The 111,649-nt window shown below is 69.2% G+C and carries 103 protein-coding genes and 23 pseudogenes (1 of these 126 cut by a window edge); 73 read left to right on the top strand and 53 right to left on the bottom strand.

Annotated elements, in window-relative coordinates; all coding sequences use genetic code 11:
- Positions 1–358 precede the first annotated feature (358 nt).
- A complete protein-coding gene (locus QFZ58_RS00005) occupies positions 359–538 on the bottom strand; it encodes a hypothetical protein (protein WP_307122796.1) in 180 nt (59 codons plus the stop codon).
- A gap of 235 nt (positions 539–773) precedes the next feature.
- On the opposite strand from QFZ58_RS00005, the pseudogene QFZ58_RS00010 reads away from it, so the two are divergent.
- Positions 774–3,354 (top strand): annotated as a pseudogene (locus QFZ58_RS00010) (Helicase associated domain protein).
- A 509-nt stretch (positions 3,355–3,863) separates the two neighbouring features.
- Here the strand turns inward: QFZ58_RS00010 and QFZ58_RS00015 are convergent.
- The gene (locus tag QFZ58_RS00015) at positions 3,864–5,138 is read right to left on the bottom strand and encodes a hypothetical protein (RefSeq protein ID WP_307122797.1); all 1,275 of its coding nucleotides are present in this window, start codon (positions 5,136–5,138) and stop codon (positions 3,864–3,866) included.
- A 135-nt stretch (positions 5,139–5,273) separates the two neighbouring features.
- On the opposite strand from QFZ58_RS00015, the pseudogene QFZ58_RS00020 reads away from it, so the two are divergent.
- Positions 5,274–5,765 (top strand): annotated as a pseudogene (locus QFZ58_RS00020) (transposase); the annotation flags it as partial.
- On the opposite strand, the gene QFZ58_RS00025 reads toward QFZ58_RS00020, so the two are convergent.
- Positions 5,766–5,999, bottom strand: a complete 234-nt coding sequence (locus tag QFZ58_RS00025) for a hypothetical protein (RefSeq protein WP_307122798.1) — start codon at positions 5,997–5,999, stop codon at positions 5,766–5,768.
- A gap of 69 nt (positions 6,000–6,068) precedes the next feature.
- Positions 6,069–6,752 (bottom strand): IS5 family transposase, encoded by a 684-nt coding sequence (locus QFZ58_RS00030; protein ID WP_307122799.1) that lies wholly within the window; start codon positions 6,750–6,752, stop codon positions 6,069–6,071.
- Between the two features lie 164 nt (positions 6,753–6,916).
- On the opposite strand from QFZ58_RS00030, the gene QFZ58_RS00035 reads away from it, so the two are divergent.
- The 5 genes and pseudogenes from QFZ58_RS00035 (at position 6,917) to QFZ58_RS00055 (ending at position 9,716) form a co-directional block, all read left to right on the top strand.
- On the top strand, positions 6,917–7,384 hold the full coding sequence (locus QFZ58_RS00035) for a hypothetical protein (RefSeq protein WP_307122800.1): 468 nt from the start codon (positions 6,917–6,919) through the stop codon (positions 7,382–7,384).
- Positions 7,385–7,435: 51 nt separating this feature from the next.
- Complete coding sequence (locus QFZ58_RS00040; RefSeq protein ID WP_307128727.1) at positions 7,436–8,056, top strand: hypothetical protein; 621 nt, start codon at positions 7,436–7,438, stop codon at positions 8,054–8,056.
- A complete protein-coding gene (locus tag QFZ58_RS00045; protein WP_307122801.1) occupies positions 8,053–8,706 on the top strand; it encodes a hypothetical protein in 654 nt (217 codons plus the stop codon). The genes QFZ58_RS00040 and QFZ58_RS00045 overlap by 4 nt, the downstream gene beginning before the upstream one ends.
- A 66-nt stretch (positions 8,707–8,772) precedes the next feature.
- Positions 8,773–9,156, top strand: a pseudogene (locus QFZ58_RS00050) (diguanylate cyclase domain-containing protein); the annotation flags it as partial.
- A 293-nt stretch (positions 9,157–9,449) separates the two neighbouring features.
- Complete coding sequence (locus tag QFZ58_RS00055) at positions 9,450–9,716, top strand: hypothetical protein (RefSeq protein ID WP_307129092.1); 267 nt, start codon at positions 9,450–9,452, stop codon at positions 9,714–9,716.
- A 79-nt stretch (positions 9,717–9,795) separates the two neighbouring features.
- Here the strand turns inward: QFZ58_RS00055 and QFZ58_RS00060 are convergent, their stop codons facing one another.
- Complete coding sequence (locus QFZ58_RS00060) at positions 9,796–10,686, bottom strand: helix-turn-helix transcriptional regulator (protein ID WP_307122802.1); 891 nt, start codon at positions 10,684–10,686, stop codon at positions 9,796–9,798.
- A 240-nt stretch (positions 10,687–10,926) separates the two neighbouring features.
- Here QFZ58_RS00060 and QFZ58_RS00065 point away from each other — a divergent pair, with 240 nt between their 5' ends.
- A complete protein-coding gene (locus tag QFZ58_RS00065; RefSeq protein WP_307122803.1) occupies positions 10,927–11,691 on the top strand; it encodes an SDR family NAD(P)-dependent oxidoreductase in 765 nt (254 codons plus the stop codon).
- Between the two features lie 64 nt (positions 11,692–11,755).
- On the top strand, positions 11,756–12,604 hold the full coding sequence (locus QFZ58_RS00070; protein ID WP_307122804.1) for an SDR family oxidoreductase: 849 nt from the start codon (positions 11,756–11,758) through the stop codon (positions 12,602–12,604).
- Positions 12,605–12,673: 69 nt separating this feature from the next.
- Here the strand turns inward: QFZ58_RS00070 and QFZ58_RS00075 are convergent.
- The 3 genes and pseudogenes from QFZ58_RS00075 to QFZ58_RS00085 form a co-directional block, all read right to left on the bottom strand.
- Positions 12,674–13,189, bottom strand: a pseudogene (locus QFZ58_RS00075) (Tn3 family transposase); the annotation flags it as partial.
- 60 nt (positions 13,190–13,249) lie between these two features.
- Positions 13,250–14,638 (bottom strand): CoA transferase, encoded by a 1,389-nt coding sequence (locus QFZ58_RS00080; protein WP_307122805.1) that lies wholly within the window; start codon positions 14,636–14,638, stop codon positions 13,250–13,252.
- A gap of 213 nt (positions 14,639–14,851) precedes the next feature.
- Positions 14,852–15,064, bottom strand: a complete 213-nt coding sequence (locus QFZ58_RS00085) for a hypothetical protein (RefSeq protein ID WP_307122806.1) — start codon at positions 15,062–15,064, stop codon at positions 14,852–14,854.
- Between the two features lie 475 nt (positions 15,065–15,539).
- Between QFZ58_RS00085 and QFZ58_RS00090 the strand changes: the two genes are divergently transcribed.
- Positions 15,540–16,028 carry a hypothetical protein gene (locus QFZ58_RS00090; RefSeq protein ID WP_307122807.1) on the top strand — a complete coding sequence of 163 codons (489 nt, stop codon included), beginning with the start codon at positions 15,540–15,542 and terminating at the stop codon, positions 16,026–16,028.
- A gap of 17 nt (positions 16,029–16,045) precedes the next feature.
- Here QFZ58_RS00090 and QFZ58_RS00095 read toward each other — a convergent pair.
- A pseudogene (locus QFZ58_RS00095) lies at positions 16,046–16,263 on the bottom strand (transposase); the annotation flags it as partial.
- Positions 16,264–16,645: 382 nt separating this feature from the next.
- Positions 16,646–16,903 (bottom strand): HTH domain-containing protein, encoded by a 258-nt coding sequence (locus QFZ58_RS00100; RefSeq protein WP_307122808.1) that lies wholly within the window; start codon positions 16,901–16,903, stop codon positions 16,646–16,648.
- A gap of 560 nt (positions 16,904–17,463) precedes the next feature.
- Here QFZ58_RS00100 and QFZ58_RS00105 point away from each other — a divergent pair.
- Positions 17,464–18,663, top strand: coding sequence for a PP2C family protein-serine/threonine phosphatase (locus QFZ58_RS00105; RefSeq protein ID WP_307122809.1), 1,200 nt, complete (start codon positions 17,464–17,466; stop codon positions 18,661–18,663).
- A 72-nt stretch (positions 18,664–18,735) separates the two neighbouring features.
- On the opposite strand, the gene QFZ58_RS00110 is transcribed toward QFZ58_RS00105, so the two are convergent.
- Both QFZ58_RS00110 and QFZ58_RS00115 read right to left on the bottom strand, forming a co-directional pair.
- A complete protein-coding gene (locus tag QFZ58_RS00110; protein ID WP_307122810.1) occupies positions 18,736–19,080 on the bottom strand; it encodes an STAS domain-containing protein in 345 nt (114 codons plus the stop codon).
- Positions 19,081–19,199: 119 nt separating this feature from the next.
- The gene (locus tag QFZ58_RS00115) at positions 19,200–19,550 is read right to left on the bottom strand and encodes an ATP-binding protein (protein WP_307122811.1); all 351 of its coding nucleotides are present in this window, start codon (positions 19,548–19,550) and stop codon (positions 19,200–19,202) included.
- 589 nt (positions 19,551–20,139) lie between these two features.
- Between QFZ58_RS00115 and QFZ58_RS00120 the strand changes: the two genes are divergently transcribed.
- The gene (locus QFZ58_RS00120) at positions 20,140–21,684 is read left to right on the top strand and encodes a carboxylesterase/lipase family protein (protein WP_307122812.1); all 1,545 of its coding nucleotides are present in this window, start codon (positions 20,140–20,142) and stop codon (positions 21,682–21,684) included.
- A gap of 536 nt (positions 21,685–22,220) precedes the next feature.
- Here the strand turns inward: QFZ58_RS00120 and QFZ58_RS00125 are convergent.
- Positions 22,221–23,425 (bottom strand): annotated as a pseudogene (locus QFZ58_RS00125) (IS3 family transposase).
- A gap of 126 nt (positions 23,426–23,551) precedes the next feature.
- A complete protein-coding gene (locus QFZ58_RS00130) occupies positions 23,552–23,950 on the bottom strand; it encodes a helix-turn-helix domain-containing protein (protein ID WP_307128728.1) in 399 nt (132 codons plus the stop codon).
- 404 nt (positions 23,951–24,354) lie between these two features.
- On the opposite strand from QFZ58_RS00130, the gene QFZ58_RS00135 reads away from it, so the two are divergent.
- The 3 genes from QFZ58_RS00135 to QFZ58_RS00145 are packed head-to-tail and all read left to right on the top strand — an operon-like array spanning position 24,355 to position 26,656.
- Positions 24,355–24,759, top strand: a complete 405-nt coding sequence (locus QFZ58_RS00135; RefSeq protein ID WP_307122813.1) for a GntR family transcriptional regulator — start codon at positions 24,355–24,357, stop codon at positions 24,757–24,759.
- Positions 24,756–25,652, top strand: a complete 897-nt coding sequence (locus QFZ58_RS00140; RefSeq protein ID WP_307122814.1) for an ABC transporter ATP-binding protein — start codon at positions 24,756–24,758, stop codon at positions 25,650–25,652. Before QFZ58_RS00135 ends, QFZ58_RS00140 begins: the two co-directional genes overlap by 4 nt.
- The gene (locus QFZ58_RS00145; RefSeq protein ID WP_307122815.1) at positions 25,649–26,656 is read left to right on the top strand and encodes a transporter; all 1,008 of its coding nucleotides are present in this window, start codon (positions 25,649–25,651) and stop codon (positions 26,654–26,656) included. The genes QFZ58_RS00140 and QFZ58_RS00145 overlap by 4 nt, the downstream gene beginning before the upstream one ends.
- Positions 26,657–26,915: 259 nt before the next feature.
- Here QFZ58_RS00145 and QFZ58_RS00150 read toward each other — a convergent pair whose 3' ends face one another.
- Together QFZ58_RS00150 and QFZ58_RS00155 are read right to left on the bottom strand one after the other, a co-directional pair.
- Positions 26,916–27,131 carry a hypothetical protein gene (locus QFZ58_RS00150; protein ID WP_307122816.1) on the bottom strand — a complete coding sequence of 72 codons (216 nt, stop codon included), beginning with the start codon at positions 27,129–27,131 and terminating at the stop codon, positions 26,916–26,918.
- A gap of 82 nt (positions 27,132–27,213) precedes the next feature.
- A complete protein-coding gene (locus QFZ58_RS00155) occupies positions 27,214–28,395 on the bottom strand; it encodes an AraC family transcriptional regulator (RefSeq protein ID WP_307122817.1) in 1,182 nt (393 codons plus the stop codon).
- A 291-nt stretch (positions 28,396–28,686) separates the two neighbouring features.
- Here QFZ58_RS00155 and QFZ58_RS00160 point away from each other — a divergent pair, with 291 nt between their 5' ends.
- Complete coding sequence (locus QFZ58_RS00160) at positions 28,687–29,274, top strand: RICIN domain-containing protein (RefSeq protein ID WP_307122818.1); 588 nt, start codon at positions 28,687–28,689, stop codon at positions 29,272–29,274.
- 894 nt (positions 29,275–30,168) lie between these two features.
- Here QFZ58_RS00160 and QFZ58_RS00170 read toward each other — a convergent pair.
- On the bottom strand, positions 30,169–31,434 hold the full coding sequence (locus QFZ58_RS00170) for an MFS transporter (RefSeq protein ID WP_307122819.1): 1,266 nt from the start codon (positions 31,432–31,434) through the stop codon (positions 30,169–30,171).
- 45 nt (positions 31,435–31,479) lie between these two features.
- On the opposite strand from QFZ58_RS00170, the pseudogene QFZ58_RS00175 reads away from it, so the two are divergent.
- Positions 31,480–31,662, top strand: a pseudogene (locus QFZ58_RS00175) (IS5/IS1182 family transposase); the annotation flags it as partial.
- On the opposite strand, the pseudogene QFZ58_RS00180 reads toward QFZ58_RS00175, so the two are convergent.
- Positions 31,657–32,572: pseudogene (locus tag QFZ58_RS00180) on the bottom strand (IS481 family transposase); the annotation flags it as partial. The pseudogenes QFZ58_RS00175 and QFZ58_RS00180 overlap by 6 nt on opposite strands.
- A gap of 265 nt (positions 32,573–32,837) precedes the next feature.
- On the opposite strand from QFZ58_RS00180, the gene QFZ58_RS00185 reads away from it, so the two are divergent.
- From QFZ58_RS00185 to QFZ58_RS00210, 6 genes and pseudogenes are all read left to right on the top strand, one after another.
- Complete coding sequence (locus tag QFZ58_RS00185; RefSeq protein WP_307122820.1) at positions 32,838–33,038, top strand: nuclear transport factor 2 family protein; 201 nt, start codon at positions 32,838–32,840, stop codon at positions 33,036–33,038.
- Positions 33,039–33,350: 312 nt separating this feature from the next.
- Complete coding sequence (locus tag QFZ58_RS00190; protein WP_307122821.1) at positions 33,351–34,427, top strand: serine hydrolase; 1,077 nt, start codon at positions 33,351–33,353, stop codon at positions 34,425–34,427.
- A gap of 240 nt (positions 34,428–34,667) precedes the next feature.
- Positions 34,668–35,252: a DinB family protein gene (locus tag QFZ58_RS00195; protein WP_307122822.1), complete on the top strand. Its 585-nt coding sequence runs from the start codon at positions 34,668–34,670 to the stop codon at positions 35,250–35,252.
- 37 nt (positions 35,253–35,289) lie between these two features.
- Positions 35,290–36,104: pseudogene (locus tag QFZ58_RS00200) on the top strand (IS5 family transposase).
- 136 nt (positions 36,105–36,240) lie between these two features.
- Positions 36,241–36,663, top strand: a complete 423-nt coding sequence (locus QFZ58_RS00205) for an MFS transporter (protein ID WP_307122823.1) — start codon at positions 36,241–36,243, stop codon at positions 36,661–36,663.
- Between the two features lie 256 nt (positions 36,664–36,919).
- Entirely contained in the window at positions 36,920–37,309 is a 390-nt protein-coding gene (locus QFZ58_RS00210; RefSeq protein ID WP_307122824.1) for a hypothetical protein, read from the top strand.
- Between the two features lie 76 nt (positions 37,310–37,385).
- Here QFZ58_RS00210 and QFZ58_RS00215 read toward each other — a convergent pair whose 3' ends face one another.
- Positions 37,386–38,228, bottom strand: coding sequence for a helix-turn-helix transcriptional regulator (locus QFZ58_RS00215; protein WP_307122825.1), 843 nt, complete (start codon positions 38,226–38,228; stop codon positions 37,386–37,388).
- A gap of 204 nt (positions 38,229–38,432) precedes the next feature.
- Here QFZ58_RS00215 and QFZ58_RS00220 point away from each other — a divergent pair, with 204 nt between their 5' ends.
- From QFZ58_RS00220 to QFZ58_RS00230, 3 genes are all read left to right on the top strand, one after another.
- A complete protein-coding gene (locus tag QFZ58_RS00220; RefSeq protein WP_307128729.1) occupies positions 38,433–38,654 on the top strand; it encodes an Atu4866 domain-containing protein in 222 nt (73 codons plus the stop codon).
- Positions 38,651–39,508 carry an oxidoreductase gene (locus QFZ58_RS00225; protein WP_307122826.1) on the top strand — a complete coding sequence of 286 codons (858 nt, stop codon included), beginning with the start codon at positions 38,651–38,653 and terminating at the stop codon, positions 39,506–39,508. Before QFZ58_RS00220 ends, QFZ58_RS00225 begins: the two co-directional genes overlap by 4 nt.
- A gap of 147 nt (positions 39,509–39,655) precedes the next feature.
- Positions 39,656–39,847 (top strand): hypothetical protein, encoded by a 192-nt coding sequence (locus tag QFZ58_RS00230; protein ID WP_307122827.1) that lies wholly within the window; start codon positions 39,656–39,658, stop codon positions 39,845–39,847.
- A gap of 397 nt (positions 39,848–40,244) precedes the next feature.
- Here the strand turns inward: QFZ58_RS00230 and QFZ58_RS00235 are convergent, their stop codons facing one another.
- The 15 genes and pseudogenes from QFZ58_RS00235 to QFZ58_RS00300 form a co-directional block, all read right to left on the bottom strand.
- Positions 40,245–41,027: a sulfite exporter TauE/SafE family protein gene (locus QFZ58_RS00235; RefSeq protein WP_307122828.1), complete on the bottom strand. Its 783-nt coding sequence runs from the start codon at positions 41,025–41,027 to the stop codon at positions 40,245–40,247.
- A 285-nt stretch (positions 41,028–41,312) separates the two neighbouring features.
- Positions 41,313–42,440 (bottom strand): LLM class flavin-dependent oxidoreductase, encoded by a 1,128-nt coding sequence (locus QFZ58_RS00240; protein ID WP_307122829.1) that lies wholly within the window; start codon positions 42,438–42,440, stop codon positions 41,313–41,315.
- Between the two features lie 16 nt (positions 42,441–42,456).
- On the bottom strand, positions 42,457–43,608 hold the full coding sequence (locus tag QFZ58_RS00245) for an LLM class flavin-dependent oxidoreductase (RefSeq protein ID WP_307122830.1): 1,152 nt from the start codon (positions 43,606–43,608) through the stop codon (positions 42,457–42,459).
- On the bottom strand, positions 43,605–45,017 hold the full coding sequence (locus tag QFZ58_RS00250; protein ID WP_307122831.1) for an NtaA/DmoA family FMN-dependent monooxygenase: 1,413 nt from the start codon (positions 45,015–45,017) through the stop codon (positions 43,605–43,607). The genes QFZ58_RS00245 and QFZ58_RS00250 overlap by 4 nt, the downstream gene beginning before the upstream one ends.
- A 21-nt stretch (positions 45,018–45,038) precedes the next feature.
- Positions 45,039–46,241, bottom strand: coding sequence for an LLM class flavin-dependent oxidoreductase (locus tag QFZ58_RS00255; RefSeq protein WP_307122832.1), 1,203 nt, complete (start codon positions 46,239–46,241; stop codon positions 45,039–45,041).
- 70 nt (positions 46,242–46,311) lie between these two features.
- The gene (locus QFZ58_RS34330) at positions 46,312–46,446 is read right to left on the bottom strand and encodes a putative leader peptide (RefSeq protein WP_373428500.1); all 135 of its coding nucleotides are present in this window, start codon (positions 46,444–46,446) and stop codon (positions 46,312–46,314) included.
- Positions 46,447–46,525: 79 nt separating this feature from the next.
- Positions 46,526–47,485: a glutathione S-transferase C-terminal domain-containing protein gene (locus QFZ58_RS00260; RefSeq protein ID WP_307122833.1), complete on the bottom strand. Its 960-nt coding sequence runs from the start codon at positions 47,483–47,485 to the stop codon at positions 46,526–46,528.
- A gap of 779 nt (positions 47,486–48,264) precedes the next feature.
- Positions 48,265–48,703: pseudogene (locus QFZ58_RS00265) on the bottom strand (LLM class flavin-dependent oxidoreductase); the annotation flags it as partial.
- 28 nt (positions 48,704–48,731) lie between these two features.
- Positions 48,732–49,298, bottom strand: a complete 567-nt coding sequence (gene ssuE, locus QFZ58_RS00270; protein WP_307122834.1) for an NADPH-dependent FMN reductase — start codon at positions 49,296–49,298, stop codon at positions 48,732–48,734.
- A gap of 86 nt (positions 49,299–49,384) precedes the next feature.
- Positions 49,385–50,368 (bottom strand): ABC transporter substrate-binding protein, encoded by a 984-nt coding sequence (locus QFZ58_RS00275; RefSeq protein WP_307122835.1) that lies wholly within the window; start codon positions 50,366–50,368, stop codon positions 49,385–49,387.
- A 38-nt stretch (positions 50,369–50,406) separates the two neighbouring features.
- Entirely contained in the window at positions 50,407–51,213 is an 807-nt protein-coding gene (locus QFZ58_RS00280) for an amino acid ABC transporter ATP-binding protein (protein ID WP_307122836.1), read from the bottom strand.
- Complete coding sequence (locus QFZ58_RS00285; protein WP_307122837.1) at positions 51,210–52,232, bottom strand: amino acid ABC transporter permease; 1,023 nt, start codon at positions 52,230–52,232, stop codon at positions 51,210–51,212. Before QFZ58_RS00285 ends, QFZ58_RS00280 begins: the two co-directional genes overlap by 4 nt.
- Positions 52,233–52,253: 21 nt before the next feature.
- Positions 52,254–53,177 (bottom strand): ABC transporter substrate-binding protein, encoded by a 924-nt coding sequence (locus QFZ58_RS00290; RefSeq protein ID WP_307122838.1) that lies wholly within the window; start codon positions 53,175–53,177, stop codon positions 52,254–52,256.
- Positions 53,178–53,206: 29 nt separating this feature from the next.
- Positions 53,207–53,743, bottom strand: a complete 537-nt coding sequence (locus QFZ58_RS00295; protein ID WP_307122839.1) for a GNAT family N-acetyltransferase — start codon at positions 53,741–53,743, stop codon at positions 53,207–53,209.
- Positions 53,740–54,876 (bottom strand): LLM class flavin-dependent oxidoreductase, encoded by a 1,137-nt coding sequence (locus QFZ58_RS00300; protein WP_307122840.1) that lies wholly within the window; start codon positions 54,874–54,876, stop codon positions 53,740–53,742. Before QFZ58_RS00300 ends, QFZ58_RS00295 begins: the two co-directional genes overlap by 4 nt.
- A 698-nt stretch (positions 54,877–55,574) precedes the next feature.
- On the opposite strand from QFZ58_RS00300, the gene QFZ58_RS00305 reads away from it, so the two are divergent.
- The 12 genes and pseudogenes from QFZ58_RS00305 to QFZ58_RS00360 form a co-directional block, all read left to right on the top strand.
- A complete protein-coding gene (locus QFZ58_RS00305) occupies positions 55,575–56,621 on the top strand; it encodes an amino acid ABC transporter permease (RefSeq protein ID WP_307122841.1) in 1,047 nt (348 codons plus the stop codon).
- Between the two features lie 291 nt (positions 56,622–56,912).
- Complete coding sequence (locus QFZ58_RS00310) at positions 56,913–57,494, top strand: winged helix-turn-helix domain-containing protein (protein ID WP_307122842.1); 582 nt, start codon at positions 56,913–56,915, stop codon at positions 57,492–57,494.
- 13 nt (positions 57,495–57,507) lie between these two features.
- On the top strand, positions 57,508–58,743 hold the full coding sequence (locus QFZ58_RS00315) for an acyl-CoA dehydrogenase family protein (protein WP_307122843.1): 1,236 nt from the start codon (positions 57,508–57,510) through the stop codon (positions 58,741–58,743).
- Between the two features lie 227 nt (positions 58,744–58,970).
- Positions 58,971–59,348, top strand: a pseudogene (locus QFZ58_RS00320) (ABC transporter ATP-binding protein); the annotation flags it as partial.
- Positions 59,345–60,292: an ABC transporter permease gene (locus tag QFZ58_RS00325; RefSeq protein ID WP_307122844.1), complete on the top strand. Its 948-nt coding sequence runs from the start codon at positions 59,345–59,347 to the stop codon at positions 60,290–60,292. The pseudogene QFZ58_RS00320 and the gene QFZ58_RS00325, both read left to right, overlap by 4 nt.
- Before the next feature lie 83 nt (positions 60,293–60,375).
- Positions 60,376–61,730: pseudogene (locus QFZ58_RS00330) on the top strand (LLM class flavin-dependent oxidoreductase).
- Entirely contained in the window at positions 61,727–61,978 is a 252-nt protein-coding gene (locus tag QFZ58_RS00335) for an FAD-dependent oxidoreductase (RefSeq protein WP_307122845.1), read from the top strand. Before QFZ58_RS00330 ends, QFZ58_RS00335 begins: the two are co-directional and overlap by 4 nt.
- Positions 61,927–62,874: an FAD-binding protein gene (locus QFZ58_RS00340; protein ID WP_307122846.1), complete on the top strand. Its 948-nt coding sequence runs from the start codon at positions 61,927–61,929 to the stop codon at positions 62,872–62,874. Before QFZ58_RS00335 ends, QFZ58_RS00340 begins: the two co-directional genes overlap by 52 nt.
- A complete protein-coding gene (locus QFZ58_RS00345; protein ID WP_307122847.1) occupies positions 62,834–63,202 on the top strand; it encodes a ferredoxin family protein in 369 nt (122 codons plus the stop codon). The genes QFZ58_RS00340 and QFZ58_RS00345 overlap by 41 nt, the downstream gene beginning before the upstream one ends.
- A 53-nt stretch (positions 63,203–63,255) precedes the next feature.
- Complete coding sequence (locus tag QFZ58_RS00350; protein WP_307122848.1) at positions 63,256–64,152, top strand: TauD/TfdA family dioxygenase; 897 nt, start codon at positions 63,256–63,258, stop codon at positions 64,150–64,152.
- Positions 64,153–64,243: 91 nt separating this feature from the next.
- A complete protein-coding gene (locus QFZ58_RS00355) occupies positions 64,244–64,702 on the top strand; it encodes an Rrf2 family transcriptional regulator (protein WP_307122849.1) in 459 nt (152 codons plus the stop codon).
- Between the two features lie 833 nt (positions 64,703–65,535).
- Positions 65,536–65,682: pseudogene (locus QFZ58_RS00360) on the top strand (IS5/IS1182 family transposase); the annotation flags it as partial.
- 204 nt (positions 65,683–65,886) lie between these two features.
- Here QFZ58_RS00360 and QFZ58_RS00365 read toward each other — a convergent pair.
- Both QFZ58_RS00365 and QFZ58_RS00370 read right to left on the bottom strand, forming a co-directional pair.
- Entirely contained in the window at positions 65,887–66,420 is a 534-nt protein-coding gene (locus QFZ58_RS00365) for a 2'-5' RNA ligase family protein (RefSeq protein ID WP_307122850.1), read from the bottom strand.
- Between the two features lie 728 nt (positions 66,421–67,148).
- Entirely contained in the window at positions 67,149–68,057 is a 909-nt protein-coding gene (locus QFZ58_RS00370) for a LysR family transcriptional regulator (protein WP_307122851.1), read from the bottom strand.
- Between the two features lie 197 nt (positions 68,058–68,254).
- Here QFZ58_RS00370 and QFZ58_RS34335 point away from each other — a divergent pair, with 197 nt between their 5' ends.
- The 6 genes from QFZ58_RS34335 (at position 68,255) to QFZ58_RS00395 (ending at position 74,106) form a co-directional block, all read left to right on the top strand.
- Positions 68,255–68,335: a putative leader peptide gene (locus QFZ58_RS34335; protein ID WP_373428643.1), complete on the top strand. Its 81-nt coding sequence runs from the start codon at positions 68,255–68,257 to the stop codon at positions 68,333–68,335.
- 360 nt (positions 68,336–68,695) lie between these two features.
- Positions 68,696–69,826 (top strand): dimethylsulfone monooxygenase SfnG, encoded by a 1,131-nt coding sequence (sfnG, locus tag QFZ58_RS00375; RefSeq protein WP_307122852.1) that lies wholly within the window; start codon positions 68,696–68,698, stop codon positions 69,824–69,826.
- 73 nt (positions 69,827–69,899) lie between these two features.
- Positions 69,900–71,117 (top strand): acyl-CoA dehydrogenase family protein, encoded by a 1,218-nt coding sequence (locus tag QFZ58_RS00380; protein WP_307122853.1) that lies wholly within the window; start codon positions 69,900–69,902, stop codon positions 71,115–71,117.
- 32 nt (positions 71,118–71,149) lie between these two features.
- Positions 71,150–71,707 carry an NADPH-dependent FMN reductase gene (ssuE, locus tag QFZ58_RS00385; protein WP_307122854.1) on the top strand — a complete coding sequence of 186 codons (558 nt, stop codon included), beginning with the start codon at positions 71,150–71,152 and terminating at the stop codon, positions 71,705–71,707.
- Complete coding sequence (locus QFZ58_RS00390; RefSeq protein WP_307122855.1) at positions 71,704–72,897, top strand: SfnB family sulfur acquisition oxidoreductase; 1,194 nt, start codon at positions 71,704–71,706, stop codon at positions 72,895–72,897. The genes ssuE (QFZ58_RS00385) and QFZ58_RS00390 overlap by 4 nt, the downstream gene beginning before the upstream one ends.
- Positions 72,898–72,948: 51 nt before the next feature.
- Entirely contained in the window at positions 72,949–74,106 is a 1,158-nt protein-coding gene (locus QFZ58_RS00395; RefSeq protein WP_307122856.1) for an LLM class flavin-dependent oxidoreductase, read from the top strand.
- A 14-nt stretch (positions 74,107–74,120) separates the two neighbouring features.
- Here the strand turns inward: QFZ58_RS00395 and QFZ58_RS00400 are convergent, their stop codons facing one another.
- Positions 74,121–74,573: a hypothetical protein gene (locus QFZ58_RS00400; protein ID WP_307122857.1), complete on the bottom strand. Its 453-nt coding sequence runs from the start codon at positions 74,571–74,573 to the stop codon at positions 74,121–74,123.
- Positions 74,574–74,706: 133 nt separating this feature from the next.
- On the opposite strand from QFZ58_RS00400, the gene QFZ58_RS00405 reads away from it, so the two are divergent.
- The 4 genes and pseudogenes from QFZ58_RS00405 to QFZ58_RS34340 all read left to right on the top strand — a co-directional run.
- Positions 74,707–74,907 (top strand): hypothetical protein, encoded by a 201-nt coding sequence (locus QFZ58_RS00405; protein ID WP_307122858.1) that lies wholly within the window; start codon positions 74,707–74,709, stop codon positions 74,905–74,907.
- A 210-nt stretch (positions 74,908–75,117) separates the two neighbouring features.
- Positions 75,118–75,489 carry a hypothetical protein gene (locus tag QFZ58_RS00410; RefSeq protein WP_307122859.1) on the top strand — a complete coding sequence of 124 codons (372 nt, stop codon included), beginning with the start codon at positions 75,118–75,120 and terminating at the stop codon, positions 75,487–75,489.
- Between the two features lie 312 nt (positions 75,490–75,801).
- Positions 75,802–77,037, top strand: coding sequence for a GNAT family N-acetyltransferase (locus QFZ58_RS00415; RefSeq protein WP_307122860.1), 1,236 nt, complete (start codon positions 75,802–75,804; stop codon positions 77,035–77,037).
- Between the two features lie 37 nt (positions 77,038–77,074).
- Positions 77,075–77,278 (top strand): annotated as a pseudogene (locus QFZ58_RS34340) (hypothetical protein); the annotation flags it as partial.
- 140 nt (positions 77,279–77,418) lie between these two features.
- On the opposite strand, the gene QFZ58_RS00425 reads toward QFZ58_RS34340, so the two are convergent.
- Positions 77,419–78,324: an NmrA/HSCARG family protein gene (locus QFZ58_RS00425; RefSeq protein ID WP_307122861.1), complete on the bottom strand. Its 906-nt coding sequence runs from the start codon at positions 78,322–78,324 to the stop codon at positions 77,419–77,421.
- A gap of 113 nt (positions 78,325–78,437) precedes the next feature.
- Between QFZ58_RS00425 and QFZ58_RS00430 the strand changes: the two genes are divergently transcribed.
- Both QFZ58_RS00430 and QFZ58_RS00435 read left to right on the top strand, forming a co-directional pair.
- On the top strand, positions 78,438–79,148 hold the full coding sequence (locus tag QFZ58_RS00430) for a TetR/AcrR family transcriptional regulator (RefSeq protein ID WP_307122862.1): 711 nt from the start codon (positions 78,438–78,440) through the stop codon (positions 79,146–79,148).
- 466 nt (positions 79,149–79,614) lie between these two features.
- On the top strand, positions 79,615–80,139 hold the full coding sequence (locus tag QFZ58_RS00435) for an ATP-binding protein (protein WP_307122863.1): 525 nt from the start codon (positions 79,615–79,617) through the stop codon (positions 80,137–80,139).
- 533 nt (positions 80,140–80,672) lie between these two features.
- Here QFZ58_RS00435 and QFZ58_RS00440 read toward each other — a convergent pair.
- Complete coding sequence (locus QFZ58_RS00440) at positions 80,673–81,566, bottom strand: helix-turn-helix transcriptional regulator (RefSeq protein WP_307122864.1); 894 nt, start codon at positions 81,564–81,566, stop codon at positions 80,673–80,675.
- A gap of 222 nt (positions 81,567–81,788) precedes the next feature.
- Here QFZ58_RS00440 and QFZ58_RS00445 point away from each other — a divergent pair.
- Together QFZ58_RS00445 and QFZ58_RS00450 are read left to right on the top strand one after the other, a co-directional pair.
- Positions 81,789–82,804, top strand: a pseudogene (locus tag QFZ58_RS00445) (zinc-dependent alcohol dehydrogenase family protein).
- A 30-nt stretch (positions 82,805–82,834) separates the two neighbouring features.
- Positions 82,835–83,245 carry a cupin domain-containing protein gene (locus QFZ58_RS00450; protein ID WP_307122865.1) on the top strand — a complete coding sequence of 137 codons (411 nt, stop codon included), beginning with the start codon at positions 82,835–82,837 and terminating at the stop codon, positions 83,243–83,245.
- Here QFZ58_RS00450 and QFZ58_RS00455 read toward each other — a convergent pair.
- Entirely contained in the window at positions 83,242–83,469 is a 228-nt protein-coding gene (locus QFZ58_RS00455; protein ID WP_307122866.1) for a hypothetical protein, read from the bottom strand. The genes QFZ58_RS00450 and QFZ58_RS00455 overlap by 4 nt on opposite strands.
- Here QFZ58_RS00455 and QFZ58_RS00460 point away from each other — a divergent pair.
- The 9 genes and pseudogenes from QFZ58_RS00460 (at position 83,462) to QFZ58_RS00500 (ending at position 88,019) form a co-directional block, all read left to right on the top strand.
- Positions 83,462–83,812 (top strand): cyclophilin-like fold protein, encoded by a 351-nt coding sequence (locus tag QFZ58_RS00460; protein ID WP_307122867.1) that lies wholly within the window; start codon positions 83,462–83,464, stop codon positions 83,810–83,812. The genes QFZ58_RS00455 and QFZ58_RS00460 overlap by 8 nt on opposite strands.
- A 58-nt stretch (positions 83,813–83,870) precedes the next feature.
- Complete coding sequence (locus QFZ58_RS00465; protein ID WP_307122868.1) at positions 83,871–85,130, top strand: MFS transporter; 1,260 nt, start codon at positions 83,871–83,873, stop codon at positions 85,128–85,130.
- Between the two features lie 93 nt (positions 85,131–85,223).
- A pseudogene (locus tag QFZ58_RS00470) lies at positions 85,224–85,518 on the top strand (SDR family oxidoreductase); the annotation flags it as partial.
- Between the two features lie 79 nt (positions 85,519–85,597).
- Positions 85,598–85,963, top strand: a pseudogene (locus QFZ58_RS00475) (molybdopterin cofactor-binding domain-containing protein); the annotation flags it as partial.
- A gap of 173 nt (positions 85,964–86,136) precedes the next feature.
- Entirely contained in the window at positions 86,137–86,445 is a 309-nt protein-coding gene (locus QFZ58_RS00480) for a cyclophilin-like fold protein (RefSeq protein WP_307122869.1), read from the top strand.
- Positions 86,442–86,636 carry a hypothetical protein gene (locus tag QFZ58_RS00485; protein ID WP_307122870.1) on the top strand — a complete coding sequence of 65 codons (195 nt, stop codon included), beginning with the start codon at positions 86,442–86,444 and terminating at the stop codon, positions 86,634–86,636. The genes QFZ58_RS00480 and QFZ58_RS00485 overlap by 4 nt, the downstream gene beginning before the upstream one ends.
- A gap of 57 nt (positions 86,637–86,693) precedes the next feature.
- Positions 86,694–87,431, top strand: a complete 738-nt coding sequence (locus QFZ58_RS00490) for an SDR family NAD(P)-dependent oxidoreductase (RefSeq protein ID WP_307122871.1) — start codon at positions 86,694–86,696, stop codon at positions 87,429–87,431.
- Between the two features lie 19 nt (positions 87,432–87,450).
- On the top strand, positions 87,451–87,834 hold the full coding sequence (locus QFZ58_RS00495; protein WP_307122872.1) for a pyridoxamine 5'-phosphate oxidase family protein: 384 nt from the start codon (positions 87,451–87,453) through the stop codon (positions 87,832–87,834).
- A gap of 20 nt (positions 87,835–87,854) precedes the next feature.
- The gene (locus QFZ58_RS00500; RefSeq protein WP_307122873.1) at positions 87,855–88,019 is read left to right on the top strand and encodes a hypothetical protein; all 165 of its coding nucleotides are present in this window, start codon (positions 87,855–87,857) and stop codon (positions 88,017–88,019) included.
- A 40-nt stretch (positions 88,020–88,059) separates the two neighbouring features.
- On the opposite strand, the gene QFZ58_RS00505 is transcribed toward QFZ58_RS00500, so the two are convergent.
- The gene (locus QFZ58_RS00505; RefSeq protein ID WP_307122874.1) at positions 88,060–88,740 is read right to left on the bottom strand and encodes an NAD(P)H oxidoreductase; all 681 of its coding nucleotides are present in this window, start codon (positions 88,738–88,740) and stop codon (positions 88,060–88,062) included.
- 110 nt (positions 88,741–88,850) lie between these two features.
- Between QFZ58_RS00505 and QFZ58_RS00510 the strand changes: the two genes are divergently transcribed.
- The 5 genes and pseudogenes from QFZ58_RS00510 to QFZ58_RS00530 all read left to right on the top strand — a co-directional run bounded on the left by QFZ58_RS00510 (position 88,851) and on the right by QFZ58_RS00530 (position 94,213).
- The gene (locus tag QFZ58_RS00510) at positions 88,851–89,780 is read left to right on the top strand and encodes an AraC family transcriptional regulator (RefSeq protein ID WP_307122875.1); all 930 of its coding nucleotides are present in this window, start codon (positions 88,851–88,853) and stop codon (positions 89,778–89,780) included.
- A 487-nt stretch (positions 89,781–90,267) separates the two neighbouring features.
- Positions 90,268–90,668, top strand: a pseudogene (locus QFZ58_RS00515) (transposase); the annotation flags it as partial.
- 102 nt (positions 90,669–90,770) lie between these two features.
- Positions 90,771–91,397, top strand: coding sequence for a hypothetical protein (locus QFZ58_RS00520; protein WP_307122876.1), 627 nt, complete (start codon positions 90,771–90,773; stop codon positions 91,395–91,397).
- 497 nt (positions 91,398–91,894) lie between these two features.
- On the top strand, positions 91,895–92,821 hold the full coding sequence (locus QFZ58_RS00525; protein ID WP_307122877.1) for a hypothetical protein: 927 nt from the start codon (positions 91,895–91,897) through the stop codon (positions 92,819–92,821).
- A gap of 984 nt (positions 92,822–93,805) precedes the next feature.
- The gene (locus QFZ58_RS00530; protein ID WP_307122878.1) at positions 93,806–94,213 is read left to right on the top strand and encodes a RidA family protein; all 408 of its coding nucleotides are present in this window, start codon (positions 93,806–93,808) and stop codon (positions 94,211–94,213) included.
- Between the two features lie 387 nt (positions 94,214–94,600).
- On the opposite strand, the gene QFZ58_RS00535 is transcribed toward QFZ58_RS00530, so the two are convergent.
- The gene (locus QFZ58_RS00535; protein WP_307122879.1) at positions 94,601–95,410 is read right to left on the bottom strand and encodes an alpha/beta fold hydrolase; all 810 of its coding nucleotides are present in this window, start codon (positions 95,408–95,410) and stop codon (positions 94,601–94,603) included.
- A gap of 80 nt (positions 95,411–95,490) precedes the next feature.
- Between QFZ58_RS00535 and QFZ58_RS00540 the strand changes: the two genes are divergently transcribed.
- Positions 95,491–95,895 (top strand): MerR family transcriptional regulator, encoded by a 405-nt coding sequence (locus tag QFZ58_RS00540; RefSeq protein ID WP_307122880.1) that lies wholly within the window; start codon positions 95,491–95,493, stop codon positions 95,893–95,895.
- Positions 95,896–95,978: 83 nt separating this feature from the next.
- On the opposite strand, the pseudogene QFZ58_RS00545 reads toward QFZ58_RS00540, so the two are convergent.
- From QFZ58_RS00545 to QFZ58_RS00560, 4 genes and pseudogenes are all read right to left on the bottom strand, one after another.
- Positions 95,979–96,194, bottom strand: a pseudogene (locus QFZ58_RS00545) (MFS transporter); the annotation flags it as partial.
- A gap of 27 nt (positions 96,195–96,221) precedes the next feature.
- Positions 96,222–96,515, bottom strand: coding sequence for a DUF1330 domain-containing protein (locus QFZ58_RS00550; RefSeq protein WP_307122881.1), 294 nt, complete (start codon positions 96,513–96,515; stop codon positions 96,222–96,224).
- A 36-nt stretch (positions 96,516–96,551) separates the two neighbouring features.
- Positions 96,552–97,985, bottom strand: coding sequence for an MFS transporter (locus tag QFZ58_RS00555; protein ID WP_307122882.1), 1,434 nt, complete (start codon positions 97,983–97,985; stop codon positions 96,552–96,554).
- Positions 97,982–98,344, bottom strand: a complete 363-nt coding sequence (locus QFZ58_RS00560) for a MarR family winged helix-turn-helix transcriptional regulator (protein ID WP_307128731.1) — start codon at positions 98,342–98,344, stop codon at positions 97,982–97,984. The genes QFZ58_RS00555 and QFZ58_RS00560 overlap by 4 nt, the downstream gene beginning before the upstream one ends.
- Before the next feature lie 853 nt (positions 98,345–99,197).
- Between QFZ58_RS00560 and QFZ58_RS00565 the strand changes: the two genes are divergently transcribed.
- Positions 99,198–99,596: a hypothetical protein gene (locus QFZ58_RS00565; protein ID WP_307122883.1), complete on the top strand. Its 399-nt coding sequence runs from the start codon at positions 99,198–99,200 to the stop codon at positions 99,594–99,596.
- Positions 99,597–100,166: 570 nt separating this feature from the next.
- Here the strand turns inward: QFZ58_RS00565 and QFZ58_RS00570 are convergent.
- Both QFZ58_RS00570 and QFZ58_RS00575 read right to left on the bottom strand, forming a co-directional pair.
- A complete protein-coding gene (locus QFZ58_RS00570) occupies positions 100,167–102,014 on the bottom strand; it encodes an FG-GAP-like repeat-containing protein (RefSeq protein ID WP_307122884.1) in 1,848 nt (615 codons plus the stop codon).
- A 70-nt stretch (positions 102,015–102,084) separates the two neighbouring features.
- A complete protein-coding gene (locus QFZ58_RS00575; RefSeq protein WP_307122885.1) occupies positions 102,085–102,804 on the bottom strand; it encodes a hypothetical protein in 720 nt (239 codons plus the stop codon).
- A gap of 403 nt (positions 102,805–103,207) precedes the next feature.
- On the opposite strand from QFZ58_RS00575, the gene QFZ58_RS00580 reads away from it, so the two are divergent.
- Together QFZ58_RS00580 and QFZ58_RS00585 are read left to right on the top strand one after the other, a co-directional pair.
- Positions 103,208–104,299 carry a hypothetical protein gene (locus QFZ58_RS00580; RefSeq protein ID WP_307122886.1) on the top strand — a complete coding sequence of 364 codons (1,092 nt, stop codon included), beginning with the start codon at positions 103,208–103,210 and terminating at the stop codon, positions 104,297–104,299.
- 40 nt (positions 104,300–104,339) lie between these two features.
- The gene (locus QFZ58_RS00585; RefSeq protein ID WP_307122887.1) at positions 104,340–104,891 is read left to right on the top strand and encodes a hypothetical protein; all 552 of its coding nucleotides are present in this window, start codon (positions 104,340–104,342) and stop codon (positions 104,889–104,891) included.
- A gap of 59 nt (positions 104,892–104,950) precedes the next feature.
- Here the strand turns inward: QFZ58_RS00585 and QFZ58_RS00590 are convergent, their stop codons facing one another.
- The gene (locus QFZ58_RS00590; protein WP_307128732.1) at positions 104,951–106,477 is read right to left on the bottom strand and encodes an RICIN domain-containing protein; all 1,527 of its coding nucleotides are present in this window, start codon (positions 106,475–106,477) and stop codon (positions 104,951–104,953) included.
- A gap of 806 nt (positions 106,478–107,283) precedes the next feature.
- Positions 107,284–108,021, bottom strand: coding sequence for a dienelactone hydrolase family protein (locus QFZ58_RS00595; RefSeq protein WP_307122888.1), 738 nt, complete (start codon positions 108,019–108,021; stop codon positions 107,284–107,286).
- Between the two features lie 116 nt (positions 108,022–108,137).
- Here QFZ58_RS00595 and QFZ58_RS34345 point away from each other — a divergent pair.
- A pseudogene (locus QFZ58_RS34345) lies at positions 108,138–108,376 on the top strand (Tn3 family transposase); the annotation flags it as partial.
- Positions 108,377–108,653: 277 nt separating this feature from the next.
- Here QFZ58_RS34345 and QFZ58_RS00605 read toward each other — a convergent pair.
- Complete coding sequence (locus QFZ58_RS00605; RefSeq protein WP_307122890.1) at positions 108,654–109,559, bottom strand: hypothetical protein; 906 nt, start codon at positions 109,557–109,559, stop codon at positions 108,654–108,656.
- A gap of 397 nt (positions 109,560–109,956) precedes the next feature.
- On the opposite strand from QFZ58_RS00605, the pseudogene QFZ58_RS00610 reads away from it, so the two are divergent.
- Both QFZ58_RS00610 and QFZ58_RS00615 read left to right on the top strand, forming a co-directional pair.
- Positions 109,957–110,406 (top strand): annotated as a pseudogene (locus tag QFZ58_RS00610) (FAD-dependent oxidoreductase); the annotation flags it as partial.
- An 80-nt stretch (positions 110,407–110,486) separates the two neighbouring features.
- A pseudogene (locus QFZ58_RS00615) lies at positions 110,487–110,632 on the top strand (transposase); the annotation flags it as partial.
- A gap of 204 nt (positions 110,633–110,836) precedes the next feature.
- Here the strand turns inward: QFZ58_RS00615 and QFZ58_RS00620 are convergent.
- A pseudogene (locus QFZ58_RS00620) lies at positions 110,837–110,998 on the bottom strand (helix-turn-helix domain-containing protein); the annotation flags it as partial.
- Positions 110,995–111,649, bottom strand: the 3' portion of a protein-coding gene (locus QFZ58_RS00625; protein WP_307122891.1) for a Cmx/CmrA family chloramphenicol efflux MFS transporter. Its footprint extends 524 nt past the window's final position; the window shows 655 of its 1,179 coding nt (coding positions 525–1,179); its start codon lies beyond the right edge, outside the window — the gene reads right to left on this strand; its stop codon occupies positions 110,995–110,997. The pseudogene QFZ58_RS00620 and the gene QFZ58_RS00625, both read right to left, overlap by 4 nt.

A 111,649-nucleotide genomic window follows, 5' to 3' on the forward strand; every position in this document is an offset into this window, starting at 1 on the left:
CCCGCGGAGCGGGTACCATATCGCTGCGCGATATGCAAGCGAAGACGCGGTGCTTCGCACCGCGTGGAGCGCTTCGCGCTCCGGCCGGCTTCGCTCGGCCCAATCCTTTCGCTTCGCTTCAGGATTGAGGGCCCCTCAGGAAGCTTGCTTCGCAAGCTTCCTGAGGGCGGCCGTTTCACGGCCTGTTGTCAGGCTTGGGGTATGACATCGGGTGGGGCCTTCCGCTTCGCTCCAGACCCCTCACCTTTCGGCTTCGCCTCCAGGGCCCGCTTGCGCGGGCGTCTGGCTAGGAATGGCGGAGGGTCTTCCTTCTGTGCTTGTGGTGCCACCCGGCGTCTGTGGCCCGAAGATGAGCCTCCTACTGGCCCCTCTCTTCGAAGACGCGCCGCGCCACGGCTGCCTCGTCATCCACCAATCCGACCGTCTCGGGCAGCCCCAGCGCCGTACCGCAGTGCTCGCACAGCTTTCCGTCCCCGGCAGGCGTACCGCATGCCTTACAGAACCGTTGGGTTTCCTGATGTTCTGTTTCTTCGGTCATGACGCTTCCGTCCTCTGGTGTATGCGAGTGGGTACGTGGCCGGGTACCCACGAGTTGTCCTTTGATTCCTGTCAGTCTCTGCTTCATTTTCAGATCTCGGATAGACTCTGGACTCGTAACGTGGCGCCACCGGAGACTGGTATCGATTCCGGCGGTCGGCGCGGTTTATCTCGGTAACCGCTTCTGATTCTCGCCGCTCGTACGAAACGGCCCCTCAGGAGAAAGCAGACCAGGTATGGCAGCGAAGGAACTCCGCCCGCACCAGCGGGAAGCCGTTGACGCGGTCCTCCGTGCTCTTGAGTTGCCGGCAGACTCGCTCGTGCCCGAGCGCGGCCTCCGGACACAGGTACTCATGGCGACCGGGTCCGGGGAAAACGCTGGTAGCTGCCCGCAGCGCGCAGGAGCTCCACGCGGGCCGGGTGCTGATCCTCGTGCCCTCGCTGGACCTGCTCGCCCAAACCGAGGCAGCCTGGCGCGAGGGAGGCCGCCGGGGGCCGATGTTCGGGGTGTCCTCCCTGCGGGGTGAGGAAGCTGTCTTCCCCAACACCACGGACGTGGGCGAGCTGCTGGAGTGGACGCGAGGCCTGGACAAGGTCACCGTGTACGCCACGTACGCCAGCCTGGGGCTGGGCACGCTGGAGCGGGCACACGCCGCAGGCCTTGCTGCCTGGGACCTGATCGTGGTCGACGAGGCGCACCGGACGTCGGGGCGGATCGGGAAGCCATGGGCAGTCGTGCACGACAACCAGAAGATCCCGTCCTTGCGCCGGTTGTACATGACGGCCACCCCGCGGTTGTGGCAGCTCGGGGACGCGGACGAGGCCGGCGCGCCCGGTGAGCTGGTAGCGAGCATGGACGACGACCCGGGCGGCCCCTTCGGCAGTCGCTGCTTCACCTTGACACTCTCGGAAGCCGTCGACCGAGGAATCTGTGCCCCCTACCAGGTCGTATGCGTCGACGTCACCGACACCCAGCTCCAAGCCGCGCAGCTCCTAGGTGCCGAAGGCCGCTCCGAACAGGTCCGCGGAGCGCGACTCGCAGCCCTGCAGACCGCGCTGATGAAGGCCTCCTCAGAGGAGGATTTCCGGCGCACGCTGGCCTTCCACCACCTCGTCGCAGAAGCCGAAGCCTTCGCCGCCGGCCTCCCCGACATCGCCGCGCAGCTGCACGCCGCCGAACCGGAACTCTACCCGCGCACGATCTGGGCGGACTGGCTGTGCGGCGAGCACAAACCGCTCCACCGCCGCCGCGTCCTGGACGAGTTCGCCGCAGGGATAACCGCGGACGGCACCATCGTGGAGAAGGGCTACCTGAGCTCCGTGAGAGTGCTCGGCGAGGGCGTGGACACGAAGAACTGCGACTCCGTGTACTTCGCGGACGTACGCGGCTCCATGCCCGACCTTGTCCAAGCCGTCGGCCGGGCGTTGCGGATGCAGCCGGGCGAGGGAAAGACCGCCTCGCTCGTGGTGCCGGTCCTGCTCGGGCCCGGCGAAACAGCCGACAACATGCTCACCTCCCGCGCATACGGCGGCCTCGCCAAACTGCTGGAGGCGCTGCGGGCGCACGACACCAGGGTTGTAGAACAGCTCGCCGAACAGCAAGCTCCAAGCGGCGTCAGGGGCGTACAAAGCCGCAACGGGGAGCAGGAAGGCGAGAATCGCTGGAGTGGCCGGCTGTCGGTGCCGGCCCGGGAACTGCTGAAGTTCAGCACCCCACGCGACCCGGCCGCCTTGGCCGCGTTCATCAACCTGCGCGTCCTCAACCCCGAACACCAACACTGGCGGCGCGGAATCGAAGCCGCCGTCATCTACAAACAGCTCCACGGCGACCTACGCGTCCCGTTCACCTACCGCGTCCCAGAAGCAGCACAGGAGGCTCCAACAGCCGCACGGGAGGCTCAGGAGACCGTGGGCGGGGAAACCGAGCAGTGGCCGGCCTCGCTCGCCGGGTTTCCCCTCGGGCAGTGGACCGCCGACGCCAGGCGCTTCTACGCCCGCGGCACCATGGACGCAGACCGCGTCGAACAACTCGAGAAGCTCGGCATGATCTGGTCACACTTCGACGTCGCCTGGGAAGAAGGCCTTGCCGCCGCCCGTGCGTGGGCAACCGAACACGGCCACCTCCTCGCCCCGCTGGACGCCACCCACCAGGGCGCAAAGGTGGGCATCTTTTTGAAGAATGCGCGGGCCGCCGCCCGCAAGGCCGCCGAGATCGAACAGCGGCGGGCCGAGGGGCTGCCGGTGGAGTCGTCGGCCGGGGCCTTGTCGGACGAGCGGCGTGAGCAGCTGGAGGAGATCGACGCGTCCTGGCGCCCGAGCTGGCCGGTGACCTGGCAGCGGTGCTTCCACCTGGTCCGGATGCATCTCGACGCTGGCGAGGCACTGCCCACCAAGACGCGCCAGGTCCTGCGCCAAGGCGAGGACCTCGGACGATGGGTACAGGCACAGCAGCTCGGATGGGACAAACTGACGTCCGTGCAGCAGTGGATGTGCGAACACGTCCTTGGAATACAACCCGCCAGAGATGAGGACAAGCCGAAACCGCGCACGAGCCAGGCGGAGAAGTGGGCCATGCACTACACCGCCGCCAAGCAGTACTACGAACGCGAAGGCCACCTCCAGGTCCCGCGCAAACACATCGAAACAATCACCGCCACAGAGGCCAGCGGCCGCGACGGCGGAGGCCACGACGACCAGGAGCAGCGGATCGTGCAGCTCAAGCTAGGGGCCTGGGTCAGCAACCAACGAAGCAGGGCCGCCACACTGCCCCCGGAACGTGCGGAGCAGCTGTCCAAAATCGGCATGCGCTGGACGTAATGACACCGCCATCCCCGCGGCCAGGCGCTCCCGGTCGGACATCTGCTCGGACGACTGCGTCCCTGGCAGCGCCTGGACGGCAGGCCGAACGGATCCGCATCAGCGGGGCGTGGGTAAGAGATCTCGAACTTGAGACAGCATCGCCCTCTACGTGCCGCCGGATTCCCCGCGCCGCCTGAGTGGCAGGGTGTCACGGCCCGGGGCGGGTGGTTGGTGCCTGGCGCCGGCGACGGAACTCTCGTCCCTGGCGCCTGCCTGCGGGACGAGCACGACGCCGGGAGGATGCGGGGCGGTGGAGCGGCCGCGAGTTCGAGACAGTGGTCCTACCCGCCTCTGACTTGCGGGTCAGCCGACGTTGACGACCTGGACCTCCCGTACATCGCCGGTGGCTTGTCGACGTACGGGCCGCGGTGAACGTCCCGCTGTCGCGGCCGCGCCTCCTCACCTTTTGGAGCTGGAGAAGTCGGCCCAAGCTACTTGTTGCAGGGCAGTAAAGCCTGTTTGGGGGATCAACTCGTGGTCGCGCGGCAACCCTGAGCATGCACCCCGCCGCCCCGCAGCAGCCGGACCGCCGCGACCTGCTGGTGGCGCGGACGGTCCTCGGCCAGGAGCCCGCACAGCAGCTCCTGCGGTAGGCGGTCGGCGGTCGGCAACAGGGCCGCAGTCGCTTGCCGGACCACCGCCGCCGACGGGTCGTTCAGCAGCGGTCGCACGTCATCGATGCGGACCGCATCCAGCGCCCGCAGCCCCGCTACCGAACAGGCGCGTACGCCGGGGACCGAGTGCGCGAGGAGCACTCGGATCAGGTCCGCATCCTCACGCACCCCGCACTCGCCGAGGCCCACTGCGGCAGCGGGCTGGGCCGCTGGGTCGGCGCACAGCGTGCGGTACAGCGGCGCCGGGTCGGTGCCGCCCTGCCGCAGCACCCACCGGGCGCACGCCCGTACCACGGCGGACCGGTCGGTGAGATACGGCTTTGCGTCGGTGTGACGGCCGATCCGGCGTAGCGCGGTCACCCCGGCCGACCTGACCCGGGGTTGCCGGGACCCAAGCAGGTGGACCACGACCTCGGTGAACTCGTCGAAGGTGCCCTCGCCGAGGGCGGCCACGGCCGCTTCAGCGCAGAGGTTCTGCACGACGACGTCGCGGTGGCGGGCGGCGGTCTGAGCGAGGCGCGCCGTGGGGAGGAGCCGCCTCTCGACGGCGATGTGGTGCGCGAGGCGGACGGTGGCCCGGTCGCCGCTGCCGAGCAGTGCTTCGGCGTGTGCGGGCGGGCCCGTACGCAGCGCCCCGGCCAGCAACTCGTGGGCGAAGCCGCCCTGCGGGCGGCGACCGACCCGCAGGATCAGTGCGGCGTGCGCGACCAGCCGGTGCGAGGGTGCCTCGGCCAGGAGCACGCGGGCCCGTTCGCGTACCGGACTCGCCCAGTCCGCGCAGCGAATAACGACCAGCGCAAGCAGAGCCAGCCGCTGTCCGGCATGGCCCAGCGCGGCCTCGCGAATTCGGCCGTCGGGGTGGCAGAGGGCAAGGGCTAGCTCGGTGTCACCGGGCTCCCGGCGCCACGTGACAGTGAGCAGCGACGCATCCAGGCCCCAGCTCAGCCGCCGCCCGGACAGTGACGCCTTCGAGTGGAACAGCTCCGGTCGCTGCCGGGCCAGTGCACGCACCCCGACGTCGAGGTCGGTCCAGGACTTTGGGTCCGTCACGTCGAGCGCCTGGTCCAGAGCAACTCCAGCTGTCAGGCGCCTGACAGGCTCGCACGACTCGTCTTCGCTGGTCAGCATGGAGGAACCGTAGTAGTGCCCTGCTAGGTTCTGCCTCTAATTTTGTTGCGGGGTGGGGGTGGTTGTACGTCCCCGAGGAAGAACGCGAAACACAGCAGCCTAGCCCCGGAGTACCACCACCTGCCGCCCCGACCGCCCGAGCCCGGCCACCGCACCCACGGGGTCCGGCACTTCCACGGCTGCTACTCGGTCGGTGACGACACGCTCTGGGGCATCAACCGGCGAAAGAAGGGCGCCGGCAACACGCTGGCCGCCCTCAGATCGATCCGGGCGGCCCGCCCAGACGGCGCCCCCATCTACGTGATCTTGGACAACCTGTCCGCGCACAAGGGTGAGAAGATCCGCGCCTGGGCCAAAAAGCACCGGGTCGTACTGTGCTTCACACCGACCTACGCGTCCTGGGCAAATCCGATCGAGGCGCACTTCGGGCCGCTGCGGCAGTTCACCATCGCCAACTCGAACCACCCCAACCACACGGTCCAGACCCGGGCTCTGCACGTCTACCTGCGCTGGCGCAACGCCAACGCCCGCCATCGAGATGTCCTGGCGGCCGAACGCCGCGAACGCGCCCGTGTCCGCAGCGAGAAGGGCGTCCGCTGGGGCGGACGAGCGCGGATGGCAGCCTGATCACTCGCTGACATCCAAGGTCGCGTGGTCCGCGACTCCCAATTCAGACAGCACAGCCCGGAGCCGCTCCAGGACCGCGGTCGCGTCCGAGCCCTCCGCGATCTCAAGGTCAAGATGGCAACGGCCCATGCCGCTGCCCGCGCCCGTGATCTCACCGTCGAACTCGAACGCCGCTTCCAACGCCTCCTCGACCTCATCACGGTCGACCGGCAGCCCCACGAAGACGATCTCCACAAACACTACGGTCCTCCGTCTCACCCCGGCGAACCTTAGCGGTCACAGCACTAGGCAAACTTTCTCGGATCATGTTCTGAGCCAGATGGCGAGGGCTGCGAGTGTGACGGTGCCGAGGTAGATGTAGGCGCGCTTCTCGTAGCGGGTCGCCACGGCACGGAAGCCTTTGAGGCGGTTGATGGTGCGTTCGACGGTGCTGCGTTTCTTGTAGCGCTCGCTGTCGAAACCGGTCGGTCGTCCGCCTCGGGAGCCTCGGATCTTGCGGTGTCTCTGCTGGTCGAGACGTTCGGGGATCGTGTGCGGGATGCCGCGTCGTCGCAGGTAGCGACGGTTCCTGCGGGAGGTGCAGGCCGTGTCCGCCAGGACACGGTCGGGCCGGGTACGAGGTCGGCAGACTCCGGGTCGGGGCACCGATACCTGCTCCAGGACCCGCTCGAGCTGGGGTCCGTCACCGTAGTGTCCGGGGGTCAGGACGAAGGCGAGGGGCCTGCAGCGTCCTTCGGCGACGAGGTGGATTGTGGTGGTGAATCCTCCGCGGGAACGTCCCAGGCATTCGCCGATCTGACCACCGCCTCCAGACGGGTGGTCAGCTTCCGCAGTACCGGATCGACCTGGTTCGTCCCCCGCTTGGCCCCCCTTTGAGGGACGGCGGCCGGGGCCGCTTTCCTCGCACCGGCGGCATGCTGGTGAGCCCGCACGGCTGTCGATGCCGCCCGCCGCGTCCTCCGCTGCCTGTATGCGGGACAGCAGCATCTGCCACGTACCATCCGCTGACCAGCGACGATGCCGTTGATAGACCGTCTACCACGGCCCGAATCGCTCCGGCAGATCCCGCCACTGCACACCGGTCCGACCAACACCTCACCCACGTCACGAGATCCGAGAAACAGTGCCTAAGCCGCCTGGTCATCGCCCTGGTGGCCGTTCACGCTCTGCCTGGTGAAGAACTCCGCACGATTCGGACAACCGATCTCAACCTTGCCCGCGGCACCCTCGAAGTCCGCCGCGGCTTGCTGCGGCACACCCTCTACCTAAAAGAATTTAGCCACCGACTCGCCAGCGAGTGGCTCGCCTACCGCTACCACCGCTGGCCAGCATCGACGAGCCTCCATCTTCTCGTCAGTCAGAAGACGGCCCTCGACCCGGATCATCCGGTGGTCAGTAGAACATTGCTTCGCAGGACCCTCCCCAAGGACGTCACGCTCGTCGGCCTGCGGCAGGACCGCATGCTCAACGAGGCGTTGGCCACCGGTGATCCCCTCAAGCTGATGCGGCTTTTCGGGATCACCGCACAGACCGCCATGCGCTATGTCGGCGCCGCCTGCCCGGAGCGCACCGCGAAACTGCCCAGGTTGCGGGCCCGCTCCGAGCCCGATGCCAGCTGAAAGCCCGTGGCGGTGTAGCAGTGGGTCCGGCATCATCCCCATGTGATTGTGATGCAACCCGTACTGGAGATCTCCGCAGCCGACGACTTCGCGCTCTGGCCTGTTGGCGAGCACAAGTCATATGGCTACCTCGTGCTAAACGGGGAGCTCACTCCGGCGGAGGTCGGCACGGCGGTTATGCAGATCGCCGACTGCAACGACTTCGACCCGGAGGAGGAGCACGGGCCGTGCCCGACCGACCCGCTCGGCGCCTTCCTGCGCGGCTTGCTCGCCATGCCTGACTTGTTCGCCGCCGGCGGCTTCCGGGTGACCGACAACGCCACCGACACCGTCTTCGTCGAGCCGGGCTGCTGCAACGGCCTGGAGACCTGGCGCGACTGGCTGGAGGTGCTCAACGGCACCGGCTGCTCCTACTTCGGCCACGATCCGTCCTCGATGGCCGAACGTCTTGGCGACATCGTCCGGCTGACGCTCGACGCCCACGAGACGGACAGCAGCCCGGTGATCGAGCTGTCGGTAGACCAGGTACGCACGCTCGTCATCGGCGCCCAGCAGGATTTGCAGGACTTCCTCAGCCTTGCCGAAACCTGGGCTGAACAACACCTGCCAGCACACGCTGCCGCCGTCACTGCCGCCCTGGCACGGGCACTGGACCTGGCGCCAACACCATGACCAGCTTCCTGACCCACCGAGCGCACGTGCACGACGCCCGGCTCCCCCTCCACCGGCGGCACAGCGCGTTGCGCACTTGCCTCACCGTTTTTGCTCCCTACGGCTTGCGGGCGACATACCACCACCTCACGCTCAGCGCCGCGATCCCCCGTCGGTTGGAGGCGGACCCGGACGCGCTGGCGCGGGCGGTGGAGGAACTGCACGACGCGCGGGTGCTGTGGCTCGTGCGGGCAGACGAGTACGCCGCGCAACGCCGGGCGGAAAAGCAGGCTGGGCGGCGGGCTGTACCGAACCCTCGGCCGTGGTGGCTGCAGAGCTGGTGGGAAAGCCCCGACTGTGCCTGGTTCGAAGACCCGTTTCGCCACCCGTCGCTGCGACTGTCCGAGTACGTCCGGCGGCAGAACGCGATTTTGGACGGTGCCGAGCCGCCCGGCTGCCCGGCTTGCGGGGATGAGGGACCACGAGTGCTGAGCTCGACCGGGCACGGTTGGGTCGAGCTGTGCCGTGGGTGCGCGCGGGCGCTGGCGCCATGTCCGTGCGGGCAGCGGCACCGGTTCGTGCCGGAAACCCCGTTCAACTGGAACGAAATCTGGCAACGGGCGCACATGAGTGATGACGGCACGCCGAACCCACATTGGCCTGCCGGGTAGCCAGTTGGATCGGCAACACGGCGAACGCTCGGAAAATCAGATTCCGGCAGCTTCGCCGGAACCCGCGTGCGGGACCGCCGCAGCTATCAACTGACGCGCAGGTTCCGGCCTGCCAGCGTTCAGGCATCTCGGTACCCGCGCGCTTACGACGCCGACAAGTTCAAGGCCATCAACGACGGCCTCGGGTACTCGGCGGGCGTCACCGCCCTTACGTCGATCGGCGCCCGGCTCACCGCCTGGGCGGGCCAGCACGCCGCCGTAGGCCGCCTCGGAGGCGACGAGTTCGCAGTCGTCCTTCAGCTGACCCCCGGCCGCCGTGCGCAGCGCCTGGAGCAACTGGTCCGGATGCTGCACACGCCGGTCGTCCTGGACGACGGCCGCACCGTCGACGTCGCCGCCTCGGTCGGCGCCGTGACGCCGGACGTGCTCGGCACCCACGACCTGACCGCGCTGCAGAGGGCGGTCGATGCCGCTCCCTACGACGGGAAGCACTCCGGCCGCGCAGTCCTCGCGACCAGGCAGCACGTCACGGTGCCGTCCATCAACGGCCGCCGGGCCGGGCGCCCGGGTACAGCGGTGTGGGGGCGAGCCGCGTTAGCGCCGCCGAACTCGAGGGCGGCGACTGGATCCGCGGCATCACCATCCGCCAGCGATGTCTCAGCCTCTTGGAGAGGGGATGTTGTAGATCCAGGATGTTGGTTAGGTTCGCTGCTCTCCAACCGTCTCGCCGTCAGCCGGTCCTGGTGCTGCCCGACGTACAGACCAGGCTGGGCGACCCCGAAGTCGCCGCCGCGCTCGGTGTCTCCCCCGCGCAGGGCGCCGACCTGCGCGACGGCGAACTTGATATGGGGGTCAGCAACTGCAAGGACCCGCACGACTCGCCGCACAGCGTCCCGGGCAAGCTCTGCCACGTCGCCCCCACCATGTGCATGGCCTGCGGAAACGTGATCACTCCGAGGGCTCTCGCAGAACTCTCACAGATGAACATTTCTGAGAATGACGCTGCGTAACCTTGGTTAACGCAACGGAATACCGCCGGAACGACGTCCCGCCGGGGGTCGGCACTCTTGAGTGGCCGGAGCTCTCGGGTCAGCCAGCCGGGTTGTACGTCTCTTCGGGAGCCTGCGGCCGGGAGGCGGAGGTGTCGGTCCAGCTGGCGAGGAGGCCCAGGGCTTCGGCGGAGGGGGAGGCGGGTTCGGGGGTGTAAATGGTGAGGGTCTGTTCGGGGTCGCCTTCGACGGCCAGGACCAGGTAGTCGAGGGTGAGGTCGCCGACGAGCGGGTGGTGGAGGCGTTTGGTGCCGGTGGTGTGAGCGATTACGTCGTGGTCGGCCCACATGCGGCGGAAGGCGTCGCTGTGCAGGGACAGTTCGCCGATCAGCTCGGTGAGCTGCGGGTCGTCGGGGTGGCGTCCGGCGTACAGGCGCAACGCGGCCAGGCAGTCGCCGGCGACCCGCTCCCAGTCGGCGTACAGCGTGCGGGCGGCCTCGTCGAGGAAGACGAAACGGGCGAAGTTGCGTTCGCGGCGGGGCCGGGCTTCGAAGTCGGTGTAGAGGGCGTGAGCCAGCCGGTTGGCGGCCAGGACGTCCGTGCGTCGCCCCTGAACCACGGCGGGGACGCTGAGGGAGTCCAGGGTGCGGTAGAGGACAGGGTGGACCCGTTGGGGGGCGAGGGGGCGCTTGCGGCGGGCCCGGGTGGTGGCGGTGGGCTGGGCGAGGTCGAAGAGGTGGGCGCGTTCGGCCTCGTCCAGGTGCAGGGCGCGGGCGACGGCCTCCAGGACGGTTTCGGAGACGCCCTGGGTGCGGCCCCTTTCCAGGCGGATGTAGTAGTCGACGCTGACTCCGGCGAGCTGGGCGACTTCCTCGCGGCGCAGCCCCGGCACGCGGCGGGGGCCGCCGTGCGGGGCGAGGCCAGCCTGTTCGGGGGTGATCCGGGCCCGGCGGGTGCGCAGGAACTCGCGGATCTCGCTGCTGCGGTCCATGGGTCCACCGTACGGCGGTACCCGGCAGGTCAGCATGCTGGAAGGGGGTACTGGCAGACCCCCGGAAGAGCCGTGCCCCGTACGGGGGCCCGGGCGGGGTCGGCGGGTGGTTGCCTGGATAGCGGGCCCGGTGCACGGCACTGATCTTCGAGAAATACGCGCCGTAAGGCCGTCGGAGATCGTCGCTGCCGCTGCCCGCCGTCTGCCCTCACGCCGTACGTCTGAAGAAGAGGACACCCTATGGGTTCGAAACTGACCGGCACCGTCGCACTCGTCACCGGCGCGAGCAGCGGTATCGGCGCCGCCACCGCCCGCCGACTCGCCGAGGACGGGGCCTCAGTGGCGTTCGTGGCCCGCCGCAAGGACCGCCTGGAAGCCCTTGCCGCTGAGATCGAACAGGCGGGTGGCACCGCGCTGGTGGTGGCTGCGGACATCACCGACCGCCTCCAGGCCGAGAACGCCGTACAGCAGGTCATCGAGCGGTACGGACGGCTGGACATCCTGGTCAACAATGCCGGCCTGATGCTCTTGGGCCCCGTCGTCGGCGCGGACGCCGAGGAGTGGGACCGCATGATCGCCATCAACGTCCAGGGCCTGCTCTACACCACCCGCGCCGCCCTGCCGCACCTGCTGAAGGCCGCCGAACAGGACCCGCGCCGGGTCGCCGACATCGTCAACATCGGCTCGTACGCCGGCCGGGTGGCGAGCAAGGGCTTCGGCGTCTACAACGTCACCAAGTTCGGGGTGCACGCCTTCACCGAGTCCCTGCGCCAGGAAGTCACCCAGCGCCACGTGCGCGTCGGTGTCCTGGAGCCGGGCGCCGTGGAGAGCGAACTGGGCACGCACAACAAGCCCGAGGTCCGCGGTGAACTGATCGACCCCTACTTCGAGGGGACCGAGGTCCTGGCCGCCGAGGACATCGCCGACGGCGTCGCCTACATGGTCACCCGTCCCCGCCGCGCCGCCATCGGCGAGCTGTGGATCATGCCCACCGAACAGGGCTGATCCCATCCACGCTCGGCATAGCCACGCACTGGGCACCGCGATCGGTGCCCGAAAGGAAACTCTCATGAGCAAGGTCATTTTCGTCACTGGTGCCGGACGCGGTCTCGGCACGGACATCGTCCGCCGGGCCCTCGCGGCCGGCCACCAGGTCGTCGCCACCGGCCGACGCCCCGAGGAGGTCGAGAAGACGCTGGGCGGCCCGCAGGACAATCTGGTGGTCACCAAGCTGGACGTCACCAGCCTGGACGACGCGCACGCGGCCGTACAGGCCGCGGTCGACCGCTTCGGCCGCATCGACGTCCTGATCAACAACGCCGGGAACTTCTTCGCCGGCTACTTCGAAGAGGTCTCCCCGGAGCACATGCGGCAGCAGATCGAGACCAACCTCTTCGGCCCGATGAACGTCACCCGCGCCGTCCTGCCCGTCATGCGCACTCAGCGCGACGGCCACGTCATCACGATCTCCTCGCTCGCCGGTCAGGTCGGCACGGAGTTCACCTCCGCCTACGCCGCGTCCAAGTTCGCCGTCGAGGGCTGGATGGAGGCCCTGCACCACGACATCGCCCCGTACAACATCCGCACCACCATCGTCGAGCCCGGCTACTTCCGCACCGAACTGCTCGTGGACGCCTCCACCACCTGGCCCGAGCCGACCATCGACGACTACGCCGAGCGCACCACCGCCACGGTCGAAGCGTGGAAGAGCATCAACGGCCAGCAGCCCGGCGACCCCACCAAGCTCGCCCACGCCCTGCTGACCCTCGCCGACCATGATCAGCCGCCGCTGCGCTTCGTCGCCGGCGCCGACGCCATCGAGGGCGTCACCGCCAAGGCCCAGGAACTACTCGCCCAGGCCGAAGCCTCCCGCGAACTGGGCGGCAACCTCGGCCACGACGAAACCGCCTCGGTCTGACCCCGGTGTGATGAGTCGGCGTATTCAGCCGACAGCTCGATCGTCGTACGCCCCGTTCCCGCCCAGGGGTCATCCGTCCTGGCCATCGTCATCGTCGTCGAGGCCGGACGCGTCTGGGTCGCGCAGCGGCCGCAGGCCGCCGCCGGCCGGGGTGGGGGCGGTGAAGCTGTAGCGGCCGAGCACGTTGAGGTTGTGGTGCTTGAGCGGGGAGAGCCGGGCGATGTCCTCGTCACGGATCTCGTGGCCCTCGGCGCGCAGCTGGGTGACGGCGGCGTCGATGTAGCGGGTCGTCCAGAGCACCGCGGCGTTGAGGACCAGGCCGAGCGAACCGAGCTGGTCCTCCATGCCGTCCCGGTACGCCTGGTGGACGGTGCCGCGCTTGCCGTGGCACACGTCGCGGGCCGGCTTGTGGCGGGACTGCTGCACGGTGAGCTGCCGGTTCATCTGCCGGCGGTAGGAGTCGTCGACCGGGTCGACGACCCGGAGCAGGTGCTCGGTCTCGGCGATCCGCCCGTACTGGGCGAACGCCTGCCCCAGCGGTGTCGGGTGGCCCTCGCGGCCGAACATCCGCAGCAGGTCGTACGCCGGCCGGCCGTGACGGTGACCGCATGTGTGGAACGGGCGCACCGCCCCCCGAACTATTCGTCAGGCGCCGTGCCAGACCGGGGCGTCCGTCCCGCACAGACCCGACGGGCGCGCCCAGTTCACCGGGCCCCCCTCGTACGACACCGGCGGCAGCACGTGCCGCAGTCGGCCCATGGGGCTGGCGGTCTCGGTCAGCCAGTGCTCGGCCTCGAAGCCCTCATCCTCGCCCGGAACGGCTGCCAGATCGTGGACCAACCAGTGCGCGGTCTGCGTCAGGGCCAGACGGACAAGGCGGGTGCCTCCCGTGCGGTGCTGCTCAGTGAGCGCGCGCAGCACGCCGGCCGCGAGCAGATAACCGGTGCCGTGGTCGAGCGCCTGGGCGGGCAGCGCACCGGGCGAGTCCGGCGAACCCTCCAGTTCGGCGATTCCGGTGGCCACCTGTACCAGGCTGTCGAAACCGCGCCGCTCGTGCCACGGCCCGTAACGGCCCCACGCGGAGAGCTGGGCAATCACGAGACCCGGACGGCGCTCGGCGAGCGCCTCGGGTGTCAGTCCGAACCGTTCCAGCGCGCCCGGCCGGTAACCGGTGACCACCACGTCTGCCTTATTGAGCAGTCCCTCAAAGAGCCTACGGTCGGTGGCCTCTCCCAGGTCCAGGGTGGTCGAGCGCTTCCCCATTCCCGTGTCGTTGTGGGCCTCCTGACTTTCCGGCAGGTGTGGGGCGTCGATCCGCAGCACGTCAGCTCCGAGCAACGCCAGCGTTCGGGTGGCGACCGGACCGGCCAGCACTCGGGTCAGATCCAGGACGCGCAGCCCTGCGCACGGTAGGGCGGCGCCACCAAGCATCCGGTCCGGGGCATCATCGAGGCGCGCTGTCGTCAGCAGCGGCTTTCCCGCAACCATGACCCCCTGCTCGCTCTTGGCCCAGTCCTCGGGGCCGCGTGCCGCGACGGCCAGACCGCCCGCCGCGTACACGGTCTCCTCCACCTCTAGCGCGGAAAGCCGGGCGATCGCCCGGCCCACCGCGTCCGCCTCCTCCCCGCCGACGTCCTCCGGCACCCCGAGAGCGGCGAGCAATCGGGCCCGGTGGTGCGGGTAGTTGGCATGCGTACGAACCCATCCATCGGTCGCCCGCCAGAACCGAGACAGTGGCGAGAAGGTCGACCACGCTTGCCCGTCGACCCGCACCAACCGGTCGCTGAGGAACGCCGCCGCGACTGCCTCGTCATCAACCTGCACACGGGGAACGGGGCGCCCCGTACGTCCGGAAGTGAGCTCGGCTGCCGCGAGCGAGCACACCGCGACAGTGGCACGCGCCAGCTCCATGACGGGCAGCCGCGCCGGCAGCCCTCCGGATGGACCGCCGTAGGACACCCGGTCGAGCAGCGATGAATCGGCACCCAGTGCCGCCCAAGCCTGGGAGGCCCCCGAGGGAAGTGAAGAGTTCATACGCACACTATGGCGCTGAGTGTCATTTCCGGTGAAGGGCAGCGCCCAGGAGCTGGGTCCTCGCTGATGCGCTACTGAGTGCAGGGTGGCACCATGTGTCAACGATCTTGTATGAGGGTAGGGCCGAGCCGGTCTTTCATGGCGAGTTCGGAGCGCTTACGAATCAGGCGGCCTGGCCGAGGCCGACGGCAGTGAGGACCCGTCCCCCGCGCCTCAGTCTTCCTGGCCTTCCGCCTCACCCGGTGCCTCAGCGCGCGTCCGAGCTGCCGCCGCATGGGCGGGACCACCGTACTGCGGGACCTTGGTGAGCGGGTCGCGTGTCCCGACGCCGTGGCGGCGGTCGTAGACGGTGTCCGCGGTGTGGGAGCCCTCCGCCCGACGGCCGGCCGTGTTCCGCTCGGCGAGCGGGACCCCCTGTTCGGCCATGTCGGTGTTCGCGCCGGCCCGCCACGAGTGCGAGGTGACGTTCTTGTCGTCGATGTACGGCGTCCCCGCCCGTTCGGCGAGGAGCTGAAGCCGTTCCGTACGAGGTGTACGTCGCGGTCGTGCACGGGTAGGCGAGGCGCGGCAGGTCCTGCTGCGCGCACCATGCCTGGAAAGCTCGCACCGTCGAGTCGCGATTGACGATCGTGTTCTCCGCCAGATCCGGTTCACTCAGCTCGGCCTTGTCCTGGGAAGACAGCCGGAAGTCCGCATCTAAGCTCCTCGAACGACTCGCCGACGTTCCTACCCCCGCAGGGCCGACACCGAGCCACATCGGCGTCCCCGCGACTGCGACACCGCTGCCGGCCATCGACCTCACCACCCGCACGCGATCGCGCCGACCCGGTGAGCCGTGCTGAGGACCCCTCGAACATTATCCAGGTGTGGGCCAGCACGAGAAGATGCCAGAGTCACCGTCGTGACCTTGATGAACGTGCTCATCGACTTCGCCCGGACCGGCCGTATCGGCCCGCTTCACTGCGGCATGCCCCTGACCCAGGCCGAGGATCTCCTCGGGCCAGGACGCCCGCACCCCGCCATCCGGATGAGACCAGACATTGACGGCTATCCCCACGCCTGGAACGGCCTGGAGCTGTCCATCACCCAACGCCTTGTAAGCGGAATCTCGATCAGTCTCCGGCCGGGCTCGACAACCAAGTTGCCGCCCCTGGTCTTGCCAGACTCAGAGTCCTACCCGTCCACAGTGCTCAGAGAAGACCTGATTGCTGGCCTTGACGCAGTCGACTGCCGCCACGACATCAACGACCGCCTCACATTCGGAGAGCAATCCAGCATTCTTACTCAACCCGCGAACATCTGCGCGGTGTTCTTCACGCCTGGCCGTGACGACCATGTGCCCCATCGTGAACGCCTCTACCTCGGCGTAATCCACAAACACACCGCCTGACATCTTTGATTCCACAGAAAGGGCGGGAAATCCCGGGGTATGGCCCGCCACCTGCAGCCGGTGTCGACGACGCACCGGATCGCGTCCGCGACCTCCCGGCGCGGGTGCTTCTCCGGGCGACGCCGGCCTTGGTCTCGCAGGCCGGTACCGGCAGCAGCGGTTCGATCAGCGCCCATTCGTCGTCCCAGGTGTCGGAGGGGTAGCAGCGGCGACGCGGCAACTGTTCCTCCCTCAAGACGGTGGGTGGGACCGGTCGCTCTGCGGCCGGTCCCACCGGTCAGGCGTCGTGAAGTCGGCGATCACATCGAGCGTGGACTCGACCGAGTTGAGCTGGGTGTTGAGGTGCTTGATCCACCGCCCCTTCGGTTGCAGGACGGCGTGCGGGGCGACGGTTCCGGTGATGAAGCGGCGGATCTCGGTGAGCTTGCCGCGGATGACCGCGACCTCGTCTGCCTGGAGTTCGGCGGGATCGGCGCAGAACTTGCAGCCGTCCGGCCTCGTCCAGATCAGCGGCGGCCAGCCGCGTTCGGTGATGGTGTCCCGCAGGCAGGCCAGGCCCGAGCGGGCCTGGTGGGGCGACAGTTTCCTGTGCCCTGACCTGCGGTTTCCACTCGGATTCAGTCTCCTCCACCAGAGCGGCTGACGGCGCTTCTGTGGGTCGTCAGCTCCCCGGCGCGGTAGCGCTCCACCGTCCGGCGCGAGACACCCAGACGCTCCGCCAGATCCTTGGTCGGCCCCTTCGCCCGCGTGAGGAGGAATTTCACCTGTGCCTTGGCGGAATTCGGCGCGGGGCGGGTGAAGACCTTCCGCTCCGCCCGCGCGAGGGCCTCCAGGACCTTCCTGCGGCCGGGGGGGGGCCAGCTGCTGCTTGTCATCGCTCATGCCAAGCACTCGGCCATGGGGAACCTGTGGACAGAGGCCAGGCTCCGGCGCGTGAGCGAGCCCCGGACCGCATCGGTCCGGTGAGCCGAAGCTCGGTAGTTGTCACCGGCGAAGACCGCTGAGCTGGCGAACAGGAACGGTCGAAGCAGCCTGGTTGTCACCGCTGAAGCACTCGACTTGTCACAGGTACTCGTTCGGCAGCCTTTCTGTCATCAGCTGCCCAAGACCGGACATCCGAGGAGTGCCTCTCGGATCAACAAGGTCCAGGAGCGCGCGGGCGAGACGTGGGCGGGGGCGTGACCAGCCACGGGAACCACGCGGACTGGCCGAAGCCAGAGTGGGAGACTGGTGGAGACCGTCGTCATGACCGCCCCACCCGGGGGCCGGGGTGGGCTGGTCGCACCGGTGGTCCCTCCTTCGGGCTGAGTCCTGTGCTTCCCGGTGGCATGTGCTTGTCGATTCGCGGGCCCCTTGGGGTTTGCGCTGGTGAGGGATAGGTCATGGCGGAAGAGTGGGATGTCGGCTTGACGGGTCTTGGGCTGCGGAGGCAGGTATGACGGCGCAGGGCTTGGCACGGGCGCTGGCCCGGCTGCTGGAGGCCAGTCACACGGCCCCCTTCGAGCAGTTGCCCCGTCTGCTCGACACTGCGGCGAAGGAGGCCGGTGCGGGTGGGGCGCGGCTGTTCGTGGCGGATCTTCAGGAGGATGTGCTGGGCGAGGTCACCGGCGTGGGCTTGAGCGCCGGCGAAGGTGGCGAGGAGTGTCGGATCGAGGGCACCTTGCCGGGCCGCGCCTACCAGCTCACAGAGGTCACGACGCCGGCGAGCGGCGGGGCCTGCTGGGCTCCGGTGCGCGACGGCACCCAGCGCCTGGGCGTCCTGCACGTCGAACCCGGTCCCGGCGACAGGGGCAAGCCCGATGAGGACGTGGTGCGGGCGCTGGCGTCGGTGGCCGGGTTGCTGCTGGTCTCCAAGCGGGCCCACAGCGACTCCCATGCCCGGCTGGTGCGCACCCGGCCGATGGGGATACCGGCGGAACTGCAGTGGGCGCTGATGCCGCCGCGGACCTTCTCCGACCAGCGGGTCACGATCAGCGCCTTCATGGAACCGGCCTACCAGGTGGCCGGGGACGCCTTCGAGTACGCGATGGCCGGTGACGTCCTGCACCTGGCGGTCTTCGACGCGATGGGCCACGACACTGCCGCCGGCCTGACCGCTGCCCTGGCGATTTCCACCTGCCGCAGCCACCGCCGCGCCGGCGCGACGATCCCCGAAGCCAGTGTGGCAATCGAGGACACCCTGGTCGAGCAGTTCAGGCACAGCAGCTACGCCACTGGCATCCTCGCCGACCTGGAGCTGGACACCGGCAAGTTCAGCTGGGTCAACCGCGGACACATGCTGCCGGTACTGATCCGCGGCGGCCGCTGGGCCAGTACGCTTAGCTGTCCGCCGGCCGGGCCGATGGGCACCGGGTTCGACCTGCCCATCAAACAGTGCACCGAGCAGCTGGAACCCGGCGACCGGCTGCTGCTGTTCACCGACGGCATCACCGAAGCCCGCGACACCGACGGCCGCGAATTCGGCGTAGAACGCTTCACCGACTTCATCATCCGCCACCAAGCCGACAACCTCCCCGTCGACGAAACCCTGCGGCGTCTCATGCACGCCGTCATGGACTACCACCAGGGACGGCTGGAGGACGACGCCACCGTCCTGTTCTGCGAATGGCACGGCCCTGGCTCCTCGGACGGATAGAAGGGGGCGGAGCAAGCCGCTGCTGGACGGGCTCGTGCCAGTCGACCCGGAGCGAAGGACGACGGGGGCCGCTTATGTCCGGAGGGCGGCTTCCAGAGTGGGGTACATGTCGATGACCTGGTTCAGGCCGACGATCTCCATGGGCCGCAGAGATGTATCGGGGATGCTGCTGAGGCGGAGCCAGCCGCCCGCGGCCTGAAGGGTGCGGTTGGCGCGGAGCAGGGCGTTGATGCCGGTGGAGTCGGTGAAGGTGATGTGGGAGAAGTCCACGACGGCGCAGGGCAGCCGACCGGTCGCGGTGATGGCCGTCTCCAGAGCGGAAGCACTGTTGTAGTCCAGTTCCCCTGCGGGGGTGAAGACCGTGATACCGCGCGGAGTAGTGACAGATGTGCGGATCCGTAGACGTTCGCTGTGCAAGATGCCACCTTTCGGGCGGCTTCGGCGCCGCCGGCCGTGAGCGCGACCTGGCCCTCAGCCCAGCTCAGTTGTCCTGCCGGTGTCAACCATCGAGAAATTCCGGCGGCCGGAAGTGGACCTCAGACGATATTGATGTGGGCACGAACGGTTTTACCGCGGTCGGTGGTTTCGGTGACGACTCTGGTGCACAGAGCCAGGACGACCTCCAGTCCGTGCTGGCCGATACGCTGAGGCCCGAAGGACTGCGGCTGCGGTGACCGCACCGAAGTATCGGACACGGCGATCTCCAGCAGACCGTCCCGCAGGTCAAGAGCGAGAGTGCACGGACCGGGCGCGTGCCGTGCGGCGTTGGTCACCAGCTCACTGACCACCAGCAGCGCATCCCCCCGCTTCACACCCGCCACCGCCACACCCCGCACCGCAGCCCGGTCCAAAAAAGCCCCGGTGAAATCCCGTGCTTCGCCGATCACGAGCGCCCCGCCGTATGAGACCGCTGCTCGCAGCCCGGCCCGCCTGGACATCGTGCTCCCGTCCTGTGGCGTTTCCTGCATCACAGGCTCCCCCAATCTGCTCGCCGGGCTCCAGCTGGCTCAGCACCTCACGCTTTGAGCGACAAGCGCCGACCACAAGCCGCTCATCACACCCTCCGCGTGCTCCCCGCACCCCTGATCGCCCTGCGTCGAATGTGCCCGTTGTCAACAGTTCTCATGTGGCACCTGACGATACCGGCAGGCGAGACACTGCGAGGCGTTCCCCGTGCACCCTGGCGCAGTCCACCGGGTCCTTACCCAGCGACCCGGGCGTCTTGGTCTCGGCCTGCCGCAGCACGCCGGTCTCCTCGTCCCCCACGGCGTGGGTCGGCGGGTGCGGAACCTCAATGGAATCCACATCCAACAGACGATCAGAGAACGACCCCATCGGATACTTTCTGTCATCGGGCATGACGCTGTGTACCAGTGGGGTAGGTCACCGACGCCCCGGTCCTCTTACCGGTTCGGGGCCGCTTGTACGGGGGTGGCCGGCCTCCTGGGCGCACCATCACCGGCCCGAAGGAATCGAGTGTCCGAGCAGAACACAGTCGAGGTCGAGACTGCACATGGCCGGGTTTCCGGGTTGGTGGGCGAGGATGGTGCCCGTTTCCTGGGCATTCCGTACGCCGCCGCTCCGGCCGGTGACCTGCTGTTCGCCGCCCCGGTGCCTCCGAAGCGATGGCTGGGCGTGCGCGCCGCCCATTCCTTCGGTGCCACGGCGCCCAAGCCGCCGCTGGGCGGTCGGCTGGGAGAGATTACATCCGACCCCGACGTGGCGGGCGAGGAGTGGCTGAACCTGAACGTCTGGACACCGGATCCCGACGCGTCCGGATTGCCGGTCCTGGTGTGGATCCACGGCGGTGGGTTCACCACCGGTTCCTCTGCCGTGCCCAGCTACGACGGCGCCACCTTCGCCCGCGACGGTCTGGTGTGCGTGAGCTTCAACTACCGGCTCGGTGTGTACGGCTTCGGCTACCTGCCGGATGCGCCCGCACCGGCCAACCGCGGCCTGCTCGACCAGATCGCCGCCCTGACCTGGGTGCGCGAGAACATCGCCCGGTTCGGCGGAGACCCGGACAACGTCACCGTGGCCGGGGAATCCGCCGGCGCTATGAGCATCCTCGCGCTCATGTCCCGCGATGACGGCCTGTTCCACAAAGCGATCGTGCAGAGCGGCACCGCCCACCTCGGCCAGAGTCCCGTGGACGCCACCAAGGTCCTCAAGGCCGTCGCAGACGAACTCGGTATCGAGAACACCGCCGCAGCCCTGGCCGGCGCCGACACCGAAAAGCTCCTCGGCGCGCAGAACACCGTCAGCGCCGCCGTCAGTCAGAGCCCGGACGCCGCCAAGTACGGCCCGAGCACCATGGCTTCCTGCGGCCTGTCATTCATGCCCGTCGTCGACGGGGATGTACTGCCAAGGCGCCCCATCGACGCCATCGCCGACGGCGCCGGCAGCAACATCCCCGTGCTGATGGGGACCACCACAGAGGAATTTCGGCTCTTCATCGTCACCACTATCCTGGTGGGCTGGAACATTCCCGCCCTGTACGACAAACACCTGAAGGCGTACAGCGTTCCGGAGGGCTCATGGAGCGAGTACAAGAAGGGTGACACCAACGCCTACCCCCGCGACGCCGCTGTCGGCGTGGCCTGCGCGCTATTGAGCGATCGCATGTTCCGCCTCCCGACCTACCGCGTCGCCGAAGCCCGCACCGCCGCCGCCCCCACCCACCTGTACGAATTCGGCTGGCGCTCCCCCGTCACCCCCAACGAGCTGGGGGTGAAGATCGGTGCCTGCCACAGCGTCGACCTGCCCTTCGCCTGGGACACCCTGGCCCTGCCCGACAGCAAGAAGCTCACCGGACCCAACCCGCCCCAGGCCCTGGCCACCGCCCTCCACCAAGCCTGGGCCGACTTCGCCAAGACCGGCAACGTCTCCTGGGCCGCCTACAACACCACCAAGCGCCCCGTCATGACATACGCCCACAACAGCGCCACTACCAACCATGTCGTCGAGGACCCGCGCAAGAGCGAACGCGAATGGTGGGACGACCACCCCGCCACCAGTTGACCATCGGCGGCACAGCTGCCAGCCACTCCCCCACACGGTGACCCTGCCTGAAGAGGTAGCGGCATCGCCTCATGCCACAACCCGTCTCTGGCCAAGGGAGTCACCCAGCCGTCCGTATCACGTGCCTACTGCGGCGTTCCAAAGCGGTGTGAGCTTTCTTGGGTGGTCAGCCGTTCGGATGAGCAGTTGGCGCCTGTTTCTGAGCCCCACCGCAGCAGGCCAAGGCTGTGAGTCAGTTACGGGACCTCGCGCAGGCTTCGGGGAACGGTCACAGTGGCCGTTCCCCGAACGAGAACCGCCGAGGCCGACGTGTCACGTCGGCCGTGGCACCAGCGTCTGCCTGCCGACCGCCTATATGTCACCGTCGATAGAAGGACGCAGCGCGTCCGTGTTCTCGTAGGCTCCAACGGCGACGCAGCCGGCTCAGTCGTTGAGGTTGAGCGCCTGTTCGGTGACTCCCCAGCGCTTCGTTGTGGACCAGCGACCGTTCTTGTAGAAGTAGCCATAGGGCCTTGACCCCGAATCCTGAACACGGGTTATGCGGCTGGTTTCAGCGTAGTTGGTGTGAGGTGGAGGGCGTTCTCGAAGTCGATCCGTGACCGTTGTCCGAGCCGGGAGTGTCGGCGTCGGGTGTTGTAACGGTGGAGCCATCGGAAGGCGTCGAGTCGGGCCTCGCGCTCGTCGGGCCACCCTTTCCGGCCCTGGAGTGTCTCGCGTTTGAAGGTCGCGTTGAAGGACTCGGCGAGTGCGTTGTCCGCGCTGGACCAGACCGCGCTCATGCTTCGCCGCACCCCTGCTGACCTGCAGGCTTCTGCGAATGCCCGGCTCGTGTACTGGGCTCCGTGGTCGGTGTGCATGATCGATCCGGCGAGGCTGCCGCGCGTGTGGATCGCCGCGGCCAGGGCATCGGTCACGAGCTCCGCGCGCATGTGGCCGGCGATCGCCCAGCCGGCCAGTCGGCGCGATGCGAGGTCGATGACGGTCGCCAGCTAGCAGAACTTCCCGCCCTCGATAGGCAGGTAAGTGATGTCGCCGACGTACTTCGTGTTCGGCTCGCCCGCCGCGAAGTCGCGGCCGATCAGATCCGGAGCCTTGGCCGCTGCTGGGTCGGGGACGGTGGTGCGGTGCCGGCGCCACAACCGGACCCCTTCGATCCCGGACGCCCGCATGATCCTGGCGACGCGTTTGTGGTTGACCGCCTCACCACTCGTCTCGCGGAGTTCGGCGGTGATCCGGGGGCTCCGTAAGTGCCGTCCGATTCCTGGTGCACCGCCCGTATCCGGGCGGCCAGCCTCGCGTCGGCCGCCTGCCGGGCGGCCCGGTCCGTGGCTGTCCGACGCCAGTAGTAGAAGCTCGAGCGGCTGACGCCGAGGATGGTGCACAGCCGCTTCACGCCGTAACGGCGCTGGAGGTCGGCGACACACTGGAAGCGGTTCACCAGCGCGTCTCCCCGGGCGAAATACGTGGCGGCCTTCCGCAGGATCTCGCGTTCCTCCTCGAGCTCGCGAACCTTCTTCCGCAAGGCCGCGTTCTCAGCCTCCAACGGGGCCGGCGGCTGGGCCGGTTCCTGCGTCCGCCGTCCCCGGGGACGGCTCACTCCGGCTGCCCGGACCCAGTTCCGCAGGGTCTCCGGGTTGATCCCCAGATCGGCGGCGACCGACCTGATCGTCGCTTCGGGCCGCGACTCGTACAGCGCGACCGCGTCCGCCTTGAACTCCGGCGGGTAGTTCTTCATGACCACGAGATGTCCGTCCTCAGATCCGCAGGATCCAGTGTCTCGTGTGTTCAACATCAGGGGTCAAGGCCCTGGTCCTCGTGCAGGGGATCCGGCCCGAGCCCGCCATGTGGGACCCGCTCACACAGCTGATCATGGCCGCGTCGGACGGCGCATGGGCCTGCCTGACCGCAGCCGCTGGGTGAGGCTGCGGTCAATCGCCTGGCGCCGACGAGGGTCGTAGAGCGAGAGGTAGATCGCTTCGTGCGAGATCTGTATAGAGGCGTCAGCAGGAAACTGCCGTCGCAACCATCCTGCAATCTGCTCGGGTGACCAGCACAAAACCAGTTTGGCTTCCACCAGGACGCGTAGAGCGGGCCGTTGGGCGAGCTTGGCCTGCTTGGGGCGGCGCCCACGCGCGTAGGCGGCTGCACCGACCGAGGCAGCTCGGTAGCGGTCTCGGCCGCCGTTGCGGGCAATCTCGCAGGAGACAGTCGAAGGAGATCGGCCCAGCCGCTTGGCCAGCTGTCGGGCCGATTCTCCCGCGGCGATGCCGCGATATCTCTTCGCGCTCGCTGCCGCTCAGATGCCGCTCTGACCGCGTCTGCGGGGTGAGGCCGACGCCACCGCTCTGGTGCAGGAACCGACGGGCGTGCTGCATCGGTGCCTACAGCACCCGCCCGATCAACCTGAACGACTGCCCTTCGCGCCAGCGTCTCCGGACCTCATCCTGCTGAGCCGGCGAACCCGTAGTCACGCACCTGTACCTCCACGATCACATGATCATCCGTGGGTGGTGCGTTGATCACTTGAGGGTGCCGTCGTTTCCCGACACCCGAGCGAGGTCTGGCGAGCGCCACCCATGCGCGGCTGGTTCCCCTCGGTGGCCGGCGCCCGCAGTGCACGCCTTGCCGAATGGTCGACGCAGAGAGCTATAGTGCTAGGTAACTAGATAAATGGAGGAACCGGTGATTGAGTTCCACCTGAACAGCCGGTCCGGCCTGTCCCCGTACCAGCAGCTGGTCCAGCAGGTTCGGCATGCACTGCGTCTGGGCCTGCTGAAGGAGGGGGATCGGCTGCCGACGGTCAAGGAGGTGGCGAGGCAGATGGCGGTGAATCCGAACACGGTACTCAAGGCGTACCGGGAGCTGGAGCACGACGGCTTGGTGGCCGCCCGTCCCGGCGTCGGGACGTTCGTGACCCGGACGCTGGCCGACGGCACGCTCGCCGCGCAGGGACCGCTGCGCAAGGACCTGCAGCGCTGGCTGACCAAGGCCCGGCTGGCCGGGCTCGACGACGAGAGCATCGAGGCGCTGTTTGTGAACACGTTCCGTAACGCCGCCGGAGAGGACGTAGCGTGAGCGCTGTCTTGCGAGCCCAGGGCCTGGGCAAGAGGTACAAGCAGCGCTGGGCGCTGCAGAACTGCGACCTGGACGTGCCCGTCGGCCGGGTGGTCGGTCTGGTCGGCCCCAACGGCGCCGGCAAGTCGACCTTGTTGAACCTGGCCTCCGGCATGCTGACGCCGACGGCCGGCACCATCGAGGTGTGCGGTGGCCGTCCTGCTGCGGGTGTGGAACAGCTGGCCAAGGTCGGCTTCGTCGGCCAGGACACCCCGACCTACGCCGCGCTGAGCGTCGCCGACCACCTCGACTTCGGCAAGCGCCTCAACCCGAACTGGGACGACGCCGTGGCGCGCGACCGGATCCGTCGCCTCGGTCTGGACCCTAAGCAGCGGGCCGGCAAGTTGTCCGGCGGCCAGCGCGCGCAGCTCGCCCTCACCTTGGGCATCGCCAAGCGCCCGGAACTCCTCATCCTGGACGAGCCAGTCGCGGCTTTGGACCCGCTCGCCCGACGGGAGTTCATGCAGGACCTGATGGAGGCCGTCGCCGAGCACGAGCTGAGCGTCGTACTGTCCTCCCATCTGGTCTCCGACGTGGAGCGAACCTGCGATTACGTCATCGTGCTGGTCGACTCCCGGGTGCAGGTGGCCGGCGACATCGACGACCTGGTCGCCTGCCACCACCGGCTCACCGGACCGCGCCGGGACCCGGACACACTCCCGGCCGGTCAGCACGTCATCACCGCCAGCCACACCGACCGGCAGACCACCCTCCTGGTACGCACCGACACCGCGGTCCACGATCCGTCCTGGACCGTCAGCCCGCTCGGTCTGGAAGACATCGTCTTGGCCTACATGACCCGGCCCGCCGATGCGGTACGTGACACCCGGCCCGCGCTGGAGGTACTTCGATGATTTGGCTGACCTGGCAGCAGTTCCGTACACAGGCCGCCGTGATGTTCGCCGCAGTCGCCGCCCTCGCCGCCGCCCTCGCGGTCACCGGCCCGCAACTGGCCGACCTCTACCGGGCTGCCGGCAGTAGCCTGGTGGACCAGGTCTCCAGTTCGGACCAGACCGTCTACTACGTGGGACTGCTGGTCGTGCTTGCCGTGCCGGCGGTCATCGGGATGTTCTGGGGTGCGCCGCTGATCTCCCGTGAACTGGAGACCGGCACCCACTACCTCGCGTGGAACCAGGGCGTCACCCGCACGCGCTGGCTGGCGACCAAGCTGGGCCTTGGTGCGGCGGCTGCCATGACCGTCGCCGGACTGGCCAGCCTCGCGGTGAGCTGGTGGAGCAGTCCCATCGACCGGGCTGTCAACGGTGGGGGCGCGACGGACACATACTTCCCGCGGCTCGACCCGGTGGCCTTTGCCGCACGGGGTGTCGTCCCCATGGCTTATGCCGCCTTCGCCTTCGTCCTGGGTGTCACCCTCGGCCTCGTCATCCGTCGCACCCTGCCCGCGATGGCCACCACGTTCGTCGTCTACGCCGCCGTCCAGATCGCCGCGCCGATGTGGATCCGGCTCCACCTGGCTGCCACGGAGCGGACCACCGTGCCGATCGAGCCGGGCGGTGCCCCCATCAGCATCCAGGACGGCGCCGAGCAGATCGTCGCGCATCCCGAGGTGCCCGGTGCCTGGGAAACCTCCCAACAGACGCTCAACGCCGCCGGTCAGCCGGCCCTCGTGCCGTCGTCCTTCGCCGACTGCCTGCACACCGAGTCGGGTCCACCCACCCTGCAGCAAGTCGACCGCTGCCTCGCCGACCTCGGCGCCCTGGGCTACAAGCAGCAGGTGACGTACCAGCCCGCCGGCAACTTCTGGGCCCTTCAATGGGCCGAGACCGGGCTCTACCTCGGCCTCGCCCTGGCGTTGACCGGGTTCTGTGCCTGGTGGATCCGCCGCCGAGTGACCTGACAGATGCCAGTCTGACTACGGGAGTAACCGCGAGGGGCAGCCGGGTCCGGGCTGCCCCTCGCGGCGTCGACAGGGTCCTCTCACCACTCAAGACTGCGCTCGCCGATATCGGCTGTCCCGGTGGCCCAAGGCCGGTACAGGCACCGTCCCGAGCAGCCGCGAGCAGACGGGGACAGGTTCCGGTTGGCGCGGCGTGCTGGAGGGCGGGCAGGTCCGGGGCCTGATCGGCCAGGACGTCGATGGCTTCGTGCAGGTAACGCTAGGCGGTGGCCTTCGCGATGCCCGCGTCGCGGGCCAGGCAGTGGATGCAGGCGCCGTGCCGGAGCCGGCGCAGCACCAGCACGGCTTGCCGGAACGGGCTCAGCGCCCGGGACCTGCGCGGGGTGCCGATCGTACGGCGGTGAGCGGCCAGGAGCGAGGACAGGAACAGGGCGAGCTGACGCGGTACGTCGAGCGTGGCAGAGCAGGAGACCACGGGAAGCCCCCTGGAAACGGCGGCGGTTCGGTGACAGAACCCGTCCTACCAGTAGTGCCCGGTGTCCTTGAGGCTGTCGACGTCAGGAGCTTTCTCGAGTGCTCGTCGGTCCCGCCGGACGGCAGTCGTCGTTGCGCGCACGGACCGCAGCGACGGGTTGCGCGGTCCAGCGCTGGACGGCACGGCGCAGGCCGCCGGCGTCGGCGTAGCCCACTCGGCCGGCGATGGAGCTGAGGGGGAGGTCGGTCGTAGAGAGCAGACGATGTGTGCGTTCGCGGCGCAGTGCCTGGAGTTCTTGCGACCAGGTGGTCCGGTGTTCCTCAAGGCGGCGCTGAAGTGTACGGGTGCTGCAAGACATCTGTCGGCTTACGGTCTTGAGGGTGGGGATCTCGGCGTCCTGGGTGGTCCGGAGGGCGGCCCGGAATATGTCGAGCCAGTTCTGTAGGGGAATGGCATCAGCGAGCTGTTGTTCAGCGTGTCTTCGGAGCAGGGTGGATAGGCCGGGAACGTGAGGCTGTGGTGCGGTGAGGTCGGCGGCCCTGAAGGTGATGGTGTTGACCGGACTACTGAAGTCGATGGCGCGTGTGCCGTACAGCTGTACGAGGTTTTGGTGGGTCCGGGGCGCGCGGGCTGCAAGGGTGACCTTGATAGGTGTGATGTCACGGCGAGTGCTCTCGCTGATCCGAGGTCGAAACAGGCTCAGGGAGTAAGTTCGTATAGCGGATGCGACATCGTCACTGAGGTCGGCGGCATTGATGTGGCTGAGGGTGATGTGCTGCTCGTCCTCATCGATATGGAGGGCTTCGGTGCCGGCGTCAGCCACTGTGGCTACGAAGCGGGCGGCATCGCGGAGCCCTGTCAGAGGCGTCGGCGCCTGAGTTACGAGGTAGTCCCAGAGCCCCAGCGCCCCCAGAGGGCTCTCGTGGGCCATGTGCAGTGAGACCTCATGCCATGGAGCCTGCAGGGTCATGAGTTCCCAGATACGGACATTGGTGGATGCTGGAGTGCGGTATCGGTCGTCCGCCAAATGTTCGGGGGCCATGCCGACCAAATTGGCGTACTTCTCGGGACTGACTCCCAGCCGTGTGGCCGCTGTGGCGTTCAGACGGGTGAAGGCTGCGGCGATCGTGCCTGGGAACTGCGGGGCATCAGTGGTCCCGGGCCGTTCCGATTCGCGGTGACGCTGCAGACCCTTCTGGCGCGTCAGGCCCTTCTTGTGGCGCGCCGGTCCCTGTGCGGGTTGAGGAATTCGATCTAGCGTCATGTCTTGTCCTTGAAAGGTGGGTTGCGGGACGACATACCGCACTCTCCTCCTGGGGTGCTGTCGCGCTGGGACCGGGCCTGGGTTGTCCACTCCTCAACGTGCCGACCTTGGTCCGTTGCGCACAGCGGGCGGCAGCCGCCGCCATGGCTCCGTCCGAAGCAGAGGAACACCCTCTGCGACACGCCGTCCCAGCGGCGAGCCCCATCGCGTTGAACGCCAACGTGGGCACCGCTGCTTGGAGGATGTAGTGCCCACATAACCAGACGAATCATGATTCAGGAGGCTTCACCCATGCGCAAGACTTTCGCCCTGACCGCCGCCATCATCGGAATGATCGGGGCATTCGCTGCTGCGCCCAGCGCCGTGGCCTCAGACTCGAGCACGAGTGCTCCGTCTCCCGTCGTGACGGTCCCCCCCGCGCTGCCGACGCCCGAAGCACCTTTGTACAACGTTCCAGACGGCGCTGCATCAAGCGTCGGCTACAAGAACTTCGTCAACTATCGGTCTGGAACTTGCCTGGATGACAGCAACGGCAACGGGCTTCGCATGCACGGATGCAGCGACGCGAGCTACAACAACGGCTACCAGGCATGGCGGGCCGAACGTGTCGGCAGCGACTGGAAGTTCAAGAACGTGGCCACGCAGCAGTGCCTCGACGGGAGTAGCGGTGCCGGCGTGCGCACTCACGAATGCAGCGACGCCAGCTACAACAACGGCTACCAGAAGTGGCGGACCTACTACGCCCCCGGTGGCATTTGGGTCAGTTGGAAGAACGTGGCGACCGGGGACTGCATGGACTACAGCTCTGCCAACGGCCTGCGCCTCCACACGTGCAGCACGGCGAGCTGGGACAACGGCTACCAAGCCTGGAACATGTGAACCCCTTCGCACCGTTGAAACCGGGTCTTTGAGCCACGGAGACGGTGAAGTCCAGCTCGGCGGGATCGTAGGCCACCGTAACGGCGTCGGCCGATGCCTACCGGCGGTGGAACTCCGGCGGCTGGCACACCACCGGTGCCGCCATTTCCCCCGTTGACTACGTCGACGTGAAATGAACCGACCGCTGGCGGCATGGATGCCTGCGGCGTGCGGGTAATGCCATGGCGGTGCTGCACACCGCAGGCTGGGTGGAGAGGTGACTGCTGTAATGGCACGGCAGTAGTCACCTCTCCGGTTCTGCAGTTCGGGGGGGCAGCGGCGGTGGTGCCCCCGGCCCCAGGACCCGGAGTCGACGGTGCGGTCGCGGTTGTCACGGAGGGTCGCGGTGTCGGAGTAGTCCCACATGCAGTGGTGGCGGTCCTGGTACAGGTCGGTGCGGCTGTCGCGGCCAACACCGGTGTGCATGCGGACTGTGGCTCGGCCGGAGAGACGGACGTCGTCGAAGCGGTAGCGGTTGCCGTCTGCGTACTGCCCGGTCACCGGGATCAGCGCGTTGAAGGCGTAACCTTGTGGATCGCAGTCATTTCGGCCAGTAGACCGGCGCGTTCCTCGTTCGCGAGGACTCCCTGTCGTCGATCCGGCTGCGGAATTGCGGGTGAGCGTCCGGGGTGAACAGCACGACCTGTGGCCGGTGGCCCTTGGCGGCCTCCCTTGTGGTGAGGGAATCGGCGAGGGCGAAGACGTTGCCGGCACAGTAGCCGACGAGGGCCCACACCGGACGTCCGCGAATACTGAGTCGAGTCCGTCGGTCCAGCGGCACAGATGGCCGGTGGCGGTGGCGGCGGCGACGGGACCAGTCGCCCTCGGGATAGGCCGGGCCGTGTGCCAGACCCCCTACCTCTCGGCCTCGATGGTTTTGGCTGCGGACGGTTCAACGTTCGCGGCGTCGGGGACCAGGGTCCGGCGGCGCAGGATGGTCGTGACGGCGATCGCGGCTGCGACGGCGAACGCGGCGGTGACGGTGAGGGTGGGCCCCTGGAATTCGAGCAGCACTCCGGCGGCGGCGCTGCCTGCGGCGAACCCTCCGTTGTTGGCTGTGGACACCCAGGTGTTGGCCTCGGTCGGCGCGGTCCTCGACGCTGTCACCAGGTCGTTGACCAACAGGTAGGCGGTGATGAACAGCGGGGCGAGACAGAGCCCCACGAGGAAGGCGAATGCCCCGACCAATACGGGACTTTCGGTCAGGCACAGCGGCAGCACCGTCAGCGTGAACCCTGTGACGAGTACCGCGAACCGCTGCACCGGTGTTGCGCGCCAGCTGATCCGCCCGTAGGTGAGGCCGCCGACTGCGCTGCCCACCGACAGCAGTGCCAGCAGGACGCCGCCGGCACTGGGCGAGCCCGCGTGGGTGGCGATGAACGGGAGCGCGACCTGGAGCACTCCGATGACTAGTCCGACCCCGCCGAAGGACAGCACGATCGTGCGCATGCCGGGCAGGGCCATGGGCCGACCGTGCGGCCGGCCCGCGTCGGGTGCGTCTGAGGCGGGGGCAGCGGCGGTCGCTGCGGATAGTACGAAGCAGGCGGTACCGGATGTGATCAGCGCCATGACCGTGATCATCGACGCGAGTGGTGCGGCGACCGCGATCAGGCCGCCCGCGAGCAGGGGCCCCATGGTGAACACCACTTCTTCGGTGACCGAGTCGAGGGCGTAGGCGGTGGGCAGGAGGGGCTGGCGGCCGTGCAGGATCTTCGCCCACAAGACACGCATCGTTGGTCCGAGTGGCGGTGCGAACATTCCCGCGACCGCCGCAGCGCCGAGCAGCGCTGCGGTGGGCGCCCCCGTCTCGGCCAGCGTGATCAGCGCGGCGAGCCCTAATAGGTACGGGACGGTAAGCCGGATCAGTCCGGTGCGTGAGCCCTTGCGGTCGATCAGCCGGGCGCGGGCGGGCGCGAACAGGGTGAGCGTGGCCGACAGTGCACCGGATGCGAGTCCGGCTACGGCGAACGATCCCGTCGCGTTGCGGACCGACAGCAGCAGCGACAGCGGCAGCACGGCGAAGGACATGCGAGCCAGGCAGCTACCGAGAAGAGGCATGCGGGCCTCGCGCACGGCCAGCACCGCGAGGTAGGTCGGTTTGGTGTCGACGTGTGTGGTCATGCCACCATCGTTTCTCTAGGCTCTATCGTCAGATGTCACGCCCAACTGCGGGCCGTCCAGACCGACGCTGATGCCGAAGGCCGGATCGACTGGAGCATGGTCAGCGTCGACTCCACGACCTGCCGCGCTCATCAGCACGCAGCCGGAGCTGCAACTCGTGCCCCGAGGGTTCCGGGCCAGCGAGGCCAACCAGCGCGTCACAGATCCGATGAGGCCCTGGGTGTATCGACCCGCAGGGTTGTTCACACGACTGATGGGCGGGTGTCCGCCGAGTGCGGTGTGGCAGCGGTGGTGGTTGTAGGTGGGGAGGAAGTCTGCCAGTGCTGCGGTCCGCTCGTCCGTTTGAGGTGTAGGGCAGCAGGTAGGCCCATTCGTCGAGCATCGTGCGGTTGGAAGCGTTCGACTTTGCCGTTGGTCTGCGGGCGGTAGGCGCGGGTGAGTTTTCCCGTCGCCGCCCAGTTGGGCGAGAGCGCTCTGCGCGTTGTCGGTCAGCACCCGCTCGACGCGTGGGATGCCGTGGCTGTGGAAGAACGCGGCTGCCCGGGTAAGGAAGCCCGCGCATGTCGCGACTCTCTCGTCCGGGTGGATCTCGCTGTAGGCAAGGCGTGAGTGGTCGTCGACCGCGGAGTGGATGTAGTCGTATCTCACCCCACGTGTGGGGACGGCCGGCTTCGCGGCCCAGGATTCTGTGGCCGCCGTCCGGCCGAGCTTTTTCACGTCGACGTGGATCAGTTCGCCGGGCCGCTCGCGTTCGTAGCGGCGGATTACGGCACCGGTGGGCCGGTCGATCCAGGCGAGGCGGTGCAGGCCGTGGCGGGTCAGGATCCGGTGCACGGTCGAGGAGGGAAGGCCCAGTATCGGGCCGAGCCGCGCGGGGCCCCAGCTTGCGGGTCCGGCGCAGTTCGCACACTCGCGCCTCGATCACGTCTGCGGTTCGGTGCGGCGTCGTGTGTGGGCGGCTGAAGCGGTCGTGCAGACCGTCCTGGCCCTCGGCTCGCCACCGGCGCATCCACTTGTGAGCGGTGGCCTGTGAGATGCCCATCTCGGCGGCGACGTGAGCCACCGGACGGCCGGACAGGACACGTTCGACCAGCAGAAGCCTCCCGAAGACGGTCAGCCCGGCGTTACGGTGGGACACGAAGACCTCCGTGCGGTGAGTTCCTAGACAGCTCCCACCACACCGGAGGTCTTCGTCATGTTCAAGACCCCCCAGGTGTCTACAACGCTCGTGATCAATACACCTAGGAGCCGAGACGGACGACGAAAAGCTTGTCCCGTGCCGCTACCGACGGCCACGCGCCGTACGCCGGACGCACCGCGCCCGCCGCCCGGCGGCCCGAAACCCGTCTGCACGACGCCGTCGCATGTCGAAGAGACGCTCTGTCGACGAAAGGACGATGAACATGACCGATCCTCGAGAGGTGGACGAGCGGCAGCTCACCGCCTACAACCAGCACGACATCGACGCCTTCGCCGCCACCTACGTCGAGGACGTCGTCGTACACCGACGCGACGGCAGCCGGCTGGAAGGGCGCGAGTCCCTGCGCGAGGCGTACGCGGCGCTGTTCGCCAAGGGGCGGTGCAGGGCCGCGATCCTGGGGTGACTCGTCGTGGGCGACCACGAAGTCGCCCACGGCCTGGGGCGAACCGGTCCGCGTCCTGGTGGCCTACCGGGTGCGCGACGGCCTCTTCGACCGCGTCGACTTCCTCGGCTGAGCAGTGCGCGCATGGCGCACTGCGGCCGAGCTGGATCTTGGTGCGCCCCGGCAACGGGCGATACGAGCCGCCACGCCGACCGGCGGCCGGGGGGGTAGCCCCACCTTCAAGCGGGTGGTCAGCGGTATCCCGGGCCCGGACCTTGATCGAAAATACTGGGCTGACATCAGGTCGTCACCAACCAGAGACAGGAGTCTTTCGTGTACGAGTTCCCGCACGCTGCCAACGGTTCACGTACGTCCACGGAGAGTGGCCGCCCGCGAGGGGAGCGCAGGCTGCGGGCCGCTGCCGTCGGGATGGTCGCCACGGTCGTGATGAGCGCCGGTCTCGCCCTGCCGGCCTCGGCTGCCGGTACCGCGGACGCCTCGGCGGCGCGGGACGGGCACGCGGCCACCCGGGCGGCCCTGGAGTCGGTGGTTCAGGACGGGGTGCCCGGGGGGATCGCGCTCGCCGAGCTGGGGAACGACACCTGGGCGGGACGTGCGGGAACCGCGGATCTGACGACCCGCCGCAAGCCGCGGGCCGACGACCGCTTCCGGATCGGCTCGATCACCAAGACGTTCGTGGCGACGGTGATGCTCCAGCTGGAGGAGGAGGGGAGGCTGAGCCTGGACGACACGGTGGACCACTGGCTGCCGGGCCTGGTGCGGGGCAACGGGCACGACGGCAGCAAGATCAAGATACGGCAGCTCCTCAATCACACCAGCGGGATCTACAGCTACACCGGCGACGAGGACTTCAAGCGCAAGGAGTTCGGCACCGACTTCCTCAAGCACCGGTACGACACCTGGACGCCCCGCCAGATCGTCCAACTGGCCATGAAGCACGAGCCCGTCTTCGTCCCCACCGGCGACGGCGACAAGTGGAGCTACAGCGACACCAATTACGTCATCGCCTCCATGGTGATCCAGAAGGCCACCGGACACTCGTACGCCCATGAGATCGAGCAGCGGATCCTGCGCCCCCTGCACCTGGACTCCACCACGGTGCCGGGCACCCGCGCCCGCGTCGCAGGACCCAGCGGACGCGCCTACTCCAAGCTGACCGGGGAACTGGCCGGACCGGGAGAGCCGAACAGCGCGACCTACGACGTCACCGAACTCAACCCCTCCTTCGCGGGCGCCGCCGGAGAGATGATCTCCAACAACCACGACCTCAACACGTGCTCACCGTCGGCCGTGGCCATGGACTGCGAAATGGAGCCCTGGATACCGCCGTTGTGCCCCCATATCTCGGTGCCGCACGACAGCGTCATCTTCATCAGACCCAGGCCGTAGGAGAAGCTCGGCAGGTTCTTGGGCGAGACGGTCGACATCATCTCCTTCAGCTGAGGCGCCTTCAGGAGCCGGCCGGAGAACAGGGCCCGGTAGAACCGGACGTTGTGTCACGTGGCAAGTTCCTCGGCTTCTTGTGGCAGCTCAGGGCGCTGGCCATGGCCGGACTTCGGCTCTTCCGGTCGTTGCAGTCCACGCACGTGATCTTGAGGCCGCGAGTAGCCCATGGCAGGCTCATGCCGCATGATCGATGAATTCGCGAAGGACAACCTGCACGGCAGACTGCGGCGGGACCGCGAGGCGCTGCTCTGGAAGCTCGACGGCTTGTCCGAATACGACGCCCGCCGACCGTTGACAGTGACCGGGAGCAACCTCCTCGGCCTGGTCAAACACGTGGCCAGCGTCGAGGCCAGGTACTTTGGCGAGGTCTTCGACCGCCCTTTCCCGGAACCGCTGTCCCGGTGGCAGGACCACGACGGCAGCGATCTGTGGGCGACTGAGGGCGAGACCCGCGATCAGATCATCGAGTTCTACCGGCGCACGTGGGAACACTCGGACGCGACGATCAACGAGCTTTTCCTCGATGCCCCCGGCCACGTGCCCTGGTGGCCGGATCCCCATTCCAACACGAACCTGTTCGCCGTCATGGTCCACGTCCTCGGCGAGACCAACCGGCATGCCGGGCACGCCGACATCCTGCGCGAAGGCGTGGACGGCCGAACCGGGATGCGCCCCGAACATGAGATGCAGATCGATGAGGAAGCCCGCGCCGCCTACTACGCGAAGATCAAGCAGGCCGCCAGATCGGCCGCCTCGGCCAAGGCATAGAGGTCTGTGCGACGTGACTTGAGGTTCGAGCGGCATGATGGCGGCCGCGAGGGCTGATCTGTCGAAGCGTCTGGTTCCTGATGAGCTCTGGGAACTGGTCGCCCCGCTACTGCCGTCGTTCGCGGCTCGACCGCACGGTGGCGGGACCGCTCCGCGCGACGAGCGGGCGGTGTTCACGGCTGTGGCGTACATACTGACGAGTGGGTGTGCGTGGCGGTATCTGCCGGAATCGTTCGGTGTATCGCGGCCACCGCGCACCGTCGGTTCAGCGTGTGGACCGAGGCCGGGTTGTGGCGCAGACTGCACCGGGCGGTGCTGGACGAACTCGGCGCCAGGGGTTAGTTGGACTGGTCGTCCGTGATCGTCGGTGCGCGCAAAAAAGGGGGGCTCGCTGACCGGGCCGAATCCGGTCGATCGCGGTAAGAAGGGCGGCAAAGCACACGTGCTGTTCGAGGGGCAGGCCTGCCGCTGGTCGTGGCGGTGTCAGGTGCGAACCTGCACGACAGCCAGGCGTTCAGCCCGCTCATCCTGGGGATACCGGCCGGCCGCTCGCGGCGCGGACCCAGCCGCAGCCGACCGGTGAAGGTCCGCGCGGATAAGGCGTACTACTCCGCGGAACACCTGCGCTGGCTCCGCGATCGCCGCCTCGTTCCTCGGATCGCCCGACCCGGCATCGAGTCCGGTGAGCGCCTTGGCCGGCACCGCTGGAAGATCGAGCGGTCGATCGCCTGGCTCTTTGGCTACCGCCGCCTCACTGTCCGGTACGAGCGAAAAGGCAGTCACTTCCTCGCCTTCCTCGGCCTCGCCGCAGCCCTCACCTGCTACAAAAGACTCGCCGAACTCACCACGTGAGACATCCTCTTAAGCGGCACCTGGGAGAGACCGTCAGGCCGCAGCACTTCTCCCTTCGTCGACTCGGCTCGAAGATGGCTTGGACGGGGTGCGGAATCGGCAGTTCTGGGCACCCCATGGCGCCCTGCTTCACCCCATGGCCACCTCGTTGGGTGCCACGACCGGACAGGTCACCTGGACCGCGACGTCATTCGGGTTCGCCTACGCCGCCGGCTTTCTCGTCGCCGGCCCGCTGACGGACCGGTACGGAGCGCGTGCGGTAATGACCACCGGATTGGTCGCAGCAACGGCTGCAACCGCTGCGGTCAGCATGGCCCCTAATCTGACCTGGGCCATTGCGCTGCGCGTCGTCCAGGGACTGACAGCTGCGGCGTTCGCGCCCGCCGCGTTCTCCTCCATCGCCCACCACCTCGCACCACAGCGGCGCGCGATCGCTCTGACCTGTGTCACCAGCGGCATGCTCGGCGCCGCCGTCCTCATGCAGATCGCAGCCCAAGCCGTCGCGGCCGGGCCCGGATGGCACGCAGTGTTCCTCATCAGCGCCGCCCTCTTGGCCTGAGCCTGCTGCCCGTCCGCCGCACCCTGCGCCCCACCCCGCGCCAGGACACCGGCGAGGGCCTGCTCCGGGCTTTCACCATGATGCCGCGGCTGCTGCGCCGGGGCCGACTGGTCGCCCTGTACGTGGCCACCGCGACCTTGATGGGCGCATTCGTCGCTGTGTACACGGCGGTGGCCGTTGCCGGACCCCCCGGCATCGCGGGCATCCCACCGCGATCCTCATCCTGCGGGCCGGCGCCCTGCCCGCACTGGTGGCCGTGCCGCTGTTCGCGCCCGTCCTGTCGCGGCTGGCCGCACCGCGGCGGCTGGTACTCGCCCTGGGCGCCGCCGCCGTCAGCGTTACCGCCGCTTCCCTGCTCGGCGGCCGCACGATCCTGCTGGCCGTGGCGCTGCTGCTGTTCATGGCCGCCGTCGCGACCGGAGCACCCGCTGTGGTCGCGACCGTCAACGCCACCGCCCCGCACGCCCGCGGCGCTGCCGTCGCCCTCTATGCATGCAGCATGTTCATCGGCGCGAGCCTGGGCCCGCAACTGGCCGACGCCCTCACCAGCCAGGGCTTCGGCGTCATCCTGCGCGTCGCCACCACCGGAGTCCCCCTGGGCGCCCTCCCGACACTGCCGGCCCTGCGCCACCAGCACCCCGAGTAGCCACACCCGCCTTGTGCCGGTGAGCCCCTCGCACCGTGGTGCGAGGGGCTCACCGGCACAAGGCCGTGCCGGGGTGTCACTGCTCTGTGGCGGATTCCTGGTGGCGTGTGGCGTGGAGACTGCCGAGCAGGGCGAGCGCCTGGGCACCGTGGCTGCCGGGTTCAGCGTGGTAGATCACCAGCTGCTGGCCGGGCGCGCCGCGGACGTCGAAGGTCTGGTACGTAAGGTCTAGCGGTCCGACGTCGGGGTGCAGGAGCTCCTTGCCGGCATGGGACTTACCGTGCACGGTGTGCGAGGACCACAGGGCGGCGAACTCCTCGCTCTGCTCGGTCAGGGAGTCGACAAGGCCGTGCAGGCGCCGGTAGTGCGGGTCGAGCCCCGTGGCGTGGCGCAGTCCGGCGACGACCGCCTCGGCGGCCCGCCCCCACTGGGTGAAGAAGCTGCGGGCGGCTGGGTCGAGGAACGTCATGCGAGCCATGTTGTCCATGTCCTCGAACGGTGAGAACAGTGCGTCAGCCAGCGCGTTCGACGCCAGGAAGTCGTTGGCCGGGTTCAGGACGAACGCCGCGGCGGTCGGGTATCCGTCCAGCAGCTGGCGCAGTGCAGGACTGACCACTTCTCTTGGCTGCGGCCGCTCGCCGTCCGGCGCGGTGCCGGCCAGCCGGAACAGGTGCTCGCGTGCTTCGTCGTCCATGCGCAGGGCGCTGCTGATGGACTCGATGATCTGTGAGGAGGGCCTGCGCTCGCGGCCCTGTTCGAGGCGGGCGTAGTAGTCGCTGTTCATGCCGGCCAGGACGGCGACCTCCTCCCGCCGCAGCCCCGCCACCCGGCGCGCGCCGTAGGAGGCGAGCCCGACATCGTCGGGGCGCAGGCGGGCGCGGTGGGCGCGCAGGAAATCTCCGAGGTCGTTGCTGGTCACCCCTCCAGGCTAAGCGGCGCTCCACTCGCGTGCCTGGGTGTGCTGTACCCAGGCACGACTCGTCCTGGCTGCCTTCCCCCAAGCCGTCCACTCTGGTGGTCACTACCGCGAGACGAGGAGGAGCGCATGGCGAGGAACCAGTCGAGCCCGGCGCAGGAAGCCGCCGGGCGAAGGACCAGTGACGTGAATGGGGACGTGGTCGGGATGTGGGTGACCGCGGATGGACACATCCGCCAGCAACTGCTGCCCGACGGCCGCTACGACGAAGCCCGCGGCACCCGGTCCAGCGCCTACACCGGCCGCTACACCGTGACCGGAAACCACCTCGACTACGTCGACGACACGGGCTTCACCGCCACCGGCGACATCCGCGACGGCGTCCTCTTCCACGAACACCTCGTCCTCTACAAGGAGCACCAGGCATGACACCCACCACCAAGATCTTCCTGATCACCGGCGTCAGCAGCGGTCTGGGTCGCGCCTTCGCCACCGCCGCCCTGGAAGCCGGGCACACCGTCGTCGGCACCGTCCGCCAGGACGCCGACGCGGAGACCTTCACCGCCCTGCACCCCGAGCGCGCTCATGCCCGCCTCCTGGACGTCACCGACGACGCGGCGGTCCTCGCCGTGGTCGGCGAGGTGGAGCAGTCCGTGGGACCGATCGACGTACTGATCGCGAACGCCGGATACGGCCTGGAGGGCACCTTCGAAGAGACGCCCCTGGCCGACCTGCGCGCCCAGTTCGACGTCAACGTCTTCGGCGCCGCCGCCACCGTCCAAGCCGTCCTGCCGTTCATGCGCGAGCGCCGGCGCGGGCACGTCCTGGCCGTCACCTCCATGGGCGGACTGGCCTCCTTCCCCGGCGTCTCCGCCTACTGCGGCAGCAAGTACGCCCTCGAAGGCATCCTCGAAGCCGTCGGCAAGGAAATCTCCGCCTTCGACATCCACGTCACCGCCATCGAACCGGGCTCCTTCCGCACCGACTGGGCCGGCCGCTCCATGATCCGTACGCCACGATCGATCCCCGACTACGACGAGCTGTTCGAACCCATCCGCGCCGCCCGCCAGACCGCAAGCGGAAAGCAGCTCGGCAACCCCGCCAAAGCCGCCGCCGCCCTCCTGCGCATCCTCGACGAACCCAACCCCCCGGCCCACCTCGTCCTCGGCTCCGACGCCCTGCGCCTGGTACGGGCCGGACGCGAAGCGGTCGGCCGGGACCTCGACACCTGGGAGAACCTCACCCTGTCCACCGACTACACCCCCGCCGACGACACGCCGTAGGCCGCCCGTTGGGCAACCGGCACCGGAGAAGTTGGACGGGGACGGGTAAGTGCCGGCGCGCATCGCAGCGGTTGTTTCCGACGGATCCGCCGCCGGGTGCACTTTCGGGCCTGACAGATCACCGGGGAGCGGGGAGGATCGGGTGTCATGAGTACCGCAGAGATATCCGATCACCCGCCCATCTACGACCGCCTGGTCAAGGAGCGCGGCGACGTCCTGGCCGAGACCCGGAAGGTGGCCGAGCAGACCCAGGCCCAAGCACGGCAAGCGCTGGACTGGAGCTCAGTGCGGCGTTCCCACAAGGAGAGGGAGGAACGCGCCTTTTCGGCGTTCGGCTGACCGGCAGGCCTCTCAAGGGCCGGGCGGCTTACGGGCGGCTGCGGCTTTCCGGGTTGGTTCCGGGGCATCTGCGGCGATCAGCCGGCTGTTCCCGACCATCAGCCGCTGGTTGGCGTTGCGGAGTGCCTGCATGGCGGCATGGCGGTCTCTGCCTGGCGGCCAGCTGCGAGTGCTGCGTCTCGTCGCTCGCGCGATTCCTCCATCTCCGTGTCGCGCAGCGAGCGGGCGTTCATCTGCGGCACGGCGACGAGGACGGCCGTGCCGGCCTGATCTTCGCGGCGCCCGCCAGCCGGGCGCCGACCAGCACCGACTGGACTGGCCAGTCGGGCCAGGTCAGGAGCGTCTAAAACTGACACACCCGCCCCCTTCCGCGGAACTCGAAGCCGGGACTCGTTGGTCATCGCAGTGACTGAACGGCGTAGAGGGCCCCGAAGGCTGCGGCGAGGGTGCCGAGGAGCAGGCGCAGGGCGGTCTCGGGCAGACGGGGCTGCAGGTGCGCCCCAAGGTATCCGCCGATCAGCCCGCCCAGGCCGCAGGCCAGCCCGAGGTACCAGTCGGGGGCGGCGTCCCCGGAGCCGGTCAGGGACAGCAGTGCGAAGGTCGCGGCGCCGACCACGGACGTGGCGAAGGTGGAGGCGAGGGCTGCCGGGGCGACCTGTCTCACGGGCATGCCCCTGCCGACCAGGAGGGGGCCGAGGACGGAGCCGCCGCCGATTCCGTAGATCGCGCCGACGATGCCGACGGCCAGGGCCAGGCCGGTGAGGGTGCGGGGGGAGGGCTCCGCCGCCGGGGCGGGCAGGGCGGGCCGGAGGGTGCGGGCGATCAGCCATAGGCCGAGTGGCATCAGCAGTCCGGCGACGAGTAGGCGGAAGGCAGTGGGGCCGGGGACGGCGAAGACCCGGACCACGGTTCCGATGACCACTCCGGGCAGGGTGCCGATCACCAAGCGGCAGGTCAGCGGGCTGTTCAGCAGGCCCGCTCGGCGGTAGCGCAGCAGGGCGCCAGGCCCGGCCACCACGTTGTACAACAGGTTGGTGGGGGTGACTGCCGGACTGGGTACGCCGAACACGCTCAGCTGCACGGGCAGCAGGAACACTGCACCCGACACCCCCACGGGCGCGGTCACCACGGCGATCATCAGGCCGACGGCCAGCCCGTACAGTTCCACCGACCCTGCCACTTCCGCTCTCGGTCATTCGAACGTCCGCCCAGTATTGTCACCTCGCACTGGCGCCTCGTCGAAGGGTCTCCTGCCACCGAGCGGGAGCAGGGTGCCACGGTGGTGATGGATGGGGAGGCGCAGTCGACCTGCTTCCTGTGCGTCATCCCCCCTCGACGGTGTCGACGGCTGCGCGGAAAGGTGCCGTAGACCGGGGCTGGCGATACCAGGCCTGCCCGCCGGGACGGTCGGGCAGGCACGCGGACATGGCTGCCGCACGATCTCAGGAGCCGGGCCTCGACCGGCTCATCGGCGGTGCCACTCCTCTGCGAGGAGTTGGTAGGAGCGCACCCGGTCGGCGTGGTCGTGGGTGATGGTGGTGATGATCAGCTCGTCGGCGCCGGTGGCTTCCTGCAGTTGTTCGAGCTGGTCGGCGACGCGCCACGGGGAGCCGACGAACTGGGTGTCGACGCGGTCGGCGACCAGGGCCTGGTCCGCTTCGGTCCAGGCGTGGGCGCGGGCCTGCTCCGGGGTCGGGAAGGGGATGGCGCCCTCGGCGGTGCGGATGCTGCGGACCCACGGGCCGTAGCCGGTGGCCAGTTCCCGGGCGGTTTCGTCGTCCTCGGCGACGACGACGTCGGCGGAGACGCTGACGTAGGGCTTGTCGAGGTGGTCGGACGGCTGGAACGCGGCGCGGTAGCCCTCGGCCGCCTCCAGTACGGTGGCCGGGCTGACGTGGTAATTGGCCGCGAAGCGCAGGCCGTTGCGACCCGCGACGTCGGCACTCAGTCCGCCGCTGCTGCCGAGGATCCATACCTGCACCTCGGCGCCCTCGCCGGGGACGGCGTGCGCTTCGATCCCGTCCGCCGAGCGGTAGTCGCCGCGCAGGAGCGCGAGGATGTCGTCGACCTGATCGCCGTAGTCCTGGGGGTCGGCGCCGGGCTGGTGCAGGAGCTGCTGCTGGAGCTGGAAACGGGGCGAGCCGATCAGGTGCTCTGGGGAGAACCGTGGCGGGATCTTCAGACCGTTGGGGGCGCGCCCGTCGACGACCGGGGTCGTGGTCGGCCGGGGTCCTGCCGTCTGTCCGGGGGGACGTCCGCCCGAGCGGCCGAGGCCCAGGTCGAGTCGCCCGGGGTGCAGGGCGTCGATCAGCCCGAACTCCTCGACGGTGGACAGGGCCGTGCGGTGACCGAGCTGTACGGCCCCGGATCCGATCCTGATCGTGGAGGTCGCGGAGGCGGTCAGGGCCAGCACGACGGCGGGAGAGGTCCCGGCCACGCCCGGGTTGAGGTGGTGCTCGGCGAACCAGTAGCGCGTGTAGCCGAGACGCTCGGTCTGCTGGGCGAGGTCGATGGTGTTGCGCAGCGCCTCTGCGGCGGTGGAGCCGGACGGGACCGGGACGAGGTCGAGGACTCCGAGAGGGATGCCGGACATGGTCGGGTGTTGCTCCTCAGCGGTCGGTGGGCGCGGGTGCCGATGCGGACCCTGATGCGGATGTGGATGCGGACACGGGCTCGGGCTCGGACACGGGCTCGGGCTCGGGCTCGGCGATGACCGGAGCCCAGGGGAACGGCGGATCAGGGATGTCGCGCCGCAGAACGGGGGCGATGTCGGACTGGAAGAGTTCGAGCGAGGCACGGTGCTGGGCGTGGGTGAGACCGCCTGCGTCGGCGTGCAGGTGGAGCACGCTGTGCCCGAACTGCTCGTGGTAGCGGTGCACTTTGTCGATCACCTGTTGAGGGCTGCCGATCAGCGCCGAGCTACGTTCGACGAAGTCCTCCAGGGTGGCGAACACCGGCTCGACGCCCAGGCGTTTCTGGAAGGCGAGATAGCCCTCGAACACCGGCCGGTATGCGGCGATCGCTTGCTGTGAGGTGCGGGCCGCGTGGTAGCCGGCCGTCCCCGCGCCGACGACGGCCTGACCCGGGTCGTGGCCGTAGTGCTCCCATCGCTCCCGGTAGTAGCGGATGAGTTCGGCGTACGGCTCGATCGGGTGGGTGACGTTGGCCGAGAAGAGCGGATCTCCGTAGCGGGCGGCGAGTTCGACCGACTCCCGGCTGGTCGCGCTGCCGTGCCAGACCCGGATGGGTTGCTGGAGCGGTCTCGGCCACACCTCGGCGTCTGCCAGCTCGGGGCGGAAGCGCGGGGAGGCGCTCACCTTGTCCTGCCGCCAGATCCGGCGGAACAGCTCGTAGCTCTCGGCGTTGCGGTCCCACTGGTCCTCGGGAGTGACGTGGAACAGCTCTCGCTGGGCGGTGCCGTTGCCCTTGCCGATGATCAGGTCGAGACGGCCTGCGGACAGGTGATCCAGGGTCGCGTAGTCCTCGTACGCGCGTACCGGGTCGAGCAGGCTGAGGGTGGTGACGGAGGTGAACAGCCGGATCCGGGAGGTGAGCGCGGCGATGTGGCTGAGGACGACCGGTGGTGAGGAGGAGATGAACGGCCGCTCGTGGCGTTCGCCGACACCGAAGCCGTCGAATCCGAGTTCCTCGGCCAGCAGCGCGTTGTCGATCACCTCGCGGAAGCGTTCGTTGGTGGACTTCTGGACGCCGGTCACCGGATCCGGGGCGTGCACGATGAGGGTGATGGCCAGGAACTTCACGACGCCGCCCGCCGGGTCTCCGGCTCCGCGCGCGTGTCGGGGTGTGCCAGGCCGAGGTGGTCGCGGAGCGTGGTGCCTGTGTAGTCGTGCCGGAACACACCGCGTTCCTGGAGCAGCGGGACGACGGTGTCGGCGAACTCGTCCAGGCCGCCGGGGGTGATGTGCGGGGCCAGGATGAAGCCGTCTGCTGCGTCCGCCTGGACGAAGGCGTTGATGGTCTCCGCCACGGTGGCCGGGGAGCCGATGAACGACTGCCGGCCGGTGGTCTCGATGACCAGTTCGCGGATCGACAGGTTCTCCGCTGCGGCGCGCTCGCGCCATTGCCTGGCGACGGCGAGCGGGTCGCGGAACATCCGGACGCTGGCCCGGCCGCGGGCGATGGTGTTCTCACCGGGGTCCGGGTCGATGTCGGGGAGCGGGCCGTCCGGGTCGTAGGCGGAGAGGTCTCGGTTCCAGACGTGTTCGAGGTACTTGATCGCGGTCTGGCCGCTGACCTGTTGACGTCGTATCTCATGCGCCAGCTCCTGCGCCTCGGCGTCGGTGTGGCCGAGTACGAAGGTCGCCGCGGGGAGGATCAGCAGCTGGTCGTGGGTTCGGCCGTGGCGGGTCAGGCGTCCCTTGACGTCGGCGTAGAAGTCCCGGCCGGCCTTTGGGGTGCTGTGCCGGCTGAAGATGGCGTCGGCGCTGGAGGCGGCGAATTCGCGGCCCTCGTCGGAGTCACCGGCCTGGAAGATCACAGGGCGGCCCTGCGGGCTGCGCGGGACGTCGAACTGGCCGGCGATGTCGAAGTGCTGTCCTTGGTGGACGAAGGCTCCGGCCTGCGCGTCCTTCAGGAAGATGCCGGACTCTTGGTCGGTGACGATTTCGTCGCCGTGCCAGGAGTCGAACAGCTCGGTGGCGGTGGACAGGAACTCCTTAGCCCTGGAGTAGCGCTGGTCCTGCGGGAGGAAGCCGCCGCGTCGGAAGTTCTCGCCGGTGAAGGCGTCCCAGGAGGTGACGACGTTCCAGGCGGCGCGTCCGCCGGAGAGGTGGTCCAGGCTGGCGAACTGGCGGGCCACCTCGTAGGGCTCGTTGAAGGTGGAGTTGATGGTGCCGGTCAGGCCGAGGTGTTCGGTGACGGCGGCGAGCGCGGCGAGGACGGTGAAGGTGTCGGGGCGGCCGACGACGTCCAAGTCATAGATCTGGCCGCTCTGTTCGCGCAGCCTCAGCCCTTCGGCGAGGAACAGGAAGTCGAACTTGGCTCGTTCGGCGGTCCGTGCGAAGTGCGCGAACGAGCTGAACTCGATGTGGCTGCCCGCCTGCGGGTCACTCCACACGGTGGTGTTGTTGACGCCGGGGAAATGGGCCGCGAGATGGATCTGCTTCAGGGGTTTGCCCGTGGTCGCCTTGCTCGTGATCGGCTTGCTCATGGTCGTACGGCTCCTCCGGCCTCAGGCAGCGGCGTAGCGGTTTGTGGGGTGGGCGAGTCCGAGCAGCCCGCGCAGGGTGTCCGCCTCGTAGGCGTTCCGGAAGGCGCCTCGGCGCTGGAGTTCGGGCACCAGGCCCCGTGTGACCTGCTCCAGGTCGTGACCGATCGCTCCGGGACGCAGCCGGAAGCCGTTCAGGCCGGCCCGGCGCCACTCCAGCAGGAGGTCCGCCAGTTGCCCGGGTGTACCCGTGAACACCTCAGCGTCGCTCGTGTACGTGTGGCCGGCCAGGCCGTCCAGGTGGGCCTTGCGGTCCTCGGCCGCGGCGGGATCGTCGTCCAGGAACACGGCCAGGTCACCGAAGATGTGCAGTGGCTCCTCCGCCCGCCCTGCCTCAGCCTGGGCGGCACGGATTTCGGCGATGACGGCGCGAGTCTGGTCGGTGTCGTGCGGGGTGACGTAACCGATGTCGGCCGAACGGCCCACCAGTTGATACGGCACGCTCTGGTGCGCGAGCGCGCTGACGATGGGCTGTCCCTGCGGCGGCCGAGGGGTGATCGAGGGGCCCTTGACGCTGAAGTGCCTGCCCTCGAAGTCGATGTAGTGCAGCTTGTCGCGGTCGATGAACCGCCCGGTGGCGACATCGCGGATCTCCGCGTCGTCCTCCCAGCTGTCCCACAGGCGGCGCACCACCTCGATGTGGTCGGCGGCCTCCTCGAAGAGCTCATCGATCAGTTCGCGGCCGTCCGGGGTGTCCCGGTCGTCGAAGCGGAGACGTGGGAGGGCACGGCGGCCAAAGTGCGCGGCCTCGTTCTGCCGTGCCGACACCTGGACGCGCAGGCCCGCGCGACCGGCGCTGACGTAGTCCAGGGTGGCGATCGCCTTGGATATGTGGAACGGCTCGGTGTGGGTGGCGACCACGGTCGGCACGAGCCCGATGTGCCGCGTCAGCGGTGCGACCCGGGCGGCGACGAGCACCGCGTCCAGTCGGCCCCGCACCTGGTCGGTGCGTCCGTCCGGCTCCGTGAGGTGCGAGGACTGCAGCCCGAGCGAGTCCTCGAACGTAACGAAGTCGAGCAGGCCGTGTTCGGCCTCGGTCACGAGGTCGGCCCAGTAGCCGGCGGTGAACAGGTCGTGGGGCCGGGCGTCCGGCTCGCGCCATGCAGCTGGGTGCCAGCCGGTGCCGTCCAGCGCCACGGCAAGGTGGAGAGGGGGATGTGCGGACATGAGGAGGGTGCCTTCCTGGTCGACCGTATGTGATCACCGGCCCTGATGCGGCCCAGCGGCGAGGAACAGGTCAGGAACAACAGAGGGCGCCGGCCACCCGTTGCAGGTCGATGTGGGGCCGGGAGTACAGGCGGACGCAGCCATGCTCGGCGCGAAGCCCGACAGCGAGGACGAGCACGCGGGAAACGGGGGGCAACACCGTCACCTCCGCTCTTCCGGCCGCTTGTCCTGCTCCGAACGGGCCCTGCCGTGCTGCGGCACGGCAGGGCCCCTGTCGTCGCAGGCTAGACGGATCCGGACGGACGAAGGTGGAGGGCGTGTTGCGGTTCCATGAAGCCGCCCGGACAGTGCTGGGCGGGCTGGGCGGCGGCCCCGTCCACGATGTGTACGGGCCAGTCCAGGATCTGCACGGCCGCCCCTGCGGCCTCCAGCCCTTGGCAGGGGGCATGGTGTCGGCGGGCGATGCCGTCCAGGTCGAGGTGGGTGCCGAAGGCGGGGTGGGCGGCCAGCCGCTGTGCGTAGGCCCACAGGTGCGGATGGTCGGCGATGTGGTGGACCGCGGCGGCGTCCAGGTGCAGACGGTGCACGGTGTCGAGTTGCACCAGGGTTACCCACAACTGCACGTCGGCGGCGGTCATTTCGTCGCCCAGGATGAAGTCCTGGTGGGCGAGCCGCCACTCCAGTGAGCTCAGAGCGCGGAGCAGGGAACTGAGGTGAGTCTGCCGCGTCGCGGCGTCGGCGCCGGCCTGCCCGGCATGCTGTGCGGCTTCATTGACGCGGTACTCGCAAAGGCGTCCGACGGCCTCGATCTCCTCCTCCGCGCCGTGTGGGTAGAGGGCGGGCCGGCCGGAGCCGTCACCACCGAAGTGCCGGGCCAGGTCCCGGAGGATGCCCGGCGTGTCCGTGCTGACGATCCGCCCCGTCCAGTCGTCGCTCAGCACCGGTGCGGCGGCCGGTCCGGGATGCCGGTGTGAACTGGCCTCGTACAACGGGCGCAGAGCGCAGTGACCGCCGTCGGGGCTGTCGGGCACTGCCGGCAACAGTGCCACCGGGAGGGTCTCTCCCAGGCCGAGCAGGCTGTGGGTGATGGCGATCCGCAGACAGTGGGGGCAGGACAGCGAGAGGTGGAGGCGGTAACGGCGCGACGCGGCGTAGTAGCCACTGCTCGCGTCACAGCCGATCCTTCCCCGGAACGACGGCGAAGAGGGGAGGGAGGGCACGGTGGGCAGGGGTGCGGCGGGCATATGTCTCCCAGGGTCCGGGTTCGGCTTCTGGTTCTCTTCAGGTGCGGTGGGCGGCGCACGTGGGGTGATGGGCGCGCAGCGGCGTCGGCGCGTACCCGTACCCGGCGGGGATGCGGTGCCGACGGGCACCGCCGGTGTCAGCGCAGAGGGTTCGCCGCGCTGCAGACACGCAGGAGATCGATGTGACGGCGGGAGGTCAGCAGGAGAGGCGACCGTCCCGCGCGCACGGCGCGGTCGGCGGGCGGCTCCAGACGCTCCATCATTTCCTACCAGTTCACTAGGAATCTCTCCTTCGGAGTGTCAGGCGGTCTTCGTGTCACGTCAAGAGGGCCTCACCGTGTATCGCCCGGCGTCTCACATGATGGGAGGAGAGCGCTACGCCGCGCGGTCTGTCTCGCAGGAGGCGAGCAGGGCGCGCACGGCCTCGGCGGCGGCACCGGTCAGGGAGGGAGCGGAGCCCGTCGCGCGAGGGCACCGAGCCGGACGGGCGAAACCGCGGGGAGGTCCCGGCGTGGGGTGAGCCCGTCGGGGTACTGCCCGCCGGGGACTGCGAGGAGCGCGGCACCGAGCCCGGATCGGGCCGCGTCCAGGAGGCCGGCGAGGTATGCGGCCTCGGCGACCACGGTGGCCGGAGTGCCACGGACGGCCAGTTCGGTGAGAGCGCGACGGCGGATGACGCACGGCGCGTTGACGGCGACCAGCGGCAGCGGGCCGGCGGCGGGCGGCTTCCAGCAGGGGGCGCCGTGGGCGGTGAACCGGGTCTTGCGGCCGTCGCGCTCGAGGAACTCGTCCGTGCGGGCGTAGCGGGCGTCCTTGTCGAGGAAGTCGCCGTAGGCGCGCTGCTCACGGCTCTCCCCGCCCGTGACCACGTTGAGCAGCAGCCGGCCGCCGGTCTGCCGCTGGAAGGTGGACGCCATCTGCGCGGCGAGCGTGGGAGAGACGAAGCCGGGCCTGAAGGCGACCAGGAACTTCAGCCGCTCGGTGTGCCGGCTGACCATGGCGGTGGTCAGCCAGGCGTGCTCGCACCAGGCTCCGGTGGGGGTCAGCACGCCTGTGAAGCCCAGATGCTCGGCGGCGCGGGCGATCTGGGTGAGGTAGCCGATGCTCGGCGGCCGGTCACCGCCGGCTGCGGTGACCGGTTGCCGTGGCCGCCGACGACGACATGACGGCTGTCGCCTCGCCGTTGGTGGGCAGGAACCAGTGGAAGGTGAGGCTCACGCCTTTCCCTTGTCGTCGGCGGTCACGGTCAAGCGGCTCGTCCGGCGGCCGCCTGCAGGGCCGTACGGCTGCCGAGGGCTCCGGAGAACTGGTCGACGACCTGTGCGAGGGCCTCGGCGGGGCCCGGCGCGACGGTCAGGGTGCCGTCGACGCCCACCGCGAGGTCCTTGTCGAGCGTGAACCAGCCCTGGACGATGTGCGCGGCGCCCATTGAACTGAGCACCGGGCGCAGCGCGTAGTCGATCGCCAGGACATGCGCCGTACTCCCGCCGGTCGCCAGCGGGAGGACCGTCTTGCCGACCAGGCCGTACTGCGGCAGCAGGTCCAGCAGGGACTTCAGCAGCCCGGAATAGGCGGCCTTGTAGACGGGCGTGCCGATCACGACCCCGTCGGCGCGGGCGAACAGTTCGGTCGCCTCGACGATCGCCGGGTGCCGGAAGTCGGCGCCGAGCAGGGCCTCGGCGGGGATGGTGCGGACGTCCAGGGGGATCACCTCGTGTCCCTGTGCCGTGAGCCGCGCATCCAGGTGGCGCAGCAGGCGGGCGGTACGGGAGGTGGCGGAGGGGCTTCCGGAGACGGACAGGACGGTGGCCATTGCGGACCCTTCGGGAGCGAGAGGTATGCGTGGGACTGGTGCCGGGCCGCGTACCACGGCGTACTGCGGCCCCGCGTCCTCGGCGGCTACTTGTTGGTCTTGGGCAGTCCGGGCGGGTTGATCTCGGACTTGGTCACGGCCTCGTCGGGCAGGCCCCAGCGCTCCAGCACCTTGTTGTACGTGCCGTTGTCGATGATCTCGTCGAGCGCGTCGGCGAGCGGCTCGGCCAGGCCGCTGTCCTTCTTGGTGGTGGCCGCGATGAGGCCCTGGAGGGTGGAGCCGGCACCGGAGTAGGTGCCGACGACTTCTGTCTTCCCGGTGGTAACCGCGTGGTAGGCGGCGGTCGGGTTGGGGCCGAGGTAGAGGTCGATACGGCCGGACTGGAGGGCGAGGTAGGTGTCGCTGTCGTTCTGGTAGTACTTGATGTTCACCGGCTTGCGGCCGGCCTTCTCGTTCTCCTTGCTCCACTCGATGAGCAGCTTCTCCTGGTTGGTGCCGCTGCCCACGGCGACGGTCTGGCCCGCCACGTCCTTCGGCCCGGTGATCTTCAGGCCGCTGCCCTTCTTCGCCTCGAAGCCCAGGTTGTCCTCGCGGTAGGTGGCGAAGTCGTACTTCTCCTTGCGCTCCTCGGTGACGGTGATGTTGCTGAAGCCGACGTCGTACTTGGCGCTGTCGAGGCCGACGAAGATGTTCTCCCAGGAGACCGTGTTGATGTGAAGCTTGAGGCCGAGCACGTCGGCGACCAGGGAGGCGATGTCAGGCTCGACGCCGATGATGGTCTTGTTGTCGGTGGCGTAGAAGGTCAGGGGCGCAGCGGAGCCGGACGATCCGACGATCTCCAGGGTGCCTCTCTTGCGGATCTTCTCCGGGACCTCGGCTGCTATGGAGTCGACCTTGTCGGTGGTGATGCGGTCCTGGTCCGGGCTCACGTTGATCTTCGTCTTGCTGCCCGACGTGGCCGCGACCTCGGTCCTGCCGCCGTCGGAGGGGTTGCTGCACGCGGCGAGGACGAGGGCGGCGGTCAGTCCCAGCGCGGCGGCGGAGGTGCGGCGGGTGATCGAGGTGGACACAGTCGTGCTCCTTGCTTGTGGGGAGGGGTGAGGGGTGGTCAGAGGACCTTGGAGAGGAAGGCGCGGGTGCGCTCGTGTCTCGGATCGTCGAGTACGGCCGCGGGCGGGCCCTGTTCCACGACGACACCGGCGTCCATGAACACCACGGTGTCGGCGACCTCGCGGGCGAAGCCGATCTCGTGGGTCACGACGATCATGGTGGTTCCGGTGCGGGCCAGGTCCTTGATGACGTCGAGGACCTCGCCGACGAGTTCCGGGTCGAGCGCTGAGGTGGGCTCGTCGAACAGCAGTACCTTGGGTTCGAGGGCGAGTGCGCGGGCGATGGCCACGCGCTGCTGCTGTCCTCCGGACAGTTGCCGTGGATAGGCGTCGGTCTTGTCGGCGAGTCCTACTCTCTCCAGCAGTCGGCGGGCGGTTTCCTCCGCCCCCTTGCGCGGGCGGCGCAGCGCGGAGACGGGAGCCTCGACGAGGTTCTCCAGCACGGTCAGGTGCGGGAAGAGGTTGAAGTTCTGGAAGACGAACCCGATGTGGGTGCGCTGCTTCAGAACGTCCTTCTCCTTGAGCTCGTGCAGTTTGCCGCCGGAGCGGCGGTAGCCGATGAGTTCGCCGTCGATGGCGATCCAGCCGCGGTTGACCTTCTCCAGGTGGTTGATGGTGCGCAGCAGTGTGGATTTTCCGGAGCCGGACGGGCCGAGGATCACGGTGACCTCGCCGGTGCGGACCTGGAGGTCGACGCCGCGCAGCACTTCCAGCGGGCCGAAGCTCTTGTGGACGCCGTGGACGTCCACCATCACGTCGTCGACCGTCGGCTTCGCGTCCTTGACGGCCACCGGCACGTCGCTCATCGGCTGTCTCCCAAAGGCTTCAGGGGTATGACGGGCTGGTTGCGCTGGGCGGCCGCCGCGCGCAGGGTGCGGACGAAGCGCCGGGCGCGCTGGAGCGGGGTGGGTGGCGGGGTGCGGTTGGCGCCCCGGGCGTAGCGCCGCTCCACGTAGTACTGCGCGATGGACAGCAGTGAGGTCAGCACCACGTACCAGGCGGTGGCGACCAGCAGCAGCGGGATCACCCGCCCGTTGCGGCCGTAGATCACCTGGACCTGGTAGAACAGCTCGCCGATGGCCATCACGTAGACCACCGAGGTGCCCTTGAGCAGGCCGATGATCTCGTTGCCGGCAGTGGGCAGGATGGCGCGCATGGCCTGCGGCAGCACGATCCGGCGGATCTGCCGCAGCCGGGGGATGCCCAGCGCCGCGGCGGCCTCCAGTTGTCCGTGGTCGACGGCGATGACACCGCCACGCACTATCTCGGCGGCGTAGGCGGCCTGGTGCAGCGTCAGCCCGATGACCGCGGCACCCATGGTGCCGATGATGCTGTTGCTGTCGACGGACCAGAACACCGGGCCGAAGGGGATGCCGATGCCCAACCTGTCGTACAGCGCGCTCAGGTTGAACCAGAACACCAGCTGGACGATCATCGGGATGGAGCGGAAGATCCAGATGTAGGTCCAGGCGACGGTCTGCAGCACCGGGCTGCGCGACAGCCGCATGAACGCCAGGACGGTTCCCAGGAGGAATCCCAGCACCGTGGCGTAGGCGGTGAGCTGGAGGGTCACCGACACCGCCTGCACGATCGTCTCGGACAGGATGTAGTCGCGGAAGACGCTCCACTCCCAGACCGGGTTGGTGGCCAGCCCGTGCACGAACTGTGCAGCCAGCACGGTCACGGCGGCAGCCGACGCCCAGCGGGCGTAGTGGCGGGCGGGGACGACCTTGAGCGAAGCAGGGGCGTCCGGCGTGGGCGGGGCTTCGCGGCCGCCGCCCGGGATGGCCGCGCCGGGCGGCGCGGTGTCGGTGGTCGGTCTCATCGTGGTGTTCCTGCTCGCATGTTATGTGTGCTCGGGCGGGTTGATCCGCGACGTCTCGATCGCGGAGGGGGAGGTGCCCCACTTCTTGAGGATCCGGGCGTATGTGCCGTCCTTGATCAACTCGTTGACGGCGGCCTGGAGCGCCCTGGTGAGCGGGGAGCCCTTCTTGAAGGCGAAGCCGACGTCGAGGCGGTGGTACTCACCGAGGAAGGCGGTCCCGGACGCGGGCTGTGCCGCCTGGTAGCGCAGGCCGTTGATGGTCGACATGATCACGTCGATCCGGCCCTGCTGCAGCGCAGTGAGAGTCGCCCCGTTCTCCGAGTAGACCTTCACGTCGTACGGCTTCTTGCCCGCCTTGGCACATACGCCCTTCTGCGCGGTGAGGGTCGCCTCGAAGGTGGTGCCGGCGCCGGTGCCGACGGTCAGCCCGCACAGCTTGGCGAGGTCGGTGACCTTAGTCTTGAGCGCGGTGTTGCCCTTCTTCACCGCGAAGCCCTGGCCGTCGTTGATGTAGGTGACGAAGTCAATGGTCTTCAGGCGTTCGATGGTGACGCCGAAGTTGCCGGTGCCGAAGTCGTACTTGCCGCTGCCGAGGGCGGGCAGGATCGTCTCGAAGGAGGCGTCCTGCCGCTCCAACTTCACGCCGAGGACCTTGGCCACCGCGTCCGCGATGTCGATGTCCTGGCCGGCGGGCGGCTTGTCCTGCCCGTTCGGGTAGTACGCCCCGGGCGGGAACCCGATCGAGCTGCCGACCCGCAACGTGCCCGCCTTGCGGACGTCGGCGGGCAGCAGGGCGGCGACGGAGTCCACCTTGCGTACGGCGGTGACCGGGTCGTCGGTCGGTGTGGGGGATGCCTGGGCACCCGCCGGTGTGGTGCCGGAGGCGCCGCCGGCCCCGCAGGCGGTCAGCGTCAGTACGGGCAGCAGCGCGATGGTGGCGGCCATACGCAGAAGGGTTCCGGTGCCACGGACGTTCACAGGCTGGCTGCCTTTCCTTGGGGTGGTGCGGCCGGCAGGTGCTTCTCGAAAGGCAGCGGGCCGATGGATTCCGGGTCGGCCTCGGTGTCGAACAGCGGGGTGTAGCCGGTCGTCAGGTACAGACCGCGGGCCTCGGGTTGGCGCGGCCCGGTGGTCAGGTAGATCCGCCGGTAGCCGCGGGCGCTCGCCTCGCGCTCCAGCTCGGCGACGACACGGCGGGCCAGACCGCGCCTCCGGTGGGCGGAGTGCGTCCAGATCCGCTTCAGCTCGGCCGTGGTCTCGTCGTACCGGCGGAAGGCGCCGCCCGCGACCGGCTCGCCGTGTTCGAGGAGCAGGAGCAGCACCCCGCCGTGTGGGGCGGTGAACTCCTCGTCGGGGTAGCGGGCGAGTTCGGTGTGCGCGTCCCTGCCGTAGCGCGTGGAGTACTCGTCGCCGAGCTCGCGCAGCAAGGGTCTCACCCGCGGGTCGGACACGGTGACGTGAATGACTGCCGGCTCGGCTGAGCGCGACGGCGGTTGTGCGACGGAGGTCATCCGTGCACCGCCGCGAGGGTCTGCGGACCGCGGGCCGCCCGCTCGGCGTCGCGCTTGGCGACCTCCTCGCGGACGATCGGGATCACGTACCGGCCGAAGTCGATCGCGTCGCCCAGCAGGTCGTAGCCGCGGGCCGAGAGGATGTCGACGCCGAGGTCGTAGTAGTCGAGGAGCGCCTGGGCGACCGTCTCCGGGGTGCCGACCAGGGCGTTGGAGTTGCCCGCGCCACCGGTGGCGGCGGCGGTCGGGGTCCACAGGGCACGGTCGTAGCGCTCTCCCGCCTCGGCGATCGCGATCAGCCGCTGCGAGCCGGCGTTCTGCGGCCGTGCCGGCCCGTTGTGGCGCTTGGTGATCGCCTCGTCCTTCTCCTTGCGGGCCTTGATCGCGCCGACCGTGCGGTGGGCCTTCTCCCAGGCCAGCTCCTCCGTCGGGGCGATGATCGGGCGGAACGCCACCTGGAGGCGGGGCACGTCGGTGCGGCCCGCGGCCTTCGCTGCGGACTTCACGGCCTCGATCTGCTCGGCGGTCTTCTCCAGCGGCTCGCCCCACAGGCAGTAGATGTCGGCCTCGGCGCCCCCCGCGGCATACGCGGCGGGCGAGGAGCCGCCGAACGACACGTTCGGGCGGGGCTGCTGGACCGGGAAGACATCGCTGACGAAGTCGTGGAAGCGGTAGTGCGCGCCCTCGTGGTCGAAGGGCTCGTGGGTGGTCCAGATCTTCTTGACGATCCGGATGTACTCGCGGGTGCGGGCGTAGCGTTCGTCCTTGGTGAGGGTGTCGCCCTCGCGGCCCTGCTCACGGTCGTTGCCGCCGGTGATGAAGTGCACGGTCAGCCGGCCCTCGCTGATCTGGTCGAGGGTGGCGAAGGTCTTGGCGGCGTAGGTCGGGTAGGAGACGTTGGGCCGGTGGGCGAGCAGGATCTGGAGGCGGTCCAGCCTGCTCGCGATGTAGGCGGCAGCCGGCGAGGGGTCCGGGGACCCGGAACCGTAGGCGAACAGCACCCGGTCCCAGCCGTGGTCCTCGTGCGCCCGGGCGAGCCGGAGCGTGTACTCCTTGTCGAAAGCGGCGCCGGAGCGCGGGGTGGTTTCGGAGCCGTCGTTGGTGGCGGCGATGCCAAGGAATTCCACTGGCATGGGAGATGGCCTTTCCTCAAGTCTTATGGGGCCGTGCCGTGGGCAGCACGCGGGCACGGTGGAGCAGCCCTCGGAGCGGCCGGGTGTGACGGCGCTTCAGGGTGCTGGGAACCAGGTGGTGAGCAGGTGTGATGACGCCGGGACATGAGCCTCGGCCGAGGTCGGGCGGCGGCAGCGCGTGTCAGGTCTCGCAAAACCGTTCGTACGCGGATTCAGCGTGTGTTCAGCGCATGCGTACGACGGTGCTGCGAAGGGAGGAACTCGGCCCGCAACGGGGTCACCGAGGGAGGGAAGGGCCGGTCAGACGGCCCGCTGCCGCGTCAGGCGCAACACGCTGCGGACCACACCCGACCGAAGTCGATGTGGTCACGGGTGACCAGGCGCTGCTCGGCATTCATGCGATCAATTGAGCAGTACATCTCGCTTCTCGTCAACTACGGCCCGGATGCCGGACCGGCGCCCAGCAGTCCCTGCGCGTGGTTGACACATGCGCGTGGTGCGCCCATACGATCGAGAACGGACCGGCTCCGCCGCTCGCGGCAGCCGTACCGGCCGCGTTGAGGGACGCGGCGCGCGATGACGCCGAACCGAACCCCAGCCACACCGCCCCGTGCCCGCACCGTGCCTGCTCGGAATCCACGACCGTGCGCCGCCGGGTGGTCACCGACGCCCGCGCTTCCCTCCCTTGGAGCCTCCTGATGGTCTCGCCATCCGACATCGCCGATTCCTCCCGTATTTCAGCAACCATCCCACTCGCAGAACGCCTCAAAGCCTCGGGTCACGCCCAGGGCCGCCCAGGCCCCGACGACGATCTGCCACGGATCTTGCCGCGCCGGCACGCCGGCCGCTGGTTGACCTCTGCCGCCGCGCTGCTGGTCTTCGCGATGGTGGTCAACTCCGTCGTCCGCAACCGCGCCTTCCAGTGGGAGGTGGTGGGCCGGTACTTCGCCACCGCCGCCGTGCTCGACGGGCTGCTGCTCACCCTGTGGCTGACCGGCGTGGTGATGGTGCTCGGCTTCCTGCTCGGCACCCCGCTGGCCGTGATGCGGCTGTCTGCCAACCCTGTTCTGCGCACGCTGAGTTGGGGCTATGTGTGGATCTTCCGGTCCACTCCGCTGCTGGTACAGCTCCTGTTCTGGTTCAACATCGGCGCCCTCTACCCGACGCTCGGCCTCGGCATCCCCTTCGGGCCTGAGTTCGTCACCGTCAAGACGGTCAACCTGCTCGGCCCCACCCTCACTGCCGTCATCGGCCTGACCCTGCACGAAGCCGCCTACGCCGCCGAGGTGCTGCGCGGCGGCATCCTGTCTGTCGACTCCGGCCAGACGGAAGCCGCCCAGGCTCTCGGCATCGGCAGGCGGCGCACCCTGCGCCGGATCGTCATCCCGCAGGCGATGCGCTCCATCGTCCCGACCGCGGGGAACATGCTGATCGGCACCCTGAAGGGCACCAGCATCGTCAGCGTGCTGGCCGTGCACGATCTGCTGTACTCGGTCCAGCTGGTCTACAACCAGACGTACCAGGTCATCCCGCTGCTGATGGTGGCCACCCTCTGGTACGTCGCCGTCACGACCGTGCTCAGCGCGGGGCAGTTCTACGTCGAGCGCCACTACGCGCGTGGCTCCGCCCGCGCGCTGCCGCCCACGCCTCTGGAAAAGCTCAGGGTCCATCTGGCCGCGCTGCGCGCCCGGCTGTACAGGGCGACGGCGCCCGACGCCCGCCCGGCAGTCGACGGTGGCCGGTGAACCCCCCGCGGTGTTGCGTTCCCTACATTTCCCATCGATTTACTAGGAAAGCATTGACGGCTCGCCCAGCGGGTGCGCAGGATGATGCACATGGCCCACACGCAGCAGCGACTCGTTCGTCGTCGGCATGTCGACTTTGGTCACGTCGTCAGCGCCGCCTGCTGTCGCGCGTAGACGGCTCGCCGCTCACACGTTGCGCGTGCCACTCCGCTCCTTCTCTCTCATCCCAGGTGATCAGGCAAAGCCACCGGTGCGCCTGATGGCCCGACGCACTCCTGAAGGACGACCGCCATGACCACGGCACTTCCGGCCCAGGCCACTCCATTGCATTCGCCACTCCCCGACGTGCGCCACCTCCGCCTCGTCGGTGACACGGCGCAGTTCGGCGACGAGGGAGGCGACGGGGGAAACGGTTCCGCTCCCCTCGTCGGCTACCTCGTGCTCGTCCCCGAGGGCACCGATCCCGCCCAGCTCTTCGCGAAGGACGTGACACGACGTGAGATCCGGCCGGTCGGCTACACGGACGCACCTGTCGCGCAGCAGACGGGAGGCGGCGGCGTGCGCATCGATCCCGCACGACATGTCGCAGAGCTGGACGGACGCGAACTCGACCTGACCTATCTGGAGTTCGGACTGCTGGCTCATCTCGTTCTCCATCCCCACCAGGTGCATTCGCGCGAGCAGTTGATGACCGGCATCTGGGGCTACGACCACATCGGCGACGGCCGCACCGTGGATGTCCACATCGCGCGGCTGCGCCGCAAGCTGGGCAGAGCTCACCGGCACCGGATCGTCACCGTACGGCGCGTGGGCTACAAGTACGTGCCCGACCAGCAAGAGGACCCCAACACCGCACCTTGCCGCCGACCTTGAGGAGACCACCGCCATGGGCGTTGCCACTGCGCCGTCCGGACCCGCCTCGGATTCCGACCGGATCGGGCCCGGCCGTGCGCACTGGCTGCGCGTGGCCCGTGAGATGGCGGACGACCTGGCCACGGACGCGGTGGCCAGGGAGCAGGCAGGCAAGGCCCCCTTCGACGAAGTGTCCGGGCTTCGTGAGGCGGGACTGCTGACGCTCCTCATTCCGGCTGGGCTCGGGGGAGGCGGCACGGACTGGCCCACGGCCTACGCCGTCGTCCGGGAGATCGCCGCCGCCGACGGCGCGATCGGTCAAGTGCTCGGCTGTCACTCCTTCCTGTCGTGGAGCGCCCGGTTGTTCGCCGAGCCTGCCCTCGCCGCTCAGGTCGAGCGGAAGTCCGCGGCGGAGCAGTGGTGCTGGGGTGGTGGTTTCGCCCGTCAGGAACTGCCTCTGACGCTGACCAGGAAAGGCAGTGGCTATGTGCTCGACGGTCGGCAGAGCTACGCCACGGGGGTTCTGGTCGCCGACCGCCTCGCCGTGCGGGCCGAGCGGGCCGGCACCGGCGAACCACTCGCGGTCGTCGTCGATTCCGCCCGTCACGGCGTGCGGATCGACGGCGACACCGACACCTTCGGCCAGCGGCTCGCGGCCGGCGGGAGCGTGGAGTTCGACGCCGTACCGGTCGCCGCCCACGACGTACTCGGTTCCCTGTCCGCGGACGAGGACGTTCTGTCACCCCTAACTGCTCTGGCATCGCCGGTCGGGCGTCTTCTCTCGGTCCAGCTCCTTCTGGGCATGGCTGAGGGGGTGCTTGCCGAAGCTCGTGAGTACAGCAGGGCGGGCCACTCGCCCTGGCACCCGGACTGGCCGGCCGGCTCACCCCAGGACCCACAGGTGCTGACCGTCTACGGAGAACTCACCGTCCTCGCCCGCTCCGCGTCCGCGCTCGCCGATCAGGCAGTGGATGCCGTGAACGGCGGGCTGGCACGGGGCGAAGACCTCACCTACGACGAGTACGCGGAGATCTCCGTCCTCGTGGCCATGGCCGAAGCCGCCGCTTCCAGGGCAGCGCAGGAGTCCACCGCCCGCGCCCTCGACATCATCGGCGCCCGCTCCGCGTCCTCGCGGCTGGGCTTCGACCGCTTCTGGCGCAACGCCCGAACTCACACCTTGTACGAGCCCGTCGCCCACCGGCTCCGCGACGTAGGGGACTATTTCCTCAACGGTGCGCACCCTCCGTTCGTCCTGCCTGTCCGACCTTGAGGACCCGGAGCTCCGGATTCGCGACAAGGCGCCTGCTCCGAAAAGCCCGCTCCAAGAACGAATTGGCTCGATATCTCGCCGCCGAACTCGGCGCGATCGGGATTCGCCACGCAACCTGAAATTCAGGCGATTGTGAACGGCGCACTTCACTTGCATGTCATGCAGTTCAGGATATGAGACATACGCGTCAGGCGACGTTGACTTGGCCGGAGCTCGCTGCAACTTAGCGGGTGGCGATCGCCCGCAGCCTCGCCTACGACCCCGATGTGCTCCTGATGGACGAACCGTTCGCCGCGCTGGACGCCCAGACCCGGGAGTCCCTGCAGGACGAACTGCTGCGCATCTGGCAGCGCACCGGCAAGACCGTCGTCTTCATCACGCACGGCATCGACGAGGCCGTCTACCTGGGACAGCGCGTCGCCGTCATGACATCGAGGCCGGGCCGCATCAAGCGGATCGTGCCGGTCGCCCTCGGCCCCCGTACGGCGACGGACGACCTCCGCTCCAGTCCCGAGTTCGCCCGGCACCGGCACGAGATCTGGTCGCTGCTGCACGACGAGGTGGCCAGGGCCCAGCAGTTGGAGAAGGAGGAGGCTTCCGTATGAGCCCCATGTCCGGCACGGCCACCGAGAAGACCACGGCGCCGGACTCGGTGAGCACCGCCGAACCCGTACCGGTCCCTTCCTCGGCTACGTCCGCCGCGTCCCCGCCACGTGACGCATCGCCGTCGAGAGTGCGCCAAGTCCCCTCCACGGCGGCCCGGGTCCGCTGGGCGGTCCGCCGACTGCCGGACCTGCTGGTCAGGGGGGCGACCAAGTCCGTTGCGATCGTGGCACTGCTGCTGTGGGAGACCGCACCACGACTCGGCCTGGTCGACCCGATCTTCCTGCCGCCGTTCAGCGAGGTCGCCCGTGCCTGGTGGGGGCTGGCCATCGACGGTCAGCTCGCCGACAACGCACGCGCCAGCCTGGTCCGCTCGTTCAGCGGATTCGGACTCGCGGTGGCCGTCGCCGTGCCGCTCGGCCTGCTGATCGGCTGGTACCGGCCGGTCGCCGACCTCCTCGGACCGCTCCTTGAGGTGTTGCGCAACACCGCCGCCCTGGCCCTGCTGCCGGTGTTCGTACTGCTGCTGGGCATCGGCGAGACCTCGAAGATCTCCATCGTGGTGTACGCGTGCACCTGGCCGATCCTGCTCAACACCATCAGCGCGGTCCGCAACGTCGACCCGACCCTGCTGAAGCTGGCGAAGTCGATGGACCTGTCCGCGCCCCGGCTGTTCCGGAAGGTCATCCTGCCCTCCTCGGTGCCGGTGATGTTCACCGGCATCCGGCTGGCGGGAACGGTGTCCATCCTGGTGCTGGTCGCCGCAGAGATGATCGGCGCCAAGGCGGGCCTCGGCTATCTGATCAATGCCTCGCAGTACAACTTCGCGATCCCGCAGATGTACGCGGGCATCATCACGATCTCCGCCATCGGCGTGGCCTTCAACCAGTTCCTGGTGGCCGTGGAGCGGCGGCTCAGCTCCTGGCGCGTGCCGGTCGGCGACTGACTCGGCCGCCTTCTCGCCCCCCTCTGTCCTCCCGATCTCCTCCTTCCCCCGATCGTCTCGCTGCCCCTGATCCGAGGAACCCCATGACCGCGACCAGCCTCCGTCGGCTCCATCTCAACGCCTTCCTGATGAACGCCGGCCACCACGACGCCGCCTGGCGCCACCCCCGTACCCAGCCCGAACGGGTCACCGATCTGCGCTACTTCCAGCAGCTCGCGCAGACCGCCGAGCGTGGCCTGCTCGACTCCGTCTTCCTCGCGGACGGCCTCGCCCTGTGGGGGAAGGTCCGGCACAACGCCCTCGGCGGCTTCGAACCGTTCACCTTGCTGTCCGCCCTCGCGGCGGTCACCGAGCACGTCGGCCTGATCGCCACCGTCTCCACCACCTTCAACGAGCCCTTCCACACCGCCCGCAAGTTCGCCTCCCTGGACCACATCAGCGGCGGCCGGGCCGGCTGGAACATCGTCACCTCCGGCGCCGTGAACGAGGCCCGCAACTTCGGGCAGGACGAGCACCTGGAGCACCGGCTGCGCTACGAGCGGGCACGGGAGTTCGTCGAGGTCGCCACCAAGCTGTGGGACAGCTGGGAGGACGACGCGATACTGCTCGACCGTGAACGCGGCGTCTACGCCGACACCGCCAAGGTGCGGGAGATCAACCACCGCGGGGACACTTCGGGGTGCAAGGCCCCCTGAACGTACCGCGCACCCCCCAGGGATGCCCACTGCTGGTGCAGGCCGGTTCGTCGGAGGACGGCAAGGAGTTCGCCGCCCAGTACGCCGAGGCCGTCTTCACCGCCCAGCAGACCCTCGCCGACGGCCAAGCCTTCTACAAGGACCTCAAGTCCCGGCTCGCCCGCTATGGCCGCGCCGAGGACGAACTGCTGGTGCTTCCCGGCATCGCCCCCGTCATCGGCTCGACCGAAGCGGAGGCCCGCGCGCTGGAACAGGAGTTGACGGACCTCCAGGTGCCCGAGTACGGGCTCGCCCAGCTCTCCGGGATGCTCGGCACCGACCTGACCGGGCTCCCGCTGGACGGCCCGCTGCCCGACCTGTCCGAGGAACGGGACATCAACGGCAACAAGAGCCGCTTCACGCTCGTCGCGGAACTCGCCCGCCGCGACGGCCTCACCCTGCGCGAGCTCATCGCCCGTCTCGGCGCCGGCCGCGGCCACCGCGTCTTCGCCGGCACCCCCGAACAGGTGGCCGACCAGCTCGAGGAGTGGTTCACCCAGGGTGCCGCCGACGGCTTCAACATCATGCCGCCCCATCTGCCGGGCGGCCTGGAGGACTTCGTCGACCACGTCGTCCCGATCTTGCAGCGGCGCGGGCTCTTCCGCACCGAGTGCACCGGGCGCACCCTGCACGAGAACTGCGGCCTGGCCCGCCCCGCCAACCGGCTGGCCGCGGCGGCCGCAGCAGAAAGTCGGCCCGCATGACCGGGGTGGACCTCACCACGGACGTCCTGGTGGTCGGCGGCGGCCCCGCCGCCACCTGGGCCGCGCTCAAGGCGGCCCAGGGCGGAGCGGACGTGGTCCTCGCCGACAAGGGCTACTGCGGCACCAGCGGCGCCACCGCCTCCGCCGGCACCGGCGTCTGGTACGTCCCCCCCAGCCCGCCGCACGGAAGGCCGCCATGGCGAGCAGGGAGGCACTGGGCGGATTCCTGGCCGACCGACGCTGGATGACCCGGGTGCTGGACCAGACGTACGCGGGCATGAACGAGCTTGCGGCGACCGGACGCTACCCCTTCCCCACAGGGCCGGACGGCAAGCAGCTCAGGAACGGCCTGCAGGGACCGGAGTACATGCGCAGGATGCGGATCCGCGTCCAGCGGGCCGGGGCCCGCGTCCTCGACCACAGTCCGGTCACCGAACTGTTCACCGACCCCTCCGGAGCGGTCTCCGGGGCCAGGGGTCACCAGCGGCAGGCCGGTCAGCCCTACCGGGTGCGCGCCGGGGCGGTCGTCCTGGCCACCGGCGGCTGCGCGTTCCTCAGCGGCGCGCTCGGCTGCAATGTCAACACCGGCGACGGCGCGCTGTTCGCCGCCGAGGTGGGCGCGGAGCTGTCCGGGATGGAGTTCTCCAACGCGTACGGCATCGCACCCGAGGGCACCTCCGTCACCAAGACTGCGTTCTACTCCTTCGCGACCTTCTACCGCGAGGACGGCACGGTCCTTGAGGGAGCGGCCAGCCAGGGCGGCCGGTCCATCATCGCGCGGGCGCTGCTCAGCGAGAAGGTGTACTGCCGCCTCGACCGGGCGGACACGGCGGCCCGGCAGGCTATGCGGCTCGCCCAGCCCAACTTCTTCCTCACCTTCGACCGGCTCGGCATCGACCCCTTCACCCAGCGCTTCGCCGTCACACTCCTCGCCGAGGGCACCGTGCGCGGCACCGGCGGCATCCGCATCACCGGCGACGACTGCTCCACCACCGTCGCCGGCCTGTACTCGGCCGGGGACGCGGCGACCGGACCCGCGCCGAGCCCCTGTCCAGCGCGCCCACCGCATCGACGGCACCGGCCGCACCTCTGGAGGTGGCCTCGTGATCGAACTGGTCTCGGCGGAACGCTGCATCACCTGTGACAAGTGCATCAAGGTCTGCCCGACCAACGTCTTCGACCGCGCCGAGGACGGCCTCTTGGTGCTCGCCCGCCGCGACGACTGCCAGACCTGCTTCCAGTGTGAGGCGAACTGCCCGGCCGACGCGCTCTACGTCGCCCCCCTGACCCGCCCGCTGCCCGACGACCCCACCGCCCGGGACGAGGAGCACCTCGACCGTGCGGGCCACCTCGGCAGCTACCGCCGGCACATCGGCTGGGGACAAGGCCGCACCTCCGGCGCACTGCGGGCCGTCGGCCCTCCCCTCGGACCGCCGGGGTCCAAGGGAACCTCCCTGCCCATCACCTCCTGATGACCCGACTGAACATCTCTTCGCCGATCACCTCCTGAAGGGAACACCCGCACATGACCACCAGCACCGGCTTCGACGTCCGCAGGATCGGCGGCCGTATCGGCGCCGAGATCCTCGGCGTGGACCTCTCCACCGACCTCGACCCCGCCGTCGTCACCGAGATCAACTCCGCACTCCTGGAACACAAGGCGCTCGTCTTCCGCGACCAGAACCTCGACGACGCGGGCCAGCTCCGCTTCGCCTCCCTCTTCGGCGACCTCACCACCGCGCACCCGACCGTCCCCTCCGTCGACGGCCAGCCCCAGATCCTGCCCGTCGACGGCGACGAGGGCATCCGCGCCAACCAGTGGCACACGGACGTCACCTTCGTCCGTACTCCCCCGAAGGCGTCCACGCTGCGCAGCATCGTGGTCCCGCCCTACGGCGGAAACACCCTCATCGCCAACTCGGCCGCCGCGTACCGGGATCTCCCCGAGCCGCTGCGCGAGCTGGCGGACAGGCTGTGGGCGGTGCACACCAACGACTACGACTACGCCGCCCCGAAGAGCGAGAAGGCCGCCGAGCACCGCAAGCGCTTCGTCTCCCGGAAGTACCGCACCGCCCACCCGGTCGTCCGCGTGCACCCCGAGACCGGGGAGCGCGGGCTGTTCATCGGCGGCTTCGCCCAGAGCATCGTCGGCCTCGGCCCCGCCGACTCCCGGGACCTGCTGCGCATCTTCCAGTCGTACGTCACCCGCCCCGAGAACATCGTGCGCGTGGCCTGGACACCGGGCGACCTCGTCCTGTTCGACAATCGCATCACCCAGCACTACGCCCCCGACGACTACGGCGACCTGCCGCGCCTGCTGCACCGGGTGACCGTGGCGGGCGACGTTCCCGCCGGTGTCGACGGCGCCCTCAGCCACGTCATCGAGGGCGACGCCGCCCACTACACGCCCACCGCGGCCTGAGCACCTGGGCCGCCGGGCAGGGGACGCCCGCCCCTGCCCGGCTGCCCGCCTGCAGCGGACGCCGACGGTGGCCGTACGGGATAATGCGCACATGAGGATCTCAGCCAGGGCGGACTACGCGGTACGTGCCGCGCTTCAGCTCGCCGCGTCACGGGATGCTGGGCCGCTGAAGGCCGAGGCCATCGCCGACGCCCAGGACATCCCGCACAAATTCCTCGAAAGCATCTTGAACGACATGCGCCGAGGCGGTCTCGTGCTCAGCCAGCGCGGCGGCAACGGCGGCTACCGGCTGTCCAAGCCCGCCGAGTCCATCACCATCGCCGACGTCATCCGCACCGTGGACGGACCACTGGTCTCGGTACGCGGAGTACGCCCCCCGGAGCTGTCCTACACCGGCCCCGCCGAGTCGCTGCTCCCCCTGTGGGTCGCGCTGCGGTCCAACGTGCGCGAGATCCTGGATGGCGTGTCGCTCGCCGACGTCGCGTCGGCCCAACTGCCCCCCGCCGTGTCCGCGTTGACCGACGCACCGGGCGCCTGGGTGAATCCCTGACCGCTGGGCCACTCATCGCCGATCTCATAAGGCGAGATAGCGGCGTACTGACCCGGTCCGCCGCGCGCCATGGTCGACCCAGTCACCAAGTCCCGTCCGATGCTTGGGAGCAGGGCTTGTTCGCCCCGCTCGTCGGCGATCTGGGCCAGCAGCTGGGGTCGTTGTCGATGATGGTGTTGACCCTTTCGAGGCATGCGTGGAGCCGGGCGGGCAGGTGCGGGCGCTCTGCTCGCTGGTCTAGCAGGACGCGGTCGCGGTCAGCCACCCATCGTGCGCAATAAGCACTGCGACACGGACGATCATTCCCGGGATAGTTGGGTTGTCAGGCATCAAGCGGGTCGCGGTGACTGGCAAGCACGGCGAGCCCGAGGCGACGCTACGGCGGGTCCGGCACCTGTTCGTCAACCGGGGCAACCATGCGCGCGGCCCTGCGCAAGATGGTGAACGCCACCTTCGCCGCCCGGGACGAGAGGTGGTGGGGCACCGGCACCTCGTGCGCCTCCGACAGCCGCTAGGGCGTGTTTCGAAAGTCCCGCCTGCCCGGGGGCGTCTGGCTCGCACGCTCGCCGCGTTGTCGGGATCACCCCGATACACCCGGTATCGAGGCGACCCTCCGCCTTGCGATCGCACGCACCAGACGCCCCCGGGCCTGCCCTTCGGGCAGACGACGCTACTTTCGAAACACGCCCTAGTTCGGCGCCTGGTCCTTGGACCTGATGACGGAATGGCATCAGCACCCATGCAGAATGTCCTGTGACAGCACATCTCGTTTCATTGCCACTGAACTGAGACCGTCGAGCTCACCGGGGGTCTGTGCCTGTACTTCCATCATGCGCATCGCCCGCTGTGACGACGAATGCCGAACCACCGTCATCAATGCCTTCTTCGACCTCGCCGACACCATCAGCACCGTGCGTAGTCTGATCGGCCGAGCGTGGACCACTCACCGCTGGGAGGACCGCCCCCGCCGCCGCCCGTGACGGACCACCATCCGCGCCGGCTCCAAGCCGCTTGCGCGAGAAGCGATCGGCGGGAGCGGCTCAGACCCGGCCACGGCGCCCACGCCTACTCATTCGGGGAGCGTCGCGGTGATCCATGGGCGGTTCAGCCCAGCCAGGCGGCAAGACCTGGCTTGTAACTTGATCCGGTGACGGTGGCATTGATCGACTCAAAACGTGGCCTCTTCAGAGGCGGGGCTCCAGTACCTCCAGGGTGCCGGTCGTGGTGTCGTAGCTGCGCAAGGTGGTAAGCCCGGCCGACGACGGCGGCGCGGGCAGCAGTTCGGCGACCCGTCCGCCGGCGAACGCACCAGGGCGTCGGGTCCGTCCCAGGGTGATGTGCGGGCTCCAGCGCCCCGGTGAGTGGAGGGGGTTGAGGGTCTGGGGCGGAACGTCCGAGGCGACCGCCTCCCACACCCGGCGGTGCAGACCGGCCAGCGCCGCATCGCAGTCCAGCGCCCAGGCCAGCACCGAGGTGGGCCGCTCGAAACGGACCACACCAGTGAAGCGCACCGGCAGCGGCAGAGCGGTGGCCACCTCCGCCAGCTCCCAGCGGATCGGGGCAGTCAGCTCCGGGCAAGTGGCCAGGGTGAGGTGTGGACTGTTCGTCGGTGAGCGGTGGCGCGCCTGACTGGGCAGCCCCGCATCGGCCAACCGCTTCCAGGCCCTCCGGACCGCCAGCTCCGCCACCTCGTCCAACAGGAGCTCGACCGTGCGCATCGCCTCAGCCTACCGGCGGCCACCCCGCGGGTTTCGCTGCCCGCCGTCCGGCAGTACGCGACGCCTGCGGTTCCTGTGCCGCCGATCACGGCGCCGTCAGCTTGCGGTTGGATGGGCAAGAGCTGCAACCAGAGCGCACCCGGGACTGCAGCCCCGCACAACCCGTTGATCTGGCCTGCGAACGCCTCGGAGAGGCCCGGGTTTGCGGTGTCCGGATCGCTCTCGACGTAGAGCTGACCGTAGTGAACGTGCACCTCGCCCGTGACTGGCCTGCCCCTAGCACCCCTCTCCTTGTGTCCGACGGCCTCGAACACCCTCGGTCGGACGGGCCGCCACATGCACCGCATCATGCCGTAGACCACCGACAACAGGGCCGAGGACGCTATGAGGCCGGCCGTGACGCCGGGCGCCGGTGAAGGACGGGAAAATGGCGAGCACGGGCTCAACAACTGCCGATCATTCCCTGCACCCCCCGCGCGACCGCCCACTCGAGGACGGCTTCGCGAAGGGCTCGCCCTTGTGGCGGATGATCATGTCAGCGAACCTCACCGTCGGTCCGCCCCGGTTCGTCCGGCGCGACACGGCTACAGGCCGCTCCCGCGGTGGAGTCCGTCCCACGCCGCGGGATGTGCACCTTGCCTTCCTGGGTCGGCGCATCGATGAGCGGGACGGCGACCCACCCGGCAACTGCCCGGCTCCGGCTGAGTCACCCCGCGCCGGCAGCCGGCTCAGCCCTCGCGCCCGAGTGCCGCCGCATGACGGGTGAACAGCTCGTGGAGGTCACGGGCCGCCCGGGGCACGGAAACGGAGGGGCGGCGCTGCATCACCAGTTCGACGTCGGTGGTGTCCCCGGTGATCGGGCGGCAGGTGATCGCCCCGCAACGCTCGAGCGGGTCGCCGAACACGCTGAAGTCGGGCAGCACCGTGGCCCCCAGCCCTTCGGCCACCATCAGCTTCCCCATCTCGGCGCCGTCGGTGGAGTACGAGAACGACGGCGCGCGTCCGTCGAGCAGCCGGTGGATGTAGCGGTGCATCACATAGCCGGAGCGCATGACGATCAGCGGGTGCGCGAGCAGGTCGTCCGCGATCACCGCGTCCAGCCGGGCCAGCGCGCTGTCCGGGCGGACACACACCACCGGCCGCCCGCGCAGCAGTACGGTGGTCTCCAGGCCGTGCGCCGGGTCGTCGCCCCGCAGGCAGTTGACCAGGCCCAGGTCGAAGGCGCCCTCGGTCAGTCCCCGCCGGATGTCCTCCTGCTGGGCCCCCACCACCTCGACCTGGGTCAGCGGGTGCGTCTCGCGGAACTCGCGCATGGTCGGTATGACCAGGGGGACGGTGGCCGTGTTGACCGTGCCGAGCCGGATCATACGGCTGATGCGGTGCTGGTCGTCCGCCGCGCCACGCAGCCGGTCGACCGCGTCGAGCACGCCCCCGATGAGTGGCAGCAACTTTTGTCCCTCCGCGCTGAGTTTCGCGCCGGAACGTTTGCGTTCGAGGAGGTCGACACCGAGTTCCCGCTCCAGATTGCGCACCGTCTCGCTGAGAGCGGGCTGCGACACGTGCAGTTCCTCGGCCGCCCGGCGGAGTGATCCGAACCGTGTCACGGCCGCAATGTATTCCAGCTGTTCGATACGCACGGGATTCAGCGTGCCCGCTTCCCGGGGTGCGTTCAAGGGAAACCCTATGACAGCCTCGCGAACAACGACTCCCCCTGCACGTCCGGCGCGGGTAATGTTGTACCCGGGCCGGACGTCACTCGGGGCGCCGCCCACTATGCGGAACGGCATACCGGCTCTCTTGACCTGCCGGACTCCCCACTGGTTGGATCGGTGACATGAAGCGACAGGACCTCACGCGACGACGCCACGTCGACCTCGCGCGTGTCTCCAGCGCCGTCTGTCGCCCCGCGGTCTGAGAGCACCGGCTCCACGCCGTCCGGGGCACGCGCTTCCGGCGGCCCGAGAGGGCAACCCTCGTGCAAACCCGCCGGCCTCCTGCCGGCCGGTGACGTACAGAACCCCTCGCCGCCTTTTCCCGCGCATTTCTTCCCGGCCGGTTCGTCGCGCGGTCACGCAGCTTCCGCGATGACCTCCCGTACGCGTTTCTCCGCCTTTCGGCAGCGCTCTTCCTGAAGTGCGTTCTGCCGCGCCCAGGCGCTCTTTCGCATACCCGGTATCCGCTTTTCCGCCGACCGATTCCGCTTCTTCTCCCCTGTCTTCCCGTCGTCGGCCCGCGTCCGCGCATTTCCATGAACCTGAACCTCCGGAGTTCCCTCATGCCCGTACCGTCCGGCTCCGATCCGGTCCGTTTCGCCTACTGGGTGCCCAACGTCAGCGGTGGCCTGGTCACCAGCACTATCGAGCAGCGCACCGACTGGGGTTACGACTACAACCGCGAACTCGCGGTGCTCGCCGAGAACAACGGCTTCGAGTACGCGCTCAGCCAGGTCCGCTACATGGCCAGCTACGGCGCCGAGTACCAGCACGAGTCGACGAGTTTCAGCCTCGCCCTGCTGCTCGCCACCGAACGTCTGAAGGTCATCGCCGCCGTCCACCCGGGTCTGTGGCACCCGGGTGTGCTGGCGAAACTGGGCGCCACTGCCGACCACCTGTCCGGCGGCCGCTTCGCAGTCAACGTGGTCAGTGGCTGGTTCAAGGGCGAGTTCACCGCCCTCGGCGAGCCCTGGCTCGAACACGATGAACGCTACCGGCGTTCCGAGGAGTTCATCCGCGCCCTGCGCGCCGTCTGGACCGAGGACCACGCCGAACTGGCCGGTGACTTCTACCGCATCCGCGACTTCAGCCTGAAGCCCAAGCCGGTCGAGGTGACGGGGCGCCCCCATCCGGAGATCTTCCAGGGTGGCAACTCCACTGCCGCCCGCGCCATGGCGGGACGCGTCTCCGACTGGTATTTCAGCAACGGCAAGGACTTCGACGGCGTCACCGAGCAGCTGCGCGACGTACGCGCCTCGGCTGCCGGAGCGGGGCGCGCCGCGCCTAAGTTCGGACTCAACGGCTTCCTCATCGCCCGCGACACCGAGGCGGAGGCGCGCGACACCCTGCGGGAGATCGTCGCCAAAGCCGACACCGAGGCGGTGCACGGCTTCGACTCCGCCGTCCGGCAGGCCGGCAGGTCCACGTCCGACGGCAAGGGCATGTGGCAGGACTCCACGTTCGAGGACCTCGTCCAGTACAACGACGGCTTTCGTACGGGACTCATCGGCACGCCCGAGCAGATCGCCGAACGGATCGTCGCCTACAAGCGCCTCGGCGTCGACCTGCTCCTGCTCGGCTTCCTGCACTACCTGGAGGAAGTCGAGTACTTCGGCAAGCGCGTCCTGCCGCTCGTTCGCGAACTGGAGGCACAACAGCCCGACCGGGAACCCCTGCCCGCCGCGCGGGCCTGACCCGCGCTCCCGTACCGACGACACCACGACATCCTGCGACACCGCGCGACACCGTTCGGAGAGGAACCCTCCCATGAGCACCGTCACCCCCATCGACTGGACCATCCTCCCCCGTCCCACCGACCCGGCGGGCTGGGTGGCCCGCGCCGCCGAGGTCGCTGCCGTCCTGGCCACCGACGCCGCCGAGCGCGACAAGGCCGGCGCCACCCCGTACGCCGAGGTGCGGCTGCTGAAGGACTCCGGGCTCGTCACCCTCCTGGGCCCGGCCGTGCACGGCGGTGGCGGCCAGGACTGGCCCACCGCCTACCACGTCGTACGGGAGGTGGCGAAGGCCGACGGGTCCATCGGCCAGCTCCTCGGCTACCACTACCTGTGGAACTGGGCCGCCCGCCTGGTCGGCACCCGCGAGCAGTGGGAGCAGGTGGAGGCGACCGCCGCCCGCGAGCGGTGGTTCTTCGGCGGGGCGGTGAACCCGCGCGACAACGACGTGGTGGTCACCGAGGACGGCGACGACCTGGTCTTCACCGGCGCCAAGACGTTCTCCACCGGCAGCAGGGTCTCCGACGTCACCGTGCTGGAAGGCGTCCTGGACGGCACCGACCAGCACATTTTTGCCATCGTCCCCTCCGACAGCGAGGGCCTGACCTTCCACGACGACTGGGACAACATCGGCCAGCGCCTCACCGAGAGCGGCGGCGTCACCCTCGACGGCGTCCGCACGCCGTGGGCGTCGGCGGCGGGCTACGCGGACAAGGTGTTCACGCCCCGCGTGTACAACACCCTCAACGTCCCCACCATCCAGCTGGTGTTCGTCAACTTCTACCTCGGCATCGCGGCGGGCGCCCTGGAGACCGCCGCTACCTACACCCGCACCAAGTCCCGTTCCTGGCTGCACGGCGGATACGACAAGGCGGTCGACGAGCCGTACGTCGTCGACGTCTATGGCGACCTCACCTCCAAGTTGTGGGCCGTGGAAGCCCTCGCGGACGCCGTCGCCGTGGAGGGCCAGCAGCTCCACGACGACCCGGACACGGTCACCGAGCAGGCGCGCGGCGAGTTCGAGGTCCGGGTCGCCGCCGTCAAGGCCCGCGCGACCGACGTGGCCCTGGAGGTGACCAGCCGGATCTTCGAGGTGACCGGCGCCCGTGCCACCGCGTCGGCGGAGGGCCTCGACCGGTTCTGGCGCAACGTACGCACCCACACCCTGCACGATCCCGTCGCCTACAAGCGCCGCGAGGTCGGCCGTCACGTCCTCACGGGCGAACTGCCCGAACCCACCTGGTACTCCTGATCCCTGAGCGACCCCCTGAGAGGTCCTGCCCCATGGCCACCGTTCTGTCCGTCTCCGGAAGCCCGTCCGCCACCTCCCGCACCGCGCGGCTGCTGCGTCACCTCGACGCCCGGCTCGCCGCCCAGGGGCACGAGGTGATCCCCTTCGACGTCCGCACCCTGCCCGCAGAGGCCCTGCTCGGCGCCGACTTCCGCCATCCCGCGATCGTGGCAGCCACCGAACTGTTCGCACGGGCGGACGGGGTGGTGATCGGCACGCCCGTCTACAAGGCCGCCTACTCGGGCCTCCTGAAGTCGCTGCTCGACCTGCTGCCGCAGTACGCCCTCGCGGGCAAGACCGTTCTGCCGCTGGCCACCGGTGGCACGACCGCACACGTCCTGGCCATCGACTACGCGCTGCGCCCCGTCCTGTCTTCGATGGGTGCCGGGCACATCGTGCAGGGCTGGTTCACCCTCGACAAGGACCTCGCGGTGGGTGAGGACGGCGCGCTGAGCGTGGCGCCCGCCGCGGCGGAGGCGCTCGGGCAGGTCGTCGACCAGTTCTCGTTCGCCCTCGGCGGCCGGGCCCCCCTCCTCGCGGTTGCCGGATGAGCCGCGCGCACATCGTCACGGACGGCTCCGAAGCGCTCGCCGTCGCCTCGGAGCTCGCCACGGAGTTCCGCAAGGGGGCCGCCGAACGGGACGCCGGACGACGGCTGCCACATTCGGAGGTGGACCGGCTGTCCGCCTCCGGCCTGCTCGCCGTGACGGTGCCCGCCGAGCACGGCGGCGCGGACGTCGGTGCCGGGACGCTCGCCGAAGTGTTCCGGCTGCTCGCCGCCGCCGATGCGTCCCTCGCACAGATCCCGCAGAACCACTTCGTGTACGTCAACGTGCTGCGTGCCCAGGGCACCGCAGCACAGCGGGAGTTCCTCTTCCGTGAGGTGCTGGCGGGCAAGCGGTTCGGCAACGCCCAGTCCGAGGCGGGCACCCGGCACGTCCTGGACATCCGGACCCGCCTGGATCCGGCCCCGGACGGCGGTGGTTCCTACCGGCTGACCGGCGTCAAGAACTACTGCACGGGCGCTCTGTTCGCCGACTGGATCCCGGTGCTCGCCCGGGCCGCTGACGACCGCCTGCATGTCGCCTACGTACCGCGGGACGCGCCCGGGGTCACGGTGGTCGACGACTGGGACGGCATGGGACAGCGCACCACGGCGAGCGGCACCGTACGGCTTGACGGCGTGTCCGTGCCCGCCGACCGGGTGGTGCCGCACCACCTCACCTTCGAGGGGCCGCAACTGCACGGCGCCTTCGGACAGTTGCTGCACGCGGCGATCGACGCGGGCATCGCCTCGGGGGCGCTCGCGGAGGCCGTGGACTTCGTCCGGACGAAGTCCCGCCCCTGGTTCGAGAGCGGCTTCGAGTCGGCGGCCGACGATCCGCTCCTGGTGCAGCGCTTCGGCGAGCTGGCGATCCGGGTGCGGGCCGCCGAGGCACTGCTCGCCGAGGCAGCACGCGCCGTGGACACCGCACGGGCTGGCCTGACTGACGCCTCGGCGGCGGAGGCGTCGATCGCCGTGGCCGCGGCGAAGGTGACGGCGGCGGACGCGGCCGTGGAGATGGGCAGCGCCCTGTTCGAGGTGTCCGGCACCCGCTCGGCGCTCGACGGTCTCGGCCTGCACCGCCACTGGCGGGACGCCCGCACCCACACCCTGCACGACCCGGGCCGCTGGAAGGTTCAGCACATCGGCCGGTATGTGCTCAACGGCACCCGCCCGCCCCGGCACGGCCTGCTCTGACCTCGTCCCACCCCCTCACCCCACGCACCACCCGAACGAAAGGCGACACCGGTGAGTCTCACCTTCCACTGGTTCCTGCCCACCAACGGCGACAGTCGGCATGTCGTCGGCGGCGGCCACGGCACCCGCACCACGCCGTCCGGCGGCGACCGGCCGCCCACGGTCGGCTACCTCACCCAGATCGCCCGTGCCGCCGAGGACCTCGGCTTCACCGGGGCCCTCACCCCCACAGGCGCCTGGTGCGAGGACGCCTGGCTGACGACCGCGATGGTCGCTCAGCACACCGAGCGGCTGAAGTTCCTCGTCGCCTTCCGGCCCGGCTTCGTCTCCCCCACCCTGGCCGCGCAGATGGCGTCCACCTACCAACGGCAGACCGGCGGCAGGCTGCTGCTCAACGTCGTCACCGGCGGCGAGAGCCACGAGCAGCGGGCCTACGGCGACTTCCTCGACAAGGACGCCCGCTACGAGCGCACCGACGAGTTTCTTGCCATCGTACGGAAGCTGTGGGCCGGCGAGACCGTGGACCACACGGGCCGGCATCTGCAGGTGGCCGACGCGGCGCTGACGCGGGTGCCCGAACCGGTGCCGGAGGTGTACTTCGGCGGTTCCTCACCTCTCGCCGGTGAGGTCGCCGCCCGGCACAGCGACGTCTATCTGACGTGGGGCGAGCCACCCGCCCAGGTCGCTGAGAAGATCGCCTGGGTGCGGGGCCTCGCGGAGAAGGAGGGCCGCACCGTCCGCTTCGGCATCCGGCTGCACGTCATCACCCGCGACACCTCGGAGCAGGCCTGGGCCGAGGCGCGGCGGCTGCTCGCGGGGTTCGACCCGGAGACCATACAGGCGGTGCAGGACGGGCTCGCGCGCAGCGAGTCGGAGGGGCAGAAACGGATGCTGGCCCTGCACGGCGGCAGTCCGGAGAAGCTGGAGATCCACCCGAACCTGTGGGCAGGCATCGGTCTGGTGCGCGGTGGCGCGGGCACCGCCCTGGTCGGCAGTCACACGGAGGTCGCCGACCGGATCGCCGAGTACCACGCCCTGGGCATCGACGAGTTCGTCCTCTCCGGCTATCCGCATCTGGAGGAGGCGTACTGGTTCGGCGAAAACGTCCTGCCGACCCTGGCGGCCCGCGGGCTGTGGGCCCACCCCGCAGGGCCCGCCGAGGAGCCCGCCGCCACCCAGATCCCCTTCGCGGCCTCCGGCAGCAGGTAGTGAGTCGGCCGGGGTCAGCGGGTGACGGTCGTGGAGAGGCACGGGTCGTAGATGGGGTACTCCCCCACATTCGGCCACAGAGCGGGACGGCCCGCCTGCTCGGGTGCGGGGGTTAGCTTCATGCGCAGGGAGCACCCGTGTGTCTCCATCTGGTGGACGTTGGGCATGGTCCGCCTCTGGCCGCTTCGAGGCAGCCTTCGAGTCCGGTGCCGCCGTGCATACGACCAGGTCACCGTGGTCATCAGAGCAGGGATGGCGAAGAGCGGAGCGAAGGTCAGGCCCCAGACGGTCTGTGCCGTACCGCTCGACATGTACGTCTGGCTCTCGACGGCGAAAGCGACCGCGAGTTGCCACAGCGCCATAAGGACCAGGACGCCCGAGGCCGTCCAGTCCAGCGGGACGAGGATCCTCGGGCGCAGCGGCCGCCACCGGTCACTGACGAGGAGCAGCGGAGACAGAGCGGCCAACTCTGCCGGACTCTCCCGGCCGACTTGTATCTGGCTCTGCACCTCGCGAACGGGGAGACTGGGCCTCGGTCGGCCGGTACGAGCAGCGTGCCGGCCGCCGGACCACACGTGCCGAACCGATCGAGGAGTCCAGATGCGCCTGCTCAAGCACGCGACAGCCACCGTGTTCCTGATCACCGTAGTCTCCGCAGCTCTCGCCCCGCAGGCCACGGCCGTCCCCATGCCCTGGGAGACCAGCAGGACGCCCGGGACTGTCACCCACGACGCCGGCTCCGCAGCGAGCAGCGACAGCGGCACGGCCACCGTCCTGTGCGTCGGTGGCTGCTACCAATAGCCGGAATCCGAGGGTCATGCGCCCGGGGGGTTTGCCACTCCCCGGGGCCCGTCCCAGTCGTCCGCATCGGCTCGCGCCGAATACCGCATGTGAGACGCCGGCAGGCCCCCGCAGCAGCCGCGACTCGGCTTGCGGTACGCGTCTGGGCCCATCTCGGCATGGTTCCAGCACTCTCCGTTACCGGCGCCGGGCTCAGCCGTTGAGCCGATCATGAATACCCGACTGAACGCGCGACGTGTGACCACCGCGCTGGGCACCCTCGCTGTCACCGCGCTGCTCGCCCTGTCCGTACCCGCCACCACCGCCCACGCCGCCGAGTGCGGGGTCCGCTCCGACGGGCGGCTGTACTGCGGCAACTCCGTCGGGGCGAAGGGATACGCGGACCGCTCCTACCGCTCCGCGACCCGCGGCACCCTCACCTCCGGATTCAGCTGGTTCGCGTGCTGGGGCCATGGCGATCCTCACCAGGGTGGTAACGACATCTGGTACTGGACGCAGCTCGACAACGGCCAGTGGGGCAACGTCCCAGCCGTCTCCGTACACACCGGCCAGGACCCAGCCCCCGGCCTTCGCCAGTGCTGAACCGCAGCGGAATCCGAGCGCGCCGGTTGGCCACCCCGGCCAACCGGCGCGCCGTACCCATGGCCTGGGCGGTCTTGGATCGATCGACCTCATGGTCGGGCCATGGACGCCACGCTCACTGCCTCCACCCCCGGCTCGGTGGTGTTCGCCCCAGCTGCCGCCCAGCGGCGGGCGGAAGGGCACCGCGAGCTGGTGCCGTGACCGGCCGCCGGTGGGCTCAGCCGTAATTCGTTTGACCGAGCCGCGGGTCGGCGCTGCACTGTGCCGGGACACCACGAGCCGTGGTGCCGGTATCTCGAGGAGGCAGCGGCAGTGACGGAAATCCGGTCCACGACCGATGAGGACCTCGATGTCTTCATCGACACCGTCCATGCCGCGTTCGGCCGCTTCCCGGAAACCCCGGTGGAGGGCGGCGGGCTCTGGTGGTCGGCGCTCGAGATGGACCGGGGCCTGCTCGCCCTGACGGCGGACGGAAGGCCCGTGGGCACGGCTGCCGCGCACTCGTTCGAGCTCACCCTGCCCGGTCAGGTACCCGTCCCTGTCGCCGGCGTGACCGCCGTCGGTGTCCTGCCCTCCTACCGTCGGCAGGGTGTGCTGAGCGCGATGATGCGGCATCAGCTCGCCGAGGTACGCGCGCGCGGAGAGTTCCTTTCCGTACTGCTGGCCTCCGAAGCTCCGATCTACGGGAGGTTCGGCTATGGACCGGCTACCTACACTGCGCGGCTGACGGTGCCGCGCCCCCAGGCCGCCTTCGCCGCCCCCCGGGCCCACACCCTGGCAGGCGCCCCGGCGGCCGGCTCGGACAACGAGGCGGTCGAGATACTGCGGCGCGCCGAGTGCGGCGACGTCCTGGAAGAGGTCTACGACCGGTACCGCCGCGCCCAGCCCGGAGCACTGTCCCGGCCGCGCCGCTGGTGGGCCCTGCGCGCTGGGCAGCCTCCGATCTCGACCGCACCGCGCTACGTGGCCGTCCACCGTGACGCCGAAGGCGTCCCGGACGGGTACGCCAGCTATTCGATCGGCGAAGCCAACACCTTGACGGTCGACGAGACCATCGCCACCGACGACTCCGTCTTCACGGCCTTGGCCGGGTTCCTGCTCGGGCACGACCTCGTCGCCAAGGTCGTGTTCAAGCATCTCCCGCCCGAGCACCCACTGCGCTGGCAGCTTGCGGACTTCCGCGCCGGCCAGGTGAGCGACGACACGGACTGGCTCTGGGTACGGCTCCTGGACATCCCCCATGCGTTGACCGCACGTGGCTGGTTCACGGACGGTGCGCTCGTCCTCGACGTCGGCGATCCGTTCCTCGGGGAACACGGCCGCTACCTGCTGACCGTCCGGAAAGGCGAAGCCCACTGCATCCCGACGGACCAGGATCCCGACCTGTCCTTGGACATCAGCGACCTGGGTTCGATCTACCTCGGCGGCACCGCTCCGAGCACGCTCGTACGTGCCGGGCACATTCGGGCCCATCACCCGGACGCGGCAGCCCTCGCCGACGCCATCTTCCGCGGCGACCGCCGCCCGCACTGCCTGCACTGGTTCTGACCGCGCGCTCGTCTCCGATCCTGCGATGCACGGGCGGATGACAGCGGCACTGAACACGACCGGGTCGTGTGATCGGCACGCGCCGGATCGCGAGCCGCGGGGCGAGGTGCTGGGCGACCAGCAGGAGAACGACGGTTCCTCGCGAGCGGTGCCACGGCACATGGCCTGTGTGATGGACGGCAACGGCCTATGGGCGCAACGCCGTCCGCTCCCCCGCACGGCCGGCCACCGGGCCGCGGATCCGCGCCGCACGAGCCGGCAGCAGCGGAGCTGCACGTCTCCATAGGTCATCAGGCACGAAACCAGCGGACACACGACAGGCCCTGCCGCCGTCACAACCAACAGCCAAGTTACAGAAGCGCACTCTCGTGAGCTGCCCTGTCAGCCCGCAGGGGCGTCCAGTTGCGTAGCGAGGCGGGCCTTGCCGAAGCGATTGAGCCAGGTACGGAAGTCCATGACACCGGGGTGGGCCCGGCGCAGGGGGGCGAGGTCACTGTCGTAGAAGGTGGCATGCGCCCAGGTGAAGACCTTCGCAACGTCAGGATCGTGCTGCGACAGGATGTCGAGCGGGATCTGGGTGTGCGGGACGGGACGTCCGGCGGCTGCGCTGAGGGCTTCGGCGATCTGCGGGGTGGTGAGCCGGTCGCCGGTGATCTCGATGGCCCTGCCCAGGTAGGCGTCCGGATCGGCGAAGGCCAAGGCGGCGAATGCGCCGGTGTCGTCGATGGCGATGAGTTGCATGACCAGGCCGTCGTGCCAGGGGACGTTCAGTGAGCCGTTCCGGAGAAACCGCGCGGGGCTGGTGAAGTCCTCCATGAACCCGGCCGGACGCAGGATCGTCGCGGGTATGCCCAGCGCGCGGATGTGCTCCTCGATCTGCCACTTCTCGATCTGCCCCCATCCCTGCTGCTCGTAGTAACGGTTCTGGCTCTCAGCACCGCCGACGGACGAGTACACCAGGTGCTGCACGCCTGCAGCCTTCGCGGCATCCGCGACGTTGACGCCCTGGTTGAGTTCGTTGTGGTTGGCGGGCTGAACGCTGTACAGCCCGTAGGCGCCGCGAGCCGCCTCCTCAATCGAGGCGCGGTCGTCCAGGTCACCGCGGACGAGTTCGGCTCCGGCGGCGGCGAGGGCGGCAGCCGCCGGCGTGGTGTCGTCCCGGACGAGTGCGCGGACGTGCCAGCCGTTGGCGAGCAGGTGGCGAGAGGTGGCGCCGCCCTGGTTTCCGGTCGCGCCCGTGACCAGGACCACCTTGCCGCGGGGGGTTGTGGAGGTGTTCATGCTCATGTCTCGGCTCCTGCCGCCGGCGGGGACGCTGTCACATCTGACCATATGACGAAGTTCGAAAATTCGTCAATTAAAAATTGACGATATCTCGCATCCGGTCATACAGTCGCGGCGTGAGTGCCAACACCGAACGACTCCGCGACCCGCAACAGCGCGCCGAACGGTCCGTGCGCATCCTCGACGCAGCCGCAGATCTGTTGACGCGGTACGGCTACCGGCGGGTGACCATGGACGATGTGGCTGCCGAGGCGGGCATCGGCAAGGGCACCGTCTACCTGCACTGGAAGACGCGCGAGCAGTTGTTCGGCGCCGTTTTCGCGCGTGAGGTGCTCCGCGCGATGGACGGCCTGCGGCAGGCGCTCCAGCGGGACCCGCACACCTGCCTGCTGCACAACTTCGCCCGCGTGTACTTCCTGGCGGTCGTGGACCGTCCGCTGCTGCGCGGGCTGCTCCTGGGCGATCCCCACCTGCTCGGCAAGTTGACCGGCGCGCCGGACCCGGCCCGCGACGACCGGCACGCGACGATGGCGCACGGCTACTTCGCGCTGCTCGCCGAGCACGGCCTGCTCCGCGACGACCTGAGCGTGCACGAGATCGGCTACGCCTATCAAGCGACCTTCGAAGGCTTCCTGCGCGCCGAGAGCTCGGCTCCGACGGGCGGCCTGGAGCAGCGGGCCGAGCTGCTCGCGCGGACGGTTGAGCAGGCATTCGAGAACGACGCGGCACCCGACCTGCCCTTCCAGAAGCTCACCGCCGCCACGATCGCGCTGCTTGGCGACCTGATCGAGGCCGACCGGGCCGCTTTCAGCCTGCCCGAAATCTGAGCGCGGCCGGCTGTGCGGCCCAGTACGAGGCGAGCACGGAGTGGGGTTGAGGCCCGAAATGGCTGACAGCCTTCAGCTTGCCGTTTAGCGTCCAGCCGCTTCGGGATCGGAGGCCATCGATGCCTGCAGGACGTGTAGCCATCGTTGGCAGACTTCACGGGTGAGCGGTGCGAACAGCTCGGGGGTCGACATTTCGACGAGGAACTGGGTCAGCCTGGGCCCGGCAGCGGCACAATGTGTTCCACTGGCTCCGCAAAGCTGACCATCCATCAGCCCTACTACGGCGCGCCCTCAAGCCACTGCTTGCAGGCCATACCGAACAACTCGCCAAGACGCTTGACCACAGATGTTCGAGACAGTCAGCACCTGATCTTGCAGGTTGGCACCGCCCTGAGACACGTCGAAGCCCTACCGGATTTTCTACTCTGCCTGCCCCCGCGGCCCGCACGACGCTAGCGTCAAGTACATGATCGTATGGCTCAACGGCACCCACGGCGCAGGCAAGACGACGACCAGTGCACTCGTGCAGCAGCTGATTCCGGACTCACGGGTGTTCGACGCCGAGAAAGTCGGCGAGACACTCATGGACATCAAGCCAGGACTGCCCGCGACGGACAACTTCCAGCACTGGCCGCCGTGGCGGCCCCTCGTGGTCGAGACCGCCCGACGCATCCTCGACTACACCGGCGGCACCCTGGTGATGCCCATGACAGTCCTGGTCGAGCAGTACTGGCGCGAGATCAGCTCTGGCCTCGCCCAGCAAGCCATTCCGGTCCGGCACTTCGTCCTCCATGCCGACCAGGACACCCTCCGCAGGCGCATCGCGGGCGACACCGTTCTTGGCCCCAACTCCCCGTTCCGTCTCCAACACCTTGAGCCCTACGCCGAGGCGGCCCGCACGTGGCTGCACGCCGAGGCCGAGGTCGTGGACACCACGCACCTCACACCCGCCCAGGCCGCCCAGCAGATCACAGAGGCCGTCAAGAGCTGAGAGAACGACCTTCCGGTGCCCAACCTCGCAGGTGACGACAGGCATGCCTGTGTGACCACTATCGTGCTTCGGTTCATCAGACGCCCGCGCCCCCGTTGTCGTTCGGCAGCCGTCAGAAGTCGAGCTACCCATAGTCGATGTCGGTGAACTCGACAGGAAGCCCGGACAGCCCTGGGAAGCGTGGGGACAGCCTGGGACGAGAAGGAGCGGCGTGACGTCGACGTCGAGCACGCCGTCCTGGCCATCAAGCAGGCGGCAACGACCATCTCTGAGGTCTCATGAAGGGGCAAGGCCGCTGATGCGTCCCTGCTGACATCGCCGCACCGCTCATGCCGACGGCGACGAGGTCCCAGTCGCCCCCGGGACCTCCGTCGGCGCGCCAGTCAGCTGTCCGCCCCGATCATCGACCAGTCGACCCGGCCGGCGAGATCCGCGCTGTCCTGGGCCCTGCGGCTGCTGAAGGCGCCAAACGGGTCCAACGAGGGGTGAAAGGTCTGTGCACCGCCCCCTGGCGGTGCTTGGCGCCGTCGCGGTCAGTCGGCCGCAGATCGCTCTGAATTCGGGTCGGCTTCCTGGGTGGCGGCCCAGGTGGCGAGGAGGCGCAGTCCCTCTTCGGAGGGCGAGCCGGGCTCGGCGGTATAGATGGTGAGGGTGAGACCGGGAACGGCGGCCATGTCCAGGCCCTCGAAGGCCAGGGAGAGGTGGCCGACGGCGTGGTGGTGGAAGTGTTTGGTGCCTGTGCCGTGGTGACGGACGTTGTGGGCACCCCACCGGGTACGGAAGGCGTCGCTGCGGGTGGACAGCTCCCCGACCAGGTCGTGCAGATCCTTGTCGTGGGGGTTGCGGCCTGCTTCAGCGCGCACGATGGCGACGGTGATGTCGGCGAAGGCGTCCCAGTCCGGGTAGAAGCGGCGGGAGGCGGGGTCGAGGAAGGTGAAGCGGGCCAGGTTCTGCCGGTTGCCGGGCGTGGCGTAGACGTCAGTGTAGAAGGCGCGGAAGAGCTGGTTGGCGGCGAGGATGTCCATCCTGCCGTTGCGGACGAACGCCGGTCCCGCGGTGATCGCGTCCAGAGTCCATTGCAGGCTGCGGTGCGGTGTCCACTGCCGGGTGGCGGCACGGTGGCGAGGGCGGGTGAGGGCGTCGGATCCGTCGGCGGCTTGGGCCAGGTTCAGCAGATGGGCGCGTTCGGCGTCATCAAGCTGGAGGGCGCGGGCGAGGGCTTCGAGGACGGCCGGGGAGACGCCGGCGAGGTTGCCGCGCTCGACTTTCGAGTAGTACTCGACGCTCATGTCGGCCAGGGCCGCGACCTCGCTGCGGCGCAGGCCCGGCACACGGCGCCGGGATCCGGACGGCAGTCCGGCCTGGTCAGGGGTGATGTTTGCGCGCCGCGAGGTGAGGAACTCGCGGACCTCCTCACGGTTGTCCATCCTTCGACGTTACGTCCCGCACGCGACCATAGGGATGTACTGCCGGTACACCCCTTGTCAGTGACTCGCTCCGCACGTGAAGAGGGGGTTACCTGGAAGGCGTGGTGCTTCGCCTTCCCGCATCACAGCGAGGACGGCGGAGCCCCGTGCCCAGCCCGGGTGGTCCGCCCACCCGTGATTTGGATGCGCACCCTGTATTCGGTAAAGCAAAAGGAACCTTTCATGCGTGGTGCTGTGATTCATGCTCCCGGCGACATCCGCTTGGAGACTCTGAAGGACCCCAAGATCGGGAATCCGACCGATGCGATCATCCGCACGGCGGTGACCTGTGTGTGCGGGTCGGACCTGTGGCCGTACCGGGGGGTGGAGCCGACGGAACACGCCCATCCGATGGGTCACGAGTACATCGGCTTCGTGGAGGAGGTCGGGGCCGAGGTCACCTCGGTCAAGCCCGGCCAGTTCGTGATCGGCTCGTTCGCGACCTCCGACAACACCTGTGCGAACTGCCGCCACGGGTTCCAGTCGAACTGCTTGAACCGCGAGTTCATGTCCACCTGCCAGGCCGACTACGTCCGTATCCCCAACGCCCAGGGCACCCTCGTGGCCACCGGCGGTGTGCCGGACGAGCGGTTCTGGCCGGGGTTGCTGGCCGTCTCGGACGTGATGGGCACGGGCTGGTGGGCTGCTGATGCCGCCGAGGTCAAGCCCGGCTCGACCGCCGTGGTGGTCGGTGATGGCGCGGTCGGCCTGTGCGCGGTGATCGCCGCGAAGGAGATGGGCGCGGAGCGCATCATCGCCATGTCCCGCCACGAGTCCCGGCAGAAGCTCGCCCGCGGGTTCGGCGCCACCGACATCGTCGCCGAGCGCGGCGAGGAAGGTGTGGCTCGGATCAAGGAGATGACCGGCGGGATCGGCGCGGACAGCGTCCTGGAGTGCGTCGGCACCGCCCAGTCCATGAGCCAGGCCCTCCAGTCGGCCCGCCCCGGCGGCAACGTCGGCTTCGTCGGCGTGCCGCACGAGGTCGCGTCGACGGACAGGAACTGTTCTTCTCCCACGTCGGCCTGCGTGGCGGCCCCGCCCCCGTACGCCGCTACCTCCCCGACCTCATCGACCGCGTCCTTGCCGGCGCGATCGACCCGGGCAAGGTCTTCGACCTCACCCTCCCCCTCGACCAGGTCGCCGAAGGCTACAAAGCCATGGACGAACGCCGCGCCATCAAAACCCTCCTCACCCCCTGACCCGGCCCATCAACCGTACGAGGAGCAACCGTGCAGATCGCTCGCAGCTCAATCGACACAGCAAAGGGGCCGGCCGACTGGTTCACCGGCGACGTTTACATCGACGCCGTCGCCGCAGCCCCCGCCCCGTCCCGGGTCACCGCCAATCTGGTGCACTTCATGCCCGGTGCCCGCACCCACTGGCACCGCCACCCACTGGGCCAGACCGTCTTCGTCACCGAAGGCATCGGCCTCTGTCAGCGCCGGAGCGGACCGGTGGAAGTCATCCGGCCCGGCGACCGCGTCCTGTTCGAGGCCGACGAAGAGCACTGGCACGGTGCCGCACCGAACCGGCTGATGGTCCACCTGGCCATCAACGAGGGCGACGACGACCACGACGTCGTGCACTGGCTGAACTCCGTCACCGACGAGGAATACACCGCAGCCCCGGCCACCAGCTAAAACCGGGCCCCCTGGTTCAGGACCGTCATCCTGCGCCGGGCCCTGACCGCCACCGCCACCACCGGCGTAGTGCTGCTGGCCGCGACCGTCTGCTCCGACGACTCACGCGTCGAGCAGGCCCCCGCCACAACCTCCGCCTCGTCGTCCCCCGCGGCGTTCGGGCAGCCCCAGACCTCGGCGTCAGCAAGCGCGTCCGGATCAGACAGGAGAACTGCGATGGACATCCGCGTCACCATCGACGGCCGGCCCGTCGATGCCACCCTGAACGACAGCCCTCCCGCCCGCGACTTCGCCGAGCTGCTCCCGCTCACCCTGGAACTGGAGGACTTCCATCAGGCCGAGAAGGTCGTCGATCTTTCAAGTGGGCTGTCCACCTCCGGAGGCCCCGAGGGAGCCGCCCCGAGGGCCGGTGACGTCGGCTACTACGCGCCCTGGGGCCAACTGGTCCTCTACTACCGCGATGTTCCCTATGCCGACGGCATCATCATCCTCGGCCGTCTCGCCGACGACCGTGACATCGGCCAGCTGGCCACCGCCTCCAAGGTGACCGTCGACGCCGTCCGCTGACCAGGCCGTACCGCCGCTGCCTCGCCCGAACCCCGTATTTCGAACAAGGACCCCCCGCATGCCCACCGCCTCCAGTACCTCAACCGGCAAGATGCCCTTCGTCGTCTGGGTGCTCGCCGCCGGCACATTCCTGATGGGCACCACCGAGTTCGTCATCGCCGGACTGCTACCCGAGATGGCCGCCGACCTGAACGTGAGCGTGTCGCACGCAGGTCTGCTGATCACCGCGTTCGCCGTCGGCATGATCGTCGGTGGGCCCACGATGGCCATGGCCACCCTGCGCCTGCCCCAGCGCCACACCCTCATCGGCGCACTCGCCGTCTTCGCTCTCGGGCACGCCGTCGCCGCCCTGAGCACCTCCTTCACCGTCGTGCTCACCGCCCGCGTGGTGACCGCCCTGGCCACCGGCGCGTTCTGGGCCGTCGGTTTCGTCATCGCCACCACCACCGCAGGGCCCGCACGCGCCACGCGGGCGGTCGGCGTCATGATGGGCGGCCTCACGCTGGCCAACGTGATCGGTGTGCCGATCGGCTCGTTCGTCGGCCACTACACCGGTTGGCGCGGCCCGTTCTGGGCGCTGGCCGTCCTCGCCGCCCTGGCTGCCGCGTTCGTCGGCCGGTTCATCCCCCGTGCCGGACAGCGGGCCGAGGTGTCGGTGTGGGCCGAGGTCCGGGTCCTCAAGCAGGGACATCTGTGGCTGGCGCTCGGCGCAGCCGTGCTGATCATGGGCGGGGTGCTGGCGACGTACACCTACATCACGCCGCTGCTGACCGACCGGGCAGGCATCCCGGCAGGTGCCGTACCGCTGGTGTTGATCGCCTTCGGTATCGGTGCGCTGGGCGGCACCGCCATCGGCGGGCGTCTCGGGGACCGCCGCCCGATGGTCACCACGATCACCGCGGCGGCGGCCACCTCCCTCATCCTGCTGGCCTTGATCCCGGCCTCCAGCAGTCCGGTGGCCGCCGTGGTACTGGTCTTCGGCATGGCCCTGGCCGGGTTCACCGTCAACCCGGTCGTCACCTCCCTCGCCGTCCGCTTCGCGGGCGATGCCCCCACCCTCACCTCTGCGCTGACCACCTCCGGCTACAACACCGGCATCGCCGCCGGTTCCCTCGTCGCAGGCCGGGCCCTGGACTCCTCGCTCGGCCTGACCGGACCGGCCCTGGTCGGCGCCGTCTTCGCCGCGCTCACCCTGCTGCCTTTGATCGCCCTCGCCCTGCGCGGCATCGCCGGCCCCTCGCGGATCGTCGCCCACCACACCTCCGACGCTGACGAACCGTGGCAGACAGCTGACGCCACCACGACGACCGCACGCTGACATCGCCGTACACCTTCGTCGGGAGCAACCGTCACGTACCCCACCTACGACTTCACCGGCGAGGTCGCCTTCATCACCGGAGCCTCCTCCGGCATGGGCCTGGCCACCGCCCGCGCCTTCGCCGAAGCAGGCGCCGCCGTGGGCCTCGCCGGCATTAACGAGGACGCCGTCGACGCCGCCGTCAAGCAGCTCGCCGACGACGGCCACCAAGTCCTCGCGCTGGTCTGCGACGTCACCGACGAGGACCAGGTCGCCGCCGCCGTCGACCGCACGGTCGAAGCCTTCGGACGGCTCGACATGGCCTACAACAACGCTGGGGTCATGCCCCCGCCCACCGACGCCGCCGACGAGAGCGCGGAGCAGTTCGACCGCGTCCAGGCCATCGACCGGCTCGGCACCGCCGACGAGATCGCCCAGGCCGTCATGTGGCTGTGCAGTGACGGCGCCAGCTACGTCACCGGTATCGCATCCTGATGCCGGGGCAGATGCTCAACAACACGCCGAACGTCAGCCAGGTGTACCGGACGGTGCCGCTGGATGTGAACACCCCGCTCCATATGCGCGGCCCCGGCTTCGCCACCGCCTCGTTCGTCATCGAATCGGCCATGGACGAACTCGCCGCCGAGCTCGGCATCGACCCGATCGAGCTGCGCCGCCGCAACGAGCCGTCCGAGGACGAGTCGAAGAACCTGCCGTACTTCACCCGGCGGCTGCGCGAGTGCTACACCACCGGTGCCCGCCAGTTCGGCTGGGACCAGCGCCGAGCCGAGCCGCGCTCGCGCCGGGAGGGGGACTGGCTCATCGGCATGGGCATGGCCGTCGGCGTCTACGACCCGCCGTCATGGGCGTGGGGCTGGCAGCGTGCGCCCAGTCGTCGGACTCGGGCCCCGAAGGGGGTACCTCGGCCCCGTCGTCCGCCGCATCCTCATCGATCTCCCCCTCCGCCGAGGAGCAGGAGAGTACGCCGATCCGGATCAGGATCGGCGGTCGGACGCTGGACGCGACCGTGTGGGACAACCCCACAGTCCGGGCACTGCTTGAGCAGCTTCCGCTGACGCTGTCCTTCGAGGACCTGCACGGGGAGGAGAAGGTCGGTCACCTGGACCGCGAGTTGACGATGGACGGGATGCCCGACGGCGACGACCCCAAGGTCGGAGACCTCGGCTACTACGCCCCGTGGGGCAACGTCGTCCTCTACTACGGCGACGTCGGCCGCTGGGACGGCATCGCCCGCATCGGGCGCATCCACGGCAACCTGTCGGTCATCAGCGACCAAACCGGTGACTTCACCGCCACCCTCGAGGCAGCCAAGTGACTGGCGTCCTCACACGCGCAGGCGGTCGTGCGGCCCTCCTGCCCGGGCCCGTGGCGGACCCGGCGCTGCTGACCGGCTGCACAAGCAGCGGTCCCGGTGACCAAGCCGCCCGGCAGACGTCACCGGCCGCCGTCTCCCAGGCGGCGTCCGCCGTCGACACCCTCGCCGCACCCTTGAACCTCCTCGCCTGAGCTGCATCACCCACAGCAGGTGAGCGCGCAGGCCGCGCACGGAAGGAACCACACTTCATGTCACTCATCCTGGTCACCGGCGCGTCGACCGGACTGGGCCTGGCGACAACGTCCGAGCTCGTGGACCGCGGCCACGATGTCGTCCTGCACGCCCGCAGCCCGGCTCGTCTCGAGGGTCGGGACGTCAGCGACCGAATGCACGGCGTCGTGCTCGGCGACCTCGCCCACCCGAAAGAGACGGCGAGCGTGGCCGAGCAGGCGAACGCGTTCGGACGCTTCGACGCGGTCGTCCACAACGCCGGCACGATGGACGGCCCCGACGTGATCGCAGTCAACGTCCTGGCCCCCTATCTGCTGACCGCGTCGATGCCGCAGCCGGGCCGGGTCATCTTCCTGTCCAGCTCGATGCACCTGTCCGGCCGCCCCGACGTCGGTCCCGTGATCGCCGGCGACGGCGGCTCGTACTCCGACAGCAAGCTGCTCGTCACTGCGCTCGCACTCGCCCTCTCCGCCCGGCACCCGCAGCTGCTCTCCCACGCGGTCGACCCCGGCTGGGTGCCGACCCGGATGGGCGGTCCATCCGCGACCGATGACCTCGCCGAGGGGCATCGAACCCAGGCGTGGCTCGCCACCGCTGCAGAAAGCGAGATCGATCCGCGCACCGGCGGTTACTGGCACCACCGCTCCATACGCCAACCGCACCCGGCCGCGCTGGACCCGGTGTTCCAGCGGCAGCTCCTCGACGCGCTCCACACGCGCACCGGCCTCGCCCTGCCCGACGGGCCCGCGCGCTGACGTCCATGCGAGCGTGCACGTGTCTGATCCCGTCGCGCCACGGCTCGCCGTCGAGCGCGGGGTGTGGCCGGCAACCATCCGCCGCAATGGAGCACCGCACCTGGTGCCGGTCTGGTTCGTGTTCGATCGGTCCGAGGCGACCTGGTGGATCTCCACCGGTGCGGCATCGACCAAGGCCCGCAACATTGCCGAGTGGCCGCAGGCGTCCCTCGCACTGGAGGACGGCGGATCCCGCTCGTCGCCGAAGGCACCGCTCGTCTCCACCGGGCCCCGTTCCGCACGCCGATCGTCGACGCGTTCGCCACCAAGTACGAGGGCTGGGACATCACCGAGCCCTACGCCCGGCGACGTCCGCGTCCTCGTCGAGGTGACCACCACCCGGTGGCTCCTCGGCGGAAGCTGAGCCGCCCACGAGAAAAATCCATGAAGACTGTCCCGTTCGGAACCACCGACACTGAGGTCCCCAATGTCGTCGCGGGCATGATGCGCATCGCGGGCGACAGCGACGAGCAGATCCGTGCTCGGTACACCAGGTGGCAGAATTGCGCCCGGGCGTCCGCCGGTGCGAGCCGGGCCACCAGGTCCTGAACGTACTGTCGCAGTGTCGGCCCACGGCATCCGGAGGCCGTCAGGCCGCGACGAGTTCGCCCGCGAGGAACTCCTCCACGAATTTCCGTGCTCGACGGTCGAAATCGGTGTACTGCGCCTCCCGCTCGGCGCCGGCGACCGCTTCGCCGACCAGCAGATTGCCCTCGGCGTCGATGCGCTGCGGTCGCTCCTCCGCGTCCAGGAGCAGGCCTACGGTGGAGCGGGAGAAGCCGCAGTAGTAGGCGATGCCGTCGCTCAGGTTGGCCTCGAGGACGGTCTGCATCGACTCCGCGACGGGGTCGTCGGTGGTGGCGCCGGCCAGGGCCAGCCACAGCATGCGCTTGCCCGCCAGGCGGGGCTTGCTGCGGCCGTAGGCGAACCCGTAGTTCCATACGCGGTCGATCCATCCCTTGAGGACGGCGGGCACGCTCTGCCAGTACACCGGGAAGACGGCGACGACGACATCGGCGTCGAGGATCCGCCGCATGTGGGCGTGCGTCTCGTCCGAGTACGGCTTCTCCCGGTTGCCCCAGTCCGGCTGGTCCTCCACGTTCATCCGCGGGTCGAACCCCTCGGCGTGCAGGTCCAGCAGGTCGATGCGGTATCCGGCGGCCTCGAGTTGGGCAGCCGCGCGGCGGGCGGTGTGGGCGGTGAGGGAATCGCGGCGGTGGTGCGCGACGACCACGAGGGCTGTTCTGGTGTCACTGCTGTGCTGCGGCACGGTGTCTCCCGAGAGCTCGGTCTGTGCGGTGGGTCCAGTACAACCGCTGCACCGTAGATGATCCATGGGAGAAACTCTCCAGAGCATAGGAGATCGTCTACGATTGCGCTGTGGATCCTCTGAGTTCACTGCTGAGCGGCATCCGGGCCGAGGGCTCGGTCGTCAGCCACGCCGTCCTGACGGCGCCCTGGAGTATCACCTTCGCCGACGCCGCTCCGCTCTCCATGGTCAGCGTGCTGCGCGGTGGCGGCACGCTGCTGCTGTCCGACGGCACCAGTCGGGCGATCAACGCGGGCGACACGGCCATCGTCCAGGGCCCGGCACGGTTCCGCCTCGCGGACGAGCCTGCCACTGTCCACCGCCCCCACACCGCGTACGAGATCAACTGCTTCACCGCGGACGCAGTGTGCACCGGCCAGGAACTCGACGGCATCCATTGGGGCACCGGCCCGGAGGGAGCGACCGCGCTGATCGTGGGCGCCTACCGCGCCTCGGGGCACCGCCACGAACGGCTCCTGCGCGCCCTGCCACCCGTCCTGGTCGTCACCGAAGACGCCGAGGTCTGCGCCTGGCTGGAGAACTCCGCCGCCGACGCCGCCCGGCTCTCCGCCGGTTCGCAGGCGCTGATGGACCGGCTCCTCGACTGGGCCCTGGTTTGCACGCTGCGCACCTGGTTCGACCGAGCGGGCGCCGACGCGCCCGGCTGGTACCGCGGCCTCGCCGATCCGGTCCTGGCCCCCGCCCTGCACGCCTTCCACGGGCGGCCCGCCGAGAGCTGGACCGTCGCGTCGCTGGCCGCTCAAGCCGGCGTCTCCCGGGCACTGTTCGCCCGGCGCTTCACCGAGCTGATGGGCCGTCCGCCCCTCACCTACCTCACCGAGTGCCGCATGGACGACGCCGAGGCACTCCTGGCCGACACCGACCTCAGCATCGCCCAGATCGCCAAGACCGTCGGCTACGCCGACGCGTTCGGCTTCAGCGCCGCCTTCAAACGTCACAAGGGCCTCAGCCCCAGCACGTTCCGCACCACGGCGGCGTGAGTCACGGCACGCGGCCGCAAAGACACGGGCCCACGCTCCGGACCGCAGCACGACACCGAGACGTCGTGACGGAGCTCGGCCGTCGACGAGCCGGTGCAGCAGGGCGGCCGGCACGCGCCTCTGTCATCTCAGGAGGAAGCGGACGCGGAGTGGTAGCTGTCCAGGTGCGTTCATCAGGGCGGCCGTCGCTGTTCTGCCCGCCGGGGCGGCTACCTGCGCCAGGAGGCCGGCAGGCGGTTCGTTCAGGTTCAGCGCGTGGGCGGTGATCGTGACGGGGGACTGCGGATTTCGTGGTCGGTGGGCCTCGGGCCGGTCGCCGCATAAACGAGGTGGCCGTGGCAGATGCCCAGGGCAGTGCAGTAGGCCAGGAGTTGGTGGAGGTGGTCCACTGGCGGAGCCGTGACCCTGACTCGGTCGAGGACCGCGGCGAAACGTGGACTGCCGGCCGCCTGTCCCGGCGTCACCACGAACGGGAGCGGGCGGCACGATCCGTTGGCCGGTCGGCCGGCCCCGCACCCGCCCCGGGTCCGTCGCCGCCGACAAGGCGTACTCCTCGCGCTCGAACCGCTCCAACCTGCGTAAACGCCGGATCCAGGCGGTGATCCCGGAGAAGAAGAACCAGGCCGCCAACCGCAAGAAGCGAGGCTCGAAGGGCGGCCGCCTCTCTCCCACGACGCCGAGCTTTACAAGGAGAGGAGCACCGTCGAGCGCGGCATCAACAAGATCAAGGAATGGCGAGGGCCGGCCACCCGCTACGACAAGACACCCACCAGCTACCTCGCTGGATTCCCCCTACGTACATGGATCGACCATCTGGCTCCGGAGTCTCCGCGCCACCACATGATCCGACCTACTAAGGCCAAATTTTGCTTAAAAGGTCTCTTTTGAGCTATTGGATCATTGTGTGCAGTATGGGGCGGTGTGTTCGTGCGTAGGTTGTGGGTGTCGGCCGTGGAGCATCTGCGGCCACGCACTTCGAGAGGTTTCCTCATGCGCTTCACGCGCACGACTGCTCTTCCCCGGACTTTCCTGGTCTCCATGATCGCTGTGGCCGGTCTCACCGCTACTCCTGCCCTGGCTTCGGCGGCGGCCGGTGCCGAGACAGGCAGCGTCCGGGCTGTTGGCGGCTTCGGTCTCCTGGGTCTTCCTGGGAGTAACGGGGCCAACGGTGTGGGCACCAGTGGTGGGATCGGTGGCCTGGGCGGTACCGGTGGTGCGGCCGGCGCGAACGGCAACGGCGGTACCGGCGGCGCGGGCGGTGATGCGAGCGGCTCTGCCAGTGTCGGCGGCGCGGGTGGTGCCGGTGGCGCGGGTGGTGCCAACGGCAACGGTGGTAACGGCGGCTCCGGCGGAACCGCCGCCCTCGGTGGCAAGGGCGGCAAGGGCGGCGTGGGCGGCGTCGGCGACGCAGGTGCCGGTATCGCCGGCGGCAAGGGCGGCAACGGCGGGGCATCCACGGTCGGTGGCGGATTCACCGGCGGCAAGGGCGGTGCGGGAGGCGCGGCCAGCCCGGTCTGTCCCGGCCAGCCCGGCGGCAACGGCACCCCTGCCACCGCCACCGCGAACGGCACCACCGGTGCCACCGGCGCCGCAGGGATGTCCACCCTTCCCTGCTGAACCGACCCCTGCCAGGATCACCGAGCCAGCTCCGTAGGACAACACCCGTCCCTCGGTGCTGTCCCGCCCCTGCGGACGCTGTGGGGGTGGGACGGGGCGGTTGCCGGCCCCTGACGGTCCCGGCCCGGGGGCTTGCCCGCCCGCTCGGCATGCCTGACAAAAAGATGCCTGGGTGCCGCGAAGTTTCGTCTCCCAGGGCCAGGATGGCGGCCGTTCCCCGCAAGGGCCAGCCCGGCCCTGGTTCCCCTGGCTCGGCAACACGCCAGGGGAACCGCACCCACCGTCAGAGAAGTCTGCCCCGCTCACGGACTTGCCGGGCCTACGGGGAGCGGGAATACCCGTCCCACGAGAAACAGTCCGCGATTTCGCCGACTGCCTGTCGGCATGCGGCACGGGAAACGGTTCGGGGAAAGGATATTCCCCACTCGGTTCCGCACCGGCCTGCTGCAGTGACCCGCACCGACCCACGCTTCACCTGAGCCTGAGGAATCCCCGTCATGAACAGAAATCAGACCACCACCCTGCTCGCCCTGCCCACGTTCTTCGTCGGCGCGGCACTCTTCCTCGGTTCTCCCGCCGGTGCCTCCACCCTCGCCTGCACCGCCGGTACCGCGGGCGTCGCCGGTGCCAACGGCAACTCCTCCCATCCCAGCGGCTTTCCCGGCACCGCGGGCGGACCCGCGACCGGAACCGGGGACTGCGCCGGCGGTGCCGGGGGTCCCGGCGGCAACGGTGTCCTGGGTGGGGTCGGCGGAGCGGGCGGTAACGGCGGTGCCGGCCTCGGCGGCGGCTCCGGCGGAGCGGGTGCTCTCGGCGGCGACGCCGGCCCCAACGGCGCCGCGGGTGGCAACGGCGGCACCGGTGCGGTCGGCGGCCTGACCGGTGCCGGCGGCTCCGGCGGAGCAGGCGGAGTTGGCACCCATGGGGGCGCGGGTGGCATTGGCGGCTCCGGCGGCAACGCCGGTGCCAACGCCGGCGTAGGTGGCCGCGGCGGCACCGGCGGCACCGGGGGATCCGACGGTGGTGCGGGCGGCAACGCGGGCCACGGCGGCATCGGCCACGGCGGTGGCGCGGGCGGTAACGGTGGTGGTGGCGGCATCAACAGTTCCGGTAGCGGCGGCAAGGGCGGTAGGGCCGGAAACGGCGGCAACGGCAGCTCCGGCGGCGCTTACCCGGGCGGTGCCGCAGGCATCGGCGGGGCGGGAGGCCTGAGCTCCGGAGGCATCCTCAATACCGGCGGCAACGGCGGCGCCGGGGGCAACGGCGGCGCCAAGTCGGGTGCCAGTGCCGATGGCGCTTGCGGTATCGGCGGCGCCGGCGGCAACGCCACCGGGGGCGTCCTCTTCGACGGCGGCGCCGGCGGGACCGGCGGGACCTTCGGCTCCGGCAGCCCCTGCGCGAACGGGGCCAACGGAACACCGTGACCTGCCATGATCAGCATCCCCCGCGATCCTTCGTAAGGACATCTGGTGCGGTCGCGGGATGTGATGGCCGCACACTGACCTCTCGTCATTGAGAGTCGGTGAGCTGTATGACACCGCTGGCCTCGGGGACGGGACGCCCTCGAGGCCCGGCTGTCCAGGTCGCTCGATGTGTCGATCACGAGCGTGGTCGACACGTGCGGGCCTTGAAGACGGCGTCGCGCCGCTGCCTCCCCTGGGCGGGCACCCGGGCCGACAGGCAGATCCTGGAGCTCGACAAGTTCAGGGCCCTGGTCAGTGACGATGCCTCTGCCAAGTTCAGCGTGTCGAGCTGAGGTCACGTCAGCAATCCGTGCCCACCGTCGCGACGCGGGGAAAACCGCGAGGCATGAAGCGAGTCCCATCGAGTCGCCAGGTCGCTTTGTCCGAGCGGTCGTTGACCCTGATTCCCTTGGGCCCGTACGCGAGCGCTGCGGACTTCACCATGCCCTGCACCGCCGCTTGCTCGCGGTGTAGGCGGCGCCGTTCGGCCGCGCCTGTTCGGCCGCGCCGACGCGATCGTGGGTGATCTGGCTGCTCTCGTCAGCAGTGCCCGGCGCCAGAACCAGAGCGTCTACTGCTGGGTCGCGTAGGAGCTCATGTTCGGAGCCAGATGACGACAGGCCGTTCTGGAGGCCCGCCTAGCCCGCCGCGAATGCCGCCAGGAAGGCCGGCCCGCGAACCGGCGGGTGCCCGAGCCGGTCGTCCTCACGCAGCACGCCACGATGGTCGCCTCGTGGCCCGGCTTGCCGGGCAAGGGCTTCGATCACGTCGTTGGCTTCGTTGATGTCCAGGAACAGCGGAGTCAGTTGGTGATCATTCGGTCCGTGAATGTCGAGCAGGAGTGACGGCGTTCTCGCGGGGCGGCGAGAAAAGGGAAGGCGGAAGCCAACTGGCCGTTGACAGGATGTCCGGGCTGAACCCCCGAGGGGAAAGGACCCCACGACCGTGACTCGTGCCATCACTTTGATCCGCTCCACCGCCCTGTCCGACGTCGCCGAGTACGCCTACGCGGCCACGGCGCCTGCCGGGTCACGCCTGATCTTCCTTGCAGGGGCGTGTCCGCTGAACGACGACGGCTCCACAGCAGCGATCGGGGACTACGCGGGCCAAGCGGCGAAGGCCATCGAGAACATGCAGGCCGCTCTCACTGCCTCAGGCGCGTCACTCCAGGACGTCATCAGCACACGGGTTCTCGTCGCATCGGCCCGGCGGGAGGACCTGGTGTCCGCCTGGCAGGTAGTCCGCGACTCGTTCGCTGACCATGACGTCCCCAGCACCTTGATGGGCGTCACCGTGCTCGGTTACAAGGACCAACTCGTCGAGATCGAGGCTGTCGCCGCCGTGCTCGATTGAGACATCTTCCAAGGACACCACAAACGCGGGATGGCCAGGCGTCCGCCAGGACGGCTGGCCATCGAGTAGCGCAGGCTGCGGTCAGCCGGCCTTTGCAGAATCCTCGGCTCGGGCTCGGGTGCCGGCGAGGCGGTAGACACCTCACGTGTCTACCGCGTCAAGTCGTTGGGTTGGGCTCTTCGAACACGGCGCGGTCGTAGAGCCGGTGGTGCCACTCGCTGGCGTCCGGGGCGCGGCTTCGTCGTGAGGACCGGGTTGGGGCCGGTCTCGGCCCCGGCCCCGGGAGGATCGACGACGGAGGTCGTCGTGGCGAGAACGAGCAGCCGGCCCGGCGCCGGGGCGGCGACGTCGTGGGCGGACCGGCCTGTTTCACGAGGAAAGGTGCGTTCACGCCGACGTGGCGGGGAGCGCGGCGAGGAACTCGCGTACGTGGCGGAGCCATGTCGCCCGGTCTGCTGGGCTCAGGATGTGGGCGGCGCCGGGCAGTTCGATCAGCTGGGCACCCGGGATGCCGGCCGCCAGACGGTACGAGCTCTCGGGCAGCACCAGTCGGTCGCCGGTCGGCGCCACCACCAGGGTGGGGGCGGACACCTTCGCCAGGTCGGCCCGAACGTCCACGCGGGACACCAGGTCGAAGTGGTCCAGCATGCCCGGCGGCATCGCGGTCAGGGTGTGGGCGACCGGGTCGTCGAGGGCGGCCGGCTCGAGATCCGCCAGGTCCACCGGGGACATGCAGGACAGGAGGGCGAACCTTGCCACGTCCTCCCACTGACCCGCGGACGCCAGGGATTTGATCAGCTGGGCGGCGAGCGCCAGGACGGGGTCGGCGGCAGGAAAGCCGGCGGTGAGGACGAGGGCCCGGACACGGTCGGGGTGCCGCGTGGCGATCCGGACGGCCACGGCGCTGCCGAGGGACTCGCCGAGGACGGCGAACGTGTCCTGATCGGCCGCGACAGCGGCCGCGACCAGGCGGTCGGCGAGGTCGTCCAGGTCCAGAGGTTCGATGGCTACGGCAGAGCCACCGGCCCCGGGGTAGTGCGGGCCGACGAGGGTGTGGTCCTGGGCGAGGTCGTCGAGGACGAGGCCGAAGTTCCCCTCGATGCCGCCGCCGGCGCCGTGCGCGAGCAGAAGTGCGGGGCCGCGCCCGCGCACGAGAACGTCGAGGCCAGAGGTGGGAAGCGCGTGATCAGTGGTCATGGCACCGACGTTAAACTCCGACATCAGTGTCAGAGTCAAGTCGCGGCATGGGTAAAGGGAGCAGGAATGAGGCGAGCGGCATGCGCATGAAGGAGATGGTGTGGCGTACCGGGGTCCATGAGCGGCTGCTGCGCTACTACGAACAGCAAGGACTCCTGACGCCCGACAGGCTGCCCAGCGGCTACCGCACCTACGGCGAGTCGGACGTCGAGACAGTGCGCCGCATTCGCTGTCTGCTGGCGGCAGGCCTTCCGACCGCGCTGATCGCCCAGGTCCTGCCGTGCATCCGGGCGGACGGCGAGCATCTCGTGCCCACCTGCCCGGAACTGCTCGCCCAACTGCGCCAGGAGGGCGAGCGAATCACCCGCGCCATCGAAGATCTACAGGCGTCACGCGCGATCCTCGACGCCATTATCACCGCCGCGCCCTCAGAGGGCGCAGCAACACTGAGGCCGCCTCAGCCAGCGGCTGCCGAGGCAAGTTGATCGGTTCCATCGAAGACGGCGGCAACGGCGTGCCCGCGGGGGTCCTGTACGGCGAAGAGGTACGCGAAAGCGAGCTCGACCTCCGCGATCTGGCTGAGGCGCATTGACAGCGAGCGCATGCCGGTGACCCGGGCCAGCTGGTCAGGGGCGGTGATCCGGGGCGGGAGAGCACCGACAGCGGCTACGAACAGTGCGTCGACGGCGCCGAGGACGAGCGCCACCGTGACCAGGACCCATAAGGCCGGAGCCGTCAGTGCGATCCCGGCGGCCACTGCCAGGATGAGGAGGCAGCGCAGCGTTTCAGTGAAGATCCGACTGGATCTGGGTCAGTCGATGCCTTCGACGATGCGGAAGTCGCGCTCGACGCCGTCGGAGAGAGCGACCAGCGCCTCCTGGTAGGCCGCACTCTCGTGCGCCGCGACGGCCTGCTCGAAGCTGTCGAACTCGATCAGGACGGTGCGCTCGGCGATTCCGGCGTCATGCGCCATGACCCGACTGCCACGGGTGAGGATCCGACCGCCCCCGGCCTTGACGGCCGGACCGGCCAGCTTGTTGTAAGCAGCCAGCTTCTCGGAGTCTGACATGGTGCGGTAGGCGCTGACCCAGTAGCCCTTGGGCATGGAACCTCCAGTGTTGTTGCGATGGGTGCATCTGACTTACGGGTTGGTCTCGGACGAGCGTCGGCGGGCGAGAGCGAGGCTTGTCAGCGTCGTGATCGCCATGGCGCCGATGCCGACCAGCGCCGCGGTGGTGTAGGCGCTGTCGTCGGGGAAGAGGTGGCCGGGGCCGGTGCCCGCGGCGAGGATCAGGCCGCCGATGGCGCTGCCCAGGGAGTACCCGACGCTGCGGACGACGTAGTTGAAGCTCATGGCGCTCGACGTCTCGCTCTTGGGGGTGACGGCCAGGATGACGCCGGGCATCGCGGCCGAGAAGCCGCCGACGCCGAAGCCGAGCACGCCCATCGCCGCGAACAGTTCGGCCAGGTCCGACCGGGCCGCCGCGAACAGGGCGAACCCGCCGCCGACCACGACGGCGCTGCCGGCCAGGAGCAGAGGGTCGGCGATCCGCGTCCGGACCCGCGGCGTGAGCTTGCCGGCGACGAACCCCAGCACCGAGAACGGGATGAGGACCAGCCCGGCGACGAAGGTCGTCAGCCCGAAGCCGTAGCCGGCGCCGTGCGGCGTCTGCGCGTACCGGGTGATGAGCGTGAGCAGGAGGTACATGCCGATCCCGCCGACGAACATGGCGAGGTTCGCCCCGGCGACCGCCGGGTGCCGCACCGCCCGCACATCGACCAGGGGCGTCGTGCTGCGCAGCTCGATGACGGCCCAGACGCAGAGCAGCACCACCGCGACGACGGTGAGGCCCGCCGCCACGGCGAGGTGCCGGCTCCACAGATTCCGTTCGCCGGCGAGGAACAGCACCAGGAGTAGCCCAGCGGCCAGGACGACCGCGCCTGCCACGTCCACGTGGGCGGAGCGGCCTTCGGGGGCTTCGGGCATGAAGCGCCACGCGGTCAGGAGGGCGGCGGCGGTGACGACCAGGCCGAGGCCGTAGGCGGCCCGTACCCCGCCGAGCTCGGCGAGCAGTGCGGCCAGCGGGTAGCCGACGCCGGCCCCGATGATAGAGACCACCGAGATCAGGGCGATCACGGCCGCGCTGCGCTCCTCGGGGAGGTGGTCCCGGGCCACGCCCATCATCAGCGCCGTCAGCCCGAGCCCGACGCCCTGGGCCGCCCTGCCGGCCAGCAGCCACGCGAACGGCAGCGGCAGCACGGTGAGCGCGCTGCCGGCGACGACGATCGCCAGCGTGGCGAGGATCGTGGCCCGCCGGTGCGGGCCGGCTCCGAGCCGGCCCAGAACCGGCGTGGCGACGGCGCCGCTGAGCAGCGCGACGGTCAGCGTCCACTGCGCGCTGCCGAGCGAGACGTGGAACGAGGTCGCCACGCTGGTGATGAGCGGCGTCCCGAGGCTGGCGACCGCCGCCACGACCAGAGCGATGAACATCAGGGCGGGGACCAGCACCCGCGCCTCGGAACGCGCCACCGGGAACGCCTTCACCGCGACCCCGCCGACCGGCTGCCCGGTCACCGCTTCGGCCCTTCGCGGTCCTGGCTTTCGAGCTCCGCCAGATGCTTCAGCGCCGGAAGGGCCGCCATCAGCGCCTCGACCTCGTCGCCGGTGAGCTCGCCGATCAACCGCTCGAACGCGTGGACGCCCGCCTGGCGCCGCGTCCGGACATAGGAGGCCCCGGCCTCGGTCAGGCACACCAGCGTGACCCGCTTGTCGGACGCGTCGCCCCGTCGCTCGACCAGGCCGGACTCCTCCATGACCCGGACCAGGGCGGTCATCGCGGGCTGGGTGACGCGCTCGACCGCGGCCAGATCGGTGATGCGCCGCGGGCCGGTCCGGTCCAGGGTGGCCAGGGTGGCGGCGGACGTCAGGCTCATGTCCCGGGGCAGGCGTCTCGCGGCCCTGGTGGCCAGGCCGTAGAGGGCTGCCCCGATGGCGGCGGACGCGCCAGGAGCGGTGTCTTGACGACTCATGCTCGAAGCATAGCATTTTTATATTCATAGTTTATGGAAATGTCGACTGTCGCGGGCGGCCTCGATCCGCCCTCTCGCGCGGGGCGCCCCGGCGCCGGGTGCGAGGCGGACGCCCTTCGACTTCACCTACAGCGCTGGCTGACCCAACGGATCGCCACCATTGAGGTGCCCCGAACACCACCGGCGTCTCCGGTACTTCGCTACCTGGCATCGGATTCGCCGACTACGGGCCACTGCGGAGAAGGGGCCGCTGGGACGCTCTCAGACGCACCAGGCCGCATCGTGCCGCACTCGTTCTCGTCTATGCCCAGCCCGTCAGCCGCATCGTTCGCCTCACCCTCGACGACATCACCGACGACGGAGTCACTGTCACTGCCCGGCTGGTTGATCCGCCTTCCCCGCTCCCGAGCCCGTTGCCGACCTGATGCGGGCATACATCCTGTCCAGCCAGCATCTGCCCTACGCAACAGCAGAAGCTCTCACCGGCTCTTCCCCGGCCGCCAGCCCGGACAGCCGATGAACCCGGTCAGCCTCCAAGTCCATCTGCGTGAGATCGGCGTCCCGCCGCAGCGTGGCAGGACCTCCGCGATCCGCGGGTGGTGCGTGCGTCTGGTCCCCTTCGTCGCGGCTGCCGTATCGGCTCGTCACTCGTTGAGGTGACCATTCCGGTGGGTCCCGGAGGATTCCGCCCCGGACACCCCAAGATCACCTCGTGTGTCCGGGGCGGTCCCGGACCCGGACGATTGGGGAACCTTCGATGATGCGGTCCTTGCGGATGGCGGCTGTGGCCATGGGCGCCGTGGCGATGCTGGGCAGTTCAGCAGTGGCGCAGGCCGCCGACACCCCGCCGGCAGGCACGATCACGTACGCCTATACGTCCGGCACGCCCAGCCCGAAGGACATCGTCATGAACTGGCGAGGCACCTGCACGAACCCCGGACAAGAGCTCCACTTCGTTGCTCAGGGGACGAACTGGGGCGGGAGCGACGACAACGTCAAGTGCCAGGTCGACGGTACCTACTGGGCGTCCATCATGATCTACGACTACGACGACCGGGGCATGAAGTACGGGCAGAGCTTCGACTACCAGGCGATGCTGATGAGCATGAATGAGCCCTTCGTGGCCAGCACCTCCACGGGCACGGCCACACTGTAGCTAGGGTCAGACCACTCCCAACGGTTCGCCCGGGGAACCGGGAACTCAGGGCATTCACGGAGCGGTTGATCAGGGCCGCACAGACTGCATGGTCAGCGACCTCTCAGAACCATCTCGCAGAGAGCGGCGGTACTTGCTCAATTGCGCCTCCCCGGCCGCTGCCGGGGAGGCGTTGCGCTTTTGGGCTGCAGAAACAGGCGCACTGGGTAGCCGGCCGTCCGAGGAAGGTGCCACCGCCGGAGCGCCCGTCAGCTGCCCGCCGAGTGAGGCCGGGCCCAAGGACATACCCGGCGTCGACGGAATTGTCATTTCTCCCCCTGTCCGGCTGGATGACAACCGAAGGTGTTGTCCGCGTCGTTCGGATCGCTGATGGGCATGAACAGAGCTTGTCTGGACGGGTCGTGGCGTGGCCGCCGTTCTGCCTGTCGTCGCGGTAGCCCGTTTCTGCGGTTGCTCGACGTGTGGCCTCGCAGGCGATGGCGTGCCAGGCCGCACGTCGGGTCGGCGTGACAGGTCCCGGCACGCCGATGACCAGTCGCCGTAATGCGGCTGTGGAGGCCCTTCGGCGGGTTATCGGGTCCTGAAGCGGCGGAAGAGGTTGCGGGCTACATACACGCCCGGGCCGCCGAAGCCGACGATGTCGACGCGTCCGTCGCCGGTGATGTCGGCGAGGAAGCGGGGGTGACTGTCGACCCGCCAGGCGCCTACGTCGTCGTTGTAGCCGAAGCCGCGGCACACCAGCTGGGCCTGTGCGAACTGTCCGTCGCCGCGGTTGTGCGACACCCAGACCCCTTCGTCACCGAAGCCGACGATGTCCGGGTTGCCGTCGCCGGTGACGTCGGCGAGGTACCGCAGGTGCTTCTTGCTCGTCCACTTCTGGGCGTGCCCGAAGTCGTTCAGGACGAGCTTGGAGGGCTCGAACGTGCCATCCCCGCGCCCTCGTGCGACAGTCACGCCCTGCGGGCCGAACCCGACGACGTCCAGCGCCCCGCCATCGGTGGTACTGGCCAGGAACCGGGGGTATTCCTCTACGGAGGTCCACCCCTGGTCGGTTCCGAAGTCATCGAGGATGTACAGAGGGTCGGCGAACTTTCCGTCCTCGTCCTGGAGTGAGATCCAGAGGCCGTCGTCGTGGAAGCCGACGATGTCGGCGCGGCCGTCGCCGGTGGTGTCGGCGAGGAAGCGGGGATGCTTGTCGGCCAGCCACCCGCCGGCCTCCTCGCCGTGGCCGAACGCCTTGAGTGTCGGCTCGCCGATCACGGGCGCGAACGTCCCGTCCTCGTCCTGGAGTGAGATCCAGAGGCCGTCGTCGTGGAAGCCGACGATATCGGCGCGGCCGTCGCCGGTAGTGTCGGCGAGGAAGCGGGGATGCTCATCGGCCAGCCACCCGCCGGCCTCCTCGCCATGTCCGAACGCCTTGAGTGTCGGCTCGCCGATCACGGGCGCGAACGTTCCGTCATCGTCTTGGGGGGACACCCGGACGCCGTCGGCGCAGAGCACGACGGCGTCGGGCTTGCCGTCGCCCGTCGTGTCCACCAGGGTCCACAGGTCCTTGGGGCTCGGGGAGGGTGCGGGCGGGTGCAGGACGCGCTCGTCGTCGCCGAAGGTGCCGTCACCCTGGCTGGACGAGGTCACAACCCCCTTCGCGGGTTTGAGCCCGACGATGTCCGCTTGGCCTGCGCCGGTGGTGTCGGCGAGCAGCCGGTCACCGAGCCCGGCCCACCAGCCCGGTTGCCCGCCGGGGAAGCGGCCGGCTCCCACGCTCTTCCATCCGCCGGCATCCTGCTCGCTCCCGAACCGCTTCAGGACCAGCAGCATGTCGCTGAAGGAGGGCGTCGCACCGGGGGCCGGCCGCAGCGCGGCCGAGCTGACCAGCCGCCAGGACCGGCGGCCGTTCCAGTGGCTCAGCGGTGCGTAGCACAGCACGGGGTCGCTGGTGCGTTCGGGTTCGGCCGGGACGAGACGCCAGCGCTGGCTTCCCGCGCTGTCGTCGTACTCGCGCAGGACGACCCCGGTCTCGTCCTGCGCTTCAGGGTCACAGAGGTCAAGGACGGTATGGTCGGTCCCGCCCTCGATGACGTAGAGGCCCGCTTCGCCCTCGACGGGGACCAGGTGCCACTGCTGGCTCTTGCTGCCGGATGCGTCCCACTGGCGGACGGAGCTGTGCGCAGCGGCGGGGTCGTCAAGTACCTTGCCGCTGACCGCGTTGCGGATCACATACGCCTGATCGTCCTGTGCTTGCCCGCCTTGCGCGGCCTGTACGGGGGTCAGCTGCCACTGCTCCGGGCTCGGGCCGCCGTCGGGGAAGTCGCGGACGACGAGCGCCCCGTCCGTGCCCGGCGCGGCCTTGGCGCCGAGGGTCTTTCCCGTGGTGGCGTGGACGATTCGAAACTTCAGTTCTTGTGTGGGCACGGGCATAGTGGTGCCTCTTCCAGGCGGTACGGGCGTCGGCTCGGGACAGGTGTGGTGCGGCGGCGGTGGTGGCGGGTCACGTGAAGACGTGGTGGTAGGGGACGCTCCACTCGTTGGGCAGCCGCGGGTAGAAGGTGTTGATGACCGTGCCCGTGAAGTCCCCACCCCAGTTGTAGGTCAGACGCACCTCGCTGTCGGCCGCCACCGCGTGGTCCTTGAACCCGAGGATGGCGTCGGGATGGGTGATCGGCACGAAGGTGATCCCGCCCCACGGCGTCACCGTGACCACCCACAGCTGGGTGTCCTCGGGCGCCCCGTTCTTCCCGCGCCACAGGTCGCCGACCTTGTCGGGCAGGCCCACCTGGACGGTGTCGGCCGTGCTCTCGGGGGCGTCCTGGTGCACGGTGATGCGCCGGCGCTGCGGCTTCGGTGCGCCGTCGTCACCGCGCCCGGCGTCGGCGTCGTTCGCGCCGACAGGTGTGGACGGCACCTGGCCGGCGGCGCTCTCGAGGAAGTACAGCGGTCGCTGCCCGAAGAAGCCGGCAGGGGTGATGTACCAGAGGTGGCCTTGTGCTTCCTTGGTGGCCGGGTCGAGCGTGGTGGCCAGCTTGACCCCCTTGTCGTGGATCGCCTCCCCCAGCTCGGCGGGCCGCAGGAAGCCGCCGTTGAAGGCGTGGACGAGCATGACGGGGCGGTTCTCGATCAGCGCGGCCACGATCGCATTGTCGTAGCTGTTCACCGCCACCGGACCGCCGACCACCAGATTCGACATCGCCGTGCGTTCTTGGGTGTACATAGCGGAACCTCACCTTTTGTTGACGTGGAGAACAATTCGCCAGGAATTCAAGACAGTGGCCTATCACGCAGGATTACCGCAGATCGAACCGTTCTTGACCGAAACAATTCCGAAAACGAAAGATCGATCGAACCAAACACCCCTACCTGCGGCAACTCGCGGCCACAAACCCGCAGACAAGACTCCCGGTAAGTCATGAACCGAATGATCGGCAGCGCTTCAACCTACCGCTCGATTAGGCGAGTTGAAGGTGGTCGGCGAACCTTTTCACTCGTTTGAGCGTGATGCGCGAAGACGTCTTCTCGGGAAATCCGGATCCTGATAGTTTCGAGGTTCGGAAAGCGCGCAGAGCCCGTTTATGTTTCACCGAGCCGGGTTCTGCCAGATCGGCCGAGGACGGGGAATGCCTTCCACTGCGTACAACCTGGAACGGTTCAAGCGCCACCCGCTGACGAAGAAGAACCTGCGGGAACTGAACATCGACCTGCAGTCGATCCTGAACCATCCCAACCTGGTCCACACCGACAATTTCGGCGTGCAGCACACGCCCGTCGGGGTCTCCATCAACAAGTTGGGCTTCGGTGATTTTCCCGGGTCCGCGTTCGATCTGGGCTGGCTCGGCTACATGAACCTCGGGGAGCCGCTGATCGAGGAGCGGTGCGACATCACCCAGCCGGCGCCCGACACGTTCTCCTCGCGCGCTTACGTCAACCGCAGCCAAACGCAGGAGATGACCTTCACCGACTCGGTCGATTTCACCGTGTCGAACGGGGTGACATGGTCGCTCCACGGGGATGCCAAGCTCACCTTCGGTGGCAGCGTCGGCGCGCAGCTGCAGCTGCAGCTGCAGAACCAGCTCAAGATGGACCTTCAGGCGCAGCTCGGGACGCAGCTGCGCAACGACATGGCGAACAAGAACGCCAATACGGTGACGAACAAGAACAGCAAGGACAGCGTGGGGGTGGACAACGCCAATGCGACCGAGACGGCCACGACGAACTCGGCGGGGAACTCGACGTCGAACTCGGTGACGAACTCGGTGGCGTTCACGACCCAGGGCAGCGCCACCGGCAGCGCGTCGCTCAACGCACAGCTGGCGCTGGGCATCGCGGCTTCGGTCGGCGGCTCCCTGACCACCAGCTGGACCTCGAAATCGCAGATCTCCGGCAAGGTCCCGGCAAGCTCCCGCGTGGAGACCATCGCCACGCAGCGGCGTACGCACAAGCACTACACCTACGAGATTCCGGTGACCTTCTCCGGGTACCTCGCGGTGAAGTACGCCGTGCCGGTGGCGGTCCTGGCTCCCCCGCAGTCCGGGAATCTTCCCGGCCTCAACCAGGTGGTCGCCCGTGACATCGGCGTCCTCAACCTGGCAGGCGGAGGCTTCCGCATGAAGGGACTGGCCGAGGTCGTCTCCGCCCTGGACGTCCACCACACGATGTTCGACGAGGAGGCGCTGACCTTCAGCCAGCGAGCACTGTACAAGGGGCCTTGACCGGGCGGCGGCGCCGCCACGACGACCAGAGGTGATGACCATGGTGTTCGACAACATCTTCGGTTCCGCGAAGGACAGTGCGGGGCTCTTCTCGGTGCGGACCGACAAAGCCGATTCGCAGCCGGGTGTGGATGACTTCGAGGAGGTCGAGCAGGACGCATACGACGACAAGAGCACCAGCCTGTTCAGCAACGCGATCCACGGAGCGTCCTCCCGGGCGAAAGTCGTGCAGGAGCAGTCACCCGAAGCACGGGCCGTCCTGGGCTTCCTCAGCTCCTTCATCCACACCACCCAGACATCAGCCGATGCCCAGGCGACCTACGCCCAGCAGCCCAGCTCGGTGTCCACGGCGGCGTCCGACGGCATGAACAAGGCGAGCGAGACGGTGACGGGCCGCGACGACCTGAAGAAGAACGGGGACCTGGAGGACAAGCCGAAGAAAGACAACTACACAAATCTCCCCAAAGCCCCGAAAGCACCCCAAGCCCAAGAAGCCCCTGCGCCGCCCACGACGACCGCCCAAGTCCCGAAGACCCTGGGGGAAACCAGGAAGACCAACGCGACAGCCGAGAACCCGCCCAGCCCTCAATAGAGCCCGGCCTACGAGGGGGGCAAGGGCGATCACGCCGTTGCCCCCCTCCCGTGTGTCGGTCATACGGGGAGCAGCTGCCACTGCCGGTCGCGGTGGTCGCGCTTTGCCCCGTGCTGCTTGATCGCTGTGCGGGCGTTGGTGTCGACCTGCAGGAGCAGGCCGCTGTTGCGGTTCGCGATCTCGTACACCCGCGGGGTGTCGGTCAGTGAGCCCACCGGGATCAGCCGCCAGTGCTGGTGGTGTGCGTCATCACCCTCGTAGGCGCGCTGCGCGACCACCGCCCCCTCCTTCTCGCGCGCCTCGACGACCTCCAGGACCTTGCCGCTGCGCACGTTCTCGATCCGGTACAGGACCTCGCCGTCGTCCTGGCCCTCCACGACCAGCCGCCACCGCTGGTGATCCCTGGGGACGGTGAGCATCTGGTGGACCTCGGCTCCGTCCTTGGTGGACTCGCGCACCACCGCCATCCGCAACCTACTGCGGACGTTGGCCCAGGAGACCACCGTGCCCGACTCGGGCAGCCCTGCCATCGGTGCCGCCGCGACCTTCCGGAGACGGTGGTTGTAGTGGTCGGCGATGTAGAGGGCGTCGACGCAGTTCACAGCGAGGCCGAACGGGTTGCGCAGCTGGGCCGAGGCTGCCGGGTCGCCGTCACCGCCGAAGCCCTCGGTGCCCGTGCCGGCGAACGTGCTGATCTCCCCGCCCGCAGTGATCTTCCGAACCCGGTGGCCGTTGTATTCGGAGATGTAGAGGGCATCGGTACTGTCCACCACCACCCCCGCCGGGTGGTACAGCTGGGCCGAGGCGGGCGGGCCGCCGTCACCGCTGGAGTTCGTGATGCCCGTGCCGGCGACCGTGCTGATCTTCCCGTCCGTGGTGACCTTCCGGACCCGGTGGTTGAGGTGGTCGGCGACGTAGAGGGTGCCGTGGCTGTCCACCGCTACCCCACGAGGACCGTTCAGCTGGGCGGCGGTGGCGGGGCCGCCGTCACCGCTGAAGTCCGCGGTGCCCGTGCCGGCGACCGTGCTGATCTCCCCGTCCGTGGTGACCTTCCGAACCCGGTCATTGTCGGAGTCGGCGATGTAGAGGGTGCCGTCACTGTCCACCACTACCCCGCGCGGGTTGTTCAGCTGGGCGGCGGTGGCGGGACCGCCGTCACCCTCGGAGCCCTCGGTGCCCGTGCCGGCGACCGTGCTGATCTCCCCATCAGTCGTGATCCTCCTGATCCGGTGGTTGTCGCCATCGGCGATGTAGAGGTTGCCTGCGCTGTCCACCGCAACCTCGCGGGGGCCGTTCAGTTGGGCCGAGATCGCCTGGCCGCCGTCACCGTCGGCGCCCGCGGTGCCGGAGCCGGCGACCGTGCTGATCTTCCCGTCATTCGTGATCTTCCGAACCCGGTGGCCTTTGTAGTCGGAGATGTAGAGGGTTCCGGCTCTGTCCACCGCGACCCCGTAGGGAAGGTTCAACTGAGCCGAGGCAGCAGGGTCGTTCTCCCCTTTGAACCCCGCGTCCCCGGTCCCGGCAATCGTTCTGATCGGAGGGGCACAGTGCTCACCATCTGCGGCTGCCGCGTGGGCAGTGCTCATCGTCATCCCTTCACCGTTCACTGACCGTCGGCGCGCTCACCTCCGAAGCAACCGTGCCACCGGAGGCGCGCCACTTCCATGCTGAAGGCCAGCACTCCCCCGCCCGGGCCTGCGACGGGCAAACCCATCCATCAAGTGATCCGGAAGCACTCCCCGCCAGACCGGTGAGCCTGCGTGCCCCGGCGTGTGTACCGGGGTGCGGCGCGGAGAGCGCCTCGGCAGCACTCCCCACCCACCCCTTCCCTGCACCGGGACCAGACTGCGGGGCCCGGCCACGGCCTCGATGACACCGGACATGACAGCACCGGGCTACCGGGCGAAAACCACCTTCACCGGTGCACTCACGCGGCCTCCGGCACGCTCATCGTCACCGCCGGCGCAACTACGTTGTCACCCAGCCCGCCAGGTACCGGCAGCGGCACGCCCCGGTACGACGGCAGCCGCAGTATGGGATGAGCCGGCCCGCCGTGCACGGGGCCTTGGGCCATCGCCTGCCGGACTGCGCCTGCACCCGTAACACCCGGCGGGTGGGCACGCCCATCCGAGGCAAGCGCGCAGTCTTGCGGACGAACAGCGCCGGCGTTTCGACCGATCCCTCGGCAGCCACAACACAGGTGCCGTCGCGGTTCTGCTGCTGCGCCCACTCGTCTGCCAGGCCATGAAGCGGCTTCTTCCGTTCCCCATGCGTAGTTCGAGTACTACTGCTGGAACAGGTACGTGGCAGCGGCCTCGCTGTACTCCCTCATGACCCCACCATTGTCAGTGCACGACGCCGACCAGGCCTGGCACCAGCATGGTTGCCCGGGTCATGCCCCCAGGTCCTCCGTCAGGGGCAGGCACTCGGCGAGCAGGTCGACGATGTCGCGCCAGGCTCGCTGTGCGTGTTGTGGGTGGTAGCCGACGCCGGGGACCGTGGGGTGGTCGACCGGCGGGTGGTGGAAGGCGTGCAAGGCTCCGCCGTAGACCGCGAGGCGCCAGTCGACGCCCGCATCCTGCATCTCAGCGGTAAACGCGTTTCGTTGCGTGGGCGGCATGATCGGGTCTTCCGACCCGACCCCGGCCCACACCGGGCAGCGAATGCTTGCCGCCTCGCCCGGTCGGCCCGTGGTCAATGCGTTGACTGTCCCGATCGCGCGCAGGTTGACGCCGCCGCGCCCGAGTTCCAGCCCGACCGCGCCCCCGGTTCCGTAGCCGACGGTGGCGATCCGGTCCGGGTCGGTCCGGGGCTCGGTGCGCAACACGTCGAGCGCCGCATGGCCGATCCCCCGCATCCGGTCGGGATCAGCGAGCAGCGGCAGGCAACGGGCCAGCATCTCCTCGGGGTCACCCAAATAGCGCCCGCCATGAAGGTCGAAGGCCAGCGCTACATATCCCAGCTCGGCGAGAACATCGGCCCGGCGGCGCTCGACGTCGCTGAGCCCCATGCCCTCTGGTCCGAGCAGCACCGCGGGCCGGCGGTCGACACCGGCCGGGAGCGCGAGGTGCCCGATCATCGTCAAACCGTCGGCCGGGTACTCGACCGTACGCGTCGTAATCTTCGTCATGAGACCGGACTGTAGTGATCGTCGAGCCCGGTCCGGCCGGTGTTCTGCCGCTGGCAGAACAGCACGGGTGTCCCTCTGACATACGGGACGGGCCCGGCGCTGAGGGCTTTACCGACTACAACTTCAGCCCCCGGTTCCGCGACCTGGACGACCAGCGGTTCTGGCGGGCCACGATGCCCGGCCTCGAGACCGGCATTTACGGCGCGGTGGAGGACCTGGCCCGCAACCGCGTGAACCTGAACAAGGTGATCACGCACTGGCCGGACATGCTGAAGGTCGCCGGTGCTCTGCCAGGAGCGAAGTGGCGCGTGCACATGGACGACCTCGACGTCCCCTGGGACGAGACCGACGGCCACGCCTTCGCTGGCATGCGCGATGCGGACCTCGCAGCCGAGCTGGGCGGCCTCTGTGAGGTCTCGGTCCCCGTCGGTCTCGGCGGTGGCGCGGTGGGCAGGGCAGCCGTGTCAGGTCGCGGAGCCGGCTGACCAGCCCGTGCACGTCGTGTACGGCAGGTGGCTCGGCGGGCACCGCCGGGGTAGTGCCCGGGGCGGTGGTGCGGCAGGGGCCGTCGGGGAGGGGTGCGCTGCCGGACAGCGGCTCCGCGCCACAGCCCGGCCCGTCGTGCGCACCGACTACTCGGCGGCGGTCATCCACAGCTCCATGTCGGTGAGGATCAGCCGGCCCGGCCGCTGAGCGGCGGTGTCCGGGACCACAGCCCGCACCACGGGCTGGTCACCCTTCTCCACGGTCACCTTCGTACCGTCGAACTTCGGTGACTCGTCGCGGACAACCGCCTGCAGCTTGGCTTTCAGATCTTGCGCCGCAGTGCCGTCCGCGACCACGAAGCACAGCACCTCGGTGTTCTCGGAGGCGGTGGACGCCTGCTGGCCCAGCGCAGCCAGGCGCACCGGATCGGGGGAGCTCATCGGGCTGAAATCCGCGCGGTAGACGTCTCCCAGGCACTCGGCCGCACGCCGGTACTCCGTGTTGTCGGCCAGGGAGGAACCGTCCTTCGGGTTCACGGCGGCCATCGGGTCGGAGTCCCGGGTGGAGTAGGAGATTTCGTCCGCCGAGACCTGGAGCGAGACCCCCGTGTCCCCGGGATGCGTCCAGACCTCCTGGCCATCCTTCTCGCTCCGGGTGTAGCCCTTGGACTTTAGGGACTTGGTGATCGCCGGTGCGTCGAAAGAACCCTCCCAGTGCCCGGCCTCCTTGGTGTCGATCGCGGTGCCTATCTGGGCCACCTCGAACCGCTGCCCCAACAGGCCGGGCTGGTAGGGGTTCAGTAGCGGGCTGCTCGGCTCCGCGATGGAGGAGAAGCGCTTCGGGTCCCCCTTGCTCAACTTCCGTACGCCTGTCACATCGAGGAAGGACACCTGTTGCGTGCTGTTGTCGCCGGCGAGGGTTTTGAGCCCGGTGAGCAGCTGGGAACCGCTGTCACCGTCCTCGGATCCGGACGAACAACTCGTGACCGCAGCGAGAAGGACAGTGGCAAGTACGGCGGCACCGAAGGCCGGACCGCGTGCTGTTATACGCATGATCAGGCAGCGTATCCGCCTGAGCCCGGGTCCGTCACAGAGGCGAGGACAATCGGTTGTCCGGCTTCACGGGGGAGGACGACTACAGGGCGAAGTGGATTCAGCACCCATTTTCCGTTGCTGCGCTGCAAGACCTCCGTCGTCTGCATTTGCAGCACGACAGGTGCGAATGCCAGCACGGCGGGCTGTCCGCATCCAGACCACGATCGGACGCAAGCGTGCTCTTCTCTGAACTACGGGTTGGTCGAGCGGCCGCAGGGTCGTGGGGGTCTCTCCCCGCAGCCCCGCGGCCCCTACTTGGTGGTTTCGCTGGTGCGAGCGGTGAGCTGAGAGGGGCTGGGTAGGCCTAACGAGCCCGTGCACGGTTGGCGGTGAGACGTCGAGCCCTGGATCGACGTTCCGCGCGCCGCTGGACTGGCACACGAAGCTGGACCTGGCCGACGTCGAGGCCGTGCGAGCGAGCCTGCTGGCTCTGTTCGACGGCTGGGCCGCTCCCGTCCTCGACCTCCTCCGCCACGCCACCGCTTTCGTCCACCGCCCCCTCTACGTCCTGCCCGTGTCCCACACCTGGACCCACGTCCCCGGGGTGACGCTACTGGGCGACGCCGCCCATCTGATGCCCCCGCTGGGGGCCGGCGCGAACCTCGCGATGCTGGAAGGCGCCGAACTCGCCGAGTCCATCGCCACCGGCCCTGGAGATCTGGACGAGGCCGACCGCGCCTCCGGGGAGCAGATGTGGGCACGGGCCGGCAGGTGGGCGAAGATCACGATGGCCGGTCTGGAACGCCTGGTGAGCCCGGACCCTGCCGAAGCTGTCGCCCTCTTCGACCAAGTCCAGCCATCCTGACTGTCAAAACCCGGTCCGCTTCCCCTCGCGGGCCGGTGGGTGCCAGCGGTCAGCCATCGCAGGGCTTCGGCGGCGTCCGCCGCGCCGTGAACGACGTCCTCCTGCTCGTCTGCGACGGGCTCAAGGGCCTGCCCGACGCCGTCGAGACCGTCTGACCGAAGACGATCGTGCAGACCTGCGTGGTCCACCTGCTGCGAACTCCTTCCGCTATGCCGCCCGCCAGGACCAAGGACCCGACCGAGGGCTCTCCGCCCTCACACACATGCGAGGTGCGGAGGTGCTCACCCCTCGCGAACTCGACGTCCGTATTGGAGCGGCGCTCTCACCGGTGTGGCCGTGCTCTGGTTCCTCATCGGCGGATCGAGCATGTCGCGAAGCACATACCCGGCTCGTCCGCCGATTGACGTCAGGAGATCCGAGAACCGGTGCCCATCCCGGCTTCACCGTACTGGTCGTAGCGGTTCTTCCACGTGGACAGGCAGGAGCCGGAGACCCCGGCCTCGGCAGCGACATGGGCGATCGGACGGGTGCGGCAGCGTTCGACGAGCCGTCGGCGTCCCTCGATGGTCAAAGGGGCGTTCGCATGCGTCACTGGAGCGCCTCCGTGCTCCGGCCATCCGCGATCACTGTGCGAAGGGGAAACGCGATGAAAAGCGCAACAGCGACCAGGAATGCGCTCGACCACAGCGGCCCGATATCTGCGACTGCGGTGTTGAGGGTGGCCGCGGCGATGAGTGGTCCGACGGCGGCGCCGACGTTGAGTGCCGCCGTCGCGTACGCGCCGGCCATGGTGGGGGCTCCTGCGGCCTCGTAGAGGACCTGTGTAATCAGGGTGCTGCCCAGCGCGAACGACAGCGCGCCCTGCACGAACACGAGGGCGAGCAGAGCGACCGGCTTGTCGGCCAGTAGGGCCAGGGCCAGCCAGCCGATCAGTAGCAGCGGACCGGCGACTGCGACGACCGGGCCGGGATGCTGGTCGGACAGCCGTCCGGCGACGGTTACCCCGGCGAAGGAACCGGCACCGAAGAGCACCAGGGCGACGGAGATCCACAGCTCAGTCAGCCCGGCGGTGTCGGTCACCACGGGGGCAAGGAAGGTGAAGCTGGCGAAGGTTGCCGCGTTCACGAGCGCGCCGAGCAGCATCACCACGATCAGCTTCGGCTTCGCGAGCTGGGCGAGCTCCCCTCGCAAGGCCGGCCCGCCAGTCGCTTCTTCCTTCACACGTCCCGCTGGGATCCCCCTC

The sequence above is a fragment of the Streptomyces sp. B1I3 genome (genome assembly GCF_030816615.1).
Taxonomy (GTDB): Bacteria; Actinomycetota; Actinomycetes; order Streptomycetales; family Streptomycetaceae; genus Streptomyces.

Excerpts from the sequence above, each read along its gene's own strand:
- QFZ58_RS00100 (WP_307122808.1), bottom strand. The coding sequence starts at position 16,903 with ATGACAAGCAGCAGCTGGCCCCCCCCCGGCCGCAGGAAGGTCCTGGAG.
- QFZ58_RS00465 (WP_307122868.1), top strand. The coding sequence starts at position 83,871 with ATGCCCACCGCCTCCAGTACCTCAACCGGCAAGATGCCCTTCGTCGTC.
- QFZ58_RS00250 (WP_307122831.1), bottom strand. The coding sequence starts at position 45,017 with ATGAGCAAGCCGATCACGAGCAAGGCGACCACGGGCAAACCCCTGAAG.
- QFZ58_RS00185 (WP_307122820.1), top strand. The coding sequence starts at position 32,838 with ATGACCGATCCTCGAGAGGTGGACGAGCGGCAGCTCACCGCCTACAAC.
- QFZ58_RS00220 (WP_307128729.1), top strand. The coding sequence starts at position 38,433 with ATGTGGGTGACCGCGGATGGACACATCCGCCAGCAACTGCTGCCCGAC.
- QFZ58_RS00085 (WP_307122806.1), bottom strand. The coding sequence starts at position 15,064 with ATGGCCGAACAGGGGGTCCCGCTCGCCGAGCGGAACACGGCCGGCCGT.
- QFZ58_RS00070 (WP_307122804.1), top strand. The coding sequence starts at position 11,756 with ATGAGCAAGGTCATTTTCGTCACTGGTGCCGGACGCGGTCTCGGCACG.
- QFZ58_RS00005 (WP_307122796.1), bottom strand. The coding sequence starts at position 538 with ATGACCGAAGAAACAGAACATCAGGAAACCCAACGGTTCTGTAAGGCA.
- QFZ58_RS00570 (WP_307122884.1), bottom strand. The coding sequence starts at position 102,014 with ATGCCCGTGCCCACACAAGAACTGAAGTTTCGAATCGTCCACGCCACC.
- QFZ58_RS00015 (WP_307122797.1), bottom strand. The coding sequence starts at position 5,138 with ATGCTGACCAGCGAAGACGAGTCGTGCGAGCCTGTCAGGCGCCTGACA.
- QFZ58_RS00195 (WP_307122822.1), top strand. The coding sequence starts at position 34,668 with ATGATCGATGAATTCGCGAAGGACAACCTGCACGGCAGACTGCGGCGG.
- QFZ58_RS00310 (WP_307122842.1), top strand. The coding sequence starts at position 56,913 with ATGACCACGGCACTTCCGGCCCAGGCCACTCCATTGCATTCGCCACTC.
- QFZ58_RS00365 (WP_307122850.1), bottom strand. The coding sequence starts at position 66,420 with ATGCGCACGGTCGAGCTCCTGTTGGACGAGGTGGCGGAGCTGGCGGTC.
- QFZ58_RS00065 (WP_307122803.1), top strand. The coding sequence starts at position 10,927 with ATGGGTTCGAAACTGACCGGCACCGTCGCACTCGTCACCGGCGCGAGC.
- QFZ58_RS00240 (WP_307122829.1), bottom strand. The coding sequence starts at position 42,440 with ATGTCCGGCATCCCTCTCGGAGTCCTCGACCTCGTCCCGGTCCCGTCC.
- QFZ58_RS34335 (WP_373428643.1), top strand. The coding sequence starts at position 68,255 with ATGAAGCGACAGGACCTCACGCGACGACGCCACGTCGACCTCGCGCGT.
- QFZ58_RS00540 (WP_307122880.1), top strand. The coding sequence starts at position 95,491 with ATGCGCATGAAGGAGATGGTGTGGCGTACCGGGGTCCATGAGCGGCTG.
- QFZ58_RS00045 (WP_307122801.1), top strand. The coding sequence starts at position 8,053 with ATGACCAGCTTCCTGACCCACCGAGCGCACGTGCACGACGCCCGGCTC.
- QFZ58_RS00490 (WP_307122871.1), top strand. The coding sequence starts at position 86,694 with ATGTCACTCATCCTGGTCACCGGCGCGTCGACCGGACTGGGCCTGGCG.
- QFZ58_RS00580 (WP_307122886.1), top strand. The coding sequence starts at position 103,208 with ATGCCTTCCACTGCGTACAACCTGGAACGGTTCAAGCGCCACCCGCTG.
- QFZ58_RS00435 (WP_307122863.1), top strand. The coding sequence starts at position 79,615 with ATGATCGTATGGCTCAACGGCACCCACGGCGCAGGCAAGACGACGACC.
- QFZ58_RS00285 (WP_307122837.1), bottom strand. The coding sequence starts at position 52,232 with ATGAGACCGACCACCGACACCGCGCCGCCCGGCGCGGCCATCCCGGGC.
- QFZ58_RS00525 (WP_307122877.1), top strand. The coding sequence starts at position 91,895 with ATGAACAGAAATCAGACCACCACCCTGCTCGCCCTGCCCACGTTCTTC.
- QFZ58_RS00390 (WP_307122855.1), top strand. The coding sequence starts at position 71,704 with ATGAGCCGCGCGCACATCGTCACGGACGGCTCCGAAGCGCTCGCCGTC.
- QFZ58_RS00295 (WP_307122839.1), bottom strand. The coding sequence starts at position 53,743 with ATGACCTCCGTCGCACAACCGCCGTCGCGCTCAGCCGAGCCGGCAGTC.
- QFZ58_RS00405 (WP_307122858.1), top strand. The coding sequence starts at position 74,707 with ATGCGCCTGCTCAAGCACGCGACAGCCACCGTGTTCCTGATCACCGTA.
- QFZ58_RS00325 (WP_307122844.1), top strand. The coding sequence starts at position 59,345 with ATGAGCCCCATGTCCGGCACGGCCACCGAGAAGACCACGGCGCCGGAC.
- QFZ58_RS00355 (WP_307122849.1), top strand. The coding sequence starts at position 64,244 with ATGAGGATCTCAGCCAGGGCGGACTACGCGGTACGTGCCGCGCTTCAG.
- QFZ58_RS00305 (WP_307122841.1), top strand. The coding sequence starts at position 55,575 with ATGGTCTCGCCATCCGACATCGCCGATTCCTCCCGTATTTCAGCAACC.
- QFZ58_RS00460 (WP_307122867.1), top strand. The coding sequence starts at position 83,462 with ATGGACATCCGCGTCACCATCGACGGCCGGCCCGTCGATGCCACCCTG.
- QFZ58_RS00135 (WP_307122813.1), top strand. The coding sequence starts at position 24,355 with ATGGAGGAACCGGTGATTGAGTTCCACCTGAACAGCCGGTCCGGCCTG.
- QFZ58_RS00565 (WP_307122883.1), top strand. The coding sequence starts at position 99,198 with ATGATGCGGTCCTTGCGGATGGCGGCTGTGGCCATGGGCGCCGTGGCG.
- QFZ58_RS00145 (WP_307122815.1), top strand. The coding sequence starts at position 25,649 with ATGATTTGGCTGACCTGGCAGCAGTTCCGTACACAGGCCGCCGTGATG.
- QFZ58_RS00535 (WP_307122879.1), bottom strand. The coding sequence starts at position 95,410 with ATGACCACTGATCACGCGCTTCCCACCTCTGGCCTCGACGTTCTCGTG.
- QFZ58_RS00595 (WP_307122888.1), bottom strand. The coding sequence starts at position 108,021 with ATGACGAAGATTACGACGCGTACGGTCGAGTACCCGGCCGACGGTTTG.
- QFZ58_RS00560 (WP_307128731.1), bottom strand. The coding sequence starts at position 98,344 with ATGAGCCTGACGTCCGCCGCCACCCTGGCCACCCTGGACCGGACCGGC.
- QFZ58_RS00455 (WP_307122866.1), bottom strand. The coding sequence starts at position 83,469 with ATGTCCATCGCAGTTCTCCTGTCTGATCCGGACGCGCTTGCTGACGCC.
- QFZ58_RS00225 (WP_307122826.1), top strand. The coding sequence starts at position 38,651 with ATGACACCCACCACCAAGATCTTCCTGATCACCGGCGTCAGCAGCGGT.
- QFZ58_RS00315 (WP_307122843.1), top strand. The coding sequence starts at position 57,508 with ATGGGCGTTGCCACTGCGCCGTCCGGACCCGCCTCGGATTCCGACCGG.
- QFZ58_RS00260 (WP_307122833.1), bottom strand. The coding sequence starts at position 47,485 with ATGCCCGCCGCACCCCTGCCCACCGTGCCCTCCCTCCCCTCTTCGCCG.
- ssuE (WP_307122834.1), bottom strand. The coding sequence starts at position 49,298 with ATGGCCACCGTCCTGTCCGTCTCCGGAAGCCCCTCCGCCACCTCCCGT.
- QFZ58_RS00425 (WP_307122861.1), bottom strand. The coding sequence starts at position 78,324 with ATGAGCATGAACACCTCCACAACCCCCCGCGGCAAGGTGGTCCTGGTC.
- QFZ58_RS00290 (WP_307122838.1), bottom strand. The coding sequence starts at position 53,177 with ATGGCCGCCACCATCGCGCTGCTGCCCGTACTGACGCTGACCGCCTGC.
- QFZ58_RS00550 (WP_307122881.1), bottom strand. The coding sequence starts at position 96,515 with ATGCCCAAGGGCTACTGGGTCAGCGCCTACCGCACCATGTCAGACTCC.
- QFZ58_RS00155 (WP_307122817.1), bottom strand. The coding sequence starts at position 28,395 with ATGACGCTAGATCGAATTCCTCAACCCGCACAGGGACCGGCGCGCCAC.
- QFZ58_RS00350 (WP_307122848.1), top strand. The coding sequence starts at position 63,256 with ATGACCACCAGCACCGGCTTCGACGTCCGCAGGATCGGCGGCCGTATC.
- QFZ58_RS00585 (WP_307122887.1), top strand. The coding sequence starts at position 104,340 with ATGGTGTTCGACAACATCTTCGGTTCCGCGAAGGACAGTGCGGGGCTC.
- QFZ58_RS00170 (WP_307122819.1), bottom strand. The coding sequence starts at position 31,434 with ATGACCACACACGTCGACACCAAACCGACCTACCTCGCGGTGCTGGCC.
- QFZ58_RS00380 (WP_307122853.1), top strand. The coding sequence starts at position 69,900 with ATGAGCACCGTCACCCCCATCGACTGGACCATCCTCCCCCGTCCCACC.
- QFZ58_RS00575 (WP_307122885.1), bottom strand. The coding sequence starts at position 102,804 with ATGTACACCCAAGAACGCACGGCGATGTCGAATCTGGTGGTCGGCGGT.
- QFZ58_RS00520 (WP_307122876.1), top strand. The coding sequence starts at position 90,771 with ATGCGCTTCACGCGCACGACTGCTCTTCCCCGGACTTTCCTGGTCTCC.
- QFZ58_RS00080 (WP_307122805.1), bottom strand. The coding sequence starts at position 14,638 with ATGAACTCTTCACTTCCCTCGGGGGCCTCCCAGGCTTGGGCGGCACTG.
- QFZ58_RS00440 (WP_307122864.1), bottom strand. The coding sequence starts at position 81,566 with ATGGACAACCGTGAGGAGGTCCGCGAGTTCCTCACCTCGCGGCGCGCA.
- QFZ58_RS00335 (WP_307122845.1), top strand. The coding sequence starts at position 61,727 with ATGACCGGGGTGGACCTCACCACGGACGTCCTGGTGGTCGGCGGCGGC.
- QFZ58_RS00340 (WP_307122846.1), top strand. The coding sequence starts at position 61,927 with ATGGCGAGCAGGGAGGCACTGGGCGGATTCCTGGCCGACCGACGCTGG.
- QFZ58_RS00410 (WP_307122859.1), top strand. The coding sequence starts at position 75,118 with ATGAATACCCGACTGAACGCGCGACGTGTGACCACCGCGCTGGGCACC.
- QFZ58_RS00255 (WP_307122832.1), bottom strand. The coding sequence starts at position 46,241 with ATGTCCGCACATCCCCCTCTCCACCTTGCCGTGGCGCTGGACGGCACC.
- QFZ58_RS00300 (WP_307122840.1), bottom strand. The coding sequence starts at position 54,876 with ATGCCAGTGGAATTCCTTGGCATCGCCGCCACCAACGACGGCTCCGAA.
- QFZ58_RS00030 (WP_307122799.1), bottom strand. The coding sequence starts at position 6,752 with ATGCTGCTGTCCCGCATACAGGCAGCGGAGGACGCGGCGGGCGGCATC.
- QFZ58_RS00160 (WP_307122818.1), top strand. The coding sequence starts at position 28,687 with ATGCGCAAGACTTTCGCCCTGACCGCCGCCATCATCGGAATGATCGGG.
- QFZ58_RS00590 (WP_307128732.1), bottom strand. The coding sequence starts at position 106,477 with ATGAGCACTGCCCACGCGGCAGCCGCAGATGGTGAGCACTGTGCCCCT.
- QFZ58_RS00280 (WP_307122836.1), bottom strand. The coding sequence starts at position 51,213 with ATGAGCGACGTGCCGGTGGCCGTCAAGGACGCGAAGCCGACGGTCGAC.
- QFZ58_RS00230 (WP_307122827.1), top strand. The coding sequence starts at position 39,656 with ATGAGTACCGCAGAGATATCCGATCACCCGCCCATCTACGACCGCCTG.
- QFZ58_RS00500 (WP_307122873.1), top strand. The coding sequence starts at position 87,855 with ATGAAGACTGTCCCGTTCGGAACCACCGACACTGAGGTCCCCAATGTC.
- QFZ58_RS00060 (WP_307122802.1), bottom strand. The coding sequence starts at position 10,686 with ATGGACCGCAGCAGCGAGATCCGCGAGTTCCTGCGCACCCGCCGGGCC.
- sfnG (WP_307122852.1), top strand. The coding sequence starts at position 68,696 with ATGCCCGTACCGTCCGGCTCCGATCCGGTCCGTTTCGCCTACTGGGTG.
- QFZ58_RS00040 (WP_307128727.1), top strand. The coding sequence starts at position 7,436 with ATGCAACCCGTACTGGAGATCTCCGCAGCCGACGACTTCGCGCTCTGG.
- QFZ58_RS00105 (WP_307122809.1), top strand. The coding sequence starts at position 17,464 with ATGACGGCGCAGGGCTTGGCACGGGCGCTGGCCCGGCTGCTGGAGGCC.
- QFZ58_RS00605 (WP_307122890.1), bottom strand. The coding sequence starts at position 109,559 with ATGCGTATAACAGCACGCGGTCCGGCCTTCGGTGCCGCCGTACTTGCC.
- ssuE (WP_307122854.1), top strand. The coding sequence starts at position 71,150 with ATGGCCACCGTTCTGTCCGTCTCCGGAAGCCCGTCCGCCACCTCCCGC.
- QFZ58_RS00205 (WP_307122823.1), top strand. The coding sequence starts at position 36,241 with ATGGCCACCTCGTTGGGTGCCACGACCGGACAGGTCACCTGGACCGCG.